This is a genomic window from Cryobacterium sp. TMT2-4 (genome assembly GCF_004402575.1).
Classification (GTDB): Bacteria; Actinomycetota; Actinomycetes; order Actinomycetales; family Microbacteriaceae; genus Cryobacterium; species Cryobacterium sandaracinum.
Genome location: NZ_SOGE01000046.1, coordinates 1 through 95,195, shown reverse-complemented (window position 1 = coordinate 95,195; position 95,195 = coordinate 1). Strand labels below are relative to the sequence as shown.

Sequence of the window (95,195 nt, the reverse complement as noted above, 5' to 3'; positions counted from 1 at the left end):
GGGGGGGGGATCGTGATGTCGATCACGCAGTCGACATCGCCGGGGGCTCGAAAATTTCGTGCTTCTGTTGACGCCGACCGAGAAGAGGGCCAATAGTGCCGGTCGATTTCTGGCGTTAATGGTCACTGTTTCAGTCGGCGCTAGAAGCTCCTCTTTGATCGCTCTCAGGAACGGTGCTGACTCTCCACCAGCACTATGGACAGTCTGAACGCCGCACGGTCGATACAGTTGCCCCATGATCCCTCGTCGACAAAGTCATGGCCCCAAAAGGGCTGGCTTTCCATTGGGCACAAGCATTTTTCTCTGGGTTCTGGTTCTGGCTCTAACTGCCTCCGGTGCATGGGTGTTCTTTGGCCAGACAGATCTTTTCACGTGGAGCGATCAGGCAGATCGTGTCCAATATTCGTTCGTACTTGCTGGGGGAATCGGAGCTGTTGCGGCGCTAGTCGTGTCTTATCGAAAGCAACGGCTAGCGGAAGCCAGTGCGGTTCTTGATCTCGAATCTCACTTTGGTGGGCGCTTCCTGGCGGCGACTGAGCAACTCGGCAGTGGTACGCCAACGGTCCGTATGGCTGGAGCACTATCGCTTGCCAGGCTTGCTGACGATTGGGTCACCCAGCGTCAAATGGTGATTGATGTAGTTACTGCGTATCTACGAATGTCCGCCAATGAATTGGAAGGTCCAGAGCTGGAGATCCGGGCCTCACTTTTCAGGACCATCCGCGACCATCTACGTCCGGCAGCGTCGCCACACTGGCAAGGACTCAATTTTGACTTCACCAGCGCAGACATGACAGGGGCTGACTTCACTGAGATAGAGACGCGCGCAGGGACAACTCTAAACTTTACGGAGGCGGTATTCAGTCGAGGCTTTGTGCGTCTGTCGGGAAATTTCACCGGCGAGACTATGGCCTTTACAAGAGCACAGTTTTGCGGTGCGATCGTGGAAATCAGTGGGTCGATTGACGCCGAGCTATTGGACTTTGACGGCACGGACCTTTCGGGCGGGGCATTGCGTATGGACGGACTGACATTCACGGGAAACAGAATCTCATTCCTTGGAATGTCTATTCGGAAGGGCTTTCTCAGCTTCTCAGGGTCGACTTTCGAGACCCAGAACATAGATTTCGCAGGCATAGTGATTCTGGATGAGGGCTCCCTGTTGTTTGATCATTGCGATGTGCAAAGCGGAGATTTGAGTTTCATAAGTGCTCGCCTTGCAGGCAGCAACACGTACTTTGCAGGCACCAAATTCTCGGGAACAACGCTGTTTTTCAACGGGACTCAGTTCAGCGCCGACAGGGTGTCGTTCCATGACGTCGATTTCGGAGGAGCCGTCGTCAATTTTTCCGGAGCAACTTTCTATGGGCCGTCTGTAGATTTTCATAAGGCCAAGATTCATCCCGAATCTCTCGAGCTGGCGGCTGCTGCCTGCATTGAAGGGGTTGTCGACTGGGGGCAACTCGAAACAATGCGCGATGCTTTCGCCGTCTTCCCTGACAAGGGCAAGCTGCATGCGGAACAGAATGAAGATCGCGAAATGGTAATGAAGCAAGTCCTCGCCGAGTTCGCTAAGCAACGTCAGGAGGAATAGCTTTCTCCTCCTTCCAGTTGCGCGGTAACCGCTCGAGTGGGTCGGTTGGTCATGCGTCAGCTTCCACAAAAAACGTCTGAACGCCCAGAGCGCTAATGTCCCGAAGAAAGGACGTTTCGGCATACTCGTCCAGCGTTTGTTCGGCACCGATGCTCAATAGTGATGTGCAACTGAGCGGTCCATCCGGCGCCTGGTTCAGGCGGGCGAGTTCCGACAATACGATGAGCGCATGCCCGAGAATATATTGCCACCTCTAGCCGGGTCCGGTCATGGTACCGGCGCGAACCTGTATGTCAGGAGTTTGGCACCCCAGTTCGACGGCGATCAACATCAGGTATATGCGGACCTTCTGCTGAGGGCGCTAAACGCCGAAGGAACAAAGAACATTGCTCTCACCGGTGCATATGGGACAGGCAAAAGCAGCATCCTGGCCAGTCTCCGAGACACACACCGCCGGCGAGTGGTCGAATTGTCGCTCTCGACCATTGCACCGGGAGTTCCCGATACTGACGGTTCGGGCGGGGCGTTATCTCGCACGAACCAGATCCAGAAGGAGCTCGTTAAGCAGCTCCTCTACCGTCTTCCGGCAAGCTCGGTGCCGCAATCGAGATTCCGACGAGCCAGCGTGCCAGACAAGCGGCGCGACTGGGCCATCGCCGGCATCGGAGGCGCCGCAGCATTCGTGCTCCTTTCTGGACTCGGTCTCATTCAACCGCTCGTTGAAGCTCTCCTTCCCATTCCCTGGCGGCAATGGGTCGCATACGGGATACTCCTCGCTGCTATGGTCAGCGCCACCTGGACAGTGCTCGTCATCGTGCGAGGGCGGCCCGTGATGAGCGCCTCCGTGCAAACCGGGCCGGCGACCATCACGTTGTCGAAGCAATCCGAAACCTACTTTGACGAATATCTCGACGAAATTGTTTACTTTTTCCAAGCAAGCCGCCGCGACATCGTACTGATCGAGGACATCGACCGGTTCGAGGACGTGCAGGTCTTTGACACCTTGCGCGCACTTAACAGCCTCCTCAATGAATCGACCCAGATCGGACGGCGAATCGTCTTTGTCTACGCGATCCGGGACAGCGTGTTCGAAGAGATCGGAGCCTCACCCGGAGCCAAGACGGCCACAGATCCTGTGCCCGTGCCCGACCGCGCCAAGTCAACTCTGAAACGAGCGAGCCGCACTAAGTTCTTCGATGTCATCGTCCCGGTGGTGCCATTCGTAAGCGCGGATAACGCACGAGACATAATGTCCGATGCAATGGCGAGCGACGACTTCGAGATCAATCCAGCACTCATCCGACTCGCCGCCCGGCATGTCGCGGACATGCGAATGATCCACAACATTCGCAACGAATTCGAGGTGTACCGGGATCGGCTCATCGTCACCGAGAACCGGATACCGGGGATCGATGACGACCTGGTATTTGCGATCGTCCTCTACAAGAACACCCACCTCGCTGACTTCGAGAAGATCCGACACCGGGAGAGCTCGCTCGATCTGCTGTATTCCGTATGGAGAGCCCTCGTTCAGGAAAACGTAACTGCGGACACCACACGCCTGATGCAGCTGCGCCAGTTGCGCAGACAGGAGTCCACGGCAGATGCACGCGCCCGACGATTGGGAGGACGACTCGAGGAGTTCGCCGGGCTCCTGCGCGCGGCCGCGCAAGCGTCTACCCCCCAGGCAACAGTCGAACTCACGACACCCGCGACAGCCGCGAACGTGGCGGAGCCGGAGGTCTGGGCGCGAATCGTTGAAGAAGGTTCCCAGACGATCAGACTGCACAACCCGGGGAATCGATACCAACAGGTCATGGATTTGTCCTTCTCGAAAGACCAGCTCAGCCAAGTTCTGCGGACCACGATCAATGATGCCGATTGGGAGGTCGGCGACCTGGCACAGATCGACGCGAATATCGGTCAAGCCCAGGTCGATCTTGGGTTCCTTCGGCACCACACATGGCAGAAGCTCGCTGAAGAGGCAGAACTCACCGTCGACCCTGTCCCGTTTGCCTTAAGCGACTCGACTGGTGCACCCATCACCAAAAGAATTCCTTTTGAGGACGTCATCGAAACGGTGTTGGAATCAGATTTCGCACGCGAGCTGGTCCGACATGGTTTCTTGACGCATCATTTTGCGCTCTACACGTCTCGCTACTACGGCAACCATCTCGGCCCGGACGCAATGGAGTACATTCGGCGGTGCATAGAGCCGGGCGAACCCGACATGACATACGAGATAGGCCAAGACGAGGTGGTGCAGATCCTGAGAGAACAAGGTGCCGCCACAAGTGACACCGCCGATCTCTTCAACGACGCCAGCATCTTCAACGTCAGCATCCTCGACTACCTCCTCGCTCACCGACCCAGAGCAGCCTCAGCTGTCGCCTATCGGCTGTCTCGCCTCGACAAAGCAGAGCAGGATTTTCTGGACACCTACAGTTCACACGGGACCCACCCAAACGCACTCCTCGCAGCAATAGCACCCTATTGGAAAGGGGTCCTCCGCTACGCTGCTTCCTCACAACTCGCTACCGACTCGCGCACTGACTCGATCAACGCCGTGCTCGGCGCCCTCCCACACGCAGGCTACGAAACCGACGACGAGGTCGCGTCGATCATCGAAGCGAACTATCAACACATGGAGGCGATCACACAACCTAAGTCAGAGAAAGCAGCACAGATCGCCCTGGGGATCGTAAAAGCCAACGACGCCACACTCATGGATCTCGCACCACTCAACGCAACCGCACGCAAGACCGCTGTAAAACTGAACTTGTTCCCCCTCACGGAACAGAACTTGCGGATTCTCATCCCTTCGGGTCCGATTGCCCTCGACACCCTCCGCACGAACACGGATCTTTACCAGTACGTGGTCAAGCAACTCAACACGTTCCTCGCCCTCGTAGAGACTTCGCCGAATTCGGTCCTGACGATCTCTGACCCGGCATTTTTCACGCTTATCCTCGTCGATATCGCCGACAGCGTGAGCTCCACGCTTATCGGCGAGGTTGTAAGAACAACAGACGCCCGATTTCACGTCCCCCGCCTCGACGACGCGCCATCCGAAGCCTGGCCGCACCTCGCAACCCACCTCAGGACAGACCCCACGTTCGAGAACGTCTCCGCCTACCTCGCAGAGTACGGGCTCGACGCGCCACTCGCCGCGCTGCTCAACAAATCCAAGAAGATCACCGAATGGGACACGTACCCCGTAACCGAACGACTCGAACTAGCCCTGGCCGTTCTTGGAGCGCGCACAAAGCTACCTTCCGTCACGACACGAATCCGCATCGCTAAGAGCATCGCTCCTGGAACGATCCCCACCGAACGGATCGAGCCTGAATCCAGCGATCTGATCGCGAAGCTCATACGCGCCCGCCTAGTGACCGACGACGCATCTGCCTTTGATGAACGCCTCATGATCGACTGGGAAACTCTCGCCGCGACCATCGAAGCATCAAAAAAATTCGCAACCTTCGCTTCCCCCAGCGTCCTCACCCCAGGTCATATTCCCGCGTTCCTACGACGGTCTACGATTCAACTCGCCTTCCGCCACACGGTCGTAAACGATCTTCGCTCTCATCTTGACGGCGCCACCCGCAAACAAGCGTTCAACATCGCGAATGCGCTGATCGAAACCCGTTGGACACTTCCCTACGAGCTGCTCGAAGCACTCATAACCTCTGGGGCGAGCACAAATCAGGCGGTCGCACTCATCCACTTGCGCGGCGAGAAACTATCGACGGAACAATTGAAAACCCTCCTGCACACGCTCGGTGGTGAATATTCACGGATAGCAGCAGGCGGACGCGGTCAGCCCACCTTCGCTGTCACCGACGCCCACATCTACATCCTGAACCGGCTCCTCGCAGACACCATCAAAGGAATCGAAACCAAGTCCTTCAAGCTCTTGGGACCTCGTCTGGTAGCCAGTCTTCAGACCTAACCGGCAGGCTCACAAACCAACCAAGCTGCGGAAGAAGTCGACGCAGCTGTAGGAACTATGACCCCGATAAGCGCCTGCCGACTCTGAACGACAAGGCAATCATGATCCGTTCGCGGATGAGGATCGAGTGGGTGAGGTGACGCATTTGATCTGTCAGATTGAACTCCAAGACCCCGGGATAATCGCCGTCAAACACGGAGAACGCGACCGATACGGGGCGGGATGACAGATATGGATCTGGTGCCCAGCTGAGCTGTACTCCAAATAGGCACCGCTGCGCCATCCCTTGTGACTGTTAGCGCTTCGTGGCGACGTTCTGTGATCGCTTTGTGACGTTATCAAGCGTCTGGCGCTTCTAAGGTGCCAGCGTCCGTGCGGGAACGCATGTCAACTGACTGGCTTTCGGGCGCCTGTCCGGATGGCGCGAGGCGGAGTGCGCGAGCACGCGACACAAACCGGTTGTCGCATGCACCGGCTCGCTCCCTGAATCCTTCACGCTGTCAGCGGCGTCGGCTACGCTCCGATTACGTGCTGAAATGCGGCGTCCCTGACGCGGTGAATGGAAGGCGCGTTCGTTGCGAAAACACGGGGGTAGGTTTGGCGAAGCTACGGGTGCATGAAGTTGCGACTCAGCTCGGACTCGACTCGACAGTTGTCTTGCGGCGGCTCAGGGAGATGGGCGAGTTCGTCAAGGGCCCGTCGTCGACAATCGAACCCCCTGTCGCGAGAAAGCTAGTCGCCTCGTTTTGGCCGGCCACGCAGAACCCTTTCTCCTCCCCGTCTCCCGTACGAAGACGTCCGCCAGCCTCTGAGCCCGATTCTCCGACATTCATTCAACTGCCCGGCGTCCGTTCGGAACCCGATGCTGCTGCCGTCTTGGCGGTGGACCCAGAGGCGCCGTCCAGCCGCGAGTATGGCTGGTATTCAGGCCCGGTTAACGTCCCTAGGCAACCTGACTTGTTGCGCGCGATTGTGAGGGCTGAGGACCGCTTCGACGTGCTCGCTGGTCAGAGACGAGCACTTGCCCGACTTGGGTCGCAGGTTGTACACGTAGCGCCCGCGAAGCATTCGGTACTGGCCGCACCGAAGCACTCACCCTCTGCTGGTTCAACGGTGGCTCTTGTCCGATTTAGCCAAGCTATCGAGTCGGCTTTCGGGTTCACTCGAGAGGTCATGGTGCTATATACACCGTATCCCGATCTGCAGATGCGAACATATGAGGCCGCCTTTGAAGAGTTGAAGTCCCTCAAAGGCAACGTCACACCAGACGTGATATTCATCTGGTCGAAGGATCGCCGCGCCCAGCTAAAGCTCGACGATTGGTCTACTCCCGGTCGACTCGCGATCCCGTTCGTCTTCGACGAGGAGGATCAACTGGGCCTTGTAGCTCTTCTGCGCCAGCACCTCCACGTGAGAGATCTTTTCAACGAGACAACTCCCGTATCCGGAGCCACCTTCTTCGGTCGGAAGACCCTACTTCAGTCACTGCGTGACGACGTGCTCAGTCAAAGCGTTTCCGGCATCTTCGGGCTCCGGAAGGCGGGCAAGACAAGCGTTATGTATCAGCTCCGCGAGGATCTCGCGGCTGAAAAGGTCATCTCGGTGCTCATCGACCTTGAGGTATACCCTTCGCCCCCTGAAGACCCCATCAACGACATCGTCGAAGACGTCCGGCGCCGAGTCCTCGATGAGTTGAGACTCCGCAAGCTGAGCGGCAGCAAGTTGGCGACCTTGCCCGAGTACCCCACTATTTTGCAACTGAAGAACGCACTTCAAACGCTGGCCAGGAAGCTGGATCAGGACGGGTATCGACTCCTCATCATGCTGGATGAGATCGAGTACCTCACCCCGGCCGGCGTGGATGTGGCCGAAGGACCCATGCCTCGAATTGCACAGTTCTTTGCCGCGCTCCGAGGCGTCGTGCAGGAAAGTTCTAATTTCACGTTCCTCGTTTCTGGACTCACAAGCGCAATCCTTGAGAGCGGACGGCTGTATGGGCGCCCGAATCCACTGTTCTCCTGGGCGAAGTCGCGTTACGTCGGCCCCCTCGCAAAGCTTGAAGCGGACAGACTAGCCACCAATCTCGGTGCGCGGATGGGGATTGCGATAGACCCGGGAGCTCTCGAATCTCTGTATCAGGCATCCGGGGGCCATGCCTACCTGTACCGTAATCTCGCCTCGACGGTGGTCGCGACGCTTCCCATGGACGAGATGCAAAGGCGCATAACTCGCGCCGTGGTCCTTCTCCACTATGACGACTGGTCCGTCGCAGTTCGCGGACATGTGAGGGAGATGCTTGACCACGTTGACCGCTACTATCCGGTCGAAGGCATCGTCCTTGACCTCATGCGGGAGAGCCCGAACGAGATCACGGAGCTCGCGAAAGATGAGCCGGAGGCGGCGCGACGGCTCAGGAACTTGGGAGTGCTGCAGGCCGTTGACGGGGTTGACGAGTTGAGCGTCCTCCTGGACCTCGCATGAGCTCCGACGTGTTGGAGTCTTGGGTCGAGGGGCTTTTCCAGCAGTGCACGCGTTGGAACATCGTGTTCGTTCAGCTCGGCGAGGCATATCCAATTGCGCGCGACGCCATTGCGCCGAGCGTGGACAGCATCGTTTCAGCTGTCGACTATCTGGACAATACCGAACTGGAGGGCAAGCTTCGTCTCGTCACTGAGCTGGAGAGTCTCGCCGAACCAGGTGCTCCCAGCCTTGGCCGACTGCGTGAGCGCGTCATCGCGGACCGCGATAACGGCACACGGGTAATTCTGCTCTCGCGGCGACCCAAAATCGCGTTCCCCACAGCGCCAGGTAGCCAAGTTCTATGGGACGCCAAACTCGTTTCACCCCCGCTGTACTCAACGCCTGAATCATGGAACTTTGGAGAAGAAGCGACGCGCGAGGGCGTGCCCGCGGAGATCGTCATCGAACGAGCGCTGCGCGAGCTTGGAGAGATTGCATGTGCGGGCTTAGATGCCGTTCTCTTTGAGGACGGTAGAGCGTCCGAGGAGCTCACTTCGTTGGCAGAACCTCTCCTAGACGCCCTGCTCGGTGCTGGGATGATCACTCACTCCGGGGACAAGCTCTGTTGGGCGATCTCGGACGGGCGCTTGAGCGTGCGGAGCGCCCTAAGCGAAGTTATTGCGGGCATGAATCGGCCTCAGGATGACTTTGCCCGGGTTGCCTCAGACTGCTGGATTGTCGAGCGAACTGTGAAACAGGCACTCCGCGCACGGGCGAAGGCGCTTTGGGGAGAAAAGTGGAGAGCTGAGCTACTCGGTGTGAACCTGTCGTCAGCGGCGTTGGGGCGTGCTTGCGGCGGGACGTACGCGAGCGCCGAAACACTGGAGGACATTCGCGACCCACTCGAATGGTTGACGCTCACGGAGACGCTCGGCCTGTTGGACCACGCGCAGGTTGGGACTCTCGGCGTTTCCCCATCGATGTGGACACTGATGAGTTCTGAGTTGCTCCCCGTCAAAGACCGTATCGAGCGAAGCCAACTCATGAGACGATCGGATGTCGACATCGCCAGTCGCTGGGTAGACCTCCTTGCACAGCGCTTGACGGCGTCTGGCTCACCAAGCCCGTCGGAATCAATCGCGTCTGCCACGACCACCCAGCACGACTTGCTCGTGAACCTCCGTACCGATCTCGCCCTCAACCCCCAGTTTCGCCGCGACATCGAGAAGGATCTGATGTCGCTCGCGCTGGCTACAGTGAGGTTTGTCGCTCATACGTTGGACACAGTCCCGCCCTATGTTGCAGCTTTTTCTGACCGTGCAGATGCCCCTTTGGAGCGTGCCGTTCAAGACTCCTTCAAACTGTTTCTAGACTCCAGCGACCTCGCCGGCCGCTCGGCAGTCGAAGTATCGAGTGTCGGCGGTGGCCGAGCTGATGTCGTCCTTTACTTCAACGACGGCAGCCGCTACGTCACCGAGGTGAAACGCGAACTCGCAAGGGCGTCGCGTGACGAGCTCGAAGCCAGCTACCTGCCGCAAACAGTCGCCTACCAATCCGCCAACGTCCCGTTCGGGCAACTGCTCGTTCTGGACCTCACCGAGGGCAGGGAGGTGCGCTCTGAAAGGCTTGACGAATCGATCTGGGTAGCGCACAGCCGCAACGATGATGGAGTCGTCATCACGAGCACGATTATCGCCGTGGTTCGTGGTAACCGCCCGTCCCCCAGCCGGAGAAAGAGTTAGGGCCGGCATCAGCCCATAGTTCCACCCGCTGCTCGCCGACCGCGCGCTAGAAACCTCCTACGGTCACCGCGCCCGGGCCCAGGGCCCACTCGCGCCTGCGAAGTGTCTCGCAACCGAAGTGTGCCCAAACCCAGGGGCTATAAACCGATGACTACCGTTCTGAGTCTGCGCCGGTAACCAAGTCGATGCGACAAATAGCGATCACAGAACGCCGCCACATAGCGCCGAAAGCCACAGCCACTCGCGCGAGACTTCGCGCGCTGTATCCCTTCCTGATCGCGGTGCCAAGAGCCTCAAACGTCAACATCGGGTTCGCCGCGCTGACTTGAGCCCGACGCAGCACCAGCGCGAGCGCTGTCTAGGTGCGACGCCTCAAGAACGAGATCCCACGGTCAGCCATCCGGGGCAAACTCAAAGTGGAACGCCCTCAGCCCGAATGATCTCTTTCGCGGTCTTGCCATTACTGATCATAGAAAGCACCCTGTCGCTGACTTTCAAATCATGCACCGGCACAGCGAGCATCTCGTCATCTATGCGGTCGATCGCAAGAATGCTCCGATAACTGCCACCATGAACTGAGGCGTAGGTAGCCAGGCCCTTCAACTTCGGGATAGCGTCATCGAAGTGGCTACCGTGCGGGTCGACTATAGATACCGAGAGGCTTCCTTCGTCATCGCGGTGGAAGACCAAGAAGTCGGGGTGCAGCCCCGCCCATACGCCTGTTGTCACTTCGTATGGGATTGTGAGCGAACGAGGTCCGGATGCGGGATTTCGGTACCACGGTGCACCATCCGCGGCTTCAACCTTCAAGACCTCACGCTCGAGGTCGTTGAGAGCCGAAACATAGTATTTCGAGTCCTTCCCATCAACAAAGAGGTGGTTGGGCAGACGGTTGGGGTCGTCAGCCCGAACGTAGGCCAGGACTGCGGCCTCGTCCGTTGCTTTGTCTCCCGGCGCTGAAACCGCTTCCTCAACGGTGCTGGGTATGACCACTGTTGTCAGCTCAGGCGTCTTCGCTTCACCCCTGATGACGTCGTAGTCACTGCGGCGCCCCTCGGAAAGCTGCGAGATGTTCTTGCCGTGTGTTTTGAGCCAAGTGGCAGTAAGCGCGTGGGCGTACGTGTCTAAGGAAGTGGTTGCCTCGAGGATGGTTCCGAGCGCGGCCACGGTCACTTTGTGGCCAATGATGTCGCCCGGGACTTTCAGCACGAGATACTGCCAGTAGTCTTCCGCGACGCCGTCTTTCAGTGTCCGTGAGGCCTTCCGGAACACGTCATCGATGTTGTTGGAGTCGCGCTTGAGCTTGAGGCTTCGCGCTTCTCCGGTGAGCATCTCACCGGAGAACGTGATTTCGACGTGTTCCAGCTTCACGGCCTCAATGTCGGCCTTTCGCGAGGTCAGCCTGTCGCTCAGTTGAGCGGCAATGGCATCGAGTTGAATGTTGATCAGTCTCCTCACCTCGGCAGGACCCTCAAGATAAATATCGTCGCCGGCGAGGGCTGCTGCTAGGCGGTGCAGTCTCTTGACGCCCGGGGTGATTATTTTGCTCGGGATCTTGTACGAGGGCAACGCCGAGAGAACCTCGAAGGCATCTTCTGTGCTGGGGCCTCGCTCATAGGAGACGGTGCCACGAACAATTTCGACGGGGATTCCATTTTCTCCGTCCTCTTTGAATTGGTTCACGACAGCCGCGACACCATCGGAGTCGAAGCGGGGCAAGTAACAGGCGACCTTGTTCAGGGCTTCATTGGATTCGATCCGGCGAGCTAGCGGCTGCCGAATTGTGCGACCGATCAGCTGAGCAATATAGGTGTGATCGTGGGCAGTTCGAAGCGACACGAGGACCTCGGCGCGCGGGCAGTCCCATCCAGTTGTGATTGCATTCTTTGCGAGGACGATGCGAACGTCGCTGGCATCTTGAATGTGATGGGGCTGCATGTAGGTGACGATTCGACCATTGCCGAGGTCAATCATTTGATGCTCGGCGAAGGTGTTAACGAAAGCTCGGACGGTCAATCCCGGCCACTCGCTGAGCACGGCATCTACGATTTCACGTAGCTCATCGTCAGTGGGCAGGTCCTGAACTTGGATCACCATGGCGGGTATGACGCGCGCTTCACCTTCGACCTGGCAGTATTCGGCCCATGCCGTCTCGAACTCACGGAGCTTTTGGACTCCAGCTCTGATCAGGGTCGTGTCGGCCTCGAGTGTCCCAATTGTTGATGCTGCGGGGTTGTGAAGGACTATGCGGTCCTTGATTATGCCTGACCGCTGTACATCAGCAATGCTGACGGCAACAGATCGTGCTGTCCGCGCCTCCCCCTTAATGGCTGTTTCGATGGCTTTCTGGAACTTGCCGGCCGTCGCGGAGATGCCAACGATTACAGCGACAGGTGCAGTCCCATTCACGATCTTGTTGATGATGGTCGCGGAGTCACGGTCGCTCTTCTGTTCGACACCACGATGAGCTTCATCAATAAAGACAATGAAGTTCGCGCCGAACCTTCGAACCGTGTTTTCGATGGTGTCCCAGATTGTGTAGCGCTGCTCATCAGTCTTCTTCGAGATGATCGCGTTTTTGTTGGCAGCTTGGGTGTTCAGGAACGTGATCGTGCCTGGATCAAATGCTTCCTGGTTGATTCCATGCCCTGCCGTAATGGTTCTGAATCTGCCCAGGCCCCGTAGTTGGCTCGATGAGAGCTCCATCTTTTCCAGCGTCTGCGCGTTGAGCGCCGGGTCAGTTGTCACCCACAAGATGGTGGTGTCAGGGTGGGGCTCGTCCACGAGATCACCGCCTTCGATGAGCTGTTCAATCACGGCAGTCGCAATGACCGTCTTACCTGCGCCGGTGGCCGCGGAGAGGACCACCGCGGAATATTCCTGCTCGTCATATGCGCTTTGGGATGACTTGATGCGCTTGATGATGCGCTCAACGGCGTCGGTCTGGTAATCGGTCAATGTGAACTGCATCGGCTAGTCCTTACCGTTGATTTCAAATGTGCGCAGGTAGTCGCCGTAGAGCCGAGTCGCGCTGAAGGAACGGCTCTGAGCCGGAAGCGAAGACACAATTTGTTTGTATGCCGACTCCTGATTGGTGATGATGAAGGCGTGCCGGAGAGTGGGTGCGTTCCTTCGTGCGTCTGCGGTGAAGTCTGCCGAGTGCTTCACATCGAATAGGACTCCGTAGGATCCGTCGGAGTTGATTGCCCACCCAGATTCAGGCGCCGCGACAATCACTGATCCTGTTGCTCCGGCCTTGACCCAGAGGAGCGGGGCGATTGCGGTGAAGCTCTGCCCAAGTTGGATCAGATCTGGGTCCTCATACGTCAGCTCGAGGAATTCGATGTTCTCCGAGAGGCCATCACTGAATGTGGACCCATCACCCCGGATCCCAGTTACGACCGTTTCCAGGCGTGGTCTGGTCACCTTCTGGAAGACCCCCTCGGCTTCCCAAGCGGGATCACCAGGAAGCGCGCCTGCCTTTGATAACGCAGCCGCAGCCTTGGCCCCGACCTCGTTGTTTGTCACCAGAATCGCCTGGCGCCTTCCGCCGTCCTGGGCGTTCAGTCTCATTACCGCTTCAGCTGTTGTCCCTGTACCCGCGAAGAAATCAAGAACTATGGCGTCTGAATTCTCAGCTGATACGAGATTGACCCAACGGCCGACCACATCAACATCTTTTGGGAAGGGGAAATCCTTGGAGCCGAGAATTGCCTCCAAATACTTGGTGGACGAGGTTCGTTTTCTCTCAAAGACAGAGGTCGGGACGACCATCTCACCCTCATCGAGGTACGTTTTCCGGTTTATGAACTCTGTGTGATCCGCGCCCCACATGATTCGACCAGCGTCGATTTCCTCTTGCATCCTCTCCGGCTTGGAGAAGATCCAGCCCCGACTTGGAAGTCTTACAGGGAGACCAGTTATCGGATGCAGTACGTCGTACGTTGGGCCGCCACCGCCCGGCCAGGACACGTCTCTTTTCCTGAACACGCGGCCGTCGTCCTCGAACTCATAGAAGCGATTGTTCTCTTTGGCCGCATGGCCTGCTGGCAAGTTTGCAATCCACAGTTTCATGGAGAGCGTCGCGGTTGCGACATCGCCCCCTGAGGTTGCCCAGGACCGGGCTGCGGCCTCCCTAATGTCGACCAGGCCGGGGCGCGGTTCGCGCCAGCGAAGGTTCGCCGCATTGAGCGATTCAACACTCTGGGCATATATCAGCATGTAATCGTGCCCAACTGATACGAAGCGTGAGTCGTTCTTTCTTCCCCCATTCCAAACAACATTGGCGACGAAATTCTGAGCACCGAGTACCTGATCGCAAAGGAGCTTCAGTCGCGCCTGCTCGTTGTCATCTATCGCGATGATAATCACGCCGGTTGCCTTTAGAAGACGCTTCGCGTGCTTGAGCCGCCTCTGCATGAAGGAGAGCCATTTCGAGTGACGGTACGCATCTTGACCATCAACGAACCGGTCGTTATAGATCCAGTCGGCTGAGCCTGTGTTGTAGGGAGGATCAATATAGATAACGTCGACTTTGTTCTCGTGCGTGTACATCAGTGTTTCGAGGGCGTAGTAGTTCTCTCCCTGAATAACGAGGTGACTGGGCTTATCCCCGCCGCGTTCAGTACGACCCAGAGACTTCAAGCCGGCATAGATTGGCTGCCCGAAATCTTTGACAAGCACGAGTTCATCTATGCCCGCCTTGAACTGCTCGCCGGCCACGCCACCAAATTCATCCAGCTCGACAATCGTGGCCGAGTGCCCCGACACTGATCGGACCGTGTGATTCACGCGTCCCGTGTCGCCTCTGCGGCGAACAATGTCGTCGCGCCGAGGCGCGAGCCCCGGGACTTCGATTGCTTCCGGCGTGTGATCCTGGAAAACAAGGCCGAATTCTTTCCGTTCTGTCAGCACTCGTACTTGTTCAGCGAGTCGTGCCCGCAGGCTCGGGTCCTCGATTTTGTTGATGAGGTCGTCAATCGTTGCCACCGAGAAAAGCCCCCATCAGTTCGGAATAACTAGCCTTCAGCGTAGTGCCGGCAAGGTGATCCCCGGCGTCCCTCGGGCGCAGCCGGCGGCAGCGTATGGACTTAGCGCCGGAGCATTCCGCGTAAGCAGTGGGGCTGATCGAACGCGATGTGACAGCCGCTCCGGGCAGTCCCAACCGCTCGCCACCTATGCGCAAGGCTGAGCCTGAGGTCGACGAAATGTTCTAGGTCTGGAGACCCGCAGTGGACCTGCGGAGCAGCGGCGGTTCTGGGGGTATATCGACCATTCGGAACGAGGGGAAGCGGTCCAGTCCAGCGGTAACCTCTGGGGAGTCAGCAATCAGTCGGACGGAGCTGGTTCCCGCGTTCCCGGCCTGCACTGCATCTACAACATCGCCGACGATCCAGGCAAGGATCAATGCCTGGTTTGCGGCGACCCGAGCGAACGGAAGTAGTCATGGAATCCCAGGGGGGAGGGAACCAGGTAGCAGACCAGACGGCAGCAGAGCAGACAACGGCGCGCCCGCACACGTCGGGAGCCGGGCGTAGAGCGGCGCCCCGGGTCATCCGGGACCTCCGGGGCAACGTCCCCGGGCAGGGCCTCATGATCGAAGTGCTCCGCCGCCAAGCGGAATCCGGAGAGATCGTCCCCGAGACCGGCGCCGTGCTGTTGACAGACGCCGCTGTGCCGTGGCGGATCGGCGCGCTCGGAGAGATCCAGGTCGGCGTGCATCTCGCGCAGCTCGGCCCGGAATGGACCGTTCTGCACTCCGTTCCCGTCGGGAAGGGTGAGAGCGACATCGACCATGTCGTCATCAGCCAAGCCGGGGTGTTCACGATCAATACGAAACGGCACGCGGGCCAGAAAATCTGGGTCGCTGGGCGCGGGTTCATGGTCGGCAATCACAAGCAGTCGTACATTCGGAAGGCCAGCCAGGAAGCGAAACGCGCGGAGAAGATGCTCTCCCTGGTGACCGGGATGACGGTCCCCGTCTGCGGTGTCATCGCTCTCGTCGACCCGGCCAGCATCACCCGGAAGGCCCCGCCCGAGGGCGACGGTGTCGAACTGCGCATCATCGACTCCCGCGACCTCTGCGCCACCGTCAGCGGCCGCCCCATCTTCAGCGTCGAACAGGTCGCCGCCATCGTCGCCGCGGCAGCGCAACCCGGGACCTGGCACGCGGGCCCGCACTCCATCGAGGAACCCGCCGAGATCGCCGCCGCCTTCCACGCGCTCAGCGACCGCGTCGTGGACGAGGCGACGCCGCCCATCATCCTGCGTCCGCGCACCGCGGCCTCCCCCACCGCGACGCGCACCCGTCAGCCAACGGCGGTGAAGCCCCGCACCGCGCGGCCCAGCAAGAGAGCCCAGAAGGCGAAGGAGAAGCGCCAGGCCGAGATCATCAAGCTCGTCGCGATCTGCGTCGGGCTGACCATTTGGTACGTCAGCACCCGCTAGCCGCAGGTTGGCATGTCGAGTGTGCGGCGCGCCCTGGCAGAGGACGCCCTCGAGCACGAATCGAAGGCGTCCTAGACGCCTTGCCCGGCCACACCGGCATTCATCACGCCGAGAGTCTTCCAGGCCGTGAGCTTCGCCTCCCAGCCGTCGACGCTGGATCGTAGGTAGCGGACGGACTTCTGGGTGAGAGTAACGAAGGCCGGGCCTTCCCCGAGACCACGCAGTCGTGCGAGTTCCTTGCTACTGAGTCCCAGCCGTTCGCCCGCTTCCGCGGGGGTGAGTGCGCGTCGTTGTGGATCCGCGATCGGAGGCCGGCGACGCGTTACTGCCATGAGCGGCACCCCAGCTTGTCTGTCGTCGCGGCTGGCATGGATTGATGATCAAGTACCTTGTCGGCGTCCAATCACGACAGACCTATGCCGTGGTCGAAGTGGACGACGACTTCTTCGACTGAGACTCCGCGTAGTTGGTCCACACCGAAGAATTCCCAATCGGCCGGGGCTCCCCACGCAGCACTACGAGCTGATCGGTTCGATCAGTCGCCGGTCCTCGCTATCGAGAGTGCGGACGTTGTTGACTGTCCGGGCTACCGGGTACGCCGTCACTGTCTTGGCGATAGCGATGGAGCTGCGGTCAAGCATCGAGAGGACTTCCTCCTTGTCGGTGATCTTCTCCGGGCGCAGCCATTGGTCCCACACGTCCGGGGTCAAGAACACGGGCATCCGGTCGTGGATCTCACCGGACGCGTCGCGCGCCGCGCGGGTGATGATCGTGAACGAGACCTTCCACACACCTCCCTCCTGGCGGGCCGCGTACAGGCCGGCCGCCGCCAGCACATCGCCATCGTCGTGGAGGAAGTAGGGCTGTTTGCCGTCGTCCATCTGCTGCCACTCGTAGTACCCGGCCATGGGCACCAGGCACCGTTGGCTGGCAAACGCGCTGCGGAACATGCCGTTACTGGCCACCGATTCCAGGCGTGCATTGATCGGGGCAGGACCACCCGGCTTCGCCCAACCCGGCTTCAACCCCCACGAAGCCAAGTCCACGTCCCGCTGCACGGTTTCGTCGTGGATCCACTCGCGCACGACCGGCGCAGGATCCGTGGGGGCAACACTGTACGAGGGCTTCCACTCGGCGGCGTTGTCGCCGGTGGCGTCGAAGACGCTCAGCAGCTCATCGGTGGTGCTGGGAACCACGAATCTGCCGCACATACTGTTGAAGCTACCGCTCCCCCGACCTCACCAGCAATGGAATCAACCCGTCGACCTCGCGGCGCAGCCAGGAAGAGGTACGTCAGACGAGTCGAACGACACCGCACTCCGGGCAGCACCAGAAGGGGCCTTCATCTGTGCCCTCGATCGCCATGCGTACCAAGCATCGTTCGCAATTCGGTACACCAAGGTCGTCCATGTCGGTCACACTACGCCGGGCACCGCCCCGGACACCCTCGATGAATCCGGTCCGTCACCGGGCAGGACGACTTCTCGATGCGGTTCGGCCAGAATCTCCGACACCGCTCCCCCGGGCCCGTCGGGCTCAATCCTGTTGACCAGTTCGCCCGAACGACAGCGACACTCGGCACGAATCGTTCCGGTGGGCGGCCTCGAGATGAGGCAGTGCTCACAGTCGGGTGGCACTCCCAGGTCATCCGAGCCCTGGACGGCACAGAGTACCCCGCCACACGGCGAGTTCCACGCTCTCCGAGACGAGCGGCCGTTTCGTATTGCGTTATCGTTATCGTTATTCCGTTTACGTATTGCGTTGTCAGTGATACGATATGGGTATGAGCATTCCTGAGATCACCGACGTGCGCACCTGCGGTTTCCCCGGCTGCGAGGAGCCCGTGGACGCCACGGCCGGTGTCGGCAGGCCCGCCGGCTACTGCGTCAACCCCGCTCACAACCGCGCCGCTGCGTGGCGGGCCCGCCGCGCCGAGTCCGGCCGGGTCGAGCGCACCGTCGAGGACGACAAGCTCCCCGTCGATGCGGCACGGCAGCGGGCGAGCGTGCTGCGGTCCCAGGTCGCCGGAATGGTCGAGCACCTGCAGCAGCAGCTGGTGGTCCTTGTCGACGAGCTCCGCACCGTCGCGGACCCGGACGCAGCCGAAGCACAGATCGAGGCCGTCACCTCCGACGCGGCCGAGCAGGTCGCCACGGCGGCAGCCCGCGCCAACCGTGCCGAGACCGCCACCCGCAAGGCCGAGGCCGAGCGCGCCGAAGCTGACGCGGCAGCCGAGGAATCAGCTGCCCTGGTCGACGAGCTCCGCACGACCCTGGCCGCGCTCGAGCAGCGTGCCGCCACCCTCGAGGGCGACCTGGTCACTGCGGGCGAGGACAATGCACGGGCGATCACCGAGATCACCGCCCTCACAGACCAGGTGGCCGCTCTGAGCATCGAGAACGCGGCCACGACCGCACAGCTCGCCGAGGCCCGGGAGCTCGTCGCGGCGGCCACTGAGGCCAAGGACGAGGCGCTGGCGGCCGCGCGCGACGCGGTCGCGCAGGCCGCCGCCGCGGCCAGCCGCTTGGAGCGGGCCGAGACGGATGCTGCGAGCACCCGGGACCTGCTCGATCAGGCCCGGACGGAGCGCGAGAGCGCCCGGGCGGAAGCGCTCGTGCTCACCGGGCGCCTGGCCACAGTCAGCAGTGAACGAGACAGTGCCACGGCCGAGGCCGGCAGGGAGCGTTCCTACGCCGAGCAGCGCGTCACCGACGTGCGGGCCGCCCTCGAGCAGCAACTCACCCAGCTGCGCGCCGACCTGGACCAAGCACGCACCAGTGAACGCGAACAGCGCACCCGCGCCGACCGCGCCGAAGCACAGGCGCCACGCCCCAAGCAGAAATAGAACGCCGGCCCACTCCCCGTCTCGGCCAGAGGCGTACTGGGCGTGTTCCCGTCCGCCTGCGGCGCCGTCCCTCACGCCGAGCTACGGGCGGGGAGACCGCCCTAGCTCAGTGGTCGTCCAGCGGGGAGCGGCGAGCTATCACCCTGGTATCTCTCCCCTGCGTTGTGTGAGAGTTCACGACGTTCTACCTCTGCCAAAATGGCTCGCTCCACGAAGTCTGACCAGCTCTTATCGCCTTCGATGTGAGTCGTCGCCCGGTACGTTGCACGGGCCCGATCACGTGTGGCTACTGACAGATAGGTGGTCATCCGCGCAGTCGTGTCGACCACAACTGTTGCCGACTTCTTGGCTGGTGTGCGCGAGGGCTTTGCAGCGGGAGAGGCAACGGTTTTAGGCTGCTCACTAGTTTCCGGTTTTGGTTCAGGGCGATTTCGGGCCTGGAGCCGGCTCAGGTCATGAGCCCCGGCGCGGGGCGTGAGGCCGCCGATCTGTCGGTTGGGGGTTTCGTCGCTCATGCGAGGGCCTCCTGGTTCTCTGCTGCCGTAATCCTGGCCACGACTTCTTGGGTGATTGCCTGCAGGTCGTCAGCGACCGATGATGCTGTGCGTGGTGCAAATGTTTGTGCCTGCGCGTCACCCCGCCGGATCTCGTACCACTTCGGCCCCTTGCGGACTTGTGCGTCGAGTTCGTGCACCAGAAGACCCCGTTCTCGGGTGGCTTGGGCGGTCGCTTCGCTGTGGCGAACTGTGGCAGTGAAGACGACGTTGTTGTCGGCGTTGAAGAGCTCTGCGATGTGTTCGCGTGCTTCGCGCTGGACGACGTGGGCAGAGGTCCCGACGTCTACCAGGACGACGCCGAGGAGGTCGAGGGTGGGGTTCACTCCGAGGACGGCGTCGAGTCGCGCTGCGACGGCACCTAGTCCTTTGCGGCTTGATTTATCACTTTTGACGGGGACGAGTGCCCATCGCGCGGCCGCAACGGCCGCTGTCTGGAGCGTTTCATCGCCTGGTGGGCAGTCGATGAGGATCATGTCGTAGTCGCCTGCAATGGGCTCCAGCAGATGAGCGACGGCTAGTTTGGCCCCATCAGGGTCCTTGTTCGCTTTGGCAGCGAGACCGGCCGTGGCCTGGTCGAGGGCCGGACCTCCAGCGAATACGTCAAGGTTTGGTCGAACTTCGCGAATGGGGGCCGCTCCCCCTCCGAACATGAGTGCCTGAGCCAGTGCGCGGCCGGTGTCGTCCCGGTCGTCGTCCGTGTATCCGAGATCCTCGGCCAGGTTGCCCTGGGGGTCGAGATCTACCAGGAGTACGCGGTAGCCATTGTTAGCGAGCATGCCGCCGATGTTGGCGGTGAGTGTGGTCTTGAGGACGCCACCCTTGCCGTTGATGACGGCGATGACCCGTTCCAACGCGGTGCGATTGAGTGCCGGAGGCATACGTTCTCGTTTCTCTTGTCGTCATTAGTGACATTACAGCTAATGCTGTCATTAATGGCATAAGCAGCATTGCTGCTTATGCTGTCTTTGCTGCTTTTACTGTCTTTACAGGCATTACTTGTATTAACGCTATTACCTACAATGCCTGTATTACTGACAATAGCAGCATTACAAGCAATGACAGCGGACAGTCCAGCTATCCCGAGCCTTGCGGCGTGCTTGGGGCGGTGAGTACAGGCGCTTCGGCGTCGCTCTACGCTGCGGAGGCTCACGCTCGTAATCGCGCACGGTGGGGGAGTGTGAGGGGGACACCCCTCACCGGCCGGCCCGCCCGGGGCCAGCCGGTGCTTGCGGCTAGATGTTGCGGAGCATGCTCACCACGGTGGGGAACGGGGACAGGCTCTCAACGAGGGCGTCGACGGTCCCGGCGTCGGGCTTCTGCGCGAAAGACTTCTGGATTCGGGCGAGCTGTGCGTCGGTGAGGCCGACGGTTTCACCGTCTCCGGTGACGCTGACGGCGATGGCCGTGCCGAAGATGACCGTGCGGGAGCCGAGGCGGTGGGCGAGGACGGTCGCGGGCAGGTTCAGGGTTGACCCGTTGATGAGTCCTTCATCATCGACGAAGAGGTCGATGTCGTCCTCCAGGCCGACGACGTCGAACATCCGGCAGCCGATGGCGGCGATGATGTCCGCCCCGATGCTGGCCTCGTTCACGTCCAGGGTGGTGATGGTTTCGGTCGGTTTGATCTTGACGCTGCGGATGCTGGTGGTCATGGGGTTCTCTCTCCAAGGTTGGTGAGGTGCGCGGGGTCCCGAGCTCTCTCGTGGGCAGTGGTTGTGTTGTCGTCCACCGTTTTTCTGCCCTTGGTGGCAAGAGAAATCGATTGAGAGCGGGAGTGCCGCAGTGCCCGCACTCTCGTGCGAAATAAGGGAGCCTGCGACCGCGTGCGAGAGTGCGGGTGACGCAGGCACGCAAGCGAACTACGATGATTGGCCACCAAGGGAAGAAATGTTTTGAAAGAGTCAGGCCGGCGCAGCCGGCTCGGTGGTTGTCCGGCCTCCAGGCCGGATTCACCTGGTGGGGGAGTGTGAGGGGGCACCGTCCCCCTCACGGCGGCCGGCCCCGGGGCGGGCCGGCCTACGCGGCGGCTATTCGGGCCGCTGGTGCTGCTGGATCTCCGCATACGGGGCGGTATCGGTCCACGTGTACCCGGTGCTGACGCTGACGGTTTTGGGGTTGGCGCGGACGACGTCGCGCCACTGGCCGCGGATCTTCACCCGGTCACCCTTCTTGACGGTGCTGCGGTCGTAGCTGGTGGCCGTTCCGCTCTCGATCTGGGCGGCGCGCACGGCTTCCCAGTACGCGATCTGGTCGCGCTTCTCGGCGAGGTTGGGTGCGAGGTGGTCTGCTCGGGCCTGCTTCTGGGCGTCGGTTGCGTCGATGTATCCTTGTGCGTCGTCGTAGCGCGGGGCGATGATGCGTCGTTCTAACTTGCGCAGCTCAGCCCCCAAGGTGTCGATGCGGTTGGCCACCGTTACGGGCCGGTAGCGGGCGTCGGTGGTGTGAGTGGCGGCGTCGGCCCTTGCCTGGGCGTGGGTGGCGTCCGTGCTGGCTTCAACTGATTTACGCATGGCGTTATCTGCTTTGGTGATCGCGTTGCGGTGGCGGCCTTCGGAGTGGTGGCCAATCTTGATCGGTTCTCCTCCTTCGGGCAGGCGGTCAAGCGCGCTCCGGGCGCGGGTCCACGCGGCATCCTCGGCGGTTGCCTTGCGGTCGGCTTTAGCGGCCAGGGCGTCGACCCGGTCGGCCTGACGTCCGATCTTTCCGGCTTCAACCTCGGCGGTCGTGCGTCGCTCGTGGTCGATGTCGGTTTCGACCTCGAATCCGGCCGCTTCCAAGGCCTCCTGGGTGCGGGTGATGGTGTGGAGCTTGGGGAGGCGGTCGCGGGACTGGGGCACGAACCAGGCGCTGATGCTGCGCCCCCAACGCCAACCAACGGTCTTGAGGACGTCGGCGGTTCCGTCGCCTTTACTGGTGCCGTCGATCATGGTTCCGGCTGCGTGGCTGTGGGTGATGGTGAGCATGTTTTTTCCCTCGTTTAGGCGAAGCTGTCGGCGTAGCGGGTCGCGGTGCAGGTTTCTCCGGGCTGGGTATCTACGGCACCTTCCGAACGGCACCCTCTGCAGGCGCACCGGTCCGCGTAGCGCTCCCTCAGGTAGGTGTTCTCGTACCGGTAGTCGGACTCAGCCATGGGATCTCTTTCTTCGTGAACAACTGTTTTTTTGGCCTGTCTGGCAAGAGAAATCGATAGCGACCGGGAGTGCCGAAGTGCCCGCAGTGCCGGGCGAAATAAGCCCGCAGGGCGCGTCCGACACTGCGGGTGACGCAGGCACGCAAGGGATCTACGATGATTGGCCAGATAGGACAAAAATGCCCGGCAATCAGCGCCGCACAGCGGCTCCATATCGCTTCTGACGGCTTCGCCGTCGCAGTATCAGAGTGATATCAGAGTGATATCACTGTGATATTCCGCTGCGGGGGAGTGCGAGGGGGATTCCTCCCCCTCGCCGGCCAGCTCGGGAGCTGGCCGGCTGCCCGGTCTAGAGTGCGGCGGCTTCCTCAGCGTTCGTGACGAGCTGTGCACCGAATTCGCGGATCAGGCGGTGGCATCCGGCACTGGTCGGGGACGTGACCGGGCCGGGGACGGCGCCCACGGGGCGGGCGATTGTGAAGGCGTGGGTTGCGATGTTCAACGATCCCGACCGGTAGCCAGCCTCTGTGACGACAGTTGCGCGGGCGGCGGCCGCGATCAACCGGTTTCGCATCAGGAACCGGTACCGGGTGGGGCTCTGGCCGAAGCTAATTTCGGAGGCAACCGCGCCCGTCTCAGCAATCCGGGTGAGCAGAGCGTCGTGGCCCATGGGGTAGTACCGGTCGAGTCCACCTGCAAGGTACGCGACGGTGCGCCCGCCGCTAGCCAGCGCTGCCCGGTGAGCCATTCCGTCTACCCCGTAGGCTGCACCGGAAATGATCACGTGGCCTCGGCTGACCAGGCCCGCGGTGATCTCCATGGTGACGTGTTCGCCGTACCCGGAGGAGGCTCGAGCCCCGACGACGGCTGTGTTCAGGGGGTCGGCCAGGATCTCGGTGGTACCTCGCGCCCAGAGCGCGTAGGGGGCGGCGGTGCCGAGGTCGTTGAAACCTGCGGGCCAATGCGGGTGGTCCGGGGTGATGAGTTCTGCCGACCCGGTGTCTGCCGCCGCGAAAGCTGCGGCAATGTTGCCCCCGGTGGCGCGGGGCCGGGTGCGGGCGCGGAGTGTGGCCAGGTCGAGTCCTGCCGCGTCGCCGGTGCCGTGCAGGACCACGTTCAGGGCTTCTTCCGCGCCCAGGGCGGCGATGAGGTTGCCAGTGTCCCTGTCTCCGGGCTCGCTGATGATGGTCCAGATTCCGCGCGCAGCTGCGTCGGTAGTGAATCGCTGGATGGTGGGAACGTGGTTGCTGATGCTGGCGAGCGTGTTCATGGGTTCTCTCTCCCTCGTGGACAACTGTTTTTTTGGCCTGTCTGGCAAGAGAAATCGATAGCGACCGGGAGTGCCGAAGTGCCCGCATTGCCGGGCGAAATAAGCCCGCAGGGCGCGTCCGGCACTGCGGGTGACGCAGGCACGCAAGGAAGCTACGATGACCGGCCAGATAGGACAAAAATGCTCAACAATCAGTGCCGCGCAGCGGCTCCATATCGCTTGTGACGGCTTCGCCTTCACACTTTTGGAAGTGATATCACCGTGATATTCCGCTAGGGGAGTGCGAGGGGGATTCCTCACTGCCAAGTGCAATGCTGACCCAGCACAGGTTCTGGAGATGACGGCGCAGGTCAGGACGGCCCTAGGAGGTAATCTTCCTATCTAGGGTGGATATATGAGCCCTTCGTTAGTGCCGAGCACCACGTATCTGCAGAAGCTTCAGGCCGAAACGGCCCGCAGGATACAGAGCTATGAGTCGGTGCCGTCGCCGTTCTCCGGGGCCCCGGACGAGCTCGCAAGCGCCGTCGAAGCCCAGGTAGAGGCACTCGCCCGGGACCTGAACGACGTTGTTCACACCCTGCACGCCGACCCGGAGACCGCCTTCGCCGAGCATCGAAGCGCCGCTTATCTGGTGGAGCTGCTCGGTCGCCACGGGATAAGCGCACAGCTCGGCGTGCACGGGGTAGACACCGCAATTCGTGCCGAGATCGGGTCGGACTGCGGCCCAGCAATCGCGATTCTCAGCGAGTACGACGCCTTGCCCGACGTGGGGCACGGTTGCGGGCACAACGTGATCGCCGCCACCGGCGTCGGCGCCTTCCTCGCGTTGGCTAACACGCTCAAGGAGGATCCCGACGCATTCAGAGGCCGGGTGGTGTTCCTCGGTACTCCCGCCGAGGAAGGTTTCTCCGGCAAAGAAGTGATGGCCAGGCACGGCGCCTTCGACGGCCTCGACGCCGCGATCATGGTGCACCCCTATGGCTACGACCTCGCCGACCAGGTGTGGCTCGGCCGCCGCGTGCTAACCGTGACGTTCACGGGCGTCGCGGCGCACGCATCCGCTCAACCCTTTATGGGACGCAACGCTCTCGACGCCGCAACCCTGGCGTACCAGGCCGTTGGCCTGTTGCGTCAACAGTTACCGCCGGTAGACCGCGTGCACGCCGTAATCAGTGAGGGGGGAACACGGCCGAGCATCATTCCAGAGCGCGCGGTACTCAAGCTCTACGCCCGATCCAAGTTTGCGGACACGCTCAAAGACCTCAGCGTGCGGCTGAACGACATCGCGCGCGGCGCAGCATTGATGACTGGAACGAGTGTCGAGATCGACTGGGACGAGCACGCCCCCACCCTTCCGGTGCGCACGAACAGTGTGCTCACCGGTCGCTGGGTCGCCGCCCAGCAGCGCCGTGGGCGCCAGCCACTCCCGCTTAGCGTGGTGTCGGAAACCATCGCAGCGTCCACCGACTTCGGCAACGTAAGCCATCGCATCCCCGGTATTCACCCACTAATCAAGATTGCGGCACCAGACGTTGCCCTGCACACCCGCGAATTCGCGGCGGCCGCCGCAACGGATGCCGCGGAGTCAGGCGCCCTCGACGGCGCCTGCGGGCTCGCCCTCACCGCCCTTGATTTTCTCTGCGACGCCGGATTGCGCCGCAGCATGGCTCAAGAGTTCGCGGAGCAGGGCGGCGCGATCGATGTGCCGCACTTCTTCGACTGATTCCTAACTCCGTGCCCTGTCTGACAGCGCACGATCTAGCTCCTGACACACCGATCGTTTTGTTCGATCCGACGCAAGGTAGGCTCCATGTCTTCAGCACAGTCCCTCACCCGGCGCACCGTCGTGATTGATCGTGTTCTCGGTGGAATCGAACGCGTCGGTAACAAGCTGCCCGACCCGTTCATGCTCTTCCTTCTGCTGTTCGCAATCACGGCGGTGGCGTCGACCGCGATGGCCTGGGCGAACGTCACGGTGCAGTTGCCCGGAACCGACGAGATCACGGTGATCACGGGTTTCTTCACCGCCGAAGGGCTCACCTGGTTCACCCAGAACATTGGGGTCAACTACTTGGGTTTTCCGCCGTTGGCGACAGTGCTACCCATCCTGCTCGCGGTCGGTGTTGCCGAGAAGTCCGGCCTGCTCGCCGCGCTGATTCGTAAGGCCTTCGGCTCGGCACCACGCTGGTCGCTGCCCTACGCCGTGGCGTTCGTGGGAGTCGTAGGGTCGATCATGTCTGATGCGGCCTTTGTGGTCATCCCCCCGCTTGCCGCCCTGGTTTTTAAGGCTGCTGGCCGGCACCCCGTGGCCGGGCTGCTCGGCGGGTTTGCTGCCGTGGGCGCCGGCTACTCAACCTCGCTGTTCGTAACGAGCCTCGACGCGCTGTTCGCCGGGATCACCACGTCGGTCACACAGAACCTGCCGAACGCCGGTTCCGTCGTGACCCCGGTATCGAACTACTTCTTCAACGTGGTCTCCGCGCTCGTACTCATCGCACTCGCCGGCTTCATCATCGACAAAATCCTGGAACCGCGTTTGGGGCGGCAGCAGATTGCGCGCGACGAGATCACTGACGACGACGTGTTGGTTCCCTCCGTGATGAACACGAGGCTCACGCACACCGAGAATCGCGGCCTGTTCTGGTCGTTCGTGGCCGGCGTCGTGGTCGCCGGAGTGATTCTGGTTGGCGTGCTCCTGCCGGAATCCTCCTGGCGAAACGAAGACGGCGAGTTTCTGCCGCGCTCACCCCTGTTGAGTTCGATCGTGTTCATCGTTTTCGCTATGTTCGTGATTCCAGGACTGGTGTACGGCAAGATCACCGGAACCATCGCCAGGGGCAGCGACGTGCCTCGCGTGATGGGGCAGGCCATCAAGGACATGAGCGGATTTCTCGTGCTTGCATTCATCCTCGGCCAGTTCGTCGCCCTGTTTAATTTCTCCGGAATCGGAAGCTGGCTCGCCGTTGCAGGAGCCGGGGGCCTTGAGTCCATCGGCCTCACCGGATATCCGGCCGTCGTCGCCTTCGTACTGCTTGCCTCGCTGCTAAACCTCTTCATCATTTCGGGTTCGGCCATGTGGACGCTGATGGCCGCCGTGTTCGTGCCGCTGTTCGTATTACTTGGCTACGAACCTGCATTTATCCAGGGTGCGTTCCGGGTGGGAGATTCGGCCACCCAGGTACTCACACCCCTCAACCCGTACATGATCGTGCTACTTACGATGCTGCGTAGGTACGAGCCACAGGCGGGCCTTGGCACCGTGATCGCCCGTATGCTGCCCTTCGCAGTCACGTTCTGGATCGCTTGGGTAGCCGTGCTGAGCGTCTTCTACTTCTTCGACCTACCGATGGGCCCGGGCAACGGCATCATGATCCCGCAGTAGTAACTGCGCAAGACCGGAGGAATACCCCGCACGGGGGCCTCCTTAAGTTCAGTGCAACCCGAAGGGATTTTTATGACTTCCAGCCAGACCACGATCTATGCCCTGCACGAGAACCCTGAATGGTTTCCGCCATTCGCCCGGGCCTTTGAAGCAGAGGGTATGGAGGTGAAGGAATGGCTGCTCACCGACGGCGTTCTCGACCTGGATTCGGTACCGCCGGAGGGAATCTTCTGGTCGCGCATCAGCGCATCCGCTCACACACGCGACCACGGAAAGTCGAAAGACTACGCGCGCGCCGTGTTGGCTTGGCTCGAGGCCCACGGCCGCCGCACGGTGAATGGCCGGCGCGTTCTCGAGCTCGAGATGAGCAAGGTCGAGCAGCTCGTTGCACTCAAAGCCGCCGGCATCGACACCCCTCGCACCGTAGCCGCGGTGGGCCGTGAGCAAATTCTCGATGCCGCACACGACTTTCCCACCCCGTTTATGACCAAGCACAACCAAGGCGGCAAGGGCCTCGGCGTTCGCAAGTTCACGAGTCACGAAGAGCTCGCCGCGTACGTTGCCTCTTCCGAGTTCGAGGAGCCGCAAGACGGCATCACACTCATTCAGGAATATATCCAGGCTGCGGAACCGTTCATCACCCGGGTTGAGATCGTGGGCGGCGAGTTCATCTACGCCGTCAAAGCCGACACCGCACGCGGCGGCTTCCAGCTGTGCCCGGCGGATGCCTGCGCCATCGACCCGATCACGCGCGAGCTGATCATGCCTCCCGGCGCCACCATCGCACCCATAGCCGGTCAGCAACTGTTCAGCCTGCGCGAAGACTTCGACCACTCGATTATCGAGAAATACCTCGAGTTCGCGCGCCGCACCGGGTTGGAAGTCTGCGGCATCGAGTTCATCGAAGCCGAAGATGGCCGAGTGCTCACCTACGACGTGAACACCAATACGAACTACAACGCGGTCGTTGAGGCCGAAGCCCCTCGTTCGGCTCCACGTGCCCTGGCTCGGTACCTCAAAAAGCTCGCAGCCTGAAATACGTGGCGCCAGCCCCAGTACCAGCTCACGAAACGGATAAAACTCTCGTTGGTCCACGGTGGTTAGCCGTGGAGGCCAATACCACCGATGCAGCGTTGGGATGAAGATACCGACATCTTTTGCGACGCCAGCGAGAGGGATCTATTGGCGAAGAATTTCTTCGCCGGAGAAGTACGCAGACTTTTACGACTCAGTCGGGAAGTACTGGTTGCCCTCAACCAGGATGGTCGTATCCGACTTTGCCACCACGACATCATTTCAAACTGCGTGATACATGGCCGACTGAGCGTTGTGTGCGGGCTAACCCGCAACTGCGCCGAGTGTAGGCGGCTTACCTGGCCCAGTTCCCCAACCGGGAACACATCACGGCGCACAACCGGGGACATGAGCATGATCTCGGGCATGCGCCGTAGTGCCCGGTCAGATGTCGCTGGCGATCTCAAACATGGAGATTTGGGGGGTACTGGCCAGCAATGAGCCCAGATCGGTCGCACCCGCACCCGCGCGCCAGTGACGATATGCCGCGTCAGCGTCGGCCGACGCCCACCGCTCCAGCAAGATCATGTGGGCGGGATCATCGCAATCAAGCAACACATCAACACCCAGGCACCCCTCAAATGCACGGGTTCCGACCAAAATGTCTCGCAGCATGGCCTCCGCCCCGAGAACGGCCTCTGGTTTTAGGCGAAGGTCAAGAAGAACTGTCAGGGCCATGAAAACTCCAATTCACATCAGGGTAGAAGGTCGGGCGTAGTGCTTAGAAATTGAGGATCTGGTAGCCCTCGACTACGAGATTACGGATACTGGCGTCGCCGTTGTACTCCCTAAGCAGCGGCCACCCACCGGCCTTGACCGCGTCCCGTGGGATGCCACACAGAATGCGCACGCACCCCGGATGTTGTCGTGCAGGGCAACGGCGAGAGGATTCATCCTATGCTTGGGGTCTGAGATGGCGGCGAGAGATTCAACACCCAAACCGTCACAAACAACCACGACGTCATCGCGGCGTCCGTGAATTCACGAGCAGTCTTAAGGCCGCGATATACGCGTGAGCTGTCGGAGCCGATGGACTCACAAATGACGACAGCGATCTTACAAAGTCGACCAGCCCGGCAGTCTCTGAGTTTAGGACGCAAATTCCCAAGTACCAGGCCGTTGCGTATACTCGTCTCCAGCGACACGGGGTGCCGACTGCATGACGGTCGGCTGAGATGACACCCGTTGAACCTGATCTAGTTCGAACTAGCGAAGGGATGTCACGGAGAATTACGTGCACCGCATTGGTGCCGGATCTGGTCCTTTCGCCATACCCAAGGTGAAGAAAATCATGCGAATAGCAGAACAGATTGTCCTGGTCACCGGCGGTGCACGCGGCCTGGGTAAAAGCATCGTGCACGCTTTCGCGGCGCAGGGCGCCCGGGTGGTCATCAACTATCACAACAGCGCCGCAGCGGCGGAAACCCTGGCTGCCGGCTATGGGCCTGAACATGCTCTTGCCGTACGGGCCGACGTCACCGAACCGGCCCAGGTCGCGGCAATGCTCACGCAGGCTCAGGCACATTTTGGCTCCACCGTGACAACGGTGGTCAATAACGCGTTGGCCGATTTCAGCTTCAACGGCGATGCCCGCTCCGGCGCTGCCGTCATCAGCTGGAACGAGTTCGAGACGCAGTTCTCCGGCAGTGTCCGCGGTGCCCTGAACACGACCCAGCAGGCACTGGCCGGCATGCGCGAGGCCGGGTTCGGCCGCATCATCAACATCGGCACCAACCTTTTCCAAAACCCGGTGGTGCCTTACCACGACTACACTGCCGCCAAGGCCGCCATGCTCTCCCTGACCCGCACCCTTGCCTCGGACCTCGGCCTGCACAACATCGCCGTGAACATGGTCTCCGGCGGGCTGCTGCGCACCACGGATGCCAGCGCGGCCACCCCCGAGGACGTGTTCGACTTCATCGCCGCCTCCACCCCGCTACGCAAGGTGACAACCCCGGCCGAATTTGCGGATGCGGTACTTTTTTTCGCCTCCCCCTGGGCGCGGTCGGTCACCGGGCAGAACCTGATAGTCGACGGCGGCCTGGTGATGAACTAACTAGGGCCGCGCCGGTCATGTCAGCCCCGCGCCAGCTTCACTTCAATGCGTTCCTCATGGGTTGTGGCCACCACGGCGCCGCCTGGCGGCGGCCGCAGTCGCCCATCGAAGAGTTAGGAGACATCAGTTTCTACGAACGGCTCGCCCGAAGCGCCGAACGTGGCCTCTTTGACGCCGTTTTCTTCGCCGACGGGCAAGCCGTCGGCGATGTGAGTACCGGCCCGCGGTGGTTTCTTGAGCCGCTGACGGCGATGGCAGCGATGGCGCGGGCGACGAGCCGGATCGGGCTGGTCAGCACCGTCTCGGCGACCTTTTACACCCCTTTCCACGCTGCGCGCATGCTTGCATCCCTGGATCACATCAGTAAAGGGCGCATCGGCTGGAACGTGGTGACCTCCATGTTTGACGCCGAAGCCCGCAACCATGGAATGGACATGCTGCCCTCCCACGATCAGCGCTATAGCCGGGCGGCCGAGTTCATCGAGGTGGCGCTGAAATTGTGGGATTCGTGGGAGGACGATGCTCTGATCCTGGACCGCGGAGGTCTCTATCTGACCCGGCCCGGGTGCGAGCGATCGGCCACTCCGGTGAACACTTCCGGGTGGATGGCCCGCTGACGGTGCCGCGCCCGCCGCAAGGTCGACCGGTGCTGTTTCAGGCCGGCGCCTCCGTCCCTGGCCGGGAGCTGGCCGCCCGTTATGCCGAAGGTATCTATGCGGTGGCATATGACCTCGCCAGCGGACAGGAGTACTACCAGGATATGAAACGGCGCATTGCCGTAGCCAAACGCGATCCGGATGCGGTGTTGATCATGCCCGGTCTCGTCACTTATGTGGGGTCCACACAGGCGCAGGCGCGGGCGAAGCAAGCGGAGGTCGATGCCCTCCTGCCGACCGAGCAGTCGCTCGCGCAGCTGGGAACGTTCGTGCAACAGGATTGCAGTACCTGGGATTTGGATGCGCCGGTGCCGCCGCTGCCGCCGCTGGCCGGCTTCACTGGGCCGCAGGGTCGGTATGCGACCATCCTACGAATTATCCAGGCTGAGCAGCCCACGGTAAGGCAGTTGCTGGGCCGGCTCGCCGCCGGCGGTGGGCATTGCACCATGGTCGGAACGCCGGAGCAGATCGCCGACCAAATCGAGTTGTGGTTTCGTTCCGGTGCCGCGGACGGCTTCAATGTGATGCCGCCGCTGCTGCCGGAATCATTGGATGAGTTCGTGGACCGGGTGATCCCTGTGTTGCAACGGCGCGGTCTGTTCCGCACCTGCTATACCGCGGATACCTTGCGTGGGCACCTGGGGCTGGAACGCCCCACGGTCGGCGCTGCGGTTTAGGGTCCTCTGGGCGGGAGAGTTTCCTCGTGCAGGGTCGCCAGGAGCGTGCGTTCGTATCCGGCGAACTCTGCCGAGGTGGTCATCGACACCTCGCGCGGCCGGGGCAGGTCAATGGTCAGGTTCAGCCGCACGGATGCCGGCCGCGCGCTGAGGACGACCACCCGGTCGGCGAGGTAAATCGCCTCACGGATGTCGTGGGTGATCAGCACCGCAGTCCAGGCGTTCTGAGACCACACCCCCTGCAACCAGGACTGCATGTCGGTTCGGGTGAGAGAGTCCAAGGCCCCGAACGGCTCGTCCAGCAACAGGACATCTCTGCCCTGCACCACGGTGCGCAGCAAGGCCGCGCGCTGGCGCATGCCCCCGGAGAGTTCGTAAGGATGTGCATCTTCAAAACCGGACAGGCCGAAGGCCGCGAAAAAACTGCCCGCCCGTGCTCGGGCAGTCTTCTTGGTTTCCCCCGCAACCTCGAGGCCGAGGGAAGTGTTCTCCAGAATGCTGCGCCACGGGAACAACAAATCCTTCTGCGGCATGTATGCGAAGTGTTCGTGTTGACCGGTGACGACATCCCCGTCGACCAAGACCTCGCCGGAATTGGCCGTCTCCAGGCCGGCCATGATGTTGAACATGGTGCTCTTCCCGCATCCGCTAGGACCGATCACGGCAACGAATTCGCCGGGCTGCGCCGAGAAGGCGATGTCGTCGAGAACCGACCTCACCTGCCCGCGGCCGAGCGGAAAAGACTTACCTATTCCGCGCAGTTCGATCTTCGGGGGAGTCGCCTCAGCCATGCCAGCTCCTGCGTTCCTTCGAATGCCAAGGGATGATTGCCCGTTCGGCGACGTAGGTCAACAGGAACAGGCACACGCTCACGAGCGCGGTCACCGCAACGGCAGCCAACACAAGATCGGTGCGAAACGAGTTCTTCATCATCGCCATATAAATGCCCAGGCCCCGCTCGGCGCCGACGTACTCGGCAAAAATGGCACCGGTGACGGCGTAGGCGATTCCGATTCGAAGGGCGGTGAAGAACGAGGGAAGCGCCGACGGAAGACGCACATACACGAACTGCTTCCACCGGTTGGCCCCCATGCTGCGCAGCAGATTGATCGCTTCTCGATCGGTGCGGTTGAAGCCGTCAATCAGGCCGACCGTGACTGGAAAGAATGTCACCAGGGCGATGACGATGATTTTGGGCAGCATACCGAATCCGAACCAGATGACTATCAGCGGCGCGATCGCAATGATGGGTATGGCTTGGGATGCCACCAGCAGTGGCACCAGTGCTCGCCGCAGCCATGGCGAAAAGTCGATCAGGATCGCCAGCGTCCAAGCGACGGTCAGAGAGACGGCGAAGCCGAGAAACGTCTCCTGCAGGGTGGGGAGCGTATTGTCCCAAATCGTAGTGCGGGCCTCCCAGCCCTGCTGAAGAATGCGCTGCGGGGAGGGCAGGATCGCCGGCTGCACTCCGCCTGCCATCACCGCCACCTGCCAGGTGATCACGAACGCGACGAGGATCGCGGCGGGAGGCGCTAGCGCCGAGAATACCGTCGTGCGGGGCGCTGTAGCCCGCTTCACGGTGATGCTATTTTTCACTGAGGTAGTGCTCGGTGAACAGTGTTGATGCGTCCAGCGCCGTGGTGAGTGGTTTGCCGTCTTCGTCGGCCAAGAGGCCGGCACGGTAGAGGAAATCGGCCAGCTGCTGCCAGGTCTCTGCCGTTTGGGTGCCAACTTTACCGTTGGCATCTTTGAGGTAGGAAGCACTCAGTTTTTTCTGGCTTTGGTAAACGAGTTCCGTGTTTTCGAAGACGCCGGGGTTCGCGTCGATCAAAATCTTCGCCGCGGCATCCGGACGATCGGCGGCGTACTGGTACCCCTTCTGCAGGGCCTGGACGAACTGAGCAGTGGCGGCAGGGTGTTTGGCAGTCCAGGCCCGGTTTGCCTCGACGATCACCGAGTACTGGTCCGGTAGGCCATAGTCGTGCAGAGCGAAGAACTTCATCGGGGTGCCACGAAGAGCGGCATCGATGCCCTCCCAGGTGGTGAATGCCGAGGTGAAATCAACTTTGCCGGCATAGAGGGCCTCATAGGCGGAGGTGCCCAGCGTGATTTTCCTGAACTCGCCCGTTCCGCCGTCGTTCTTGATGACATCCGCCGCCTCGGTGGGGAAGGTTGCGCTGGGGTCTGCCAGGCCGAGGGTCTTGCCGTCGAGGTCCTTCGGGCTGCGAATGTCGTCGCGGCTGGCCAGGACCCCGATCGCCGTCGCGTCGTGCTGCAGCACCGACATCACCGAGATGTTGCGCACACCCGCTGCCGCCGCGAAGGTGGCCGTGTCCTGAAAGCTGATACCGAAGTCAGCTGAGCCGGCGTTGATGAGTGCGTCGGTGGATGACTGGCTGTATGGGAGCACCTTCACCTCAAGCCCCGCCTGCGTGAAGTAGCCCTTCTCAAGAGCGACATACAGTCCGGTGTGATTGGTATTCGGTGTCCAGTCCAAGGCGAAGGCCACCGGAGTCAACGCGGTTGACGAAGCGGTGCCAGTCGCCGAGCCTGAGGCGCAGCCACTTAGAACTGTCACTGCGGCAAGAACGAGCGCACCTACCGTTATCCACGGCGAGGGCGTACTTTTGAGTAGGGATAGTTGCACTGTCGTGCCCTCCTTGATTGCAGGAATATCAGGGCACGGGATGTGAGAAAATTGCCTCCCTGCGCTGGCATGATCCAGATCAGGTTCGACGGTCGAAGATTGATAATCTTCCTCTCAGCCCGGCTCACCGGACTCCCGTGTTCAAGACGAGTGTAACCAAGAAGCAGCCAAGCCTGGACGAACAACGTGTTGGTTCACACTCAATGCGTGCATACCAAGTCATCGAACATCACCATTACGACTCCGCCGAGTTCGCCGCCGAGGTCGCCGCCGGATCCCCACTCTCGGCGCGCGCTTGCAGACAATCACAACCAGAAAAAAAGGGCAAGACCATGGCTTAACGTAAACATGGCTAAACGCAGCCCCTGACACAGGGTGCTATGTTATTTTTCGTCTACACGGGAGCCCTTTTGCAGGGGCTGAGAGGAAGCTGAGGCAGCTTCGACCGTTGAACCTACCGGGTAATGCCGGCAAAGGAAGTGAAGTTGATGCGTTACGCCCACCCCAGCACCGCCTCTGCCCCCACTCAACTGCCGCCGTCCACACCGCCAGGCATGCGCCGCGCCATACGGGGCGGGATCCTCGGCAACTATGTGGACCAATTCGACATCTTCCTGCCCGTCATCGCCCTGACGCCGGCAGCGGCGCATCTCTTCGGGTCGGAAAACCTGGTCAGCAACGCCGGGCTGATCTTTGTCGCGACGCTGATCGGGCGGCCGATAGGAGCAGCGATCTTCGGTCCGATCTCCGACCGCATCGGCCGCACGGCGACGACCAAGGTCGCACTCACCGGTGTGGCGCTGACGACACTGCTGATCGCACTGGTTCCCAGCCACGCCGTGTTCGGTGGCGGATCGCTCCTGTTGATCCTGGCGCTGCGTTTTCTCGGCGGAATTTTTCTCGGCGGTGAATACACCTCGGCTGTTCCACTGGCGATGGAATGGTCCGAGCCTGAACGGCGAGGGCTTGTCAGCGGGCTGATCATGTGGATGTCACCCTGGGCCAACGCCACCATCGCCGGCCTGGTGTTCGTACTCCACGGCACGCTCGACGCCGCCAGCTACAACGTATGGGGCTGGCGCATCCCATTCCTGCTCGGCGCCATGCTCGCTTTTGGAATGCTCGCCTACTATCGTGCCCGGGTTCAGGATTCCCCGACGTGGACCCACCCCCCACACCGCACGAACCCGCTGAAGGAAATTCTCATCGGCGAACACCGCCGAGCGCTGTGGCAGGTATTCATTCTGATGAGCGGCATGTGGTTGCTGACTTCAATGGCCATCCCGGTGCTGACTGGGCAACTTGGCGTCGATGCTGACCTGGGCGCACAAACCATATCGTTCGCGATGATGTGCGGCACCGCCGCAAGCGCCGTCACCATGGCAGGTTGCGGGCACCTGTCGACGTTCACCGGCCGACGCGCTTTCTTCATCGGCTTCGGCCTGATCGCAGCGGTACTAGGGCCGGTAATCTTCCTGGCGATCTTCGCTGCCGCCGGCACCACGGTTCTGGTGCTGCTGGTCGTGGCGCTGCAGATCGTCACGGTTTCCGGCTACGGCCCGGTCGGCGCCTACCTAGCCGAACGCTTCCCGACTGCCGTGCGCTCCAGCGGCTACGGGGTCGGTTACAGCCTTTCCATCGTCATTCCAGCCCTCTACCCGTACTATCTGCCGGCCCTGCAGAATGTGCTCGGCGACCACGGTGCCGTCGCGGCGCTGCTCGCACTGGCTGGAGTGCTCGTGCTAACCGGCGCGCTGGCCGGCCCCGAAACAGTGCGGGTCAGCCTTGGGTCGGCCCGCCTGCCCACAACCGATGAAAGTGGTGGATAGGACCACGCCCGGTACCGACCTCGAGTTCGTCGGCGTGTTCCAGACTCTCCTGCAACCAGGACTTGGTCATCGATAATGCGGCGCTCCAATCCCCGAGCCGGGCTTGCAATGTCGCCATCGCCGACGACATTGAACATCCGGTTCCGTGGGTATTGGTGGTGTCCACCCGATCGGCTGCAACCTCAATCATCTGCCGGCCGGCGGGAAGCTGGCCGGTGGCATCCACCAGCGCGTCCGGGCACACGGCACCCTCCAGATGGCCGCCCTTGACCAGCACAATGACGTTATGCGCCGCTGAGAGTCGCGTGCCCTGTTCGAGTGCGTGCGGCCAGGTCGAAGCGGTCGGCTCTCCTAACAGCACCCCTAATTCCGCCAGGTTCGGTGTGACCAAGTCGACCCGGCTGAGCAGCCGGATCATGGCGCTTTCTGCAGCCGGCTCGAGCAGCCGGTCGCCGCTGGTGGCAACCATCACCGGGTCAAGCACCACCACCGGCGGTTTCACCTTCTCCAACCAATCATCGACGGCCTGAACGATCTCGGCATTGCCGAGCATCCCTATCTTGACCGCATCGATAGTGACGTCGTCGCTGACGGCATCGAGCTGCTCGCGAAGGAAGGCCACCGGCGGAATATGCACCGACCTCACCCCGTGGGTGTTCTGGGCAACCAGTGCGGTAACGACGGCCATCCCGTAGCCGCCCTGCGCGGCGATGCTCTTCAAGTCCGCCTGAATGCCGGCCCCACCGGTTGGATCAGTACCAGCGATGCTAAGAACTCGGGGTACTGTGCGCGCCAAGACGGTACGGATCATCGGTTCCACTCCTCCTCAAAATCCTCGGCCACCCGTTTCGGGTCTGCCGCGGCACAGATCGCGGACACCACGGCAACACCTGCCGCCCGCGCCCGGCGCAGCTCGCCCACGTCGTCCAGCATGACTCCGCCAATGGCCACGCAAGGCAGGCCTGCCACGGCGGCGACCCCGGCGAAACCGTCCACGCCGATCGGCGCCGGATGGTTCACCTTCGTGGCCGTCGCCCGGATCACACCAACACCCAGGTAGTCGACCGTTCTATCCGGCAGGAGAGCCACCTGGCGGACATGATCGACAGTATTGGCGGTCAACCCGATGATCGCGTCGTCGCCGACGATCATCCTTACTGCCGCAACCGGAAGGTCGCTTTGGCCGACGTGGACACCATGCACGCGGGCACCCGCAGCGCGGGCAGCCAGAAACACGTCGATCCGGTCGTTGATGAGAATAGCGGCCCGGCCACCGACAGCCTCGGATATGCGCAACACGAGCTGATAGAAGTCGGCAGCGGACGCATCTTTCTCCCGGATCTGCACCGTTTGGATGCCACCGTTTACCGCCGCCCGCACCGTCTCGACCACCCCGCGACTGCCACATAACGCCGTGTCGGTGACCAGATACACGCCTGGCGTGAAAGTCTCCCTACTGAACTCAGTCATGAAATTGCTATCGACGCCCGGATCGCGGACCCGTCAACGCTCGACAATGCGTCAAGGAACGCGACGGCAAAACTGCCCGGACCGCCGGCGCCCACCGCCGCCCGTTCGGCCGCGACCGTATACACGGCCGTCGCGGCGGCAGTTGCAACAAGACGATCGTCGCCGACCGCGAGGAAAGCCGCGGTTACGGCGCCAAGCGCGCACCCTCCACCGGTGACTTGGGTGAGGTAGGGATGGCCGTTGCTCAGGCGGATGACATCGGTTCCGTCGGTGATCAAATCGGTGGCCCCAGAAATCGCGACGATGCAGCCGTACCGGTCGGCAAGTCGGCCAGCGGCATCCAACGCCTGCTCCGCGGTATCGACCGAGTCCACCCCCCGGCCACCGTGGCCTAGGCCAGCCAGGGCAATCACTTCGGAGGCGTTACCGCGGATTGCAGTGGGCGCGTATGCCAGCAGATCGGCGGCCAGCCGGGTGCGCACCGAAAGGACGCCGACGGCCACCGGGTCGAGCACCCACGGCGTACCGATCTCGTGCGCCGCCCGGGCCGCTTCCTGCATGCCTGCACGCTGCTCCGCATGCGGAGTGCCCAAGTTCACCAGCGTGGCCGAAGCAATACGGGCGAACTGGTCGGCCTCGATGGGGATATCGGTCATCGCCGGCGCAGCCCCGATCGCCAGCAACGCGTTAGCGGTGAAGTTTGTCACCACCGCGTTGGTCAGGCATTGCACCAGAGGTGTTTTCTCCCGCAACCGCGCCAGCAGCAGGCAAACATCATCCGCCGTGAAACGCCTCATTCAACGTCCTCGCTCAGATTTATCAACTGGGTGTGCCGGGAAGAGTTTGCGAACCGCAGCAGGAAACCATCGACCCTCAGCAGGGCACATTCGGCCCGTACACAGTCTAGAACACTGCAAAACGGCCGCCCCTTCATAGAGTGGAGACTGCGCTGGCCGCACCGATCATCGCCGTCTCCTAGCTGCGGAAGATCCCACCAGCTCCGCCCGCGGCGGGGCAAAATTCGACTCCAATAGCCTGGCGCGCATACAACTGCTGCGCATGCCAGCGGCCCCACACCTCGTCCAGTGCGGACTCTCACCGCTCGAACCCGCCCGCCTACTGGTAGATCTTGAACACCCGAGCGCCCGAAAGTCTGAGACGCCACTCGGCGATCACATCCTAATCGGCGAGCGACTCCATGCAATCTGGGGTCAACTCACGACGGGACGACGTCTGTCGCAATCAACGGGACCTGCCTGGACCTGCCTGACACGCGTCCACTCATTTCAGGTGGACAATGCAAGCTTGCGTGCAGTGAATCGCATCACTCGACCGCCGAAGGTGTACCTCAGCCCGTTAGCATCGAGTCTGAATTGTCCGAGAACAGGTTCAAAGGCCCCGCGTTCGATGAGCCGATGAGGGGAGCGATCGGTCAGATGCACCCACGAAGCGGCTCGAGAAGCAGTGAGGTCATAACCGGTGAAAATGCCGCCCGGCCGGAGCACACGTGCAACCTCTGCGATTGCCTTCTCCCAATCGACAACGTGGTGCAGCATCAGGAAACTTACAACAAAATCAAAAGTTTCGTCATCGAAGGGAAGCTGTGTGACGTCGGCTTGGCGCGCCGCCACGTGTGGATACTTTGCAAGACGTTTTCGTGCGACGCCAACCATCACGGGGTCATAATCGGTCGTCGTCAGGCGCAGTGACGGATTTGCCCGCGCTAACCTGTCGGCCGTCGCACCACTACCCCCTCCGATCTCAAGCACGTCACCGGTGAACGAAACACCCTGTGTCGCCCACAAGACAACTCGGCCCGCCGCCAGACGCCAAGGTGCACTGCGGCAGAACGCACCTTCGAGAGCAGACATTGTCGGCATGACCACCAGCCTCCCTGACGCACACTATTGCACCTTTACGTCCTCACTGAAGTTATCAAATGCCTTACCGTCCGGATCAACGGCCCAGCAGTCTGTGAAGACCACACCGAGCCGAAACGAGCCGCCACAACTTTCACTGGCCTCATTCTCCTTGACAAATTCCGCCGTCGGCTGCGCGGCCGGTGTGCAGCCACCCGCCGTATACCGCCTGTTGGCGACAAGCAAGGCCTACGTGACGCTGTCGCCGCCGATGGCTTCGCGGCGCACCACTCGGAGGGCCTTGCCAGGCAGGTAGCCGTGGATCCCACCACCGGCCTGCGGCGTGCGTGGAATCTTCATGGAGATTTCGGTACGCAAACCCCTCCCTCTATTCGCTGGCGTATCGAGGATGGCGACCAGGTCAAACCACTCCCTCTGCTGAGGCGGCAGCAACCATTCTCGCCGGTCCCCTCCACCGTGCAGCCAAAGCCGGGATGCTCGACGTTTCAAAGCGGGACGCACTTGACATCTTCACTGCGGAAAGCTGCGGGACTACCCTCATCCCCATTGCCATGCCACCGCATGAACGCAGCTTCCAGGTATCCCATCGCACTCGTGAAGCGGTTCTCGCATCTATCCCGAGCGACGCCGGACCAACACTCGGGTCCGCTACCATCACTGCTGCCGTGCAGCTTCGAGCGTCTCTAGCCGACACAACCGTGCTCACCGCAACCGAGAGACAGCTTGTGGGAGACCTGCCCACCTCTAATCACCATGCCTCGGAACTCCACACACAAGGCCATCCAGACTCATCCATGCGCCCTGTCCAGCCAAAGAACACCGGTTTGTAACCTCCGAAGCTGCACCTAGCGGTTAGGCGGCGTCTCCGAGATACTGCCAACGATTCTGCGGGCTCAACACACCCAGATTCACCAGCTCCCGCGCAGAACGATGATCACCACGCTGATCACTCGACCGCGGATACTTCGGCCACACCCGCTCACCCGGTGAGCTCGCTTCAAACAACGGCCGGCTCGACACATGTGGGCGCCGCGGCCGGGACCGGGGCGCTGACATCATGGTGCTTAGTTCGGCTTGCCACCACGCCCACACCTCCCGCTCGATCCGATACCGCTCCGCCCGAGCCTGCAGCGTTCCCAGCACGTTCAGCTGCAGGGCCGCCTGGTCCCGGAGATCCTGCTTCGACCTAGCCCACCCATCACGGTGAACAACCAAGAGCTTGTGACGCCGCAAACGACTGAGAATCGTGGCCGTGTGCCTGGCAGTGACACCCAGGAGGCGAGCAGCGGAGTCAATAGTGAGGGACGGGTGCTGGCGCAGTAAAGCGTAGAGCTTGCCAGCAAGGTGGCCGAGGCCCCGGCGGGTGAAGAGGTCATGGCGCTGGTCGATGAGTTGTTCCTCAAGCAATGCGACGAGATGGGTGCGGGTGTTAAAGAGTTCAGCTGCGGAACGTTCTGGCGACGACAGGGTTTCGTGCGGGGGGCGGGGGTTATTAAGTGGTTGTGACCGGACTGTACTGGGACCTGTGGATAACGTGGAGGCTAGGCGCCATTCGGCGGCGTTGCCGTCGTCACTTGCACTGACCCGTTCGACGTAACCGGCAGCAGCGAGGGCGGTGAGGGCGTCGGCTGCGGTGGTGCGGCCGAGGCCTCCCATCGGGCCCAGGTCCCGGATGGCGGCGGCGACGGTGCGCTTACCGGTCTGCAGCGTCAAGTAGGCCAGGGCGCGGAGAATGGTCTGCTGATTCGAGGAAGCTTCGGTGCGGCCCCACCGGCCCGGACTAACCAGGAACCGGGTGAGGAGGGCTTCGACGTCGGTCACGATGGCGTCCAGCTCCGCCAGGTCCTGCGGCTCCCGCACCGCTGGCAACGGGCGCTTCAGCGCGGCGTACTGCTGGGCTTTGTCCCACTGCCGGCCCAACCGGGCCCGGGCCTCGGCTGAGGCCCGGGGGCGGCGGTCGCCGCGGCCGGTGTTCTTCGTCCGGAAATGTTCCAGCCCGGGGGCGGTCTTGATGGCGTGCTCGACGTCGACCAACTGCCACCCGGCGTTCGCGGCCGCGAGCAGGCACATGAACCCGGTCCAGCTCGGGTTGCTACCGCCATCGATGGTGGCCATATGGGCGGTGCCGGCCGTGCTGAGCCGCCGGTGCGCCTGGTGACGCAGGGTGACGGGTCCCGACGGGGCGCTGTCTTCCGCGCGGAGGGACGGCTTCCGCGCCTCGAGCACCGCGGCCAGGGCTGCCAAGTCGGCGGTCGTGGTCGACGGGACGATCAAGCTGTTCAGGTCGCCGCGGAGGACCGTGGAATGGCTGCCATCGCGATGCGGGGACAGGGGCGGCCGCGCGGCACCGGTGACAGCGTTGAGGAGCATGCCGTGGTCCAAGCGGCGGAAGTTCGCTCGCGCCGCACTCGCGACGGGGGCGACGGCGAGTTTCGAGGCGCCGCCCTGGAGGGCGAGCCAGATGTGCCGGCCACCCGTCCCCGAGGACTGGCACACGACGTGGTCGATCGAGAGGGCATCCAGGGTGCGGGAGAGGACCTCGCACTCGTCGACGGCTTCCTCCATCAGCTCAGCGTCAACGCCGTGCTTGTTCTTACCGTCGAAGTCGAAGCAGAGGACCCGGAACAAGCCGGTCTCATCGGCCAGGTTCATGGCCCACGGCGTCGTGGGTTCGGCCGGCCCAACACGGTAGATCAGGGGGTAACTGTTCTCGTCCACCCGCCCGTACGCGTCGCGCTTCATCACGCGTACCTGATCGCGCGGACTCATCCGGCGCGTCAAAGCCCACGCTGTCCACGCTGTCCACGCTTCAGCGGACACGCCAGACACGCCGGACACAATTCCGGGTGCATTCTGGAGTACGTGCGCTATGCTCTGGGACATAGAGAAACCTCCCGTGAGGGCTGTTGATCTGGATTAGCTCGAACCTCGGGCCGGCAAGCACAGAGGGTTTGAGCTACGAAACTTGCAGTAGCCCGTCGCGAAAGCGACGGGCTCTTTCGTTTAAGCGGCTGGGATGAGCAACTCCTCTTTGGGGTCGCGAATGAGGTCGAGGACAGGCAGTTGGCCCTGGTCCGCGAGAGTTAGGCGCAGCAACGCTTCCAGGTAGATACCGGTGGACACGCCGCTTGCGGCTGCGGCTTGATTGACTTCCGCGCGGATCGCGGGGTCGACTCGTGTTTGGAACAACACCGTGGGGGTGTGGTCCCGACGAATCCTGCTTCCCTTTGCAACGGCCATGGAACCGATCTTGTCGTTAAACCCATTCAAGAGTGCGCGACGCGCGGGAGCGGCTTGATTAAAGTCTTGACTGTCCGAGGAACTCGCCAAGAGCGACGTAGAGCTCCGTGACGCGTTCTGGGATGACTGTGTAGCGCACCCACTGGCCGCTTCTGGCTTCGCTGCGCGGGGGAGTGGACTCAATGAGTCCCGCAGTCTCAAGGGCAGCCAGGTGGTTTGACGCCGTCGGCGGGGCGATGCTGAGCGCTGTTGCGACATCGGCGCGGGTGCATGGCCCGTTTTCGCGGATGTGCTTGAGGATTGCCACTCGAGCTCGATTTCCAAATGCGTCGATCGCGGCCTCCACGAGTTCATCGTGAGGGGGACGCACGTAGCGGGGCATCCTGCCATTCTGCCCGACCTCCGCCCTCTTCCATCGTTGACTCTGTCAACCCTAATCATTATATGATTAGCTTATGACGAAGTCGAGCACCACGCTGGCCCGATGCTCTTGCTCGAGGGGGGAGTGGTCAGCCCAGGACGAACTCGAGGACCTGCCCGAAGTCGCGGGTCACGAGGTCTCGCCGCGCGGTGAACTTCGTCCCCTGAGGCCGGCGCACGACCCCATCGGGGGCATCGTCCTCGATATAGCCCATACCCCGGAGATCGATCAGAGCCGCATGCACCGCAGGCCGACTCATGGTGTCACCGATGACGTCAAACAACTCGGCGTAGCTGAGTGGCTTCCGGAGCAGGGCGCGGAGCACCAGGACACGGGACGGCGCGGAAAACAACTCCTGGAACAAGGCCACCCGGCCGGGGGCATGCTTCATTAAATTGTCGTCACGGGCCATGCGCTCAATTCTGGCGTGGATCACCCCTTTCGCAGGCGCGCCACGACCGCACTCAAGTTAATGCAAATGCATCTATTTACCTTTGCGAACTGTAATGATCCGGTGATGTCGGTAGCTGACGTTAGGTTCGAAGCTCCCTACGATCGGGCCGTTTGACCCACAACCCGAGTGTTTCAGGCGTTCATGACCACAAGCACAGGGGGAACACACCCCCCCGTTCAGGTGAGGCGATCAAAAAAAAGACGAGAGACTAGTCAGGGCCTCGGGGGGTTCCCTAATTCCCTGTGCCAGTTAGTGGAAATTCGAGAGGACATACCGCCCATGAGTGACACCGGTCGCACCGCCCCCAGCGAGGTCTTTGGAGCGGCCGACCGCGCCGGGGACTACGTCGAGGAAGACACCCTCCACACACTCCCCGTACCCCCTCGACGCAAGACCGCCAGCAGCGCACCCGCACTCCGCACCATCCCTGCTGCAGCCCCAGTGGAGGCTCCTGCAGCGCAGGTTGCCCCGTCGGCACCGGCCGTAACGCCCACCGACCTAGCCAGCACCTCCGTCCTCTTCGGCGGCTCAGCCGCCAGCCTCGGCACCGCGTCGAGCGCGCCGGCGAAGGCCACGACGGGGTTCCGTGGTGCTCTGGCCAGCCTGGGCCTGCCGGTCGGTCCGGGTGCTGCCGAGCTGGGGGAGAGGCGCCGGACGGAGCTGCAGACCGCTCACGAGACCACTGTGCGGCAGGCCACCTGGACCCGTGCGGTCTCGGTCCTGGTGAACAACCCCAAGGGTGGAACGGGCAAGACTCCCACCGCACTGCTGCTCGGGGGAGTGCTGGCCGCGATCCGCGGCGGATCGGTCGCGATCCTCGAAGTCTCCGACGACCCCGGCGCCCTGAACTTCCGCGCCGAGGGCAACCCCCTCCTCGGCCTCGGCGAACTCGTCCGCGACGTCGACCACGTCCAAACCGCAGGACGCCTCGCCGGATACACCGCCCCGCAAACATCCTTCGCATCCGTGATCGGATCCACCGGGCGCCGCGACCGCCTCACCGGCGAATCCGTCGTCGCCGTCTCCAACGTCATCGACGACTTCTACTCCATCCGCGTCATGGACTCCGGCAACGTCCCCACCTCCTCCGCATTCCGCGGCGCCGTGTCCGTCTCCGACGTCCTCGTGATCCCCGTGATGAACGCCGGCGACTCCGTCCTCGAAGCCATCCAACTCCTCGAGGAGCTGCGGGCAGAGGGCGGGGCCGCCGCGGAGCTTGCAAACCGGGCCATCGCCATCCGCCTCACCGACGGCCGCCCCGAGAACGACGCCGTCCGCCAAGAAGTCGAACGGCTCCTGAGCCAGGCGGGCGTGTCCGCCCTGCACGAGATCCCCTACGACTCCCACATCGCCGAACGCGGACAACTCACCCTCAGCCGCCTCAACCCCGCAACCCGGGACGCGTTCGTGGCAGCAGCCGCCAGCGTGGTCCGGTACCTGCAAACCGCGGTCTCCGCCGCACCCACACAGAACCGGAAGGCCTAACCCCCATGCGCGACCTCCTGCTCCACGCGGCGATCGAGAACCCCCTCGACGGGATCCTGCCCGACTTCTCCTTCGGCGGCGCCGAATTCACCGCCCTCTGGCAAAAACTTATCGCCGCCCTCTGGGCCATCGGCATCCTCGTCTCCATCGGTTACCTGATCTTCGGAATCGTCGCCATGGCCGGCGCCTCCGGAGACACCAACCCCAACCCACAAGCCCACGCCCAAGGACGCCGGAAAGCCGTCTGGGCGGGCATCTCCCTCGCCGCCCTCGCCGGCCTCGCGATTATCGTCGGCGCCGTCCTCTCCTTCGCCGGCTAACCCACACCACCAACACGCAAACCAAGGAGTCCCACCATGCGAATGGTCACAGCATCCGGCCGTAGCCGCTGGCCCATCGTCATCGGGGCCACCGTCCTCGTCGTCGCCATCGGCGGAGGCATCGCCTACACCGCCACCCGCCCCGCCCCAACACCGAACGCCGCACCCAGCACCGCGACGGCCACCCCCACACCGACCCCTGCGGGCACCGCTGGCCCCGGAGGTATCGGGGACGACGTCGCACCCACCGGGTGCCTCGGCGGGCAAGACCGCAACGTCAACATGGTCCTGGCAGCACAAGCCGACGCCAAACACACGACCTACGGGGCAGTGGAAGTCGCCACGGCATTTGAGCGGTGGTTCTGGCAATACCCGTACCCGGTGGCCACGGAAAGCGATGAAATCGGCTCGAAGGTCATGGCCTCGACGGCAAACGCAGCGTGGAAGGACGTCACCGCCCAGTACGCGGGAGCAGGAGACGACCCAACCCAGGGTGTTGTTGAACCAGGAACCTCCTTCCACGTGTCCACGACCAACGGCTTGTGGCGTGTTACTGAGGACTCCACGGCCGATCGAGTCACTGTCGAGCTGGCCGTCGGCTACGTCGTGAACGGGGAACTCAGCCCCACCAAGGTCGCGGGTATGGGCCTCGTAATGGTGTGGGAAGACGGCGGATGGCACGTTGAAACCGGCACCGTGGTCGACGAGACCAAGCTCTCGAACGGCGGAAACCGCTACACCGGCGGCTGCTGATGCACCCGGTCATCATTCAGGCGGCGGGTGCCGATTGCACCCTCGGCCCTCTCCTCTGCAACGCTCAGAACCTCGGACAGGGCGTCAAGGACGCCGTCGGGGGAGTCGGCGCTGTCGTGAATACGGCTGCGGGAGTGGCGGACTTCTGGTCTGACCCAGCGGGGAATTCCTTCAAGCTGTTGCAGGGAGCGGCCAAGGGTCTCTCCGATACGGTGTTGCCGGCGTTGACGCATGCGACGCTTCCGGACCTGACGGCGGATTGGTTCATTCAGGCGTACCAGGTGTCGTTTGCCCTGGCGATCTTCGTGTTCGTGGCCCTGTTGATCCCGCAGATCGTGCGCACCGCGCGCGGCCAGCAGTCCGGACGTGAGCTGGGGGAGTCCCTCACCCTCTACGGGCCCGCGTTCATCCTCGGGGCCATGTTCGGTCCCGCGCTCGGCGCGTTCCTGGTGAAGTTTTTCGGCGCCCTGTCTGACTCCTTGATCGCGTGGGGCGTCACCAGCAACTCCGAAACCATCGTGGCGAAGTTCTCCACGATGCTCTCCGAGGAAGACGGGTCCGGCCTTGCCGGCGGCGCGGTCCTCGGCGTCATCCTGATGTTCTTCATGATCCTGGGCCTGCTCGTCGTGCTCCTGATGCTGATCGTTCAACTCATCACCCTGTATTTCTCCGGCGTCCTCTTCCCTCTCGGCTTCGTGTGGATCGTGGATCCGCAGAAGCGGAAGTTCGGGTCGAAGATCGCGTACCTCTGGTTCGGGGTCCTGGCGTCCCACCCGCTGCTGTTCTTCCTACTCGCGATCGCGTACAGCATGATGAGCGCCCAGGTCGATGCGTTCTCCGACACCCCCAGCCTCGCCAAAACGGTGACCTTGGTCGTGTCGATCCTGGCGTTGTTCATGGCCGGCCTCGCCCCCGTCGCCCTGACGAAGTTCGCCCCCGTCATCCCCACCGGTGGCGGCGGGACAGCACCTGTGGGCCCGGACATCGGATCCCAGTCCATGCAGCAAGCCGACACCAAATACAGCGACAACAGCCCCGAAAGCTCCGGCGGTGGCGGCAGCTCCTACTTCGGCGGCAGCTCGCCGTCCGCGGGCAGCTCGAGCAGCGGCGAGGGCAGCAGTGCCGGTGGCAGTTCGGCTGCAGGCGACGGGGAGCCCGCGACGTCGTCAATCTCTGAGGCCGCGTCCGTAGGTTCCGCCGGCGGAGCCCCGGCAGGTGTTGGCGCCGCTGCAGCGGGCGGCGGCGCGGTCGCTGCGGAGAGTGGCATGGCTGCCGCTGGCGCAGCGGAGTCCGCGACCGGTGCGGGTGCTGCGATCGGGGTTCCCACGATGATTGCCGCCGGGGCGATGGCCGGGTTTGAGGCGACGAAGAAGGTCACCGATTCGGTGACCGACGCGGCCGTGGCCCCGGTCGAGGACCACGAGGAACATTATGGAAAGGACTCCGTCTAGTGAGTGACACCCCGGAGTCCCACATCCGTTACCTCGGCGGCGAGTCCGGCCACCGCGGCTTCTTCGGCGGCACCGCCTCCAAAACCCGGATGATCCTCCTCACCGTGTTCATCGCTGGAGGCATGGCCGGCATGGTCTCAGGGCTCGGCCTCCCCGCCCTGATCGTCGCCGTCGCCGGGGTGGGCATCACGATGCTGACCACCGCGCGCACCCACCGGGGCACGGTCCTCGAGCGGCGTCGGAAGCGCGCCCGTGCCCGCGCCCGGAAGCGGCTCGGCACGGACGAGTTCGTGCCCTACGAGGTCGGTGCGTGGGACCAGCTCCAAGAAGCGATCCTGCGCGGTACCAAAGGTGAGAAGCAGGTTGCGGAGCGGGCTGCGGTGAAGATGCGGGCGAACCCGGACGGCGCAGACGGCATGGGCTGGCTCCAGTACGCCTCGAACATGCCCGGTATTGCCTGGCACGCCCCGATCGGTGAGCAAGCGTACCTGTCGGTCGCTTTCTCCGTGTCTGGGCAGCTGCGCGGGATGGAAACCGCCGCCGCCCTCACCCGGGCGGCGAACGCGTGGGGCAAGTTCCTGGCCCGCCGCGCCGCACCCTCCTCGTTGATCCGGAACGTGCAAACCCTGACCCGGGTTCTACCGCCGGACTCGGCCCGGCAACAGCTGTGGGTGAAGACCCGCCTGGAACCCGTTCAGGAGAACTGGACGGCGGAGCAGCGGGCGTCGTTTGAGGCGCAGAAGCTCTCCTACGACGAAGTGATCCGGAAATCCAGTGCGAATGCGATGGTGCAGCGCCACTACGTGGTCGTGTCCTGGCCCCTCACCCAGCAATTCACCGACGCGGCCGCAAAGTACGGGCCGGGCCGGGACGCGTGGCGGGCGTTGATGGCCGGGCAGATTCAGGCCACCGAACTGGGTTTGAACGAGGCCCGGATGGGTGACGTGCAGGCCCTGACTGCGAAGCAGACGACGGCGTTGATGTTGCATCAGCAGAACCCGCATCTGCCCATCGACCTCACCCGGAACGTTGACCCGCTCCTGTCCGGGATCGCGTCTCGGGACGAGTTCTCCGCGCACATCGTTGACGGCGTCGACCCCACCTCCCTCGTCATGACCGAGGCCGGGCCGGTGTCGCCGCCGGTGACGTGGTGGCACCGCACCGCGGCCATCCACGGCGAGAACCTCGCCGTCGCCGGCCGCAGCCCCCTCTGGTGCCTCGACCTCCTCATCGGACGCGAACTGACCTTCGTCCGGTCGGTGTCCTTCCACCTACACCTGGTTCCGGCGGGGCAGGCGAAAGCGAAAGCGCGCGCCGACGTCGTCCGCGACCTCGCCGGGGTCCTCGCCGACCAGCAGAAGGGCCGCCTCATCTCCGACGACAGCACCACCCGCATGTCCGCCGCGCAGCGCCGCTCCGCGGACCTCGCCGCCGGATCCCACCACCACGGCGTCGACTGGATCGGCTTCGTCACCATCTCCGCCCCCACCCGCGCGGACCTCGGCCACGCCTCCCGGCAACTCGAGGAAGCCTGCGCGACCGGCCTCGGCATCGAACACCTCGACTGGCAAGACTCCTTCCAATCCGCCGCCTCCGGCACCACCTGGCCCCTCGGCCGGGGCCTGCGCCCCGCAGGCGCAACCCTGGCAACCCGGGCCATCAACCGCCTCGCCGGCCGCACCGACAAGGAAGCCATCTCATGACCCGCACCAACCCCGCCACCCCCGCGGCTACCAGCACCGCGCACGGCAAACGCACCGCAACGAAGAAGCCCTGGTACGGCACAGTTCCCGGCCTGAAAATCTTCTTCACCCCGGTCACGACATCGCCCGTCCTCACGGGCGAAGAGGATGCCGCCGGATCTGCCGCTGCGGTTTCTGACGCTGCCGTTTCTGACGTGGTGGTGTCGTCGCGGCGGCCGGTGGATGTGCCGCCGTTCGAGCGGCCCGGGTCCGTGTTGCGGGCGTCACCCGGGGCGGCGGCGCGCGGCTGGTATGCGCCCCGCCTGGCCGGGGCGCCGTCAACGACCAGGCAGGCCGAGATCCTGAACACGGGCATCATTGGGGCGCCGACCGGGATTGACGGGGTCGTCAACGGCACCGACACGCTCTCGTCGACGATGATCAGTCACGACGCCCCCACCGCGTACAACGCGACCCCCAGGAAGCTGACCTCACCCAACGTCCTCATCATCGGCACCGTCGGGTCCGGGAAGTCCTCGTTCACCAAAACGGTCATGGTGATGCGGCCCCTGCTGCTGAAAAACCACCGGGCGGTGGTGTTCGACAAGAAGGACGAGGGCGGCGAAGGCGAATACGCCTGCGTCACCCGCCGCATGGGCACCGAGCCCCTCCGCTTCGACCCCGACGGGTCCGGCACCCGCTTCAACCTGATGGACCCCCTCATCGCCCGCGGCACCGGCCTGCAAGGCCAGATGCTGCTGATCAACGCTGTCGCCCGCATCGCCCGGGGCGACACCCCAGCGACGGAGTGGGAAGAGAAAGCCACCCGGTACGCCCTGCAGCTGTTGTTTGAGAAGTTCCAGGACACCCGCCGGGCCGCGACCACCACGGACCTGATGCCGTTCCTCGGGTTGGTGCCAACGGATCAGGGGTTGTCGGGGGAGGCGTCGGAGCGGTTCCACCAGGCGGGCCTGTCGATCCGGTTCGGCCTGCAGAACCTCCTCGAAACCTACGCCGGCGTCTTCGACGGCGAAACCAGCCGCCGTGTCGACCTCTCCCACAAGCTCACCACCTTCGACATTTCCCAGCTCCCCGACTCCGGCCCTGCGATCCCGACCGTGATGGCCATCGGGAACATGTGGCTGATGGGGCGGCTGCGTGAAGAGCGCGGGTTCGTGACGAACGTGATCTACGAAGAGGGCTGGCACATGATCGGCGGCCCCTCCGCCCAACTGGTGAAATCCAACCAGAAACTCTCCCGCTCCCTCGGCATCTCCAACGTCTTCGTCATGCACAAAGGCACCGACATCCCCCCAGACAGCCCCGGCTACACCGTCGTCCAAGAAGCCCAAACCGTATACGCGTTCCGCCAAGACCGCCCCGAAGACGCCCGCTGGGCCCAAGAAACCTTCAACTTCGCCCCCGACACCGCCGCCACCCTGATGGGCTTGAACCCGGGGCATTGCGTGTTCAAGTACGGGTCCAACCCGGAAACCCACATCCGCCACATCCGCTCGGACTGGGAAGTGGAAGTCACCAACACCGACTCCGCCATGGCCGCCGGCAACGCCACCACCTAGAGCCCCCTCATGCAGAAAGGCATACTCGGCACCGGGCTCGTGCTCCTGCTCGTGGTCCTCTTCACCGGGCTGCTCCTCGTCACCGGCGGCGGCTCCGGCACCGGCGCCTGCGCCGCTGTGGCTGCGAACCCGCAGGGCGCCGCCGAACGCGCACCGGTCGCCGGATACCAAGGCGACCAGCTCGTCAACGCCGCCCTGATCATGAATGCCGGCGCCACCGCCGGCGTGAACGTGCACGGGCAAACCATTGCCGTGATGACCGCGATGGGCGAATCTGCGCTCCGCAACCTCACCTACGGCGACACCGTCGGCCCCGACTCTCGCGGTCTGTTCCAACAACGCGACACCTGGGGCACGCTCGCCGAGCGTATGAACCCCCCTCAAGCCGCGGGGTTCTTCTTCCAACGCCTCGTCACCGTCCCGAACTGGGACACGCTGGCGCCCACCCAGGCGGCGCACGCCGTGCAGATCAACGCCGACCCGAACCACTACACGACCTACTACGACCAGGCGAAAGAGGTCGTGGCTGCGCTCACTACCGGGGACGCAGCGTGCGCGGCCGGCGTTGGCAGTGACGCGCGGGCGTTGGCGGCGGCCCTGGTGGTCAAGATCGACGCGGGCACCATCACGGGTTTGTCGCCGGATCACCTGCGCGAGATCCGGTGGATCGCCGACGGCGACACCCGCCCAAACTGCGGCATCGACACCCGCATCCTGCAAGTCATCACCATGGCCACGAACATGTTCGACGCTGTCGGGATCTCCGACATCAACCGGGCCTGCACCGGCCAGATCCTCGGCTCCGGCCTCTCCTCCCCGCACTCCACGAATGGTGGCGGCCACGCCGTCGACTTCTACTCCTTCGACCGGATGCCCACCACCGGTGCCGACGCCAACGCCCTGAAGCTCCTGAAGGCGCTCAGCCCGGTCATGCCCGCCGGGTCCGGGGCCGGCCAGAACCAGTGCCGCACCGACGCCGGCATGAGCCTGGACCTGTCGATGAAGCAATTCCGCGACGACTGCAACCACGTCCACATCGCCGTCGACCCCAACAGCACCGACCCCATGAAACTCAGCAACTAATGCCCCACACCCAAGCGCACCGCGCCACCCAGACAGACCAACAGACCGTGTTCGTGGCGGCAAGGAGAACCCGATGATCGACTGGAAAGCCCGCATCATGACCGGCCTCCTCGCCCTCCTCGCCGCCCTCGGGCTGCTTGTGGCCGTGCACGTCGGCGCGATGATCACCCCCACCGGCACGTCCTACCCGTGGAACCCCGCCGCCCTGGCGGGGGATTTCCTCTTCCGGGACGCACCATGGCCGCCCGCAGCAACCTGGACGAGCGTGGTTGCCCTGGTCCTCGCCGTGGCCTTGTTAGCGTTCATCCTGGCCAAGCAAGCCCAATGGGCATCGAACAAGCGCAACAACGTGGCACTCCGCCACATGGCCACGACCCGGCAGTCCGCCGTGCTGCGGGAGAAGCTGCGGGCGAAGGAAGCAGCTCAGCTGCACCCGGCCGCCGTGAACCTGCCAGCGGGGGAGAGGGTCGGCCGCCTCGTCGGCCGGGGAAACCGGTGGGTGTATCAGGGGTGGCGGGACCTGGGCGTGTACGTGTTCGGCACCGGCCGCGGCAAAACCTCCGCGCTCGTGATTCGGCACATGCTCGAAGCCCCTGGCGCCGCCATCATGACGTCGAACAAAGTCGACGGTGTCCGCGAAACCCTCGCCGGCCGGGCCGGCCACGGGCAGGAGTTCATCTTCGACCCCAACCGCATCTACCGCCTCGACGTGGCACCTGATTTCGTGTTCAACCCGCTCGACTACATCCAAAGCGCCGCGGACGCCCGGGAGCTGGCCGCGATCTTCGAGGCTTCCACTCGGAAGGCATCCGACCGGGGCGGTGATTCTCAGTTCGATACGGCGGGGCGGGACATGCTCGCGTACTTCTTCTACGCCGCCGCGCTCGAGCACGAACCCCTCTCCCAGGTGTTCGCGTGGATCGCCCGCGCCGAGGGGTACGACGTGCAGCAGATCCTCGCCCGCCACGGAAAAACCGGGCCCTCCTCCACGATCGAGGGCATCCTGAGCTGGCCCGACAAAACCAAGGGCAGCGTCTACGCCACCGCGCAGCGGATGGCGTCGGCCCTCGCCGACGACGACCTCCTCGCCTGGACCGACCGGGCCGGGGTCCGCCGGTTCGACCCGGCCGCGTTCATCACCAGCACCGACACCCTCGTGCTCCTCTCCAAAGACGGTGAAGGATCCGGCGGCGCTATCCTGACCGCCCTCATCCGCGCCATCTGTAAAACCGCGGAGACCGCTGCTCAGCGAAATGGTGGCCGGCTCCCGGTCCCGCTGGTGATGGAGCTCGACGAGTGCGCGAACATCGTCCGCTGGCCCGAACTGCCCTCCGTGTATTCCTTCTACGGGTCGATGGGCATCATCCTCAACTCCTACTTCCAATCCCGCGCCCAAGCCATCGATGCGTTCGGGAAAGACGGGTGGCAGACCCTCTGGGACGCCGCCGCAACCCGCGTGTTCGGCGGTGGTTCCGGCGACGACGACTTCCTCCGCTCGCTGGCTGCCCTCATCGGCGAACACGATGAAATCACCTACGGCAGCTCCACCGGCAAAGACGGCCACCAATCCACCTCCACCAACACCCGCAAGGTCAACACCCTCGACATCGCCGACCTCGGATCCCTCCCCGAATGGCGCGCCATCGTCTTCAGCTCCAAATGCCGACCCGTCATGGTCAACACCGTCCCCTGGTTCCGCGACAAAACCCTCACCACCACCATCAACCGCACCCCAACCACGTCGCCGAACCCCAGGCCGGCACCGGTCGCGGTTCCCGACGCCACCACTGCAGTGGAGGTAGCAGCCCATGGCTGAGTACGACGACGACTCGACCGGCCCTGAAGAGGACACGGTCGACGTCCGCCAAATGTTCCTCGACTGGCTGACCGATCACCTGGCCACCGTCGAGGTCGTCGGAACCAAACCAACACCGTGGTGCACCCAATGGTGGCTACACCCCGAAGTCGTCGCCCGTTTCAAAGCCCTCTGGCAAGCCAGCATGCAAGCCGACGCCAGCGTCATGGACGGCGACGCCGGCGCCGTGTCCTCCTGGTGGATCAACCACTGGGACCGCCACGCCGCCATCATCTTCGACAAAGGCAACGGACCCTTCCGCGACTGCGACCCCGACCAAGGACACCTCCACCGGCGCAAGGACACCACCGCCCGGATCGTACCCGCGTCGATGCCGCCGGACGACGTGGAGCTGTAGCGGAAAGCACGAACCCATGTGTCTTGCGGGTCATTCTCGAGGGACAAGCATCGCTACCCTGAAGCCTCACCCCACCAGCTGAGTGATGCCTCGCGCGATCGTGGCCGCAGATCCGATGTAGGCGACGACTATGAGTAGCCTCCGGGCGATGTGCGGTTTGACGATTCGGGCCAGCACCTCTCCGAGAATCAGCCCGGCGATGCATGCAGCCGCGACCAGAAGCCAGACCCAGCTTTGCAGCGCGGGTACTTCAGCTGAGCCCGAGGCGAATTTTGCGCCGAGCGAAGTGAGGCCGATGAACAGGAAGTATGGCTGCATGGTGGCCGCGAACGACCGGTGGGGCCAATTCGTGGCCAGAGCGTAGATACTGACGGCGGGGCCACCGACGCCAGCTGTCGCGTTCATGAACCCGCTGGAGATCCCGGCGATGGCGCGAAAGCTATTCCTGTCACGAATGTGCACACGGCCAAGGTTCACCGAGACGGTCAGGCCGGCGGCGATCAATAGGCCGATGGAGATCTCCAGCCAGGCCGCGGGGACGTACTGCAGGATCATCGCTCCTGGCACGATGCCTACAAGCGCGAACAGCGCCAACACACCGGCACGCCGCCAGTCCACGTCGCGTACCACGCGCGTCAGAATGATGGCGGCGGTGAGAGCGCTGCACAGATTGACAAGGATGACCCCGTCAATGGGGCCCAGGAGAAGTACTAGGAACGGGGCAGCCACCAGGGCAAAGCCCATACCGGTGACGCGCTGCATGCTCGATCCAATTAGCACTGCCAGAAGTACGAGAACGATCGACCACACCTAGACTCTCCAGGCCACGTACCGTGTCTCCTGGAATTCCTCCATACCTGCGCTCGATCCCTCTCGTCCGAGGCCCGATTGCTTGGTGCCGCCCATGGGGGCGAACGCCACGGAAGGCAGCGGATCGTTGATGCCCACGATGCCGGCTTCCAACCGGTCCGAGAACTTCCAGGCTCGCGCCGCGTTGGAGGTCCAGACGTAGGCGGCCAGCCCCATTTCGGTCGCATTGGCTTGACGGAGGGCCTCTGCATCATCGCTGAAGGAGGTGATTGCAGCTGCGGGGCCGAACACTTCATCCTGGGCGAGGGCGGAGTTTGCAGGGGCATCCCGTACGAGTGCCGGCGCCAGGAAGGCGCCGTGAGCCGGTACCTCTGTTCGGGTGGTCAGTAATCGGCCGCCCCGATCAACAGCATCGTCAATCATGGAGCGCACGGCTGTGACCCGTTCGTCATCGATCATCGGGCCTAGATCGGGCACTGGACCGCCGTCAACCGGCACCCCATGGCCGATGCTCATGGCATCGAACCGTGCCGCGAGTCGAGTTCCAAACTCATCAATCACCGATTCATGGACGAGGAACCGGTTGGCAGCAACACAGGATTGCCCAGTGTTGCGCAGTCGTCCCAGCAGTGCACCCTCGATTGCGTCGTCGAGGTCGGCGTCAGCGCAAACAATGAAAGGAGCGTTCCCTCCGAGTTCCAGAAGCGGACGCACAATCCGGCGAGAGGCCAGGGCCATGATCTGGCTCCCCACTTGCGTGGATCCCGTGAAGCTGACCGCGCGTACGGCGGGGTGTTCCAGGAGTGCCGCGGTCAGTTCGCGTGACGGCCCATGAACGAGGTTGACGACTCCAGCAGGAAATCCCACGTCGGTCAGAACCTGGTAAAGCGCCGTGACAGCAAGGGGCGCTTTCTCTGCCACGCGGCCGACGACCGTGCACCCAGCGGCAAGCATGGCTGCTATCTTGCGGGCCTGGATCGACACGGGAAAATTCCAGGGTGTGAGACTCACGGCGACACCAAGGGGATGGTGGGAGCTGAAGTGGCGTCGTCCTGTTGCCTCGGGGGGAATCACTGACCCTGACGGGCGCCGGGCCTCTTCTGCAAACCAACGGAAATACTCTACGGAGAAATCCACCTCGCCCTGTGCCTCCGGGAGGCGCTTTCCTGCCTCGCGGGCGAGCGTTAGGGCGATCTCTTCGCGGCGCTCCGCGAGGAGATCCGCAGCTGCGTGTAATAGGTCAGCCCGCATCCGTCCCGTGGTCAGAGACCAGTTGTCGAAAGCGGCAGACGCTGAATCTGCGGCGCGCGTTGCATCGAGGGCGGAGCCCCAAGCGACCCGACCAACGGTAGATCCGTCTGCGGGATCCATCACGTCTTTTGTGTCCGACGTGGAATCCCACACTCCGTTTATGAGTTGCTGCGCTTCAATCATGGTGTCCTTCGGTCGTCGTTCAATGGAGTTCGAGGACGGCGGGTCGAATGCGGCCGCCCACACGAATGGTTGGCCAGGCCGTTTCATCGCCGAGGGTCTCGGCGCCACTGGGGGTGACGAGCGTTGTGTCCTCGACCTTGAAGCCGGCCGCCGAGGGATTCCAACCCAATGCCATTCCGCTCTGCAGGGTGAGCTCGCTGTGCATATTGGCGATGAGTTCACGCGGGTTGAATCCAGTGAGGCCGCCCTGATGGTGTCGCCGCCATTCATCCGAGTCGAAACCGTGGGAGGCGTAACCGGCCACGCCTTTCGCGAAGACCTCTGCGAGTTGGGCCCCCGGCACACTCGCGTCCAGGAATCCCCGTTCAACCTCAAGAAGCCTGCGATACGTCTCAGCGCCGGTGCCAAGAGGCGAAAAAGCGACCATTCGGGTGACGCTGGCGACGACGCCAGATCGGCGACCACAACAGGCCACCATGATTCGGTCCTCGATGGTTTTCGCCGTTGCTAGCGGATGCCGATGCTCACTGATCCGCTCGTCGCTGCCGACGAAAAGGGCGACGCACTCAATTCCCTCTTCCAACAAAGCGGCCACGAGTCGGCCTGCGATGCGCTGCTCAGTTTCGCCAGGGCGAGCCGCCGCGGCAACGGCGCCGGTGATTCGCGCCGTATCGCGGCTGAGCTCTCGAATCTGTGCGGATTGTTCCGTGGTGAGGATGCGACGTAACGCAGCGATTTCCTCGCTGGCATCCAGATGGCTGGTGCCCGAGGCATCTCTTGCCACGTTCGAACCGCTGGGAAGCAGCCGGGCACGATCCTCGTCCCACGGGACGGTATCAAACACGACGTCGCTGCCGACGAACTCGGTGTCTCGAAGCCGGGGGGCTTCGATCGTATTCGTGACGATGCGCACCGAAGGGGTGCCTCGACCTGCGAGGTCTGTGACGATCACGTCGAAACACGCGGGGGACAGCGTCTGGGGAACGTGCCAGCGCGCACCTGTGAACCAGGAGAGGTTGAGAGGGTTGCTGAGCACGACTGTGTCCACGCCGAGCATGTGCGCCATTGCGCCCAGCGAGGAGAGCTGCTCTTGCCAGGGGAGGCCTGTTGGAGCTGCTGGCACGGTCATCCCTTGCTCGCTCCCGCTGTGATGCCCGCTACGAAGTAGCGCTGCAGGAACACGTATGCGATCACGACTGGAAGAGACGCCAGGACAACTCCGGAGAAGAGGAGGGGGTAGTTCGTTTGGAACTCACCCTGGAAACTCAGCAACGCCAGCGGCAGGGTCCTCTTTTCGGGAGACTGAATGAAAAGCAACGGCCACAAGAGTTCGTTCCAATGGATGACAAACAGGAAGATTCCGGTAGCTGCGAGAGACGGTGTGGACAGAGGCATAACGATCGATTGATAGGTTCGCCACGGGCCCGACCCGTCGAGCGATGAGGCCTCGTACAGTTCGCGAGGTAGTGTGCGCATGAAACCGCCGAGAATGAAGACTGCGATGGGCATTGTGGCCACGACGTTGGCGATCACCAGGCCGAGCAGCGAGTCGAGCAGGCCTAGTCGCTCGAAGAGAACGTAGAGAGGGATCATGCTCGTTTGGGCGGGCACTGCCATCCCCAGGACGAGGAAACCGAAAATGAGCCACCCCTGCCAGCCAGGGATTCGCGCTACACCGTATGCCGCCAGGCTTCCGAGCAGCAGGGTAAGGACAACCGAGAAGCCGGTCACAAGCGCGCTGTTCACGAAGGGGACATCGAGGTTCTGAGCGCCCAGCACCTCGGCGTAGTTGTCCGGCGCAAAGGATCCAGGCAACCCGAAGGGGCTACTGAACAGCTCGCCGGTGGTTTTGAAGCTGCCGAAAAGGACGAGGGTCAGCGGAACGATGATGATGACCGCATAGATCAGCAATATGCCGCGGCGGGCGAGTGAGGTAACCATTACTTACTCCGACTTCTGCGTCAGCTTGAGAACCCGGCGTTGAAGCACTGTCACCAGGACGATCATTGCCATGAACAGCACCGATTGGGCTGCCGCATAGCCATATTCAGTGTTGGCAAATGTGCTGTAGATCCGGGTGGAGAGGATATCGAGAGAGGCTTTGGGCGGGTTGCCGGCGATGGCGAGAATCAAGTCGAATGCTTTGAAGGACTGCACCGTGGTGTACGCGACAACGATGGTCATCGCCGGCGCGATCATCGGCCAGGTGATGGCCCCAAACCGCTGCCAGGGGTTCGCTCCGTCGACTTCCGCAGCCTCGTATAGTTCCCGTGGAATTCCCTGCAGGCCAGCGATGAACACGACCATCATCTGGCCAGCGTGGAACCAGACTTGGGTGATTGCCACCCAATACAGGGCGAGGTTGCTGTCTCCCAAATATGCGCTCTGCCAGCCCTCCAGGCCGATGGCCGCAAGAATCGAATTCGCTAGCCCGAAGTTGGGGTCATAGATGAACTTCCAGATGAACGCCACCGACACTGAGGAGAGAATTGTCGGGAAGAAGAACAGTGCCCGCAACACGATATTCGGGCGTGAGTTCTTTGTGAGCAGAAGCGCGAGTATGAGGGAAAACGCAGTCTGGAAGACCACGACGACGAGCATGAACTTCACATTGTTGGTCAGGGCATTCGTGAAGAGCGTGTCGCCTGTGAGCGCTCGCGTGAAATTGTCGAGGCCGACATAGTTAAAGGTCGGCGAGAAACCGTCCCAGTCTGTGATTGCGTACTGGAATGCCTGGAGCAGGGGAGTCGCGAAGAAGACCGCCAGGAGCGCGACCGCCGGCAAAGGAAAGAGGTAAAGAGCGGGCGCGATGCGATTGGGCCGTCGCTTTCGCTGAGCACGGTCCTTTGGCGTCGCCCGACGTGGCTCTGGAGGCGTTTGGGGAGGCCCTAGGAGCTCGGTCTGGGAACTCATTTATTCTGATCCACGACGGTCTGCGCGTCGGCTGCGGCCTTTTCAGGGTCGGTACCCGCCACGACAGCGATGCAACTCGCCTCAACGGCGTTGCGCACGTCCAGGTTCTCGAACTGGAAGCGGGCCGCCAAGGCGGTCTTCTTGCTCAGCCACGGGCTGGTGTTCTTGAGGTCAGTGTTTGAGTACTCAACGTCCTTCACTGTCACATGCTGCGCGGTGGCATTCGCATAGCTGGCCGCATTCTCCGGCTGAGACAGGAAGTCGATCCAAGCAAGCGCCGCTGGCTGCTTCTCGCTCGCAGAATTCACGCCGAGGATGAAGGTCGCGTTGTACACGCCCTCGTACTTCGAAGTGCCCTTGGTCGTCGTGTTTGGGAAGATCAGGCCCATCGGGAATTCCACGCCGAGACCCCGCACTGCGGCCAAATGGTACGACCCCGTCACGAGCATTGCTGCCTGCTGCTGTGCAAAGAGGGCCTGTGCGGGTTCAACGGCTGTTCCTGTTGAGTTGGGCTGGAAGTAGGGAACCAGTTCTCTGTACTGCTTGAGCATCGTGATGAACCAGTCATCGGTACAGGCAAGAGTCCCTTTCTCGATCTGGGAACACATGTCGTCCGCGGGAGCATTGTTCGCAATCATGCTGTTGAAAAGCTGGCCCGCATTACCGACGTCCCCGGCAGGCCAGGCCATCGGTGACACTCCAGACCTTTTCAGGTCGTCGCACGCACCCAAGAATCCAGCCCAGTCTTTCGGCGCTGGATCGGCGCCGGCTTTGTCGAAGAGGTCCAGATTGGCCAGCGGCATCGGGAACACGACCTGATACGGCAGCCCAAGTTGACGGCCCTTGGCCTGACCGGCCGACAACAGCCCAGGATCATAGTTCTTGACAGCATCCGTATCCGTCAGGTCGCTGTAGATGCCAGCTGTGCCGAAGTTGGTGAACTGGGCACCTCGGAACGTTGCAAACGCGTCGCCGGTGCTTCCCCCGCGGAGTTTCTGAAGGGCCTGCGTGTTGTAGTCGTTCGACGTGGAAATGGACTGTGCCACGCCTGCCTGTGGGTTCTGAGCGACGAACTTCTTGATTAGCGCGTCGAATGCGTCTTTGTCCTCTGCCCGCCAGTGCGCGAACGAAACCTCGCCTTGAACTGCACCGGCCGAGGGCCCGCCCAGCCCAGAGGCGGGGCGGGCTGCCCCGCCTCCGGGCCCGGCGCACGCGGTCAGCGCGGCTCCAAGTCCAACCATTCCGAATATCCCCATGGCCTGGCGTCGTGAAATGTTTGTAGCCACAATGCTTCCTCTCCGTTGAGTCAGTTACTTGCTGGGTATGGCGCTGGTGTGCTGTGTTGGTGTGCTGGTTAGAGTCCTCGTCACCACTCGGTGACGGGGATCCCCATGAGATCGGCGGCCGCCCGAAGTTGGGGGCGGATATCCTGCCATGCGAGAACGGTGTGATGAGGGAATCCGCCTACAACAAGCGAGTTCACGAACGCACTCGCATCGACGTCCAGGCGCACTTCGGCCGTGTTCCCCTGGAACCGATTAGGTGCGGGAATGGACTCACCAGCCGCGATGAGAAGCCTCAGTCCGTCGACGCCCGCGTCAGTGATGTTTTCGGTCAACCGGGCCATGATCACGGGGCCCGTCCGGAGCGGGAAGTTCCCGGCCACACCAATCTTGCGGTTGCAGTGGACGAACTGAGTCGCTTCTTCGGGATCAGCGGCAAGCGAGGTGGCTGCTGATCCGCAATGCCACAGTCGCACACTGTTGTTCTGCGCATCCAAATCGACGGTATCGACGAGGTAGGTGGTGCCCGAACCCAGCGCCTCCATTAGAAGCATCGTGACGGCCCCGTATACGTCCCGTTCGCACGCGGTCGGTGTGGCCTCGTCTGCAATGCGGGACATCGATGAGCACGGACAGACGCCGCGCTGGGAGGGGAACTCCGGCCAGCAACGGATGGCGAGTGCGGAGAGCGCCTGGGTTGCCGTCCAATCGCGCAGAGCAACGGTCACGGCTGCGTGCCTGGAAACTTCCTCCGGGTCAAGAGTGGCGAGACTCGGTCTGGCGGCCCGAACTGCGCGTTCCTCGGAACCGCACGCTTCACTGCTGACATCATCAATGCGTGAGAACATCTCGTCGATGCTGAGTTTGTGCACTGTCAGCCCGAAGAGGGACTGCAGAAGGTCGCCGTCGTATTCGCTGGGCGTGAACCCGGGGGGTGCCTCCGAAACGAGACCCAGCGTTTTCCCGCGCAGCGAGTCAAGCGCTTTACGCACACTCTCAGGCTCCGATCGTTCGCGGACCATTGACGGCAGCGTCGCAGCCGAGGGCAGATCTCCGGACAGTGCACGGCTAAGGGCGTCGGCGATAGCGACTTCATCGGGATCGCCGTAGAGAAGGCGAACTGATCCACCGGCGCGGACCAGTGCATGCGCATACAGGTTTGATCCGCACAACGAGTTCAGCCACAACCGGTCGCCTACATGCCCCGGCTCACGGAAGGACCACAACAGCACCGGCTGCTCTAGCCCGGCGTAAAGCGCCAGAGCCGGAGAAGCGTCGGAGAAACTCGCACACACATTGATGATGAGATCAAAGTCCCGGTCCAGGTGGGCACGTGCTGCTTCCAGGTCATCTGCACTCATCACCAGCCCAAGGGGGCCGTGCACCTCTGCTCCGAGCGACTCCAGCAGGGCGCGTGCGGCACGGGCTCGGGTTTCCGCGACCTCGATGACGAAGGTTGGACGGGCCGTCGCGATCACAAGCACGCGGGGGCGGGGGGTGATCGTGGTCATGAAACGACCCCGTCCACAACGTCGCAGAGCCGCTGCAGGCGTTCGACGGCACTGGTTTCCATGGCCTCGATCACATTCGATGTTCCGATGCACGATGCCCAGACCGCCCGGCCGGAGAGGAAGCCCGAGGCTCCCTCGAGGCATGCCCATTTCACGGCGTCGGGGAAGATATCTTCTGGCACCCCTGACGAGAGAACGACCCAGGGACCCTCGATGGACGCGTTGAGTTGGGCGCAGGCGCGGCGAACGTCGGCCTCTGCGGCCTGCCCGTGGAATGGCACCTCGGCCTTATAGAGGTCAGCGCCCAGCTGGCCCAACTCAGCAGCGGCCGCCAGGACGCCGGCGTTCCAATCGAACGCTGCGTCGCCAAGCGGTTTGCGCGACACCGGTTCGATAATGCTGATCAGATCGTTAGCTCGGCAACTCTCGACGAATTCGCGCACCATGTCGATGCGTTTCTCGGGAGCTTCATCGGGCCGGTAGAGCACCAGCAATTTGAGCGCGCGCACGCCTAGCGCCGCGTACTTGGCCGGGTCAACTGTGCGGTCAATGGTGACCTCGCCGACAAGCTCGCCGTGGGCTGGTTCGAAATGGTCGGCGGAGGCGATCAGCCCGCATCCGTCAGCGACAACGCCCGCCTCGATGGCCTGGTCGAGGGCGAACTGTTTGTCGATCAGTACTCCGGAGGCATACGGGCTCAGAATGCGGGTCGCATCTAATTTGAATGTGCGCACGGTGTCGTCCGACACCGGCGTGGTCACATGCTCGGCGAACATGTTGCGCATTGCTTCTCGCTGATCAACGGCGAGCATGGCGAATGCACCAGAAGGGCGCTGGAGTACGGACAGATCAACGGGAGACATGATTAGCGGTTCCTCTATTCGGTGTGGACTGCGCGAGTAGCGAAGAGTTTGAAGTCAGATTGCGACGGGGAATTCGTGATCGTCCATCGAGGCCGGTGCACGACTCTGCTGCTACCTGATTGGCAAGGCCGACAGCATCCTCCAGCGCTTGGCCGGCAGCGACGGCAGCCAGCAGCGCACCGTGAAAAACGTCGCCTGCACCCAGGGTGGAGACGATCGGGGTGGGAACGGCGGGTACATGCACAACGGGGCCGAATCCATCGTGAGCCCAGGCGCCGCGTCCACCGGCTGTGGCTACGACCGATCGAGCACCGCGGTCAATGGCTGTCTGGACGAGTTCGATTTCGGTCATCCCTGGACCGAAATCCGCACGCAGTCGCTCGATAGTGGGGACATAGAGCTCAACCCCGTCGAGCGCAAAATTGGGAATCGGATTCCCCGCGTCGACACTGAGCCGGATATCCCCTGCGAGCGGTTGAACCGCCGACCACCCGAGGTGGTCAACGTGTACCCACGCGGCAGACGTCACCGCCTCACGGAAGACGCCATGCGACGGAAAATTCAGGGGAGGAACCGGGCGTGTGACAATTGCACGGTTCTCACCGCCGTCACTGACGATGATCAGGCTGGCACCAGAAAGGCAACCACTCGCGCGCACTACTAACGAAGTATCAACGCCTTCCGCTTCGAGTCCCGCGATGATGCGATCGCCTTCTTCGTCGTGGCCGATGACGCCGGCGAAGGTGGTTCGCGCTCCCAACCGGGCTGCGGCAACCGCAGCGGTTGCTGCCGGACCTCCACCCGCGGTGATGAACTCGCTGGCGATGGTGCGGCTGTCTGCCAAGGGATAGTCACCAACCGCGGCGATCGAGTCGAGAGTGGCACAGCCGACGAAGAGCAGAAGGGGGGACGGATCGATGTCAGACATGTGCGCTACCTCTCTGTAGCGTGATCCGTGGATCACGTTTGATTGAATATACACATTGGATGTTGGAAATACAACACTCGGTCGCTATAGTCGGCTGAGGCGGACGCATCGTTGCGGCTGGCCCGGAATTCTTCTCAACGAGGAGAGAATGGAGACATTGTGAGCACAGCAGCAGCAACCGATTCGGTTCTGGCCACGATTCGATATGGCATCATCGGCGCCGGCCACATGGCCCGGGAACATGTCAGGAACCTGGCCCTGATCCCGGGCAGCGAGATCACAGCTATCGCGGATCCCGTTGAGGCCAGTCGCGAGGAGACCAGCGCGGCGATCCTCGGCGGCGAGGTCCACGCCTTCGCCGACTACCGTGATCTCCTCGACTCTGACCTGGTTGATGCAGTCATCATCGCAAGCCCGAACGACACCCACCATGCGATTCTCAAAGACATCTTCGCCTCCGGGAAGGCCTATCCGGTGCTGGTGGAGAAGCCTGTATGCACAACTCTGGCCGATGCCGATGAGCTTGAGTCGCTTTCACGGGACTACCCAGCACCCGTGTGGGTAGCGATGGAGTACCGGTATATGCCGCCCGTACAAGAGATTCTGCGCACTGCTCGGAACGGTGACCTCGGCAAGCTCCGGATGCTCTCCATCACAGAACACCGCTTTCCCTTCCTCGACAAAGTGGGTGATTGGAACCGGTTCTCCGAACGCACTGGCGGAACGCTCGTTGAGAAGTGCTGCCATTTCTTTGACCTGATGCGACTGATCCTGCAGGACGAGCCAGTGCGCATCTACGCGTCGGGTGCCCGAGATGTCAACCACGCAGATGAGAGATACGACGGCCGAACCCCAGACATTCTCGACAACGCCTACGTTGTCGTCGACTTCGCGGGCGGTGCGAGGGCGATGCTGGAATTGTGCATGTTCGCAGAAGGCTCTTTGTTCCAGGAGCACATTGCGATTGTGGGCGACGTGGCCAAGACCGAATGCTACGTACCCGTTGCACAGGGCCATTGGCCGCTGGAAGATCTCCGCGAAGCCGAGGTCGAGTTCAGTCCGCGGGCCCCTCAAGCGCCCCGACGCCATGTGGTCGCCGTGGACGACGCGCTTCTTGCGGCGGGAGCTCATCACGGATCGACGTATTACGAACATCTGGGATTCCGCCGGGCAATCCTGGGCGACGGTCCCGTCGAAGTGACGGTGGCAGATGGGCTCCAGGCGGTGCGCATGGGTATTGCCGCCGAACAATCCATCAGGGACGGCCGCGCCGTGGAAATCGAGCCCGCCCGGATCCAGGTTCACGCGTAGATGTCACAAAAGTGAATGTCCGTGTTCGAATAGCAATAATCTGTGATGAGGGAACCTCAATGGCTTCGGCTATCCGGAGCAGCCCGAAGAACGGGGAAAAATCGTGAGCATGTCACCCGATCCGCTGACGAGTCGTCAAATCGCCATCATGGAGCGACTTCAGAAGCGCGGATTCGTCTCGACTTCTGAGCTGGCCGAGTCCTTTTCAATCTCCGAGATGACGGTCCGCCGCGACACCCGGAAACTCGCCGCTCGAGGAGTGGCTCGGGTTGTCCACGGAGGAGTTAGCCTGGTGAATCCTGCCGGACACAATGCCAATTTCTTGGCTAGATCCCGAATCGATGCCGCAGCCAAACACGCTGTGGCAGTGGCCTGCCTTGAATTGGTGGGAGCACGCGATGCCATCATCATCGATGCCGGAACAACTGCTTTCGAGATAGTTGGCGAACTGTCCACCGCGTTTCAGGGGACGGTGATCACCCATTCCGCACCCGCAATCCAGCGTTGCTTGCAGATGACGAAGGCGCGAACAGTCTGTCTGGGCGGTGAACTACTTCTCGACAGCCAAGCCTTCACCGGGCCCATGACCATCGCTGCTGTTGAAGGACTTCGCGCCCAGACAGCATTCATTGGAGTTAGCGGCGTCCACGCAAATGCCTTCTACATCGAACGCGACGTCGAGCGCCCGACAAAACTGGCCCTGATGGATGCGGCTGACAGAGTCGTAGTGCTTGCCACTCGCGACAAGATGAACCGCTCCGCACTCATTCGACTGACCGACTTCTCCGCGGTAGACGTACTGGTCACGGATTCTCCACCCCCTCCGGAAATTCGAACGGCGTTGCGGGCTGCATCGGTCGAGCTGATCGTCGCGGAAGGCCAGCCGGAATAACACGCCCAGATGTCATGAGCCCGCAGAGTGCGCGGGCGAATTGCACCCACGCTCCGCTTAGATACCCAAGAAATCTTTGAAAAGAGGCCTTCCCCATGCTCAACAACCTCACCGGATGGCATTTCGTAATCATCCTCTTTGTCGTGCTGCTTCTCTTTGGCGGCCCCAAGCTCCCGGGTCTGGCCCGCAGTGTCGGGCAGTCTATGAAGATCTTGAAGACCGAGTTGAGGACCGACCCCGTCAACGCAGACGAGAATGCACACGCCACACCTCGAGCGGATCAAGGACATACCGCCGACGGTTCTGGTACCGCAACTCATCCCTGAAGTTGCAACCCCGGCGATGAATGTCGGAATCTCCTGCAAACCTGGGCAAGCAGCCATCACCACGAATCAAAGGTTCACCCTGTCGTGCAGTGTCCCGCATCCCGCACGTAATGAGGTTCACCCTCAAGCCTGCCCGTGACAGCGCATTGGCTCGCTGTTCGCGAGGAGTTAGTCGAGCTGTTGCGGTTCTTCATCCCAGCCGAGAGCTGAGGTGAGTGCGTCGGCATCTGGGAGTGCGTTCTTCTCGGAAGGCGGCAGGGAGTCATATGTATAGGTGGATACGGCCATGGGAGATCCCGAGCGACCAAGCGCGTAGCGGACTGTGTGATCGTTTCGGTCACCGCAGATGAGGATGCCAACCGTGGGCGCGTGGGCGTCTCGTCGGAGCCTGTCGTCGACGAGGGAGACGTAGAAGGCAAGTTTGCCGGCATGCTCGGGTTGAAACTTTCCGGTCTTCAGCTCGATGACGACGTACCGAAGTTGCTCGACATGAAAGAACAGCAGGTCGAGGTAGAAGTCATCGCCACCGACATCGAAATGGACCTGCCGGCCAACGAATGCGAACCCCTTTCCCAGCTCGCGCAGCGTCTCGACGATGCGATCCATCAGGGCCTGTTCGAGGTCGCGCTCAGCTGCGTCCTCGGTCAGTTCCAGGAAGTCGAACACGTAGGGGTCTTTGGCAATCTGCCGGGCCAGGTCGGAATCAGCGGGTGCCAGCTCGGCACTGAAGTTCGAGGGTGCGGCACCGGTTCTCTCGAGGGTGCGGTTCTTGATCTGGTTGAGCAGAACGTTGCGGGACCAACCGTTTTTCACTGCGGCCGCGGCGTACCAATCGCGGGCTTCGTTGCCGTCGAGTTTGTCGAGGAGGACCATGTTGTGGCCCCACGCCAATTTCCCAGCAGCCTGCTGAGAAATTGGCGTCTCAGCGGTCCAGGCGCCCGCGAACTTGCGCATGTACTGAAGGTTGCTCGGTGAGAACCCGGTCATGTTTGGGAATTCGAGTCGCAGATCCCGCGACAGACGATTGATGACTCCGCTTCCCCAGCCCTGTTCACCCTGTTCCGTGAGGATGGCACAACCAAGAGACCAATACAGCTCAATGAGCTGGGTATTGACGGTGCGATGCGCTCGGCTCTGCGCCTCCCGGACGCGACGTTTGAGGTCGCCGAGGAGCTCGAGGTATCCATCGGGAAGAGCAACATCATCACGGGCCATGGCCCCATTGTCTCCCGCCGGTAATCGGAGACCGGCGCGCACTCGCGCCAAAATGAAATGCCTAGCCCGCGGCGACGTAGGACCGTGCCGCGGCCATGACCTCTCGGGAACGTCCCTCCGAGAGCGCTTCGGCCGGCGAAGCATCACCCAATTCTGGATTCATGCCCATAAACCACGCCCTGGCAACCTCAGGCGAATGAACCGAGATAAGGATCTCAAACACCTGAAATGTGTCTCTGAGGAGCTTTTCACTCGCATGCGGCGGCCGCACCGTTGCGTGCGTCCAGCGAGCAAGCGTGCGGGCGTTCTTGCCCACGATCACGCCCAAAAGCACCTGGCCCAGCTGCGCTTGCAACATCGCTGCGATCTCAGTAACGCTCAGACCCACGGAGCGTTCGTGTGCCGCGCGATCAGCACCAGAACGAGAACCATCCCCGGTTGACGTATTGATCATGAACCGAGACTACCAATCCGCGGGGTGTTATGACAGGTGGTATGTCGGGCGATATGACCGATAATGGTTATTATGTCAGTTAGAACAGCATCTATGCGCTTATTCTGCAGATAGGTCTCCCGCTAGCACCTGAGCCTGCTCCCCCACCATGTAGGACAACCGTCGGCGTACTCGTTCTAAGAAACGAGGGGCATCAGGCTCAACTTTCCCCGTCCAGTACCCCGGCGATCAACGCGTTCGATGAAGGCGGGTGGCAGACCCTCTGGTACTCCGCCGCGACCCTCACCGCTCGCCCAGATAGCTAGCCATGGAATTCAGTTCTAGCCGTGGCCCTGTAAGGGTCATCACCGCCCCCTGGTTTGGAGACAAGACCCCCCACCATCAACCACACGGGATTGCCCCGCGTCAGCACTGTGGGAGGACCTGACCTGATGCTCGGCCCGGGCCAAGCATCAGGTCAGGGCCGCGCACGGTCCGGGCGATGACAGCATATCCGGGGCCGGCCTGCACCCCGCACTGATCGGTGAATCGAGGTTTAGGTTCCAACCGGGATAGTCGGAACAGTGCCCTGCTCAGCCTCGGCTTGTGCAGCCTCTGCGACCTTGCGCCTCTTGACCAAAATGGCAAAGTACGCTGCAGCAGCCGCACCTACCAGGCCGATGCCAGCAGTGATCAGGAAGTAGAGGTTATTGGCGCCAGCCACGTCATCACCATAGGCGGTGTAGATTGCCGCGCTGATCTGTGGCAGGAAGATGTCTGGAAGGTAACCGACCAATGAGATGAGCCCAATCGCAATTCCGGTCGCCGCCACGGGAACACGGCAGTCTTCAAGCAAAGACCAGTAGACACCGCGGATGACGTACACGAACAGACCTACCAACACGACCAGCACGTACACCAGGCCAATGGCCGAACCACCGGGCATAATTGCCAAACCAATAAGCCCCAGCGCAGAAATCAACATGGCCGCCGACAGCACTCGAGACTTGCCGAGTTTGTCGGCGAGGTACCCGCCTCCGAAGCCACCGATGGGGCGCATCCACATCACTACGACGGTCACTACGCCGGCAGCAACTGGGGTCACCGCGTGGTTGGTGGTCAGATATCCAGAGAAGTAGTAATAGGCCCAGAATAGTGTGTATCCGCAGAATAGGGCGAACATCAGAACCCATACTTCACGGATTTTAAGGATTCGACGGACGGCAGCAAAGGTCGATTCGACCGACTCGTCACTAGTCGTCCCGGCCATCTTTTTCTCTTCACTTGAGAGCACGAAGAAGAGGACTACAGCGAGCACGATGAGGACAGCACAGTACATGTACACGACCGCCTGGAATCCTGCCTCAGTCTGGGCGATATTTGACGGGCCGTCGCCAACAAACGCAGCGAAGATGGCAACCGCCACGGTGGCCAGGGCCGCCTCAACTACTCCGCGCCCTCCATCAAGGGCTCCAAAGAATCTGCCTTCCTCGTTCTTGTCGGCGAGCAGATTCACGGCTTTCAACAGCGAGCTCCAGAACGTGAACACCGAGGCAAAGCCCCAGACGAGGAAGATATAGACCAACGTCGACTTGTCCGGGATTTGGGCGTAAAACAATCCCGCAGCCGCTGTGAGTGTCAGTGAGAAAGTGATCATGTACTTCGTTGAGAATTTGTCAGCCAACCACCCGCTGGGGAGATAGCCAACCACGAAGATGATGCCGAGCATCGAGTAGAGAGTCGCCAACTCGGCGTTGGACATCTCGAAGACCTCGAGGATGGTCGCTTCGAAGTTCTGTCGCAGGTAGACCAACGGGTAGATGGAACCTCCCGCCAAAATTAGGAGGACGAGTTGGAAAATCTTCTTTGATTGACCGGGCTTAGGCATCTACAAATGTTCCTTTGTGATCGAGGAGGATGCGGTGTGTGCGTTGGAGGATGGCGTCGTTCTGCTCAGCAATTTCGGCGTGAACCGCACGTAGTTGGGCGTAGAGGTCAACGTTTTGGGGGTTGGGCGCGAAGCAGTCCTCGCGATGCACCATGTGGCTTGAGGCGTCATCGAAGGTCGGGTACACGCTGCAGGCAACGGCGACACAGATGGCGGCGCCGAGGCCGGCGGCGTTGCGCACTTCATTACGCACCGCAGGAATGCCAAAAACATCGGCAAAGATCTGCATGCAAAGGTCGCTGTAGGAACCACCTCCCGACACAACGAGCGTCCCGATGCTGGCGCGTCGCTCTTCTTCCATGTCCACCATGTTTTGCTTCATGGTGAAGGCGATGCCTTCGAGGATGGCGCGGTACATATGGGCGTAGCTGTGACGCTCATCGAATCCGAGGAACATTCCCTTTTTGTGAGGCTGCGTGGGAGGCGCGAGCCAATCGAGGACGCACATTAGACCGTCGCTACCCGCCGCAACGGTAGACGCCAGTGAGTTGAGATATTCATCTCCGCTCACTCCGGCCGCCGCTGCGGCCTCAATCACCTCTTTACCGAGCAGGTTACGGAGCCACGAAACGGTCCACATGCCGCGGCGAATACCGCCGCACTCATAGATGTACCGGTGCGGTTCTGACGCAAAATTGGAGAAGTAGGTATTCGGTTCAGCAACGTATTCTTTGCCGACGATCATCCCCGTGATGTACGTGCCGAGGGAGACCAGGCCCGTCGTCTCGTCCCGGAGCCCGGCTCCGAGAGCTTCGGCGGCTTTGTCGTTTGCGGTGTGCACCACTGGGAGGCCCTGCGGGATTCCAGTGATGGCCGCAAACTGTGCGTTCACGTAGCCGCCGATGTCGCCGGGCATTTGGAGCTGATACAACATGTCCAGGTTTACGTTGTAGGAGTCGAAAGTTTCCTTGTCACTGAACCAGTCCCATGCCTCAACGTCCATTGGCCATGGACCGATGTAGTTGGCGACGGTGTCAGTGAGCTGGCCGGTGAGCCGCCCCATGAGGTAGCCCGACGTCGTCGTAACGTAGACGACATCATCGTTGGTCTTTTCGTACGGTTTGGCGAGGCGTTGGTCCATCCAGCTCTGGACGGGCTCGACGAGAGTGCCGTCCGCGCGGGTCAAGGCTCGACAACACCGAATGGTGCACAGGCCGACCCCGATGATGTCTGCTGGATCGCCTTGGAACGCCTCCATCACACGGGACGCAGCCGCAACGATGGAGTCGTAGAGGTCGTCGTGTGGATGTTCTACAACGCCCGGCTCGGGTGTGTGAAGGGGCTCCAAGGCCTGGCTGGCCTCGCACACAACTCGTCCTTTGGTGTCAAAGATGACAACCTTCGAACTTTGCGAGCCGCCGTCGATCCCAAGAATGTACTTCTTTGTCATTGTGAGATTCATCGTTATTTACCGGCGCTTAGCGCACCAGGTAACCCCCGTCGACGCTCAAGATGTGCCCGTTCACGTAGTCGGAAGCGCGGCTTGCTAGGAACACTGTTGCCCCCATGAGGTCTTGTGTCTGACCCCACCGGTTAGCCGGGATATGGTCGAGAACGCGCTGGTTGGTGTCAGCGTTGGCGCGGGTTGCAGACGTGAGCTCGGTGGCGTAGTAGCCGGGGGCGATGCCGTTCACCTGAATTCCGAACTGCGCCAGCTCGTCGCAGTACGCCTTGGTGAATCCGGCGATGCCGTGCTTAGTAGCGGCGTACGCGGGTGACCACTGGCCACCGAGGAAGGTAAACACCGAGCAGATGTTGATGATCTTGCCGCTGCCCTGCGGGATCATGTACTTGGCGCATTCGTGCGACATCTCGAAGGCCGCAGTGAGGTTGAGCGCAACCATCGGGTCCCACTGCTTACGCGTGTATTTGGTGACATCGGGCTCATTGATGCTGCGACCGGCGCAGTTCACAAGGATATCGACGCTGCCGAATTCCTCGATGCAGGCCTCGACGACTCTCTTGGGGTTTCCCTCGACCGTGATATCCGACATCAGATAGGCGTACTTCGCGCCGGCCGCATCGACCAGCGCCCCGGTTTCCCCATCGTCGGGCATGATGCTGACGGCGAACACATTCGCGCCTGCCTTGGCCAGGGCGAGCGAGAATGCCTGTCCGAGTCCGGTGTTGCCGCCGGTGACGATGGCGTTCTTGCCCTTGATGGAGAAGAAGTCCATCTGGAAGTCCGAAATTTTGACGTCAGTCATGCGTTTTCTCTATTTCTTTTTCGATATGGGTATGCGGGTGCGCCAGGAGGAGGAGTGTTACTTCTTGAGCGGGAAGATGGTTCCGCGGTTCATGATCCCGTTCGGGTCGAACGCGGCCTTGAGCGTTTCAAGCATGTACAGCGAGGAGCCGTATTCCTCGGCCAGGAAGTGCGTGCGGTGCTTCCCGACGCCGTGGTGGTGGCACATCGAACCGCCCAGTTTCAGGGTCTCCTCGACGATGATGTTCTGGATCGGGTCGTGGTACGTGGCGCGTTCTTCTGTGGGATCAACGTCAATCTTGTAGTAGTAGACGAAGTACAAATTGGTTCCGTTGAGATAGCTGTGGCTGGAGTGGCCACCGAGCAGGCTGAACTCCGCCGAGATCTCGCTCCGGATGCGGGCAAGCGCATTGGTATAGATGTCATGAATGACACTCCAGTTGCCCGAGATCTCCGTGGTAAAGCCATTGATCAGAGTTTCGCGAATCTCAACACGTTCTTCTTCGATCTTCGAGACATCCCAGTTGAGGTTGTCGAACCAGTCTTCAATGAGCTTGTCTTCGACTCGATCCGCGGAACCGAAGGTGGAGACGATCTCTTCGATGGCGGCTCCCGTTGCGTCAGCGAGGGGCTTGGGTCCTTCGGCAACGAAGATGAGTACGCAGCGACCGTCCGAGAAGTGCTTGAAGTGGTACAGCCCATCTTCTTTGTCGTAGAGTCGCGCAACGGACGGACGGTAGCCCTGAGTGATGACCTCCCGAAGAATCTCGAGGCCGGTCTTCATATCGTTCAGCAGGTAGCCGTAGAACTTGTTGTTCTCCGGGTAGTAACGGAAAATCTTGACGGTCACTTCGGTGATGAAGTTGAGCGCCCCCTCGTTGCCAATCACAAGGTGGCGGATGTCGGGCCCAGCCGCTCGACGGGGCACGTTCTTGATGCGGCAGATTTCGCCGTTCGGGAAGACCGTTTCGACACCAACGAGCATGTCTTCGATTCCGCCGTAGAGAGTGGAAAATTGCCCGATCGAGCGGGTTGCGACCAACCCTCCATACTGTGCCAGTGGCTTGGACTGTGGCGAATGCCCTGTGGTGTATCCGATCTCGCGAAGCTCGTTTTCGAGGTCTTCGAGACAGACACCACATTGGACGGTGGCGAGCATGTTGGTGGTGTCGATGGTGAGAATCTGGTTCATGCCCGAACCATCCACAACGACCGAATTTTCGACGACCGTCTCAAGACCGCCCTCGGTTGCGGAGCCACCGGTCTTCGGCACAACGTTGATTCCATTTTCGTTCGCGAACTTCAGAACCTGCGCCACCTCGAGCGGGGTACCAGGCTTCACCACCGCTGCGGGGAGTGGCAGGGCGTAGATGCCGAAGATGTTCTCTACCTTGTAGTACCGGTCCGAACTGTTGTCCTTCAGCGTCTGCTCGTCGGTTATCACTCGCTCGCTGCCGAGGATGTCAACGTAGGCACTAACAATTTGTTCACGGGTAAGACTCATCAATGCGACCGATTCCATTCGTTCTGGTTGTTCCTGTTTGCTGGTGTCGAGCAAAGTTCCACCTCTTCGGGGATACAAAAAAAGAACAGCGATCCCCTCGCATGAGGGGGTCGCTGTTCTCTAGGTTTTAAGCAACAGTCCCGGGCTAGGCCTGGAACGAGTGTTAAGTTATGAAGTTTTGGAAAGACTAGCACGGACAATTCTGTCTCGAACAAGAACCCTCTGCAGGCCCGGTGACGATCGTGCAACTGGAGTCTTGCAGCGCACGGGCCTGAAAAGTGGCGCCACCGCCTTCCACCGGTCGGCATCATATTTAGCCGATTAATCGGGCATACTATGGGGCACTGTGGTCAAATCAGGTGCGTCCGATGGGTGATCTCGCCACGTGGGTGATCTTGCTATGGCGGGTCTTCAACAAGGGATGAAATCGTGCAAGCATCACCCGCTAGAGATCATCGCTTGGCCGACGGATCGTCCCTGATAGACCAAGTTCTATCACTTCACCCCGTGATCGCAAGCATCAAGGACGAAGACGGATTGAGGTCGGTCCTACGCGCCCCTTGTCCCGTTGTATTCGTGCTTTTTGGGTCCGTGATGACAATTCACAGTATCGTGGCGTCCTTGAAGAGCGCGGGAAAAATGGTCTTCGTTGATGTGGACTTGCTTGATGGCTTTTCTAGCAAGCCAGTCACCATCGATTTTCTGAAAGCGCACACACAAGCTGACGGAGTCCTGAGTTCAAAATCCATCATGGTGAAAGCGGCAAAGACCGCCGGTCTCCTAGCGATACATCGACTGTTCCTGGTCGATTCGTTCAGCTACAACAACGTAGCCAAGCAGGTGAAGATCTCCGAACCGGACGCAATTATGATCTTGCCCGGCTGCATGCCCCGAGTGATCTCATGGGTGCGTGACGAGACCGAGCTTCCGCTGATCGCGGGCGGATTGGTCTGTGATAAGGATGACGTGATGGGAGCGTTGGGTGCAGGCGCCACCGCCATTGCCTCATCCAATCGAGGCGTGTGGCTGATGTAATACTCGGTGCCACATTGCGTCCGTTGATGGCCAAGACAGCCAACACACGTCTGGAAATCTGCCGCGAGACTTCTCATCCTGAATGACAGTTCCCGAGTGACATAGATTGCGCCTCACGTGTCGTTCGCAACGCTTTCCCATTCGGCGCGACGGCTGGGGTGTGTTCTACCGCTCGCGGCCGTCATCGCGGGTCCGAGGGTCGTCGGCGTGTCCCTCCTGCTTGCCGCGGGTGGCTTGGCGTGCCTTCACCGTGAGGCCGGCGGTGCGCTGAGCTTCCCGCTGCCGCGCGGCCGTGGCCCGGTTCGCGGCGCGCATCGCATCGAGCGCGGTGGCTGGCTTCTGCCGGTCCGCCTCGGGCGCGCTCGGCGCGGTGGGCTGAGCCTGCTTCTTCTGCAGGGTAGCTACGCGTGCCGCGAGTTCGGCACCAACCGTGCGCTCACGGTACACCTCAGGGATCGCCTGCGTCTGGGTGGGCTCGACCTTGTACCGGTCGCGGAACACGTCGACTTCTGCGGCGAGGCGCACCCACTCCCCGCGCCTGGCGCCCTCGGCCGGGACGTCGCCAAGCTGCTGCGCCCACTCGGGCTGTTCGGTGGCGATCGCCGTGCCGCGTTCCTCGAGGCGCACAGCGAGGTACTCGTACCGTTCGGCCAGGTGGTCCCGCCATGCGGTGGCGGTGCCGGCGGCGTCGAGCACCCGCCGATCGGCGATCCACGCCGGCACCGCCGGCCGTCCGGCTGCTGACACTGGCATCTGGTCGGTGGGGGCTGTTTTGAGGCGGCGTTCCATCCGGTGGGAGAGGACGGCGCCGACGTCGTCGGCGGTGCCGCGTTCTCGTTCGTTCCACGATTCCCGCAACACACTGGCCGGGTCAAAGCCCTGGGTTTCAGCGCGGGTGAGGGCGGCGGTGACGGCACCCCAACTCTCCGAGCCGGTGAGGTTCTGCGCGTCGGTCTCGTCGAGGGTGTGGCCCGCGAGTTGGGTGAAGCGGACGGTGTTGGCGCGTTCGGCGACGTCGCCGTATTGGTCGATGAGGGTGACTAGGTCATCGACGCGGGCTTGTTCGGCGCGGATGGTTTCGGTGGCGGAGAGCATCCCTTCGCTGTGGCCGGCAATGGTGGCCAGGACATCACTCATGGGCTGTGCGTCTTCGGTCTCGACGTAGAGATGGTTCGCTTCCTTGCCGCGGGTCAAACCGACGTAGACGAGTTCGCGGGAGGTGGAGGAGTCGGCGAGGACGTGGGCGGTGTCCGCGGTCATACCCTGGGCCCGGTGAATGGTGGACGCGTAGCCGAGCTCGACGTTGTTCTGCACGTACTCGGCGGGGAGGGTGATGCGGCCGCCGTGCCCGGCATGGGTGACAGTCAACGCCCCGTCGGCGTGCACCTTCCCCACCGTCCACACGTCACCGTTTTTGACCCGGTCGGTGCCGCGCCCGGTGCGGAGGGTGGCGTCGTTCAGGCGGGTGACGATCCGGTCCCCCTGGTACGCGGCGAGTCCGTCGCGCAGCTGCGAGGACTTCTTCCCGGAGACGAGGCCGGAGGCCATCCGGTAGGCCTGGGCGCGGGTGTTGAGGTCGGTGACGGTGACGTTTTGTTGGGCGAGCATGACGGCGTTCTTGCCGGCTTCGTCGTCGTGCTGCCAGGCGGCGAAGACGTGGTCGGTCATCCGGTCGATGCTGCCTGCGGTGACCCGGTCGTTGTCCACGTACCAGCGGAACGGGTCCCCCACCGTGGCTGGGTCCCGCAGTTCCCGGGTTGCTTCGGCCTCGGCCGGGGATGTGAACCGGTGGATCTCCTCGAGCTTGACGGAGCCGACTTCGCGTTCCAGCAGGCGCAGCGCCCCGCCGGACTCGACGGCGGCGAGCTGACGGTCGTCACCGATGAGGCGCACGTGCGCGCCGTGACGCTCGGCAATGCTGGTGACTGTGGCGAGGTTGAGGGTGCCAGCCATGCCGGCCTCGTCGACGACGATGATGTCCCCCGCCCGCAGCTTCAACTCTTCTGGGTGGCGGCTGTCGGGGGTGGCGTCCCCGTGGGTGTCGTAGGCGCGGACGAAGGAGTGGATCGTGGCCGCCGGGACTTCGACGGCGTCGCGGAACACGGCGGCCGCCGTCGCTGACGGTGCCAACCCGATCAGGCGGCCGCCGGCTTCCTCTATGGCGCGGGCGGCCAACGCGAGGGCGGTCGTTTTTCCGGCGCCGGCGGGGCCGGTCGCGACGACGAGGAGCGTGCCGGAGGTTGTGAACTCGCGTGCCAGGGCCCGCTGCCCTGCATCCAAGGGTCCGGTGTGGTGGGCGGCGGTGCGGTCGAACTCGGCCACCGTGATGGGGGCGATCGTGCGGGTGCGGCCGGCGGCCAACAACGTGTCTTCGGCGGTGAGGAGGCCGGTGGAGGTGAAGAGCATGCGGCCCTTGTGCTCGTAGATGCTCGACCCGTCCCGGCGAGTCAGGGGCTCGAAGGAACCGTGCGGGGCGGGCGGGGTCACGGCGATCGAGTCCGTGTCCAGCGCACGCCGCGTGATCAGTTCCACCGTGCCTTCGGGGACGGGGCCGAGGCTGGTTTCTTTCTGGACCCAGCGGCGGGCTTCGGCCTCGATCATGTGCGGACCCCAAACCGCGTGATGCTCCGACACCGTCGCCACCACCTCACGCGCACCCCGGTCCACATCCACCACCCGCCACTCCCCCGGCCTGCCACTCGTGGCCGGCGCCGCGGCGCGGGCATCCTTCAGGAGGTTGGTTACGGTGGCGGTGCCGACGCGTTCGGCGGCCTTCGTGGCCCATTCGGTGCGGAGTCCGGAGAGGGAGCGGGCGTGGGCTTTCGCGGGGCGGGTCTCGAGGGTGGCCTGCTGGGCGAGCTTGATCCGGGCGACCGCGTCCGGGCTGCGCCCGTGGGTGGCCCGGTAGTCCTTCTCGAGCTGGCTGACGACCTTCTTGATGTCCGCGGACCGGGTCGAGAACACCCCGGTCAGGCGCTCGTCGACACCGGCGATCTCGACCACGGGGCGCTTGCCCGGGGTCACTTCCCGCAGCTCCGTTGACAGGCCAAGGCGGGTGGTGACTTCGTCCATGACGCGTTGGTTGTAGAACTCGGACGCGGCCACACCCTGACGGTGGAGGAGCTTGGAATCGATTGTGCGCCATTTCCCATCGACACCCTTGACCTTGTTCGCCACGACCAGGTGATCGTGCAACTGCGGGTCACCATTCCGGGAGTCGTAGTGACGGAACCGCGTCGCCACGAGCCCACCCTCGACGTCGATCTGCGCGACCCCGTTCGTGCCCGCGCGGGTCGCGATCGCTTCCCGCTCGAGGTACGACACCGTGTCCAGGATCGCGACCGCTTGGGCATCCTCGATCGTCTTCCGGGTGTCCTCGTCGCCGAGGCCCCAGAGCACGGACACGCTCTTCGCGGGCGAGAAGACCAGGTCGAATCCAGCGACAGCCTGCTGCGTCGGACGCGTCGCCGCCGTGATGAACCGGCCGAGTTCGTCCTTGTCCACGGGCGGCCGGCCCTTCGCGTCGCGGAATGCCAGGTCACCTTCACGTGTGCGGATTGCACGCCGGTCGGCGACGTTCGGTTCGTGCCCGTTCAGCTTGGTGAAGTCGGTGTAGCCGGCGGCGATCTTCGCGGACAGGTCCGTGCCGTCAGTGCTGTACCCGTAGTACGAGCGGCCGAGCTTGGCAGCCTTCGTGGCCTCACCCACGGTCTTGCCCTGCGCCTGCGCGTCAGCAATGATTCGTTCGGCATTGGGGTGCAAACCCTCACCGTAGAGGGCCTTCATCTGCTCCTCCGTGACGACCCCGGAGACGCCGAGTGCGGCCAGTCCCCCGCCGACCCAGACACCGGGAGGGTTGCCATCCTCGGTGTAGTAATCGCCCAGCTCACGGCCGCTCTCACGCTTCGCATCACCAGTCGCGACCTCGTTGGTGTAGTACACATACCCGTCTCCCGCAGAGAGGATATGCATAGTCATCACCCGCTCACTTTACCTCGTCTATTACTAATGCCAGAGGTGTGACAGATAAGTTGAGGCTGAGGTCGGCGGGTGCCTGCGGATAGGGGCAATCAAAGCGACGGAGCAGGCAGTGCAGAAATCGCGACTGAACGCGCTCCTCCCTACAACAGCGGACCCCTCTCCTGCGGTGGCTTTGGCGGGCGATCATGCGCGCTGGACTCACGCATAATGGTTCTTCCACCCACGAAAGAGGCACACCCATGGCCGATGTCCGTAAGTCTGCAAAGCAGACTGCCGCCCGCTCTCGCGCACGCGAGAAGGCGGCAGAGTTCCGCGCGAAGGAAGACAAGCTCGAGCAGCTCGCCACCGACTACTTCGTCGCCACTGACTCGCTCGACGAGATCGACGCGACAGCACAGGCGGAAATCGCAGCCATCCAGGAACGCGCAGCGCAGCAGAGCACGGCCGCCCGCACATCAGCGGCGGCCGTCATCGCGTCCATGCTCGAGCTCGGAACCCCCAAGGCAGAAGTAGCCGGCCGCCTCGGTCTGGCGCTGCGCGACGTCAAGAAGACTCCTGCCCTCTGAATCCGTTGAGCTCTCGCTGAGGCCGTTGACCTATCTGGTTTGGTTCTCTTCACTGGAATGTCTAGGCCCTGTCGGTCCCGCCGGAGTCTCGCCGGAGAATGCTGAGCGGTCCGCCCAACTGGTGTGTGCGGAAAGTTCGCCCGATGTCTCGTCGTTGCCGGGTTCCGGGACGGCGCCGCTACAACCGAGGTCGTCCTCTGTTTAGATTCGGCCGTAACTGTCGTCGGCGATTGCTCCGGTTGGTGAGTTGCTGGAGTGTCCGAACACCCCCTCTTGATCGCATCGTCAAGGGGGCGTTTGGATGATCAGGCTTGGTGGTGGCTGTCTCCTTCTTGGTCTTCTTCGGTGTGTGCGGATACCTAGGTGTCGGCAGCGATGTCGGCCCCGACGGCGCGGAGCATCCCTGCGAGGGCGTCGACTTCGGTGCAGCTCATCCGCGGGCCCACGTCGCCCGCGAAGTCGGCGGCCGCGAACACGTCGACGAAACGCGCAGCTGCGGCGTGGTCACTGGTGGTTGTGTTCATTGCTGGTTCTCCTGGTCTACCGGGTGGGCGCGGTTACGTTGCAGAGGTTGACACGGTGCAGGATGACCTGGGCAATGTGCACGGGGCTGTAGATGTAATCGTGGAAGTGCCCGGCGACGTAGATCCCGTGGGGCACGGCGGCATCGTTGAGGGGCTCACCCTCAGGGGTGAACACGACGAGGTCTCTGTGGTCGCTGTCGGTGCTGATGAGGTGCTGGGCGACTTGGTATCCGGCGGACGTGTAGTCGCGGTGGGTGTTGATTCCGTCGCAGGAGTACCGCACGACCCGGGGCATGTCTTCGCCGTCGAACGCGACGAGCGCGGACCCTTGGTCGTCGTAGCCGTCGGTCATGCCGTTGAACTTGCGGCCCTCGTACTGGCTGGTTACCGCGCTTACCTCGCGGTCGGTGGGTCCGTCGCTCCATGACACGTTCATCCATGCGGACGCGGTGCCGGTGCTCATGCGGACGCTGAATTTCACGCCGGGAAACGCGTTCTTCAACGCCACCCGAACCAACTTGGCGGTGTCTTTGGTACTGATGTAATCCGTCATTGTTCGTATCTCCCTAGTTGCTCAGTGCGGTGATGGCCTGGTCGGCCTGGATGGCTTCCCATAGGGCAAGCCGGGTCCGGAGTTCGGCAATCCGGGCGAGGTGGTCGGCGGTGCGCGCGGCGGCAACTGCGGGGTGCTCGGGAGCGTGGGGCGTGGCGTATCCGCCCCAGTTCAGGGTGCGTTCACGCCTGCGGATTGAGCTGGTGAGGTGGAAGATCTTCCACTCAACGTCAGCGGGAGTGATCGTGTGTGCGGGGGTCCGGGTCTGTTCAAGCATTTTTCTCTCCTCCAAATTTTTTTGCCTTTCGGCGGTATATCCGCCCTCATGGAGTGCTGTCGGGGTCAAGCCCCAAGGAACGGTTGCAGGCCAAAAGTTATGGAGGAGCGCAGCGAGGGAAGAAGTTTTTGCCGAAACTGTGACGACGGCTTGACGCCGACAGCACGCAGTGAACAATCCCCCAGACGAAAAGCAACAAAGTTCACGTGCGCCGCACTACCCAGCCGGGCACCAGGACTCGTCGCTTTTCCTAACTCGAGTACGGGTCTCGACGGGGTGCCTCTGGTTGCTCCCTGTCAGTGGAACCGCTCGGTGAATCGTCCTCGAGTCGGCACTCATCCACGAGAGATGTTCGCTACGGCAAGTAGTGGCTCAACGCAGAAGGGCGGCACGGTGCTGACTCTGGCCGCGGCTGCGTGCGGCGGGAGCTAAAACAGCATGGCCGGCCCAAGCGTCTACGGGACGTACGTGCAGGGCTGCACCGTCGTCGGATACGCCGGTTACGAGCGCAATTACAGCTGGTCGAAAAACTCTGATGTTTCGGTTGGCTGCCGCACGGGCGGAGCCTTGAACACCATCGGGGTGCCGGGGGCAACGTGTTTGGGATTCCGGCGGGGCTTTCGCAGCCTCAGGGCTGATGCGTTGCCGGCATGGAACCTGACAGCCTTGCCGCACAAGGTCAGCGGGTTTGGATCTTGCAGAACGCCTGGGCTTTCTTCAGGTCAACGTCGCTCTCCTGTATGGCAGTCTCGTCGGTGATTTCGACCGGCTCATCCAGCCCTGCGTCGGTTGCACGCATCCAATATGCCCAGCACGTTCCGGTGCCGCCGGCGGGGTGCCCGTGTTTAGAAATGAAGCGAACACCAAGTGGCTGCGTGCCGTCGAAGAGGGTAACTGTGTCCCGGAGCCACCCCGCGATGGTGGCGGTGATGGCGCGGTCTTCTCCCGTGACATGCGCGACGGTGAGACCCCCAATGACGCCAAGGCCGGCCAGTTCGTCATCGAGGTGCTCGGAGAGCGCGGTGAGCGTGTTGGTTGACGTGATGTCCACCCACCACCCAGACGGGTAGTTGAGGCGATAGATAGCGCGGCCATCCCGCCAAGCCCTCGGCAGCCATCTGGCGCGCATCGTTCCGGCCTCGTCCCAGTCAGCGACAACCATGTTCCAGTACTGCTCGAGCGGGATACCCATCGCATCCGCGTCTTTCTGCAAGGCGCGGCGAGTCCCGTTTATTTCTGTGCGATACGGGGCCAGTAGCTCCATGAAAGACGTGAGTCGGTCATCGGTGGAGTACAACGTGTGGCCCAGAGTGTCGAAGCGGCTCCACCCCCCGGTGTCGAGAGAACCGTCAAGTTCATGCTCCCTTAACACCGGAGTGAGCGCTCCAAACGAGGTGCGAGCGATGCGGTAATTGCCCGGTACCGGGCTGTTGACAAGCTCCAGCCCGGAGACGGGACAGACAGACATTATCCGGAATAGGAATCGTCGATGACGGCTTGAGCAGCCTTGCCGGCGTCCTTGAACCGGTCCTCGCGTATCGCGGTTATTGGGGTGTCGTAACCAAGCCACGGGTTCGCACCAATGAACCAGGCGCGAGCAACATGCTCACCTTCAGCCTCGGCCAATTTTATCCACTGCTCGTAAGCAAACTGGAGCCGTCGCATCGCCTCATTCTTCGGTGCGGGGCCATCCGTCTTCGCCCAACGGTAGGGAAGTTTGGGATCCTTACTCCCGGACAAAGACGCAACAAGAGTTCCACCGAGGGACGCATTCAACCGACGCGTGATTTCCCGAATATCGAGCCTGATCGTCCTCGTGTGAGCGGTACTGACATGAGTGGTGACAGCCATTTGGCCCTCCAATTCCCGGTGGTGTGCGAGCAAGACTACCCTGTAAAACTACTTGCGTACCACCATCTTTACACCAAATTGCTGAATGCTGGCCGCCAAAGATGGTTGCCATCGGGCGTGAATTCTCAGCCACCCCCTGGATCGCAACGAGCACTCTGCCGGAATTATTCACAACCCTGTCCCGCACGCGTCTGGCGAAATCAGTGCACTGATCGTCGGCGGCGCTCACCCATCCGCAGCAGCGCGGTGGCTCCCGCCGATCTGAAGGCTCTGCGCGACTCGCATCAGAGGATTTCAACCAACGACCCGACGCCGCGGGCCGGTGGGAAGGCCTTGTCAGTGTCAGAGCCCAGACCTACACTCCCCATATCGAATAAACGTTCGATAGCAGGGGTTGGAGGTACGCATTGGGACAGAGCTTCCCGCACCTCCACGTTGCCTCCGCGTACTCCCCGCACTATGGCGTGACCATGCCCGAGGTCCTCGTTGACCAGGCGGCAGGTGCCGGTGCTGACTTCCTCGCCCTGACCGACCGGGACGGGCTGTACGGGGCGGTCAAACATGTGCGGGCGTGCGCGGCCGCCGGGATCCGGCCAGGCCTCGGCGCGGACCTGGCCGTCCACGATGATGAGCACCGGCCGCTTGGCCGGGTGACCCTGCTCGCCCACGGCGGGGACGGCCGCGGGTACGCCGCGCTCTGCCGGGCCGTGAGCTCCGCGCACGAGGCACGCCGGGTGCCGAGCATTGACCGGCGCCGGCTTGCGACCTGGGCGGAGGGCTGCACCCTAACCATCCTCCTCGGGCCACTTTCTGATGTGGGGCTCGCCGTGGAACGCCGGGATAGCGCCGAGTCGGTCGCGGGGTTGCGCGCGTGGCTCCGGGTCATGCCGATCGGCTCCGTCACCCTCGAAGTCGTCTGCCACCTAGCACCGACCGGTCAGCGCGGTTCGGTGGCCGCGGCCACCCGGATGTTGGGCCTCGCCGAGGACACCGGGACCCCCGCCATCCTCTCCAACGCCGTCCGCTACGGCGATCCAACTGACGCGACGACCGCGGACCTCGCCGACGCGACCCGGCTCCTCACCCCACTCGCCCAACTCGAGGAACCGCCGGCGAACGGGCAAGCCTGGCTGAAAGACGCACAGCACATGCGCCAGGTCGCCCGCATGGTCGTCGACGCCGGCGCCCGGAACCCCGACGCCCTCGACCAACTACTGCAGACCACGCAGGAGTTGGCGGACCGGTGCGCGCTCGACCCGGCCGCGGACATCGGGCTCGGCACCCCGAGGATGCCGGAAGCCTCGAGCATCGGCGTGGTCGGCGACCCGGTCGCTGAGTTGTGGCGACGGGCCCGGCACGGTATCGACGACCGGTACGCCGGCACCACCCTCGTCCGTGCCGCACACGAGGAGCTCGCCCATGAGATGGAGACGGTCGAGCACCTCGGGTTCGCCGCTTATTTCTTGACCGTCGCCCGGGTCGCGGACCTGATCCGGGGCATGGGAGTCCGGGTGCAAGCCCGGGGGTCCGGTGTCGGCTCCGTCCTCAACTACGCTCTCCGCACCTCCTCGGTCGAACCGATCGAGAACGGCCTGATCTGGGAGCGGTTCCTCTCCCCCGAGCGCCAGACCCTCCCCGACATTGATATTGACGTCGAATCCGCGCGCCGCCACGACATCTACCGGGAAGTGTTCCAGGTCTTCGGTGCCGACCGGGTGTCGTTGATGTCGATGACCAACGCGTACCGGGGGCGGGGCGCCGTCCGGGACGCCGGGCTCGCCCTCGGCATGCCGGAGGACCAGGTCGCGGCGATCGCCAAGCAGATGTGGCGGTTCAACGCCCGCGACTTCCGCCGGGCCCTCGAGGAGAAACCCGAGCTTGCGGAACTCGCCGCGCAGGTACGCGAGTCGCAGCAGCTGGACCAGTTGGTGGACCTGACGGCGAAGCTCGACCGGCTCCCCCGCCACATCAGCGTCCACCCGTGCGGCGTCATCCTCTCCGACACGTCCCTCCTCGACCGGACCCCGGTGCAACGCTCGGGGATGGGTCTGCCGATGTCGCAGTACGACAAGCACGACATGGACCCGATGGGCCTGATCAAGCTCGACATCCTCGGCGTCCGGATGCAGAGTGCGATGGCGTACGCGATCGAGGAGCACCGGCGACTCACCGGCGAGACCATCGACCTGGACCGGGTTCCCCTCGACGACGAACCCACCTACGAACTGCTCCGCACCACCCGCACCCTCGGCGTCTTCCAATTGGAATCGCCCGGCCAGATGGAGCTGATCGGGAAGCTCCAACCAGCAGTGTTCAACGACCTGACCGTGGAGATCAGCCTGTTCCGCCCCGGCCCGATGCAAGCGAACATGCCCCTGCAATATCTGAAGGCCCGGCACGGTGAAACCGCACCCGACCACATGCACCCACGCTTCAAACCCTTCCTCGCCGAAACCAACGGTGTCGTCGTCTTCCACGAACAGGTAATGCGCCTCTTCGACGAGTTGACCGGCTGCGGGATGGGGAAAGCCGATGTGTTCCGCCGGCACCTCGGCAAATCCGGCGACCTCGCCGAGATCGAAGCGTACGTGCGGAAGCAGGCCGCCACCCGCGGCTTCCCAGCACCCGTCATCGACCGGGCGTGGAAGGTACTGTCCGGGTTCGGCAGTTTCGGATTCGCCAAGGCACACGGGGCGGCGTTCGCCCGGACCACCTATGAGAGCGCGTGGCTGAAGACGCACCACCCCGCGACGTTCTTCGCCGGGCTCCTCACCCACGACCCCGGCATGTGGCCCAAGGACCTCATCGTTGCCGAAGCCCGCAACCTCGGCGTCCCCGTCCTCGGCCTCGACGTGCAGAAGTCCGCGTTGGACTACCGGGTGGAGCAGCTGGGTGACGGGCAGCTCGCCATCCGCCTGGCCTTGCCCGAACTCGCCGGCTCCAGCGCGGTGGAGCGGCAGCGGATCGCCGAGCATCAACCGTTCTCCTCATTGCAGGACTTCCGGGACCGGGTTCGGCCGCGCCGGCGCACATTCGAAGCCCTGGCCCGGGTCGGTGCCCTGGACTCGTTCATCGGTTACGACCGGGCCCGCCGCGGCGACCTCCTCGCCCACATTCAAGGCCTCGGCGGCAAAGCCCTTCCCGTTGGCCCCGACCAGCTCGCGTTCGACATTGAGCTGCCGCTGCCCGACTTCTACCGGGCGGTCACCGCCCTCGACCTCCGCGGCCGCACCCAGACAGACGTGGAACTCCGAGACCTCGGCCTCGCCGTCAGCCACCACCAAATGACCCGCTTCTACCCCCTCTTCAAAGAACTCGGAGTCACCCCCGCGTCGGAACTCGTCAACCTCCCGGGCGGCACCGAAGTCCTGGTCGCCGGGGTCCGCCGCGCCACCCACACACCCCCGATGAGAAGCGGCAAACGCGTCGTCTTCCTCTCCCTCGACGATGGCAGCGGGCCGGTGTCCAACGTGGTGTTCTTCCACGACGCCCAAGCGCAGATCGGGGCACCCGTGTTCCGCACCCACTACGCCCTCATCCGCGGCCGAACCCGTCGCACCGGCGCCCGCGGAGTCTCAGTGACTGGCGAGCAATTGTGGGACCTGCTCGACGTGGCAGGGAAGTTCCGGGCCCGCCAGACCGCAGAGCGTGAACGGGAGCGGGTTGTGGTCGAGGCAGAGGCAGAGGCCGCGGACAACGTGATTCAGATGTGGAGGCGGAGGGCGTGAGGTTCAGGCCGCTATTCACGGGGCGGGCGTTCCTTTAGAAGCGCCTGACTGCGAATTCTTCCGGACGGGGCAAACGTGACGGTTCCTTCAGCAGAAGCTCCCCCACCCTTTCGTTTCGATTTCAATGCTCGGCTGAACAAATCCCGCACCCACATACACAGCTCCTTCACGCCACTGCGGACCTTGGCTCCGTACCCATAAAGGTCAGGCTTACGGGCAGGACTTGAGGTTTGCCGGTCGGCACTGACGATGTTTACGACGACGATCGGCGACGCACAAGCCAGGCGCAGGGTGGCAACCACCGCATCCAGATCAGGGTCATCCAGGGAACCTCGCAGGTCTGCGTCGGCGACAACCTTGAGCCGGCGCGGATCACGCACCCCTGTGATCACACCATCGAATCGGACCGAGTCATCAATAGGCGACGTCACTGACACTGACACTGCGAAATCCTCCGATTCACCGAGGCCCACCCAGACATTTCTGGTCGGTCTTCACGAATTTTGGTTCTAAGACTCTGGATGACCCTGGCCACCTCTCGGTGCACCTGGCCCCAGTTCGGCTGCATAAACACACTCTCGCGCACCCGGGGTCACTGCCAACTGCAATCATGAGGAGGAGAAAAGGGTTGCTCGTTTGGTGGGTACTCATCACCATCGCTGCCGTCGGCATGGGGCTCGGCGTGTTTCTACTCGCACGACCCTCGTCTGCTCAGGCCCAGTTGCAACTTCAGCTTCCAAGCTGATAGCGCGGGTTCGATTTCCGTCACTCGCTCCACTTGTCAATTCTTGGTGGATTCTCGGTTCGCACCCATGTCGCGAGCCTTCGTTTGGTAGCCGCGACCGTCGCCCTTTTCGTTCTTGCGCGGTACCGATGATACGCAGGAAGTTCAGGTCGGGCGTGTGATCAGTGGGATCTCGGGCTACCGCCCAGGCTCAACACCACGTGCGCCCGCTCAAAGAAATGAAACGTTGTTGATCAACCAGGTTCTGGAAGCGATTTCAGGGTCTACGCGCGACGCTGGGGTAGTCTGAGACGGTACATGTCAGTGCAGAAACACGGAAATGCGGATTCGATGGCAGACGCAAACGATTGCGTTGTTTTCAGTTCTGCCGGCAAGGGTGTGGCACTGATGAGGGATCCTGAAGAACTGCCGTGGGTCCAGGTGTTCACCTCCGATCTAGCGCAACCGAACCCTAATCGAGTGGCCGCGACTGTCGAGGAGATGCTGTGCCCTCCTGATGCCTTCAATTCTGGGAACGACTTTATTGTCATAGAGCCAGGTGACGAACATGCCGCGACGTGGACTATCACCGCCACGGTCGCAGACGCTGAGGAGAAGGATGACCATGAGTCAAATTCGGCGTCCAAGCATGGCCAAAGTAGCTGAGAGAGCGGGAGTTTCTCACCAAACCGTTTCCCGCGTGGTCAATGGGTTCCCCGGTGTGCGTCCGCAGGTTCGTGAACGGATCGAAAAGGCCATCGAGGAACTCGGTTACCGTCACAACAATGCCGCCCGGACCCTTGTCACATGCAGGTCTGGACTGATCGGCGTCATAGCCATCGGGTCATTCCTATACGGCCCGACTAGCACGTTGGCAAGCATCGAAGAGGCCGCGCGAAGCCGGAAATACACAACGCTTCTTGCCACTATCCGCCAGGAGAGTAAGCAGCAATTCGACGACGCCATAGGGGTCTGCTTGGATAGGGCCGTCGAGGCGATCATCATCATTGCTGCCCAAGAAGGCGTTGTACGTTACTTGACCATCCTCAAGGTGGACGTTCCCATGATCGTGGTCGGTCCGGGCCCTACTGACCTGCCACCGCTGTCCACACTGAGCGTCGATCAGGAAGAAGGTGCGCGGGCTGCCATACGTCACCTGGTTGAGCTTGGCCATAAGAAAGTGTTGATTCTCTCGGGCCCAAATAATTGGATTGATGCCGAGCAGCGCCTCAAAGGTGCGTTGGCCGAATGTGGGTCTTCTGGCGTCGAAGCAGAAGTGGTGGAGGGGGACTGGAGCCCTGCGTGTGGTCATCGCCTAGGCCTTGTCATCGCGTCACGAAGTAGCGATCAGCGACCCACGGCAGTGTTTGCGGCCAACGATCCTATGGCGTTGGGGTTGCTCTCGGCCCTGAACAAGGCGGGAGTCAACGTGCCCGAGGAAATTTCGATCGTCGGGTTCGATGACATCCCAGAAGCCGAGTTCTTCAGCCCACCGCTAACGACCGTGCGCCAAGACTTTACTTCGCTTGGCCACAAGATCGTGGCCGCGGCCATGGCCAAGGTTAACAACAAAGAGCCGGACATGGTGCCGGTGCCCCCTACCCTGTCTGTGCGGGGATCGACGGCTCGCCCTCGGTTCATAGCCCGCCCGGTCCACTACGAGGGGCTCGTCGATCTAATGTAACCGTTGACATCTCGAAATTTTGTGAGCTAGGCTAAAAAACATCTTGATGTTAGCGCTCACTTTTGGACTTGAAAGCCCACAGGTGTGGCATCCAAGTCCCATAGCGGGAAGGGCAATGTGTCAGCGTGGACAGCTGCGATGATGAATAGCTCAGCACATCACAATGTGCCGCACTTCATGTCATCGCCGAGGACGCGCTCATGGCACGACGGCATCGGCCCGAGACGACAGTCCCGGCCAGCCATCCTTCCTAGTGATCAACAGGGGGCTGGGATCTAGTTCCTCACTAGGAGTGAAAAATGGAGAAAGAAAAAAAGATCTCCAGCAAGTTCATATACTTCTTCGGATCATTCGGTGGTATCCTCTTTGGTTACGATATCGGAGTCATGACTGGAGCTCTGCCGTTCCTGCAAAGCGACTGGCGCCTCCACGACGATGCCGCCATCATCGGTTGGGTGACCTCCGGCGTAATGTTTGGCGCCATCTTTGGTGGCGCTCTGGCAGGACAGCTTTCCGACCGATTCGGACGGCGCAAGATGATTCTCGCCGCGGCCGTCGTCTTTGCATTCGGATCAATTCTCTGCGGCCTAGCACCGCAGGATGGTGTCATCTATCTGGTCGTCGCCCGAATTTTCTTGGGCCTGGCCGTCGGCGCGGCCTCCGCATCGGTTCCCGCTTACATGTCCGAGCTTGCACCCGCGCGGCTGCGTGGACGCTTGTCCGGCTTGAATCAGACAATGATCGTCTCCGGCATGCTGATCTCATACATCGTGGATTTCTTGCTGAAGGATCTGCCGGAAGCGTGGGCGTGGCGAGTGATGCTCACTATGGCCGCGGTGCCGGCTGTGATTCTGTATGTGGGCGTGTTGCGGTTGCCCGAATCGCCCCGGTTCCTGGTCAAGGACGGCAAGGAAAACGAGGCCGTCAAGGTTCTTCACTACATTCGCCGCCCAGACGAGATCGATGCCGAACTCATGTCGATCAAGGAAACGGCACAAACCGAGAAGCAGGCGGCCGGCAACACCTCTCTTGCAACGTTATTCGACGGCAAGTACCGGTATCTCGTCATCGCGGGCGTCGGTGTCGCCGCGTTCCAGCAGTTCCAAGGTGCCAACGCGATCTTCTATTACATTCCTTTGATCGTGGAAAATGCCAGCGGCAATGCTGCAAGTTCGGCACTGATGTGGCCGATCATCCAGGGCGTGATCCTGGTGCTCGGGTCATTGCTGTTCCTGGTGATCGCGGATAAGTTCAACCGACGCCTGTTGCTGACCGTGGGTGGCACGATCATGGGTCTGTCCTTCCTTCTGCCCGCGATACTCAATACCCTGATCGAGGACGCGAACCCGATGATGATCGTGGTGTTCTTGAGCATCTACGTGGCAGCCTATTCGTTCACGTGGGCCCCACTCACTTGGGTGCTCGTTGGAGAGATCTTCCCGCTGGCGATTCGCGGCCGGGCCTCTGGTATCGCATCGTCCTTTAATTGGATCGGATCTTTCGCGGTCGGTCTATTATTCCCGATCATGACCGCGTTAATGAGCCAGGACGCGGTTTTCGCGATCTTCGGTGTCATCTGCATTCTTGGTGTCATCTTCATCCGGACTCGTGTCCCCGAAACTCGTGGCCGCACGTTGGAGGACATCGAAACCAACAGTATGCCGACCCGGAAGGCTTTAGCTTCTCACGAGAGCAAGACGGTGAATCAGGTGACTCAGGACTGAGCAGCCGCCTAGCGCCCCGAGGGGTCAGGCAACCATGAGGAAAGTACCCGGGAAAAATATGTTGACGATTCAGGTTGGCCAGCGCCGGGTGTCTGTTGTGGTTGCCTCTGGAGACAGCTGAGAGTAACCATGCAATAAGCCCCACGTGGTTGACCAGGCAGGCTGGCACCAACGGTGGCTAGCTTTCTTTGTGCCGCCGCCGGTATCAGCAGTGGCCGGTCAGCTTACGACTAGAGGTAGCGTCCATTAGCGTGGTGCAACCGGCCCTGATGGGCGTGTTGCTAGAGCGTAAAGGCTCCGGCACAGAGGGATCATGGTCTGGGAGAGGACTCATTGCGAGTTGTCTCCATTCGGTCCATCAATCTTGCGGACCGGGCACCGAAAACCGCCTGCGAACGGTTCAATAATCACTACTTCTAAATCTGCTTTCCATGTCTACTGTTACCAGCATTTTGCCGGGCAGGGAGCCGCAGTTACCGATGATCAACGTGTGCACGGTCGCACGTTTCGATCGGCCGTCGTTGAGGCGAAACCGAGAGTGGAGTTCGTGCGGGTCGCGGAGGGATGTGGCGATCGCGCTCACGTAGGCGACCCATCCGGCCTTGTCTTTGAGGTCGTCGTCAGTGTTCTTGATCATTTTCGCGTCAATGCCCATCCCGACCATGACGACGAACGCGTGCCGATCCCGCGAGGAGTCTTCGCGTTCGATATCGATCATGCGGTCAGTGCCGGTGAAAGCGGATCGGACAGAGTCGGGCAGGTTGCCCAGAGTCAGTTTCAGGTTCCGTGCCAGCAGGTTTCCAGTGCCGGATGGCAGGAGCGCGATCGGGGTCACGTTTCCGAGCATCGCCTCGGCGACAGCTCGTATCGTTCCGTCCCCTCCCGCGGCGATGACTAGGTCGACGTTCTTCTCCAGCGCTTGCCTCGTTACGTCCTAGCCGACATCTTCAATGGATGTCTCGTACCAGAGCGTCTCGCCCCAGCCCGCAGCGCGTGCCTCTGCGTCGGTCGCTTCTCGCAGGGCGGGGAGATCAACCTTGGTCGGATCGCAGATGACGGCGGCGGCCTTCGAAGTCCAGTCATCCGTGTTGTCATCCTAAAGACACTGGAAATGACCACCGCACGAACCCGAGGATCGACTATCGGGCAGTCGCAGGCTACCCGGCGACCAGCGGCGAACCATGCGCATCGCGCGCACGCCGTCCTCGCCACAACCTTTACGGATTCTGAGGTAGCACCAGGGCGCAGATTGAACGCCCTGCCACTTTCGAGCCGCGACAGGCGTCTCACAACCCTAGCGATATAAGACGTCTCACCGCCGTGATCTGAGCTTCCTCAGAATCACCGGAATCGTGCGGCGCGCCGATTCTCATAACTACGTCGCATAACCGCATGCCTGAACCGTGGTATTCGCCATTAGTTATGAGACGCCCCGGGAGCAAAAATGACGAAACTGATCGGTGTCATTTTTCGAAGTCGTCTGCACAAGTGGTCGTACTCGCGCTCACACCTCGCTCCAGCCACCGACAAACCTCAATTCCCGTAAGAGGAACCCTCACCGGAACAGCTCGCGTTGACCGGTAGCCGATCGTTTAGCGTGACGAGGCAAGGGCCGCTGCTGAGGTCGCTGTATTCATATCGCCTCGGAACCTTTAGCTTGCCGCGAAGTTGTCTTCGTTGCAGGCGTCCCGGCCGCAACCACGGTAGGTCCACTCCTGACATTGATCGATCCAGACATGGCGCAGACTGGCGGCATGGATTCTCAGACGATTGCGGCGTACGACGCCGATGCCGCCACTTACGCCGATGAGTGGGAGCAGGAGCAGGACGCCCCGACAGATTTATATGCGCTGCTATCGGAGCACTTCACGCCAGGCCCGACCGCAGACGTGGGGTGCGGCAGCGGTCGGGACAGCGCATGGCTCTCGATGCACGGCTTCCCGACCACGGGATTCGATGCGTCGCAGGGACTCTTGGCCCAGGCGCGCAGGCGCCACCCCGAGGTGAATTTCGAATGCCGACTGTTGCCGGGACTCGACGGAGTCATGAACGCATCGTTCACAAACGTGCTGTGCGAGACGGTCATCATGCATCTGCCCGATGCTGAAGTCGGGCCCTCCGTCGCCCGAATGCTCAGCCTCCTTATTCCCACGGGAACGCTCTTTCTGAGTTGGCGTGTCACCCAGGGATCCAATCGGCGAGACGACGCCGGCAGACTATACGCAGCGTTTGATGGTTCGGCCGTCATGACGGCCCTCGCTGGGGTGGAAGTGCTGATGGACGAGGAAGTGGTCAGCGCGTCCTCAGGCAAGGTCGTGCGCCGAGTAATTGCCCGGGTCAGTGGAACGGTCTGATCCTCCCCGGCGACCGGCAACCGCAGCACCTCGTAGACGACGAAGGCCCAACTGCCCACGCGTCAGATCGACAGTCTCGCCACCAAACATCCGAACTCACCACCTACGTGTCATTCAGGGACCCGCTTACGGCACCCTGCGTCAAGCTACTCTCGGAGTCATGTTGAAGACATTTATTCGACAAGCGACGGCCGACGATCTGGAACTTCTTGAAGCGATCGAGAATGAAGCTGACGCGCTGTTCGCGACCGTGTTCTCGATAGCCGGCTGGCGGCCTGCTCCTTCTTATACGAAGCCATCACAGCAGAGTGGCTTCATCCTCGTAGCCAGCGACAGTCCAGGATCGGATGCGATCGGGTTTGCCCACGTCCTCGAAGTCTCTGGCAGCGGTCATCTCGAGCAGCTATCGGTCAGGCCGTCAGCGGCGCACCACGGGCATGGGCGCGCACTCGTCGAAGCAGTCAAGAGCGAATCAAGACTGCGCGGATGCAAACGGGTCACCCTGCGAACGTTCGCGGACGTTCCATGGAACGCCCCCTTCTACTTGAGCTGTGGTTTTATCGAGCGTGATCCCGATTCTGATTTTCTTCGAGATCTGTTAGTAGCGGAGCAACAGCGAGGACTTGGGTACGGCCGGCGTGTTCAAATGAACTTCGACCTGACTGATGAGTTGCCCCGATAACCGTTCGCCTGGCGATACGTCTCCACCCCCTGGCAAGATGAGCGAATGCGAATCGAGCCTGAACCCAACTGCGCGGAACTCGTCATGCTCGCGCAGTACCTCGATTATCAGCGTGAGACGTTGCTCTCAAAGACCGACGGCCTGACCCGTGAGCAGTTGGCACGGAAGCACTCCCCCTCCGAACTCACCCTCGCGGGCCTGCTCAACCATTTGGCACTGGTGGAAGAAGACTGGATGGAGGTCCGCTTCGCTGGCCTCCCTGATCGAGAGCCATGGGCCAGCGTCGACTGGGACGACGACCCAAACTGGGAGTTCCGCACTGCCGCTCTTCTCGATCCGGTGCTGTTGCGGAGTCGCTACCGCGACGCCTGTGATCGGAGCCGGGCAGTCGTGTCCAAATCGACAGGCTTGGATCAGCTGTCGGTCAAGACGCTGGGCGATGGACGCAACTTCTCGCTCCGATGGGTGCTGCTGCACCTTGTCGAGGAGACCGCCCGCCACGCCGGCCACGCCGACTTTCTGCGCGAAGCAATCGACGGCACGGTCGGTGAATAGCAAACGAAGACGTCAGAATCCCCGCTAGAGAAAACGTCATGCAACAGCATCGACCCTTTAGTCATTCGGTGACCGACAGTTGACCAGTCGCGTTGCAGGTTCGGCTACGGGCCTTGACTCTGTAGGCCGGCGATTTCTTTCCTTCCAGTCTTCAAACGCTTACCCGGTGTCTGGCAGCTCGTACTTTGAAAAGGAGGGGGTACACGAAATGCAACTGCAAAGACCGGCCTTTCCCGTGCTCCTCGCCGTGACTGCGCGGTCTTGGATCCTCGGCATTCCGTCGATGGCCCTCATGGCCCTGGCTGGGCTTCAGTTCGCGTTCATCTCACATGCGGGTGTCGGCGAATCCTGCTATCAGAACCCCGAGCTAGGCAATCTGGCTCTGCCCTCAGCTGGCTGGACCGCGGACGGTGCATTTTCGTTCTTTCCCGTTGGGGTCCGATGCTCCTATTTCACGAGCGACCACGAACTCCTCCTTGTGCATACCCAGTCGAGCATGTGGGACTGGGGAATCACGTTCGCCGCGATCCTCGGAGTCATTGGCGTTGCGCTCTTCCTGACCGCCCGGCTCGCCACTCGGCGAACCTGGCACGCATCGCTCTAACAGAATCAGACCCGGACCGTCCCGATGGAGGCTCCGCTAACGGGCGCTCAACCCATGCTCGACACGTGTCATCTATACGTCCGATTACGTGACAGACGAGTCTTCGGCTCCGATGGAACGAAAAAAGTCACTTATCCAGTCATTTATTCTAAGTCCCACAAATGCCGTGGATTTCGGTTGGGTGATGGCTGCGACTTTTTGGCACTCTGTAGCGGCGTTCTGTGATCGCTATTTGGCGCATTGAGCTGTGTGCCCGCGTCGCTCCGGAGCCGTCGTCAGCGTCTGGTATCCCATGGGTGGCGAGTTCATGTGGTGAGAGCAAAACACTGATTTCTGTGTTGTCGATGGCTCGACCGTTTTTTGCTCTGGTTGCGGGCACGTTCCAGGTTGGATCGGGGATTGCGGTGTTCGGGGGGGGGGGGGGGG

Annotated in this window: 78 protein-coding genes, 3 pseudogenes and 3 riboswitches; of the genes and pseudogenes, 35 read left to right on the top strand and 46 right to left on the bottom strand. The window is 62.1% G+C overall.

What is annotated here, in order from left to right; all coding sequences use genetic code 11:
• Window positions 1-235 precede the first annotated feature (235 nt).
• The 5 genes and pseudogenes from E3O54_RS16120 to E3O54_RS16105 all read left to right on the top strand — a co-directional run bounded on the left by E3O54_RS16120 (window position 236) and on the right by E3O54_RS16105 (window position 9,748).
• Complete coding sequence (locus E3O54_RS16120) at window positions 236-1,594, top strand: pentapeptide repeat-containing protein (protein WP_134402062.1); 1,359 nt, start codon at window positions 236-238, stop codon at window positions 1,592-1,594.
• A gap of 229 nt (window positions 1,595-1,823) precedes the next feature.
• Window positions 1,824-5,546, top strand: coding sequence for a hypothetical protein (locus tag E3O54_RS16115; RefSeq protein ID WP_134402061.1), 3,723 nt, complete (start codon window positions 1,824-1,826; stop codon window positions 5,544-5,546).
• 384 nt (window positions 5,547-5,930) lie between these two features.
• A pseudogene (locus tag E3O54_RS17435) lies at window positions 5,931-6,281 on the top strand (translation initiation factor IF-2 N-terminal domain-containing protein); the annotation flags it as partial.
• 471 nt (window positions 6,282-6,752) lie between these two features.
• Window positions 6,753-8,027 carry an ATP-binding protein gene (locus E3O54_RS17105; protein ID WP_241976948.1) on the top strand — a complete coding sequence of 425 codons (1,275 nt, stop codon included), beginning with the start codon at window positions 6,753-6,755 and terminating at the stop codon, window positions 8,025-8,027.
• Complete coding sequence (locus E3O54_RS16105; RefSeq protein ID WP_134402059.1) at window positions 8,024-9,748, top strand: hypothetical protein; 1,725 nt, start codon at window positions 8,024-8,026, stop codon at window positions 9,746-9,748. The genes E3O54_RS17105 and E3O54_RS16105 overlap by 4 nt, the downstream gene beginning before the upstream one ends.
• 411 nt (window positions 9,749-10,159) lie before the next feature.
• Here E3O54_RS16105 and E3O54_RS16100 read toward each other — a convergent pair whose 3' ends face one another.
• Both E3O54_RS16100 and E3O54_RS16095 read right to left on the bottom strand, forming a co-directional pair.
• Window positions 10,160-12,718 (bottom strand): DEAD/DEAH box helicase, encoded by a 2,559-nt coding sequence (locus E3O54_RS16100; RefSeq protein WP_134402058.1) that lies wholly within the window; start codon window positions 12,716-12,718, stop codon window positions 10,160-10,162.
• A 3-nt stretch (window positions 12,719-12,721) separates the two neighbouring features.
• Entirely contained in the window at window positions 12,722-14,737 is a 2,016-nt protein-coding gene (locus E3O54_RS16095) for a site-specific DNA-methyltransferase (protein ID WP_134402057.1), read from the bottom strand.
• Window positions 14,738-15,340: 603 nt separating this feature from the next.
• On the opposite strand from E3O54_RS16095, the gene E3O54_RS16090 reads away from it, so the two are divergent.
• On the top strand, window positions 15,341-16,195 hold the full coding sequence (locus tag E3O54_RS16090; RefSeq protein ID WP_166805278.1) for a nuclease-related domain-containing protein: 855 nt from the start codon (window positions 15,341-15,343) through the stop codon (window positions 16,193-16,195).
• Between the two features lie 71 nt (window positions 16,196-16,266).
• Here the strand turns inward: E3O54_RS16090 and E3O54_RS16085 are convergent, their stop codons facing one another.
• Both E3O54_RS16085 and E3O54_RS16080 read right to left on the bottom strand, forming a co-directional pair.
• A complete protein-coding gene (locus tag E3O54_RS16085) occupies window positions 16,267-16,527 on the bottom strand; it encodes an AlpA family transcriptional regulator (protein WP_134402055.1) in 261 nt (86 codons plus the stop codon).
• A gap of 183 nt (window positions 16,528-16,710) precedes the next feature.
• Window positions 16,711-17,406 (bottom strand): SOS response-associated peptidase, encoded by a 696-nt coding sequence (locus tag E3O54_RS16080; protein WP_134402054.1) that lies wholly within the window; start codon window positions 17,404-17,406, stop codon window positions 16,711-16,713.
• Window positions 17,407-17,978: 572 nt separating this feature from the next.
• Between E3O54_RS16080 and E3O54_RS16075 the strand changes: the two genes are divergently transcribed.
• Complete coding sequence (locus E3O54_RS16075) at window positions 17,979-19,040, top strand: hypothetical protein (protein ID WP_134402053.1); 1,062 nt, start codon at window positions 17,979-17,981, stop codon at window positions 19,038-19,040.
• 101 nt (window positions 19,041-19,141) lie between these two features.
• Here E3O54_RS16075 and E3O54_RS17430 read toward each other — a convergent pair whose 3' ends face one another.
• From E3O54_RS17430 to dprA, 6 genes are all read right to left on the bottom strand, one after another.
• The gene (locus tag E3O54_RS17430) at window positions 19,142-19,348 is read right to left on the bottom strand and encodes a hypothetical protein (protein WP_370248102.1); all 207 of its coding nucleotides are present in this window, start codon (window positions 19,346-19,348) and stop codon (window positions 19,142-19,144) included.
• 203 nt (window positions 19,349-19,551) lie between these two features.
• Window positions 19,552-20,475 (bottom strand): ParA family protein, encoded by a 924-nt coding sequence (locus E3O54_RS16070; RefSeq protein WP_104170602.1) that lies wholly within the window; start codon window positions 20,473-20,475, stop codon window positions 19,552-19,554.
• 354 nt (window positions 20,476-20,829) lie between these two features.
• Window positions 20,830-21,249 carry a DUF3846 domain-containing protein gene (locus E3O54_RS16065; RefSeq protein ID WP_134402052.1) on the bottom strand — a complete coding sequence of 140 codons (420 nt, stop codon included), beginning with the start codon at window positions 21,247-21,249 and terminating at the stop codon, window positions 20,830-20,832.
• A 375-nt stretch (window positions 21,250-21,624) separates the two neighbouring features.
• Window positions 21,625-22,560, bottom strand: coding sequence for a DUF3560 domain-containing protein (locus tag E3O54_RS16060; RefSeq protein ID WP_134402051.1), 936 nt, complete (start codon window positions 22,558-22,560; stop codon window positions 21,625-21,627).
• Between the two features lie 14 nt (window positions 22,561-22,574).
• Complete coding sequence (locus E3O54_RS16480) at window positions 22,575-22,727, bottom strand: hypothetical protein (protein ID WP_166805276.1); 153 nt, start codon at window positions 22,725-22,727, stop codon at window positions 22,575-22,577.
• A 349-nt stretch (window positions 22,728-23,076) separates the two neighbouring features.
• Window positions 23,077-23,997, bottom strand: coding sequence for a DNA-processing protein DprA (gene dprA, locus E3O54_RS16055; protein ID WP_134402050.1), 921 nt, complete (start codon window positions 23,995-23,997; stop codon window positions 23,077-23,079).
• Window positions 23,998-24,391: 394 nt separating this feature from the next.
• On the opposite strand from dprA, the gene E3O54_RS16050 reads away from it, so the two are divergent.
• The 3 genes from E3O54_RS16050 (at window position 24,392) to E3O54_RS16040 (ending at window position 28,414) form a co-directional block, all read left to right on the top strand.
• A complete protein-coding gene (locus tag E3O54_RS16050) occupies window positions 24,392-25,720 on the top strand; it encodes a M20 family metallopeptidase (protein WP_134402049.1) in 1,329 nt (442 codons plus the stop codon).
• A gap of 87 nt (window positions 25,721-25,807) precedes the next feature.
• Entirely contained in the window at window positions 25,808-27,379 is a 1,572-nt protein-coding gene (locus tag E3O54_RS16045) for an AbgT family transporter (RefSeq protein WP_134402048.1), read from the top strand.
• A gap of 72 nt (window positions 27,380-27,451) precedes the next feature.
• Window positions 27,452-28,414 (top strand): RimK family alpha-L-glutamate ligase, encoded by a 963-nt coding sequence (locus tag E3O54_RS16040; protein ID WP_134402047.1) that lies wholly within the window; start codon window positions 27,452-27,454, stop codon window positions 28,412-28,414.
• A 423-nt stretch (window positions 28,415-28,837) separates the two neighbouring features.
• Here the strand turns inward: E3O54_RS16040 and E3O54_RS16035 are convergent, their stop codons facing one another.
• Window positions 28,838-29,131 carry a putative quinol monooxygenase gene (locus tag E3O54_RS16035; RefSeq protein ID WP_134402046.1) on the bottom strand — a complete coding sequence of 98 codons (294 nt, stop codon included), beginning with the start codon at window positions 29,129-29,131 and terminating at the stop codon, window positions 28,838-28,840.
• A 43-nt stretch (window positions 29,132-29,174) separates the two neighbouring features.
• Window positions 29,175-29,303, bottom strand: a complete 129-nt coding sequence (locus E3O54_RS17205; RefSeq protein WP_255570373.1) for a hypothetical protein — start codon at window positions 29,301-29,303, stop codon at window positions 29,175-29,177.
• A 284-nt stretch (window positions 29,304-29,587) separates the two neighbouring features.
• A riboswitch (TPP riboswitch) is annotated at window positions 29,588-29,688 on the top strand.
• Between the two features lie 56 nt (window positions 29,689-29,744).
• Between E3O54_RS17205 and E3O54_RS16025 the strand changes: the two genes are divergently transcribed.
• Entirely contained in the window at window positions 29,745-30,509 is a 765-nt protein-coding gene (locus tag E3O54_RS16025) for a 3-oxoacyl-ACP reductase (RefSeq protein ID WP_134402045.1), read from the top strand.
• 17 nt (window positions 30,510-30,526) lie between these two features.
• A pseudogene (locus tag E3O54_RS16020) lies at window positions 30,527-31,842 on the top strand (LLM class flavin-dependent oxidoreductase).
• Here the strand turns inward: E3O54_RS16020 and E3O54_RS16015 are convergent.
• Genes E3O54_RS16015 through E3O54_RS16005 form a run of 3 tightly spaced genes read right to left on the bottom strand, consistent with a single transcriptional unit; the run spans window position 31,839 to window position 34,351 of the window.
• The gene (locus E3O54_RS16015) at window positions 31,839-32,633 is read right to left on the bottom strand and encodes an ABC transporter ATP-binding protein (RefSeq protein ID WP_134402044.1); all 795 of its coding nucleotides are present in this window, start codon (window positions 32,631-32,633) and stop codon (window positions 31,839-31,841) included. The pseudogene E3O54_RS16020 and the gene E3O54_RS16015 sit on opposite strands and share 4 nt — an antisense overlap.
• Window positions 32,626-33,438 (bottom strand): ABC transporter permease, encoded by an 813-nt coding sequence (locus tag E3O54_RS16010; RefSeq protein ID WP_241976945.1) that lies wholly within the window; start codon window positions 33,436-33,438, stop codon window positions 32,626-32,628. The genes E3O54_RS16015 and E3O54_RS16010 overlap by 8 nt, the downstream gene beginning before the upstream one ends.
• On the bottom strand, window positions 33,428-34,351 hold the full coding sequence (locus tag E3O54_RS16005) for an ABC transporter substrate-binding protein (protein WP_206750347.1): 924 nt from the start codon (window positions 34,349-34,351) through the stop codon (window positions 33,428-33,430). Before E3O54_RS16005 ends, E3O54_RS16010 begins: the two co-directional genes overlap by 11 nt.
• 177 nt (window positions 34,352-34,528) lie before the next feature.
• Window positions 34,529-34,638: riboswitch (TPP riboswitch) on the bottom strand.
• A gap of 239 nt (window positions 34,639-34,877) precedes the next feature.
• Window positions 34,878-34,985: riboswitch (TPP riboswitch) on the top strand.
• 58 nt (window positions 34,986-35,043) lie between these two features.
• Here E3O54_RS16005 and E3O54_RS16000 point away from each other — a divergent pair.
• Window positions 35,044-36,318, top strand: coding sequence for an MFS transporter (locus tag E3O54_RS16000; protein WP_241976944.1), 1,275 nt, complete (start codon window positions 35,044-35,046; stop codon window positions 36,316-36,318).
• Here the strand turns inward: E3O54_RS16000 and thiD are convergent.
• The 8 genes from thiD to E3O54_RS15960 all read right to left on the bottom strand — a co-directional run bounded on the left by thiD (window position 36,269) and on the right by E3O54_RS15960 (window position 43,741).
• Complete coding sequence (gene thiD / locus E3O54_RS15995; protein WP_134402041.1) at window positions 36,269-37,129, bottom strand: bifunctional hydroxymethylpyrimidine kinase/phosphomethylpyrimidine kinase; 861 nt, start codon at window positions 37,127-37,129, stop codon at window positions 36,269-36,271. The two genes, E3O54_RS16000 and thiD, sit on opposite strands and share 50 nt — an antisense overlap.
• Complete coding sequence (thiE, locus tag E3O54_RS15990; protein ID WP_166805275.1) at window positions 37,126-37,788, bottom strand: thiamine phosphate synthase; 663 nt, start codon at window positions 37,786-37,788, stop codon at window positions 37,126-37,128. Before thiE ends, thiD begins: the two co-directional genes overlap by 4 nt.
• Window positions 37,785-38,585 carry a hydroxyethylthiazole kinase gene (thiM, locus tag E3O54_RS15985; RefSeq protein ID WP_134402040.1) on the bottom strand — a complete coding sequence of 267 codons (801 nt, stop codon included), beginning with the start codon at window positions 38,583-38,585 and terminating at the stop codon, window positions 37,785-37,787. The genes thiE and thiM overlap by 4 nt, the downstream gene beginning before the upstream one ends.
• Window positions 38,586-39,074: 489 nt before the next feature.
• Window positions 39,075-39,668 carry a class I SAM-dependent methyltransferase gene (locus E3O54_RS15980; RefSeq protein WP_134402039.1) on the bottom strand — a complete coding sequence of 198 codons (594 nt, stop codon included), beginning with the start codon at window positions 39,666-39,668 and terminating at the stop codon, window positions 39,075-39,077.
• A gap of 852 nt (window positions 39,669-40,520) precedes the next feature.
• Window positions 40,521-42,437 carry a hypothetical protein gene (locus E3O54_RS15975; protein WP_241976943.1) on the bottom strand — a complete coding sequence of 639 codons (1,917 nt, stop codon included), beginning with the start codon at window positions 42,435-42,437 and terminating at the stop codon, window positions 40,521-40,523.
• Window positions 42,438-42,671: 234 nt separating this feature from the next.
• Window positions 42,672-42,908, bottom strand: coding sequence for a hypothetical protein (locus E3O54_RS15970; protein WP_104170609.1), 237 nt, complete (start codon window positions 42,906-42,908; stop codon window positions 42,672-42,674).
• A gap of 58 nt (window positions 42,909-42,966) precedes the next feature.
• Window positions 42,967-43,290, bottom strand: a complete 324-nt coding sequence (locus E3O54_RS15965) for a helix-turn-helix transcriptional regulator (protein ID WP_104170610.1) — start codon at window positions 43,288-43,290, stop codon at window positions 42,967-42,969.
• A gap of 127 nt (window positions 43,291-43,417) precedes the next feature.
• Window positions 43,418-43,741 (bottom strand): hypothetical protein, encoded by a 324-nt coding sequence (locus E3O54_RS15960; protein ID WP_134402038.1) that lies wholly within the window; start codon window positions 43,739-43,741, stop codon window positions 43,418-43,420.
• A gap of 321 nt (window positions 43,742-44,062) precedes the next feature.
• Here E3O54_RS15960 and E3O54_RS15955 point away from each other — a divergent pair, with 321 nt between their 5' ends.
• From E3O54_RS15955 to E3O54_RS15915, 9 genes are all read left to right on the top strand, one after another.
• A complete protein-coding gene (locus tag E3O54_RS15955; RefSeq protein ID WP_134402037.1) occupies window positions 44,063-45,268 on the top strand; it encodes a ParA family protein in 1,206 nt (401 codons plus the stop codon).
• A 5-nt stretch (window positions 45,269-45,273) separates the two neighbouring features.
• Window positions 45,274-45,588 (top strand): hypothetical protein, encoded by a 315-nt coding sequence (locus tag E3O54_RS15950; protein ID WP_241976942.1) that lies wholly within the window; start codon window positions 45,274-45,276, stop codon window positions 45,586-45,588.
• A gap of 36 nt (window positions 45,589-45,624) precedes the next feature.
• Window positions 45,625-46,341 carry a hypothetical protein gene (locus E3O54_RS15945; RefSeq protein WP_134402036.1) on the top strand — a complete coding sequence of 239 codons (717 nt, stop codon included), beginning with the start codon at window positions 45,625-45,627 and terminating at the stop codon, window positions 46,339-46,341.
• Window positions 46,341-47,792, top strand: coding sequence for a hypothetical protein (locus E3O54_RS15940; RefSeq protein WP_134402035.1), 1,452 nt, complete (start codon window positions 46,341-46,343; stop codon window positions 47,790-47,792). Before E3O54_RS15945 ends, E3O54_RS15940 begins: the two co-directional genes overlap by 1 nt.
• Entirely contained in the window at window positions 47,792-49,495 is a 1,704-nt protein-coding gene (locus E3O54_RS15935) for a hypothetical protein (RefSeq protein ID WP_134402034.1), read from the top strand. The genes E3O54_RS15940 and E3O54_RS15935 overlap by 1 nt, the downstream gene beginning before the upstream one ends.
• Window positions 49,492-51,054 (top strand): ATP/GTP-binding protein, encoded by a 1,563-nt coding sequence (locus E3O54_RS15930; RefSeq protein WP_134402033.1) that lies wholly within the window; start codon window positions 49,492-49,494, stop codon window positions 51,052-51,054. The genes E3O54_RS15935 and E3O54_RS15930 overlap by 4 nt, the downstream gene beginning before the upstream one ends.
• Window positions 51,055-51,063: 9 nt before the next feature.
• Window positions 51,064-52,137 (top strand): hypothetical protein, encoded by a 1,074-nt coding sequence (locus tag E3O54_RS15925; protein ID WP_134402032.1) that lies wholly within the window; start codon window positions 51,064-51,066, stop codon window positions 52,135-52,137.
• A 73-nt stretch (window positions 52,138-52,210) separates the two neighbouring features.
• Window positions 52,211-53,953 (top strand): type IV secretory system conjugative DNA transfer family protein, encoded by a 1,743-nt coding sequence (locus tag E3O54_RS15920; RefSeq protein ID WP_134402031.1) that lies wholly within the window; start codon window positions 52,211-52,213, stop codon window positions 53,951-53,953.
• Window positions 53,946-54,350 (top strand): DUF4913 domain-containing protein, encoded by a 405-nt coding sequence (locus tag E3O54_RS15915; RefSeq protein ID WP_134402030.1) that lies wholly within the window; start codon window positions 53,946-53,948, stop codon window positions 54,348-54,350. The genes E3O54_RS15920 and E3O54_RS15915 overlap by 8 nt, the downstream gene beginning before the upstream one ends.
• 66 nt (window positions 54,351-54,416) lie before the next feature.
• Here E3O54_RS15915 and E3O54_RS15910 read toward each other — a convergent pair whose 3' ends face one another.
• From E3O54_RS15910 to E3O54_RS15870, 9 genes are all read right to left on the bottom strand, one after another.
• Complete coding sequence (locus E3O54_RS15910) at window positions 54,417-55,130, bottom strand: sulfite exporter TauE/SafE family protein (protein ID WP_255570374.1); 714 nt, start codon at window positions 55,128-55,130, stop codon at window positions 54,417-54,419.
• 30 nt (window positions 55,131-55,160) lie between these two features.
• The gene (locus tag E3O54_RS15905; protein WP_134402028.1) at window positions 55,161-56,594 is read right to left on the bottom strand and encodes an NAD-dependent succinate-semialdehyde dehydrogenase; all 1,434 of its coding nucleotides are present in this window, start codon (window positions 56,592-56,594) and stop codon (window positions 55,161-55,163) included.
• A gap of 19 nt (window positions 56,595-56,613) precedes the next feature.
• The gene (locus E3O54_RS15900) at window positions 56,614-57,660 is read right to left on the bottom strand and encodes a Xaa-Pro peptidase family protein (protein ID WP_166805274.1); all 1,047 of its coding nucleotides are present in this window, start codon (window positions 57,658-57,660) and stop codon (window positions 56,614-56,616) included.
• Between the two features lie 59 nt (window positions 57,661-57,719).
• Window positions 57,720-58,535 (bottom strand): carbohydrate ABC transporter permease, encoded by an 816-nt coding sequence (locus tag E3O54_RS15895; RefSeq protein ID WP_134402026.1) that lies wholly within the window; start codon window positions 58,533-58,535, stop codon window positions 57,720-57,722.
• Between the two features lie 3 nt (window positions 58,536-58,538).
• Complete coding sequence (locus E3O54_RS15890) at window positions 58,539-59,507, bottom strand: carbohydrate ABC transporter permease (protein WP_134402025.1); 969 nt, start codon at window positions 59,505-59,507, stop codon at window positions 58,539-58,541.
• Complete coding sequence (locus tag E3O54_RS15885; protein ID WP_241976940.1) at window positions 59,504-60,793, bottom strand: ABC transporter substrate-binding protein; 1,290 nt, start codon at window positions 60,791-60,793, stop codon at window positions 59,504-59,506. The genes E3O54_RS15890 and E3O54_RS15885 overlap by 4 nt, the downstream gene beginning before the upstream one ends.
• 80 nt (window positions 60,794-60,873) lie before the next feature.
• Entirely contained in the window at window positions 60,874-62,301 is a 1,428-nt protein-coding gene (locus tag E3O54_RS15880; protein ID WP_134402024.1) for a hypothetical protein, read from the bottom strand.
• On the bottom strand, window positions 62,298-63,164 hold the full coding sequence (locus tag E3O54_RS15875; protein ID WP_134402023.1) for an aldolase: 867 nt from the start codon (window positions 63,162-63,164) through the stop codon (window positions 62,298-62,300). The genes E3O54_RS15880 and E3O54_RS15875 overlap by 4 nt, the downstream gene beginning before the upstream one ends.
• On the bottom strand, window positions 63,151-64,092 hold the full coding sequence (locus tag E3O54_RS15870; protein ID WP_134402022.1) for a PfkB family carbohydrate kinase: 942 nt from the start codon (window positions 64,090-64,092) through the stop codon (window positions 63,151-63,153). The genes E3O54_RS15875 and E3O54_RS15870 overlap by 14 nt, the downstream gene beginning before the upstream one ends.
• A gap of 159 nt (window positions 64,093-64,251) precedes the next feature.
• Between E3O54_RS15870 and E3O54_RS15865 the strand changes: the two genes are divergently transcribed.
• The 3 genes from E3O54_RS15865 to E3O54_RS15855 all read left to right on the top strand — a co-directional run bounded on the left by E3O54_RS15865 (window position 64,252) and on the right by E3O54_RS15855 (window position 66,621).
• Window positions 64,252-65,403: a Gfo/Idh/MocA family protein gene (locus tag E3O54_RS15865; protein ID WP_241976939.1), complete on the top strand. Its 1,152-nt coding sequence runs from the start codon at window positions 64,252-64,254 to the stop codon at window positions 65,401-65,403.
• A 109-nt stretch (window positions 65,404-65,512) separates the two neighbouring features.
• The gene (locus tag E3O54_RS15860; protein ID WP_134402021.1) at window positions 65,513-66,295 is read left to right on the top strand and encodes a DeoR/GlpR family DNA-binding transcription regulator; all 783 of its coding nucleotides are present in this window, start codon (window positions 65,513-65,515) and stop codon (window positions 66,293-66,295) included.
• 95 nt (window positions 66,296-66,390) lie between these two features.
• The gene (locus E3O54_RS15855; RefSeq protein ID WP_134402020.1) at window positions 66,391-66,621 is read left to right on the top strand and encodes a twin-arginine translocase TatA/TatE family subunit; all 231 of its coding nucleotides are present in this window, start codon (window positions 66,391-66,393) and stop codon (window positions 66,619-66,621) included.
• A 168-nt stretch (window positions 66,622-66,789) separates the two neighbouring features.
• Here E3O54_RS15855 and E3O54_RS15850 read toward each other — a convergent pair whose 3' ends face one another.
• The 6 genes from E3O54_RS15850 to E3O54_RS15825 all read right to left on the bottom strand — a co-directional run bounded on the left by E3O54_RS15850 (window position 66,790) and on the right by E3O54_RS15825 (window position 73,981).
• Window positions 66,790-67,836: a YhcG family protein gene (locus E3O54_RS15850; RefSeq protein ID WP_134402019.1), complete on the bottom strand. Its 1,047-nt coding sequence runs from the start codon at window positions 67,834-67,836 to the stop codon at window positions 66,790-66,792.
• Window positions 67,837-67,897: 61 nt separating this feature from the next.
• Complete coding sequence (locus tag E3O54_RS15845; RefSeq protein ID WP_134402018.1) at window positions 67,898-68,290, bottom strand: hypothetical protein; 393 nt, start codon at window positions 68,288-68,290, stop codon at window positions 67,898-67,900.
• Between the two features lie 535 nt (window positions 68,291-68,825).
• Window positions 68,826-70,157 carry a nitrate/nitrite transporter gene (locus E3O54_RS15840; protein ID WP_134372530.1) on the bottom strand — a complete coding sequence of 444 codons (1,332 nt, stop codon included), beginning with the start codon at window positions 70,155-70,157 and terminating at the stop codon, window positions 68,826-68,828.
• The gene (locus E3O54_RS15835) at window positions 70,150-71,607 is read right to left on the bottom strand and encodes an FGGY-family carbohydrate kinase (protein WP_134372533.1); all 1,458 of its coding nucleotides are present in this window, start codon (window positions 71,605-71,607) and stop codon (window positions 70,150-70,152) included. Before E3O54_RS15835 ends, E3O54_RS15840 begins: the two co-directional genes overlap by 8 nt.
• A 28-nt stretch (window positions 71,608-71,635) precedes the next feature.
• Window positions 71,636-72,424 carry an SDR family oxidoreductase gene (locus E3O54_RS15830; RefSeq protein WP_134402017.1) on the bottom strand — a complete coding sequence of 263 codons (789 nt, stop codon included), beginning with the start codon at window positions 72,422-72,424 and terminating at the stop codon, window positions 71,636-71,638.
• Between the two features lie 57 nt (window positions 72,425-72,481).
• A complete protein-coding gene (locus tag E3O54_RS15825; protein ID WP_241976938.1) occupies window positions 72,482-73,981 on the bottom strand; it encodes an FAD-binding oxidoreductase in 1,500 nt (499 codons plus the stop codon).
• Between the two features lie 375 nt (window positions 73,982-74,356).
• Here E3O54_RS15825 and E3O54_RS15820 point away from each other — a divergent pair, with 375 nt between their 5' ends.
• Window positions 74,357-74,962 carry a glycerol-3-phosphate responsive antiterminator gene (locus tag E3O54_RS15820; protein ID WP_370248080.1) on the top strand — a complete coding sequence of 202 codons (606 nt, stop codon included), beginning with the start codon at window positions 74,357-74,359 and terminating at the stop codon, window positions 74,960-74,962.
• A 165-nt stretch (window positions 74,963-75,127) separates the two neighbouring features.
• Here the strand turns inward: E3O54_RS15820 and mobF are convergent, their stop codons facing one another.
• Entirely contained in the window at window positions 75,128-78,940 is a 3,813-nt protein-coding gene (gene mobF / locus E3O54_RS15815) for a MobF family relaxase (protein ID WP_134402016.1), read from the bottom strand.
• Between the two features lie 242 nt (window positions 78,941-79,182).
• Between mobF and E3O54_RS15810 the strand changes: the two genes are divergently transcribed.
• On the top strand, window positions 79,183-79,509 hold the full coding sequence (locus E3O54_RS15810; protein ID WP_134402015.1) for a hypothetical protein: 327 nt from the start codon (window positions 79,183-79,185) through the stop codon (window positions 79,507-79,509).
• Window positions 79,510-79,868: 359 nt separating this feature from the next.
• Here the strand turns inward: E3O54_RS15810 and E3O54_RS16475 are convergent, their stop codons facing one another.
• The 5 genes from E3O54_RS16475 to E3O54_RS15790 all read right to left on the bottom strand — a co-directional run bounded on the left by E3O54_RS16475 (window position 79,869) and on the right by E3O54_RS15790 (window position 82,714).
• Window positions 79,869-80,033 carry a hypothetical protein gene (locus E3O54_RS16475; RefSeq protein WP_166805273.1) on the bottom strand — a complete coding sequence of 55 codons (165 nt, stop codon included), beginning with the start codon at window positions 80,031-80,033 and terminating at the stop codon, window positions 79,869-79,871.
• A gap of 16 nt (window positions 80,034-80,049) precedes the next feature.
• Entirely contained in the window at window positions 80,050-80,586 is a 537-nt protein-coding gene (locus E3O54_RS15805) for an LPD29 domain-containing protein (protein WP_134402014.1), read from the bottom strand.
• Window positions 80,587-80,599: 13 nt separating this feature from the next.
• On the bottom strand, window positions 80,600-80,863 hold the full coding sequence (locus E3O54_RS15800) for a hypothetical protein (RefSeq protein ID WP_134402013.1): 264 nt from the start codon (window positions 80,861-80,863) through the stop codon (window positions 80,600-80,602).
• Window positions 80,864-81,542: 679 nt separating this feature from the next.
• Window positions 81,543-82,127 (bottom strand): hypothetical protein, encoded by a 585-nt coding sequence (locus E3O54_RS15795; RefSeq protein ID WP_134402012.1) that lies wholly within the window; start codon window positions 82,125-82,127, stop codon window positions 81,543-81,545.
• Between the two features lie 203 nt (window positions 82,128-82,330).
• The gene (locus tag E3O54_RS15790; RefSeq protein ID WP_134402011.1) at window positions 82,331-82,714 is read right to left on the bottom strand and encodes a hypothetical protein; all 384 of its coding nucleotides are present in this window, start codon (window positions 82,712-82,714) and stop codon (window positions 82,331-82,333) included.
• 407 nt (window positions 82,715-83,121) lie between these two features.
• Here E3O54_RS15790 and E3O54_RS15785 point away from each other — a divergent pair, with 407 nt between their 5' ends.
• Window positions 83,122-86,442: a DNA polymerase III subunit alpha gene (locus E3O54_RS15785; protein ID WP_134402010.1), complete on the top strand. Its 3,321-nt coding sequence runs from the start codon at window positions 83,122-83,124 to the stop codon at window positions 86,440-86,442.
• 11 nt (window positions 86,443-86,453) lie between these two features.
• Here E3O54_RS15785 and E3O54_RS15780 read toward each other — a convergent pair whose 3' ends face one another.
• Window positions 86,454-86,885 (bottom strand): hypothetical protein, encoded by a 432-nt coding sequence (locus E3O54_RS15780; protein ID WP_134402009.1) that lies wholly within the window; start codon window positions 86,883-86,885, stop codon window positions 86,454-86,456.
• 599 nt (window positions 86,886-87,484) lie between these two features.
• On the opposite strand from E3O54_RS15780, the gene E3O54_RS16470 reads away from it, so the two are divergent.
• From E3O54_RS16470 to E3O54_RS15770, 3 genes are all read left to right on the top strand, one after another.
• Window positions 87,485-87,832: a hypothetical protein gene (locus E3O54_RS16470; RefSeq protein ID WP_166805272.1), complete on the top strand. Its 348-nt coding sequence runs from the start codon at window positions 87,485-87,487 to the stop codon at window positions 87,830-87,832.
• Window positions 87,816-88,850 (top strand): LacI family DNA-binding transcriptional regulator, encoded by a 1,035-nt coding sequence (locus tag E3O54_RS15775; protein WP_166805271.1) that lies wholly within the window; start codon window positions 87,816-87,818, stop codon window positions 88,848-88,850. Before E3O54_RS16470 ends, E3O54_RS15775 begins: the two co-directional genes overlap by 17 nt.
• Window positions 88,851-89,149: 299 nt before the next feature.
• The gene (locus E3O54_RS15770; RefSeq protein ID WP_134402007.1) at window positions 89,150-90,574 is read left to right on the top strand and encodes a sugar porter family MFS transporter; all 1,425 of its coding nucleotides are present in this window, start codon (window positions 89,150-89,152) and stop codon (window positions 90,572-90,574) included.
• Window positions 90,575-90,974: 400 nt separating this feature from the next.
• On the opposite strand, the pseudogene E3O54_RS15765 reads toward E3O54_RS15770, so the two are convergent.
• Window positions 90,975-91,493, bottom strand: a pseudogene (locus E3O54_RS15765) (diacylglycerol kinase family protein); the annotation flags it as partial.
• 802 nt (window positions 91,494-92,295) lie between these two features.
• Here E3O54_RS15765 and E3O54_RS15760 point away from each other — a divergent pair.
• The 4 genes from E3O54_RS15760 to E3O54_RS15745 all read left to right on the top strand — a co-directional run bounded on the left by E3O54_RS15760 (window position 92,296) and on the right by E3O54_RS15745 (window position 94,769).
• On the top strand, window positions 92,296-92,928 hold the full coding sequence (locus E3O54_RS15760) for a bifunctional 2-polyprenyl-6-hydroxyphenol methylase/3-demethylubiquinol 3-O-methyltransferase UbiG (protein WP_198411507.1): 633 nt from the start codon (window positions 92,296-92,298) through the stop codon (window positions 92,926-92,928).
• Between the two features lie 160 nt (window positions 92,929-93,088).
• A complete protein-coding gene (locus E3O54_RS15755) occupies window positions 93,089-93,610 on the top strand; it encodes a GNAT family N-acetyltransferase (protein ID WP_134402005.1) in 522 nt (173 codons plus the stop codon).
• An 84-nt stretch (window positions 93,611-93,694) separates the two neighbouring features.
• Window positions 93,695-94,165 (top strand): DinB family protein, encoded by a 471-nt coding sequence (locus E3O54_RS15750; protein ID WP_241976937.1) that lies wholly within the window; start codon window positions 93,695-93,697, stop codon window positions 94,163-94,165.
• A 208-nt stretch (window positions 94,166-94,373) separates the two neighbouring features.
• Window positions 94,374-94,769 carry a hypothetical protein gene (locus tag E3O54_RS15745; protein ID WP_134402003.1) on the top strand — a complete coding sequence of 132 codons (396 nt, stop codon included), beginning with the start codon at window positions 94,374-94,376 and terminating at the stop codon, window positions 94,767-94,769.
• Window positions 94,770-95,195: the final 426 nt, after the last annotated feature.

Bases quoted from the DNA above. Each gene is read 5' to 3' on its own strand.
- E3O54_RS16120 (WP_134402062.1), top strand. From the start codon at position 236: ATGATCCCTCGTCGACAAAGTCATGGCCCCAAAAGGGCTGGCTTTCCA.
- E3O54_RS16115 (WP_134402061.1), top strand. From the start codon at position 1,824: ATGCCCGAGAATATATTGCCACCTCTAGCCGGGTCCGGTCATGGTACC.
- E3O54_RS17105 (WP_241976948.1), top strand. From the start codon at position 6,753: ATGCGAACATATGAGGCCGCCTTTGAAGAGTTGAAGTCCCTCAAAGGC.
- E3O54_RS16105 (WP_134402059.1), top strand. From the start codon at position 8,024: ATGAGCTCCGACGTGTTGGAGTCTTGGGTCGAGGGGCTTTTCCAGCAG.
- E3O54_RS16100 (WP_134402058.1), bottom strand. From the start codon at position 12,718: ATGCAGTTCACATTGACCGATTACCAGACCGACGCCGTTGAGCGCATC.
- E3O54_RS16090 (WP_166805278.1), top strand. From the start codon at position 15,341: ATGATCGAAGTGCTCCGCCGCCAAGCGGAATCCGGAGAGATCGTCCCC.
- E3O54_RS16085 (WP_134402055.1), bottom strand. From the start codon at position 16,527: ATGGCAGTAACGCGTCGCCGGCCTCCGATCGCGGATCCACAACGACGC.
- E3O54_RS16080 (WP_134402054.1), bottom strand. From the start codon at position 17,406: ATGTGCGGCAGATTCGTGGTTCCCAGCACCACCGATGAGCTGCTGAGC.
- E3O54_RS16075 (WP_134402053.1), top strand. From the start codon at position 17,979: ATGAGCATTCCTGAGATCACCGACGTGCGCACCTGCGGTTTCCCCGGC.
- E3O54_RS17430 (WP_370248102.1), bottom strand. From the start codon at position 19,348: ATGACCACCTATCTGTCAGTAGCCACACGTGATCGGGCCCGTGCAACG.
- E3O54_RS16070 (WP_104170602.1), bottom strand. From the start codon at position 20,475: ATGCCTCCGGCACTCAATCGCACCGCGTTGGAACGGGTCATCGCCGTC.
- E3O54_RS16065 (WP_134402052.1), bottom strand. From the start codon at position 21,249: ATGACCACCAGCATCCGCAGCGTCAAGATCAAACCGACCGAAACCATC.
- E3O54_RS16060 (WP_134402051.1), bottom strand. From the start codon at position 22,560: ATGCTCACCATCACCCACAGCCACGCAGCCGGAACCATGATCGACGGC.
- E3O54_RS16480 (WP_166805276.1), bottom strand. From the start codon at position 22,727: ATGGCTGAGTCCGACTACCGGTACGAGAACACCTACCTGAGGGAGCGC.
- dprA (WP_134402050.1), bottom strand. From the start codon at position 23,997: ATGAACACGCTCGCCAGCATCAGCAACCACGTTCCCACCATCCAGCGA.
- E3O54_RS16050 (WP_134402049.1), top strand. From the start codon at position 24,392: ATGAGCCCTTCGTTAGTGCCGAGCACCACGTATCTGCAGAAGCTTCAG.
- E3O54_RS16045 (WP_134402048.1), top strand. From the start codon at position 25,808: ATGTCTTCAGCACAGTCCCTCACCCGGCGCACCGTCGTGATTGATCGT.
- E3O54_RS16040 (WP_134402047.1), top strand. From the start codon at position 27,452: ATGACTTCCAGCCAGACCACGATCTATGCCCTGCACGAGAACCCTGAA.
- E3O54_RS16035 (WP_134402046.1), bottom strand. From the start codon at position 29,131: ATGGCCCTGACAGTTCTTCTTGACCTTCGCCTAAAACCAGAGGCCGTT.
- E3O54_RS16025 (WP_134402045.1), top strand. From the start codon at position 29,745: ATGCGAATAGCAGAACAGATTGTCCTGGTCACCGGCGGTGCACGCGGC.
- E3O54_RS16015 (WP_134402044.1), bottom strand. From the start codon at position 32,633: ATGGCTGAGGCGACTCCCCCGAAGATCGAACTGCGCGGAATAGGTAAG.
- E3O54_RS16000 (WP_241976944.1), top strand. From the start codon at position 35,044: ATGCGCCGCGCCATACGGGGCGGGATCCTCGGCAACTATGTGGACCAA.
- thiD (WP_134402041.1), bottom strand. From the start codon at position 37,129: ATGATCCGTACCGTCTTGGCGCGCACAGTACCCCGAGTTCTTAGCATC.
- thiE (WP_166805275.1), bottom strand. From the start codon at position 37,788: ATGACTGAGTTCAGTAGGGAGACTTTCACGCCAGGCGTGTATCTGGTC.
- thiM (WP_134402040.1), bottom strand. From the start codon at position 38,585: ATGAGGCGTTTCACGGCGGATGATGTTTGCCTGCTGCTGGCGCGGTTG.
- E3O54_RS15980 (WP_134402039.1), bottom strand. From the start codon at position 39,668: ATGCCGACAATGTCTGCTCTCGAAGGTGCGTTCTGCCGCAGTGCACCT.
- E3O54_RS15975 (WP_241976943.1), bottom strand. From the start codon at position 42,437: ATGAGTCCGCGCGATCAGGTACGCGTGATGAAGCGCGACGCGTACGGG.
- E3O54_RS15970 (WP_104170609.1), bottom strand. From the start codon at position 42,908: ATGGCCGTTGCAAAGGGAAGCAGGATTCGTCGGGACCACACCCCCACG.
- E3O54_RS15965 (WP_104170610.1), bottom strand. From the start codon at position 43,290: ATGCCCCGCTACGTGCGTCCCCCTCACGATGAACTCGTGGAGGCCGCG.
- E3O54_RS15960 (WP_134402038.1), bottom strand. From the start codon at position 43,741: ATGGCCCGTGACGACAATTTAATGAAGCATGCCCCCGGCCGGGTGGCC.
- E3O54_RS15955 (WP_134402037.1), top strand. From the start codon at position 44,063: ATGAGTGACACCGGTCGCACCGCCCCCAGCGAGGTCTTTGGAGCGGCC.
- E3O54_RS15950 (WP_241976942.1), top strand. From the start codon at position 45,274: ATGCGCGACCTCCTGCTCCACGCGGCGATCGAGAACCCCCTCGACGGG.
- E3O54_RS15945 (WP_134402036.1), top strand. From the start codon at position 45,625: ATGCGAATGGTCACAGCATCCGGCCGTAGCCGCTGGCCCATCGTCATC.
- E3O54_RS15940 (WP_134402035.1), top strand. From the start codon at position 46,341: ATGCACCCGGTCATCATTCAGGCGGCGGGTGCCGATTGCACCCTCGGC.
- E3O54_RS15930 (WP_134402033.1), top strand. From the start codon at position 49,492: ATGACCCGCACCAACCCCGCCACCCCCGCGGCTACCAGCACCGCGCAC.
- E3O54_RS15925 (WP_134402032.1), top strand. From the start codon at position 51,064: ATGCAGAAAGGCATACTCGGCACCGGGCTCGTGCTCCTGCTCGTGGTC.
- E3O54_RS15920 (WP_134402031.1), top strand. From the start codon at position 52,211: ATGATCGACTGGAAAGCCCGCATCATGACCGGCCTCCTCGCCCTCCTC.
- E3O54_RS15915 (WP_134402030.1), top strand. From the start codon at position 53,946: ATGGCTGAGTACGACGACGACTCGACCGGCCCTGAAGAGGACACGGTC.
- E3O54_RS15905 (WP_134402028.1), bottom strand. From the start codon at position 56,594: ATGATTGAAGCGCAGCAACTCATAAACGGAGTGTGGGATTCCACGTCG.
- E3O54_RS15900 (WP_166805274.1), bottom strand. From the start codon at position 57,660: ATGGCGCACATGCTCGGCGTGGACACAGTCGTGCTCAGCAACCCTCTC.
- E3O54_RS15895 (WP_134402026.1), bottom strand. From the start codon at position 58,535: ATGGTTACCTCACTCGCCCGCCGCGGCATATTGCTGATCTATGCGGTC.
- E3O54_RS15890 (WP_134402025.1), bottom strand. From the start codon at position 59,507: ATGAGTTCCCAGACCGAGCTCCTAGGGCCTCCCCAAACGCCTCCAGAG.
- E3O54_RS15880 (WP_134402024.1), bottom strand. From the start codon at position 62,301: ATGACCACGATCACCCCCCGCCCCCGCGTGCTTGTGATCGCGACGGCC.
- E3O54_RS15875 (WP_134402023.1), bottom strand. From the start codon at position 63,164: ATGTCTCCCGTTGATCTGTCCGTACTCCAGCGCCCTTCTGGTGCATTC.
- E3O54_RS15870 (WP_134402022.1), bottom strand. From the start codon at position 64,092: ATGTCTGACATCGATCCGTCCCCCCTTCTGCTCTTCGTCGGCTGTGCC.
- E3O54_RS15860 (WP_134402021.1), top strand. From the start codon at position 65,513: ATGTCACCCGATCCGCTGACGAGTCGTCAAATCGCCATCATGGAGCGA.
- E3O54_RS15855 (WP_134402020.1), top strand. From the start codon at position 66,391: ATGCTCAACAACCTCACCGGATGGCATTTCGTAATCATCCTCTTTGTC.
- E3O54_RS15850 (WP_134402019.1), bottom strand. From the start codon at position 67,836: ATGGCCCGTGATGATGTTGCTCTTCCCGATGGATACCTCGAGCTCCTC.
- E3O54_RS15845 (WP_134402018.1), bottom strand. From the start codon at position 68,290: ATGATCAATACGTCAACCGGGGATGGTTCTCGTTCTGGTGCTGATCGC.
- E3O54_RS15840 (WP_134372530.1), bottom strand. From the start codon at position 70,157: ATGCCTAAGCCCGGTCAATCAAAGAAGATTTTCCAACTCGTCCTCCTA.
- E3O54_RS15835 (WP_134372533.1), bottom strand. From the start codon at position 71,607: ATGACAAAGAAGTACATTCTTGGGATCGACGGCGGCTCGCAAAGTTCG.
- E3O54_RS15830 (WP_134402017.1), bottom strand. From the start codon at position 72,424: ATGACTGACGTCAAAATTTCGGACTTCCAGATGGACTTCTTCTCCATC.
- mobF (WP_134402016.1), bottom strand. From the start codon at position 78,940: ATGACTATGCATATCCTCTCTGCGGGAGACGGGTATGTGTACTACACC.
- E3O54_RS15810 (WP_134402015.1), top strand. From the start codon at position 79,183: ATGGCCGATGTCCGTAAGTCTGCAAAGCAGACTGCCGCCCGCTCTCGC.
- E3O54_RS16475 (WP_166805273.1), bottom strand. From the start codon at position 80,033: ATGAACACAACCACCAGTGACCACGCCGCAGCTGCGCGTTTCGTCGAC.
- E3O54_RS15805 (WP_134402014.1), bottom strand. From the start codon at position 80,586: ATGACGGATTACATCAGTACCAAAGACACCGCCAAGTTGGTTCGGGTG.
- E3O54_RS15800 (WP_134402013.1), bottom strand. From the start codon at position 80,863: ATGCTTGAACAGACCCGGACCCCCGCACACACGATCACTCCCGCTGAC.
- E3O54_RS15795 (WP_134402012.1), bottom strand. From the start codon at position 82,127: ATGGAGCTACTGGCCCCGTATCGCACAGAAATAAACGGGACTCGCCGC.
- E3O54_RS15790 (WP_134402011.1), bottom strand. From the start codon at position 82,714: ATGGCTGTCACCACTCATGTCAGTACCGCTCACACGAGGACGATCAGG.
- E3O54_RS16470 (WP_166805272.1), top strand. From the start codon at position 87,485: ATGTCAGTGCAGAAACACGGAAATGCGGATTCGATGGCAGACGCAAAC.
- E3O54_RS15775 (WP_166805271.1), top strand. From the start codon at position 87,816: ATGGCCAAAGTAGCTGAGAGAGCGGGAGTTTCTCACCAAACCGTTTCC.
- E3O54_RS15770 (WP_134402007.1), top strand. From the start codon at position 89,150: ATGGAGAAAGAAAAAAAGATCTCCAGCAAGTTCATATACTTCTTCGGA.
- E3O54_RS15755 (WP_134402005.1), top strand. From the start codon at position 93,089: ATGTTGAAGACATTTATTCGACAAGCGACGGCCGACGATCTGGAACTT.
- E3O54_RS15750 (WP_241976937.1), top strand. From the start codon at position 93,695: ATGCTCGCGCAGTACCTCGATTATCAGCGTGAGACGTTGCTCTCAAAG.
- E3O54_RS15745 (WP_134402003.1), top strand. From the start codon at position 94,374: ATGCAACTGCAAAGACCGGCCTTTCCCGTGCTCCTCGCCGTGACTGCG.